The organism is Pseudoalteromonas sp. AS71 (assembly GCF_038900275.1).
In the GTDB taxonomy this organism is placed as follows: Bacteria; Pseudomonadota; Gammaproteobacteria; order Enterobacterales; family Alteromonadaceae; genus Pseudoalteromonas.
On the sequence record NZ_JBBMQZ010000020.1, the window covers coordinates 1 to 100,018 of the forward strand.

The 100,018-nt window shown below is 39.4% G+C and carries 89 protein-coding genes; 44 read left to right on the forward strand and 45 right to left on the reverse strand.

The genetic code is table 11. The features are described 5' to 3' along the window. The first annotated feature begins 562 nt into the window (after nucleotides 1-562). Nucleotides 563-2,029 (forward strand): DNA recombination protein RmuC, encoded by a 1,467-nt coding sequence (gene rmuC / locus WNY98_RS15060; RefSeq protein ID WP_024600341.1) that lies wholly within the window; start codon nucleotides 563-565, stop codon nucleotides 2,027-2,029. A gap of 61 nt (nucleotides 2,030-2,090) precedes the next feature. Beyond that, nucleotides 2,091-2,282 (forward strand): DUF3185 family protein, encoded by a 192-nt coding sequence (locus tag WNY98_RS15065; RefSeq protein WP_024600342.1) that lies wholly within the window; start codon nucleotides 2,091-2,093, stop codon nucleotides 2,280-2,282. Between the two features lie 39 nt (nucleotides 2,283-2,321). On the opposite strand, the gene WNY98_RS15070 is transcribed toward WNY98_RS15065, so the two are convergent. Continuing rightward, nucleotides 2,322-2,729, reverse strand: coding sequence for a MerR family transcriptional regulator (locus WNY98_RS15070; RefSeq protein ID WP_024600343.1), 408 nt, complete (start codon nucleotides 2,727-2,729; stop codon nucleotides 2,322-2,324). Between the two features lie 100 nt (nucleotides 2,730-2,829). On the opposite strand from WNY98_RS15070, the gene WNY98_RS15075 reads away from it, so the two are divergent. Both WNY98_RS15075 and WNY98_RS15080 read left to right on the forward strand, forming a co-directional pair. Continuing rightward, nucleotides 2,830-4,068, forward strand: coding sequence for an NADH:flavin oxidoreductase/NADH oxidase family protein (locus WNY98_RS15075; protein WP_342878288.1), 1,239 nt, complete (start codon nucleotides 2,830-2,832; stop codon nucleotides 4,066-4,068). A gap of 350 nt (nucleotides 4,069-4,418) precedes the next feature. Beyond that, entirely contained in the window at nucleotides 4,419-5,585 is a 1,167-nt protein-coding gene (locus WNY98_RS15080) for an aldo/keto reductase (RefSeq protein WP_342878289.1), read from the forward strand. A gap of 773 nt (nucleotides 5,586-6,358) precedes the next feature. Here the strand turns inward: WNY98_RS15080 and WNY98_RS15085 are convergent. Continuing rightward, on the reverse strand, nucleotides 6,359-6,787 hold the full coding sequence (locus WNY98_RS15085) for a PACE efflux transporter (RefSeq protein ID WP_024600346.1): 429 nt from the start codon (nucleotides 6,785-6,787) through the stop codon (nucleotides 6,359-6,361). A gap of 90 nt (nucleotides 6,788-6,877) precedes the next feature. Here WNY98_RS15085 and WNY98_RS15090 point away from each other — a divergent pair, with 90 nt between their 5' ends. Both WNY98_RS15090 and WNY98_RS15095 read left to right on the forward strand, forming a co-directional pair. Then, nucleotides 6,878-7,753 carry a LysR family transcriptional regulator gene (locus tag WNY98_RS15090; protein WP_342878290.1) on the forward strand — a complete coding sequence of 292 codons (876 nt, stop codon included), beginning with the start codon at nucleotides 6,878-6,880 and terminating at the stop codon, nucleotides 7,751-7,753. A 121-nt stretch (nucleotides 7,754-7,874) separates the two neighbouring features. Further along, nucleotides 7,875-8,882, forward strand: coding sequence for a zinc-binding alcohol dehydrogenase family protein (locus WNY98_RS15095; RefSeq protein ID WP_024600348.1), 1,008 nt, complete (start codon nucleotides 7,875-7,877; stop codon nucleotides 8,880-8,882). Nucleotides 8,883-8,949: 67 nt separating this feature from the next. On the opposite strand, the gene WNY98_RS15100 is transcribed toward WNY98_RS15095, so the two are convergent. Both WNY98_RS15100 and WNY98_RS15105 read right to left on the reverse strand, forming a co-directional pair. Continuing rightward, nucleotides 8,950-9,897, reverse strand: a complete 948-nt coding sequence (locus WNY98_RS15100) for a LysR family transcriptional regulator (protein WP_342878291.1) — start codon at nucleotides 9,895-9,897, stop codon at nucleotides 8,950-8,952. Nucleotide 9,898: 1 nt separating this feature from the next. After that, the gene (locus WNY98_RS15105) at nucleotides 9,899-10,804 is read right to left on the reverse strand and encodes a LysR family transcriptional regulator (RefSeq protein ID WP_170071508.1); all 906 of its coding nucleotides are present in this window, start codon (nucleotides 10,802-10,804) and stop codon (nucleotides 9,899-9,901) included. Nucleotides 10,805-11,047: 243 nt separating this feature from the next. Here WNY98_RS15105 and WNY98_RS15110 point away from each other — a divergent pair, with 243 nt between their 5' ends. After that, entirely contained in the window at nucleotides 11,048-11,683 is a 636-nt protein-coding gene (locus tag WNY98_RS15110; RefSeq protein ID WP_342878345.1) for a class III extradiol ring-cleavage dioxygenase, read from the forward strand. Between the two features lie 176 nt (nucleotides 11,684-11,859). On the opposite strand, the gene WNY98_RS15115 is transcribed toward WNY98_RS15110, so the two are convergent. Further along, complete coding sequence (locus WNY98_RS15115) at nucleotides 11,860-12,396, reverse strand: redoxin domain-containing protein (RefSeq protein WP_342878292.1); 537 nt, start codon at nucleotides 12,394-12,396, stop codon at nucleotides 11,860-11,862. A gap of 222 nt (nucleotides 12,397-12,618) precedes the next feature. Here WNY98_RS15115 and WNY98_RS15120 point away from each other — a divergent pair, with 222 nt between their 5' ends. Both WNY98_RS15120 and WNY98_RS15125 read left to right on the forward strand, forming a co-directional pair. Then, complete coding sequence (locus WNY98_RS15120; protein ID WP_342878293.1) at nucleotides 12,619-12,930, forward strand: EthD family reductase; 312 nt, start codon at nucleotides 12,619-12,621, stop codon at nucleotides 12,928-12,930. Between the two features lie 27 nt (nucleotides 12,931-12,957). Continuing rightward, entirely contained in the window at nucleotides 12,958-13,635 is a 678-nt protein-coding gene (locus tag WNY98_RS15125; protein ID WP_342878294.1) for a haloacid dehalogenase type II, read from the forward strand. Nucleotides 13,636-13,695: 60 nt separating this feature from the next. Here WNY98_RS15125 and WNY98_RS15130 read toward each other — a convergent pair whose 3' ends face one another. Then, nucleotides 13,696-14,571, reverse strand: a complete 876-nt coding sequence (locus tag WNY98_RS15130) for a LysR family transcriptional regulator (protein WP_342878295.1) — start codon at nucleotides 14,569-14,571, stop codon at nucleotides 13,696-13,698. A 114-nt stretch (nucleotides 14,572-14,685) separates the two neighbouring features. Here WNY98_RS15130 and WNY98_RS15135 point away from each other — a divergent pair, with 114 nt between their 5' ends. After that, on the forward strand, nucleotides 14,686-15,186 hold the full coding sequence (locus WNY98_RS15135) for a lactoylglutathione lyase family protein (RefSeq protein WP_007583656.1): 501 nt from the start codon (nucleotides 14,686-14,688) through the stop codon (nucleotides 15,184-15,186). Nucleotides 15,187-15,412: 226 nt separating this feature from the next. Here WNY98_RS15135 and WNY98_RS15140 read toward each other — a convergent pair whose 3' ends face one another. Together WNY98_RS15140 and WNY98_RS15145 are read right to left on the reverse strand one after the other, a co-directional pair. Further along, entirely contained in the window at nucleotides 15,413-15,793 is a 381-nt protein-coding gene (locus tag WNY98_RS15140; protein WP_182752528.1) for a hypothetical protein, read from the reverse strand. An 84-nt stretch (nucleotides 15,794-15,877) separates the two neighbouring features. Next, nucleotides 15,878-16,213 (reverse strand): hypothetical protein, encoded by a 336-nt coding sequence (locus WNY98_RS15145; RefSeq protein WP_342878296.1) that lies wholly within the window; start codon nucleotides 16,211-16,213, stop codon nucleotides 15,878-15,880. A gap of 277 nt (nucleotides 16,214-16,490) precedes the next feature. On the opposite strand from WNY98_RS15145, the gene WNY98_RS15150 reads away from it, so the two are divergent. Continuing rightward, nucleotides 16,491-17,423 (forward strand): ChaN family lipoprotein, encoded by a 933-nt coding sequence (locus WNY98_RS15150; protein WP_342878297.1) that lies wholly within the window; start codon nucleotides 16,491-16,493, stop codon nucleotides 17,421-17,423. A gap of 47 nt (nucleotides 17,424-17,470) precedes the next feature. On the opposite strand, the gene azu is transcribed toward WNY98_RS15150, so the two are convergent. From azu to WNY98_RS15180, 6 genes are all read right to left on the reverse strand, one after another. Next, nucleotides 17,471-17,815, reverse strand: a complete 345-nt coding sequence (gene azu / locus WNY98_RS15155) for an azurin (RefSeq protein ID WP_342878298.1) — start codon at nucleotides 17,813-17,815, stop codon at nucleotides 17,471-17,473. Between the two features lie 197 nt (nucleotides 17,816-18,012). Beyond that, a complete protein-coding gene (locus WNY98_RS15160; RefSeq protein WP_342878299.1) occupies nucleotides 18,013-18,186 on the reverse strand; it encodes a hypothetical protein in 174 nt (57 codons plus the stop codon). After that, nucleotides 18,183-18,923 carry a DUF2470 domain-containing protein gene (locus WNY98_RS15165; protein WP_342878300.1) on the reverse strand — a complete coding sequence of 247 codons (741 nt, stop codon included), beginning with the start codon at nucleotides 18,921-18,923 and terminating at the stop codon, nucleotides 18,183-18,185. The genes WNY98_RS15160 and WNY98_RS15165 overlap by 4 nt, the downstream gene beginning before the upstream one ends. Further along, nucleotides 18,920-19,708 (reverse strand): heme ABC transporter ATP-binding protein, encoded by a 789-nt coding sequence (locus tag WNY98_RS15170; protein ID WP_197185239.1) that lies wholly within the window; start codon nucleotides 19,706-19,708, stop codon nucleotides 18,920-18,922. Before WNY98_RS15170 ends, WNY98_RS15165 begins: the two co-directional genes overlap by 4 nt. Further along, nucleotides 19,705-20,757 (reverse strand): iron ABC transporter permease, encoded by a 1,053-nt coding sequence (locus tag WNY98_RS15175; RefSeq protein WP_342878301.1) that lies wholly within the window; start codon nucleotides 20,755-20,757, stop codon nucleotides 19,705-19,707. Before WNY98_RS15175 ends, WNY98_RS15170 begins: the two co-directional genes overlap by 4 nt. Further along, nucleotides 20,754-21,563, reverse strand: a complete 810-nt coding sequence (locus WNY98_RS15180) for an ABC transporter substrate-binding protein (RefSeq protein ID WP_342878302.1) — start codon at nucleotides 21,561-21,563, stop codon at nucleotides 20,754-20,756. Before WNY98_RS15180 ends, WNY98_RS15175 begins: the two co-directional genes overlap by 4 nt. A 139-nt stretch (nucleotides 21,564-21,702) precedes the next feature. Here WNY98_RS15180 and WNY98_RS15185 point away from each other — a divergent pair, with 139 nt between their 5' ends. Then, nucleotides 21,703-23,784 carry a TonB-dependent hemoglobin/transferrin/lactoferrin family receptor gene (locus tag WNY98_RS15185; protein ID WP_342878303.1) on the forward strand — a complete coding sequence of 694 codons (2,082 nt, stop codon included), beginning with the start codon at nucleotides 21,703-21,705 and terminating at the stop codon, nucleotides 23,782-23,784. Nucleotides 23,785-24,046: 262 nt separating this feature from the next. Here the strand turns inward: WNY98_RS15185 and WNY98_RS15190 are convergent, their stop codons facing one another. Further along, nucleotides 24,047-24,718, reverse strand: coding sequence for a hypothetical protein (locus WNY98_RS15190; RefSeq protein ID WP_342878304.1), 672 nt, complete (start codon nucleotides 24,716-24,718; stop codon nucleotides 24,047-24,049). Nucleotides 24,719-25,176: 458 nt separating this feature from the next. Between WNY98_RS15190 and WNY98_RS15195 the strand changes: the two genes are divergently transcribed. Further along, nucleotides 25,177-25,701 carry a substrate-binding domain-containing protein gene (locus WNY98_RS15195; protein ID WP_342878305.1) on the forward strand — a complete coding sequence of 175 codons (525 nt, stop codon included), beginning with the start codon at nucleotides 25,177-25,179 and terminating at the stop codon, nucleotides 25,699-25,701. A gap of 41 nt (nucleotides 25,702-25,742) precedes the next feature. On the opposite strand, the gene WNY98_RS15200 is transcribed toward WNY98_RS15195, so the two are convergent. Together WNY98_RS15200 and WNY98_RS15205 are read right to left on the reverse strand one after the other, a co-directional pair. Continuing rightward, complete coding sequence (locus tag WNY98_RS15200; RefSeq protein WP_342878346.1) at nucleotides 25,743-27,266, reverse strand: sensor domain-containing diguanylate cyclase; 1,524 nt, start codon at nucleotides 27,264-27,266, stop codon at nucleotides 25,743-25,745. 456 nt (nucleotides 27,267-27,722) lie between these two features. Continuing rightward, nucleotides 27,723-31,745 carry a rhombosortase-dependent M36 family metallopeptidase gene (locus tag WNY98_RS15205; RefSeq protein ID WP_342878306.1) on the reverse strand — a complete coding sequence of 1,341 codons (4,023 nt, stop codon included), beginning with the start codon at nucleotides 31,743-31,745 and terminating at the stop codon, nucleotides 27,723-27,725. 149 nt (nucleotides 31,746-31,894) lie between these two features. On the opposite strand from WNY98_RS15205, the gene WNY98_RS15210 reads away from it, so the two are divergent. The 4 genes from WNY98_RS15210 to WNY98_RS15225 all read left to right on the forward strand — a co-directional run bounded on the left by WNY98_RS15210 (nucleotide 31,895) and on the right by WNY98_RS15225 (nucleotide 37,921). Then, a complete protein-coding gene (locus tag WNY98_RS15210; RefSeq protein ID WP_170071517.1) occupies nucleotides 31,895-32,419 on the forward strand; it encodes a hypothetical protein in 525 nt (174 codons plus the stop codon). 783 nt (nucleotides 32,420-33,202) lie between these two features. Further along, nucleotides 33,203-35,014 (forward strand): glycoside hydrolase family 3 N-terminal domain-containing protein, encoded by a 1,812-nt coding sequence (locus WNY98_RS15215; RefSeq protein WP_342878307.1) that lies wholly within the window; start codon nucleotides 33,203-33,205, stop codon nucleotides 35,012-35,014. A 1-nt stretch (nucleotide 35,015) separates the two neighbouring features. Further along, entirely contained in the window at nucleotides 35,016-35,741 is a 726-nt protein-coding gene (locus tag WNY98_RS15220; RefSeq protein ID WP_342878308.1) for a 5-oxoprolinase subunit PxpA, read from the forward strand. A gap of 161 nt (nucleotides 35,742-35,902) precedes the next feature. Beyond that, nucleotides 35,903-37,921: a S9 family peptidase gene (locus WNY98_RS15225; protein WP_342878309.1), complete on the forward strand. Its 2,019-nt coding sequence runs from the start codon at nucleotides 35,903-35,905 to the stop codon at nucleotides 37,919-37,921. 526 nt (nucleotides 37,922-38,447) lie between these two features. On the opposite strand, the gene WNY98_RS15230 is transcribed toward WNY98_RS15225, so the two are convergent. Continuing rightward, nucleotides 38,448-40,049, reverse strand: a complete 1,602-nt coding sequence (locus WNY98_RS15230) for an isocitrate lyase (RefSeq protein WP_342878310.1) — start codon at nucleotides 40,047-40,049, stop codon at nucleotides 38,448-38,450. 239 nt (nucleotides 40,050-40,288) lie between these two features. Between WNY98_RS15230 and WNY98_RS15235 the strand changes: the two genes are divergently transcribed. Further along, entirely contained in the window at nucleotides 40,289-42,478 is a 2,190-nt protein-coding gene (locus WNY98_RS15235; RefSeq protein WP_342878311.1) for a malate synthase G, read from the forward strand. Between the two features lie 208 nt (nucleotides 42,479-42,686). Here WNY98_RS15235 and WNY98_RS15240 read toward each other — a convergent pair whose 3' ends face one another. The 4 genes from WNY98_RS15240 to WNY98_RS15255 form a co-directional block, all read right to left on the reverse strand. After that, on the reverse strand, nucleotides 42,687-43,412 hold the full coding sequence (locus tag WNY98_RS15240) for a YebC/PmpR family DNA-binding transcriptional regulator (RefSeq protein ID WP_101216042.1): 726 nt from the start codon (nucleotides 43,410-43,412) through the stop codon (nucleotides 42,687-42,689). A gap of 133 nt (nucleotides 43,413-43,545) precedes the next feature. Further along, on the reverse strand, nucleotides 43,546-44,163 hold the full coding sequence (locus WNY98_RS15245; protein WP_007583617.1) for an HAD family hydrolase: 618 nt from the start codon (nucleotides 44,161-44,163) through the stop codon (nucleotides 43,546-43,548). Between the two features lie 319 nt (nucleotides 44,164-44,482). Further along, nucleotides 44,483-44,977 carry a DUF6702 family protein gene (locus WNY98_RS15250; RefSeq protein WP_024609288.1) on the reverse strand — a complete coding sequence of 165 codons (495 nt, stop codon included), beginning with the start codon at nucleotides 44,975-44,977 and terminating at the stop codon, nucleotides 44,483-44,485. Further along, nucleotides 44,977-47,424, reverse strand: a complete 2,448-nt coding sequence (locus tag WNY98_RS15255; RefSeq protein WP_342878312.1) for a M1 family metallopeptidase — start codon at nucleotides 47,422-47,424, stop codon at nucleotides 44,977-44,979. Before WNY98_RS15255 ends, WNY98_RS15250 begins: the two co-directional genes overlap by 1 nt. Nucleotides 47,425-48,002: 578 nt before the next feature. On the opposite strand from WNY98_RS15255, the gene WNY98_RS15260 reads away from it, so the two are divergent. From WNY98_RS15260 to WNY98_RS15275, 4 genes are all read left to right on the forward strand, one after another. Further along, the gene (locus WNY98_RS15260) at nucleotides 48,003-48,239 is read left to right on the forward strand and encodes a hypothetical protein (RefSeq protein WP_024600378.1); all 237 of its coding nucleotides are present in this window, start codon (nucleotides 48,003-48,005) and stop codon (nucleotides 48,237-48,239) included. A gap of 78 nt (nucleotides 48,240-48,317) precedes the next feature. Next, complete coding sequence (locus WNY98_RS15265) at nucleotides 48,318-49,565, forward strand: exonuclease SbcCD subunit D C-terminal domain-containing protein (RefSeq protein WP_342878313.1); 1,248 nt, start codon at nucleotides 48,318-48,320, stop codon at nucleotides 49,563-49,565. After that, nucleotides 49,562-53,212 carry an AAA family ATPase gene (locus WNY98_RS15270; RefSeq protein WP_342878314.1) on the forward strand — a complete coding sequence of 1,217 codons (3,651 nt, stop codon included), beginning with the start codon at nucleotides 49,562-49,564 and terminating at the stop codon, nucleotides 53,210-53,212. The genes WNY98_RS15265 and WNY98_RS15270 overlap by 4 nt, the downstream gene beginning before the upstream one ends. A gap of 28 nt (nucleotides 53,213-53,240) precedes the next feature. Further along, nucleotides 53,241-53,897, forward strand: a complete 657-nt coding sequence (locus tag WNY98_RS15275) for a class I SAM-dependent methyltransferase (protein ID WP_197185253.1) — start codon at nucleotides 53,241-53,243, stop codon at nucleotides 53,895-53,897. A gap of 182 nt (nucleotides 53,898-54,079) precedes the next feature. Here WNY98_RS15275 and WNY98_RS15280 read toward each other — a convergent pair whose 3' ends face one another. From WNY98_RS15280 to WNY98_RS15290, 3 genes are all read right to left on the reverse strand, one after another. Beyond that, complete coding sequence (locus WNY98_RS15280; protein ID WP_342878315.1) at nucleotides 54,080-54,472, reverse strand: ACT domain-containing protein; 393 nt, start codon at nucleotides 54,470-54,472, stop codon at nucleotides 54,080-54,082. A 218-nt stretch (nucleotides 54,473-54,690) separates the two neighbouring features. Continuing rightward, a complete protein-coding gene (locus WNY98_RS15285; protein ID WP_342878316.1) occupies nucleotides 54,691-55,254 on the reverse strand; it encodes a hypothetical protein in 564 nt (187 codons plus the stop codon). 1 nt (nucleotide 55,255) lies between these two features. Continuing rightward, nucleotides 55,256-55,711 carry a YaiI/YqxD family protein gene (locus WNY98_RS15290; RefSeq protein ID WP_342878317.1) on the reverse strand — a complete coding sequence of 152 codons (456 nt, stop codon included), beginning with the start codon at nucleotides 55,709-55,711 and terminating at the stop codon, nucleotides 55,256-55,258. Between the two features lie 130 nt (nucleotides 55,712-55,841). On the opposite strand from WNY98_RS15290, the gene WNY98_RS15295 reads away from it, so the two are divergent. Beyond that, the gene (locus WNY98_RS15295) at nucleotides 55,842-56,363 is read left to right on the forward strand and encodes a lipocalin family protein (protein ID WP_342878318.1); all 522 of its coding nucleotides are present in this window, start codon (nucleotides 55,842-55,844) and stop codon (nucleotides 56,361-56,363) included. Nucleotides 56,364-56,838: 475 nt separating this feature from the next. Here WNY98_RS15295 and WNY98_RS15300 read toward each other — a convergent pair whose 3' ends face one another. The 3 genes from WNY98_RS15300 to WNY98_RS15310 are packed head-to-tail and all read right to left on the reverse strand — an operon-like array spanning nucleotide 56,839 to nucleotide 59,110. Then, entirely contained in the window at nucleotides 56,839-57,174 is a 336-nt protein-coding gene (locus WNY98_RS15300) for a DUF3325 domain-containing protein (protein WP_342878319.1), read from the reverse strand. Further along, nucleotides 57,171-58,772: a PepSY-associated TM helix domain-containing protein gene (locus WNY98_RS15305; protein ID WP_342878320.1), complete on the reverse strand. Its 1,602-nt coding sequence runs from the start codon at nucleotides 58,770-58,772 to the stop codon at nucleotides 57,171-57,173. The genes WNY98_RS15300 and WNY98_RS15305 overlap by 4 nt, the downstream gene beginning before the upstream one ends. Further along, complete coding sequence (locus WNY98_RS15310; protein ID WP_342878321.1) at nucleotides 58,769-59,110, reverse strand: hypothetical protein; 342 nt, start codon at nucleotides 59,108-59,110, stop codon at nucleotides 58,769-58,771. Before WNY98_RS15310 ends, WNY98_RS15305 begins: the two co-directional genes overlap by 4 nt. Before the next feature lie 224 nt (nucleotides 59,111-59,334). On the opposite strand from WNY98_RS15310, the gene WNY98_RS15315 reads away from it, so the two are divergent. The 3 genes from WNY98_RS15315 (at nucleotide 59,335) to WNY98_RS15325 (ending at nucleotide 61,392) form a co-directional block, all read left to right on the forward strand. Further along, the gene (locus WNY98_RS15315) at nucleotides 59,335-59,691 is read left to right on the forward strand and encodes a VOC family protein (protein ID WP_197185261.1); all 357 of its coding nucleotides are present in this window, start codon (nucleotides 59,335-59,337) and stop codon (nucleotides 59,689-59,691) included. A 150-nt stretch (nucleotides 59,692-59,841) separates the two neighbouring features. Beyond that, nucleotides 59,842-60,423, forward strand: a complete 582-nt coding sequence (locus WNY98_RS15320; RefSeq protein ID WP_342878322.1) for a uracil-DNA glycosylase family protein — start codon at nucleotides 59,842-59,844, stop codon at nucleotides 60,421-60,423. Nucleotides 60,424-60,513: 90 nt separating this feature from the next. Beyond that, a complete protein-coding gene (locus WNY98_RS15325) occupies nucleotides 60,514-61,392 on the forward strand; it encodes a bile acid:sodium symporter family protein (protein WP_342878323.1) in 879 nt (292 codons plus the stop codon). 530 nt (nucleotides 61,393-61,922) lie between these two features. On the opposite strand, the gene WNY98_RS15330 is transcribed toward WNY98_RS15325, so the two are convergent. Together WNY98_RS15330 and dgt are read right to left on the reverse strand one after the other, a co-directional pair. Beyond that, entirely contained in the window at nucleotides 61,923-63,572 is a 1,650-nt protein-coding gene (locus WNY98_RS15330) for a cell surface protein (protein ID WP_342878324.1), read from the reverse strand. Between the two features lie 72 nt (nucleotides 63,573-63,644). Then, nucleotides 63,645-65,111 (reverse strand): dGTPase, encoded by a 1,467-nt coding sequence (dgt, locus tag WNY98_RS15335; RefSeq protein WP_342878325.1) that lies wholly within the window; start codon nucleotides 65,109-65,111, stop codon nucleotides 63,645-63,647. A gap of 162 nt (nucleotides 65,112-65,273) precedes the next feature. On the opposite strand from dgt, the gene WNY98_RS15340 reads away from it, so the two are divergent. Next, nucleotides 65,274-66,494 (forward strand): ectonucleotide pyrophosphatase/phosphodiesterase, encoded by a 1,221-nt coding sequence (locus WNY98_RS15340; protein WP_024599443.1) that lies wholly within the window; start codon nucleotides 65,274-65,276, stop codon nucleotides 66,492-66,494. Between the two features lie 92 nt (nucleotides 66,495-66,586). Here WNY98_RS15340 and WNY98_RS15345 read toward each other — a convergent pair whose 3' ends face one another. Both WNY98_RS15345 and WNY98_RS15350 read right to left on the reverse strand, forming a co-directional pair. After that, nucleotides 66,587-67,330, reverse strand: coding sequence for a zinc-dependent metalloprotease family protein (locus WNY98_RS15345; protein ID WP_076924912.1), 744 nt, complete (start codon nucleotides 67,328-67,330; stop codon nucleotides 66,587-66,589). Between the two features lie 120 nt (nucleotides 67,331-67,450). Continuing rightward, the gene (locus tag WNY98_RS15350) at nucleotides 67,451-68,155 is read right to left on the reverse strand and encodes a hypothetical protein (protein ID WP_342878326.1); all 705 of its coding nucleotides are present in this window, start codon (nucleotides 68,153-68,155) and stop codon (nucleotides 67,451-67,453) included. A gap of 379 nt (nucleotides 68,156-68,534) precedes the next feature. On the opposite strand from WNY98_RS15350, the gene WNY98_RS15355 reads away from it, so the two are divergent. After that, a complete protein-coding gene (locus WNY98_RS15355; protein ID WP_342878327.1) occupies nucleotides 68,535-69,692 on the forward strand; it encodes a benzoate/H(+) symporter BenE family transporter in 1,158 nt (385 codons plus the stop codon). 137 nt (nucleotides 69,693-69,829) lie between these two features. Here the strand turns inward: WNY98_RS15355 and WNY98_RS15360 are convergent, their stop codons facing one another. The 5 genes from WNY98_RS15360 to WNY98_RS15380 all read right to left on the reverse strand — a co-directional run bounded on the left by WNY98_RS15360 (nucleotide 69,830) and on the right by WNY98_RS15380 (nucleotide 74,064). After that, entirely contained in the window at nucleotides 69,830-70,879 is a 1,050-nt protein-coding gene (locus WNY98_RS15360; protein ID WP_342878328.1) for a DUF2955 domain-containing protein, read from the reverse strand. A gap of 10 nt (nucleotides 70,880-70,889) precedes the next feature. Next, on the reverse strand, nucleotides 70,890-71,954 hold the full coding sequence (locus WNY98_RS15365) for an HlyD family secretion protein (protein WP_342878329.1): 1,065 nt from the start codon (nucleotides 71,952-71,954) through the stop codon (nucleotides 70,890-70,892). 8 nt (nucleotides 71,955-71,962) lie between these two features. After that, nucleotides 71,963-72,430 (reverse strand): MarR family transcriptional regulator, encoded by a 468-nt coding sequence (locus tag WNY98_RS15370; RefSeq protein ID WP_024599440.1) that lies wholly within the window; start codon nucleotides 72,428-72,430, stop codon nucleotides 71,963-71,965. Nucleotides 72,431-72,563: 133 nt separating this feature from the next. Further along, entirely contained in the window at nucleotides 72,564-73,448 is an 885-nt protein-coding gene (locus tag WNY98_RS15375; RefSeq protein ID WP_342878330.1) for a fused MFS/spermidine synthase, read from the reverse strand. Further along, nucleotides 73,441-74,064, reverse strand: coding sequence for a fused MFS/spermidine synthase (locus WNY98_RS15380; RefSeq protein WP_342878331.1), 624 nt, complete (start codon nucleotides 74,062-74,064; stop codon nucleotides 73,441-73,443). The genes WNY98_RS15375 and WNY98_RS15380 overlap by 8 nt, the downstream gene beginning before the upstream one ends. Before the next feature lie 265 nt (nucleotides 74,065-74,329). On the opposite strand from WNY98_RS15380, the gene WNY98_RS15385 reads away from it, so the two are divergent. The 11 genes from WNY98_RS15385 to WNY98_RS15435 all read left to right on the forward strand — a co-directional run bounded on the left by WNY98_RS15385 (nucleotide 74,330) and on the right by WNY98_RS15435 (nucleotide 82,804). Beyond that, complete coding sequence (locus tag WNY98_RS15385; RefSeq protein ID WP_182195738.1) at nucleotides 74,330-74,983, forward strand: thermostable hemolysin; 654 nt, start codon at nucleotides 74,330-74,332, stop codon at nucleotides 74,981-74,983. Then, on the forward strand, nucleotides 74,980-76,449 hold the full coding sequence (locus WNY98_RS15390) for an AMP-binding protein (RefSeq protein ID WP_342878332.1): 1,470 nt from the start codon (nucleotides 74,980-74,982) through the stop codon (nucleotides 76,447-76,449). Before WNY98_RS15385 ends, WNY98_RS15390 begins: the two co-directional genes overlap by 4 nt. Then, the gene (locus tag WNY98_RS15395; protein WP_342878333.1) at nucleotides 76,442-77,131 is read left to right on the forward strand and encodes an iron-containing redox enzyme family protein; all 690 of its coding nucleotides are present in this window, start codon (nucleotides 76,442-76,444) and stop codon (nucleotides 77,129-77,131) included. The genes WNY98_RS15390 and WNY98_RS15395 overlap by 8 nt, the downstream gene beginning before the upstream one ends. Then, nucleotides 77,128-77,898 carry an SDR family oxidoreductase gene (locus tag WNY98_RS15400; RefSeq protein WP_342878334.1) on the forward strand — a complete coding sequence of 257 codons (771 nt, stop codon included), beginning with the start codon at nucleotides 77,128-77,130 and terminating at the stop codon, nucleotides 77,896-77,898. Before WNY98_RS15395 ends, WNY98_RS15400 begins: the two co-directional genes overlap by 4 nt. A 21-nt stretch (nucleotides 77,899-77,919) precedes the next feature. After that, the gene (locus tag WNY98_RS15405; RefSeq protein WP_342878335.1) at nucleotides 77,920-78,567 is read left to right on the forward strand and encodes a hypothetical protein; all 648 of its coding nucleotides are present in this window, start codon (nucleotides 77,920-77,922) and stop codon (nucleotides 78,565-78,567) included. 7 nt (nucleotides 78,568-78,574) lie between these two features. Next, nucleotides 78,575-79,234 carry a response regulator transcription factor gene (locus tag WNY98_RS15410; protein ID WP_342878336.1) on the forward strand — a complete coding sequence of 220 codons (660 nt, stop codon included), beginning with the start codon at nucleotides 78,575-78,577 and terminating at the stop codon, nucleotides 79,232-79,234. Nucleotides 79,235-79,260: 26 nt separating this feature from the next. Continuing rightward, a complete protein-coding gene (locus WNY98_RS15415) occupies nucleotides 79,261-80,574 on the forward strand; it encodes an ATP-binding protein (RefSeq protein ID WP_342878337.1) in 1,314 nt (437 codons plus the stop codon). Continuing rightward, on the forward strand, nucleotides 80,567-80,920 hold the full coding sequence (locus WNY98_RS15420; protein ID WP_024599430.1) for a cupredoxin domain-containing protein: 354 nt from the start codon (nucleotides 80,567-80,569) through the stop codon (nucleotides 80,918-80,920). The genes WNY98_RS15415 and WNY98_RS15420 overlap by 8 nt, the downstream gene beginning before the upstream one ends. Further along, nucleotides 80,907-81,647, forward strand: coding sequence for an iron transporter (locus tag WNY98_RS15425; protein ID WP_342878338.1), 741 nt, complete (start codon nucleotides 80,907-80,909; stop codon nucleotides 81,645-81,647). Before WNY98_RS15420 ends, WNY98_RS15425 begins: the two co-directional genes overlap by 14 nt. Further along, a complete protein-coding gene (locus tag WNY98_RS15430) occupies nucleotides 81,644-82,360 on the forward strand; it encodes a hypothetical protein (protein ID WP_342878339.1) in 717 nt (238 codons plus the stop codon). The genes WNY98_RS15425 and WNY98_RS15430 overlap by 4 nt, the downstream gene beginning before the upstream one ends. 234 nt (nucleotides 82,361-82,594) lie before the next feature. Next, entirely contained in the window at nucleotides 82,595-82,804 is a 210-nt protein-coding gene (locus tag WNY98_RS15435; RefSeq protein WP_002959120.1) for a cold-shock protein, read from the forward strand. Between the two features lie 802 nt (nucleotides 82,805-83,606). Here WNY98_RS15435 and WNY98_RS15440 read toward each other — a convergent pair. The 3 genes from WNY98_RS15440 to udk form a co-directional block, all read right to left on the reverse strand. Then, entirely contained in the window at nucleotides 83,607-84,317 is a 711-nt protein-coding gene (locus WNY98_RS15440; protein ID WP_342878340.1) for a transporter substrate-binding domain-containing protein, read from the reverse strand. A gap of 306 nt (nucleotides 84,318-84,623) precedes the next feature. Then, nucleotides 84,624-85,850, reverse strand: coding sequence for a NupC/NupG family nucleoside CNT transporter (locus WNY98_RS15445; protein WP_024599426.1), 1,227 nt, complete (start codon nucleotides 85,848-85,850; stop codon nucleotides 84,624-84,626). A gap of 17 nt (nucleotides 85,851-85,867) precedes the next feature. Next, nucleotides 85,868-86,500: a uridine kinase gene (gene udk / locus WNY98_RS15450; RefSeq protein ID WP_007583533.1), complete on the reverse strand. Its 633-nt coding sequence runs from the start codon at nucleotides 86,498-86,500 to the stop codon at nucleotides 85,868-85,870. A 192-nt stretch (nucleotides 86,501-86,692) separates the two neighbouring features. Between udk and WNY98_RS15455 the strand changes: the two genes are divergently transcribed. Both WNY98_RS15455 and deoD read left to right on the forward strand, forming a co-directional pair. Continuing rightward, nucleotides 86,693-87,925, forward strand: coding sequence for a phosphopentomutase (locus WNY98_RS15455; RefSeq protein ID WP_024599425.1), 1,233 nt, complete (start codon nucleotides 86,693-86,695; stop codon nucleotides 87,923-87,925). Further along, on the forward strand, nucleotides 87,925-88,626 hold the full coding sequence (gene deoD / locus WNY98_RS15460; RefSeq protein ID WP_024599424.1) for a purine-nucleoside phosphorylase: 702 nt from the start codon (nucleotides 87,925-87,927) through the stop codon (nucleotides 88,624-88,626). Before WNY98_RS15455 ends, deoD begins: the two co-directional genes overlap by 1 nt. 235 nt (nucleotides 88,627-88,861) lie before the next feature. Here the strand turns inward: deoD and WNY98_RS15465 are convergent, their stop codons facing one another. After that, nucleotides 88,862-89,752 (reverse strand): tetratricopeptide repeat protein, encoded by an 891-nt coding sequence (locus WNY98_RS15465; RefSeq protein WP_197185278.1) that lies wholly within the window; start codon nucleotides 89,750-89,752, stop codon nucleotides 88,862-88,864. Nucleotides 89,753-90,656: 904 nt separating this feature from the next. Here WNY98_RS15465 and katG point away from each other — a divergent pair. Next, nucleotides 90,657-92,837: a catalase/peroxidase HPI gene (gene katG, locus WNY98_RS15470; protein ID WP_342878341.1), complete on the forward strand. Its 2,181-nt coding sequence runs from the start codon at nucleotides 90,657-90,659 to the stop codon at nucleotides 92,835-92,837. 277 nt (nucleotides 92,838-93,114) lie between these two features. Here the strand turns inward: katG and WNY98_RS15475 are convergent, their stop codons facing one another. Then, a complete protein-coding gene (locus WNY98_RS15475) occupies nucleotides 93,115-93,687 on the reverse strand; it encodes a hypothetical protein (protein ID WP_024599422.1) in 573 nt (190 codons plus the stop codon). 193 nt (nucleotides 93,688-93,880) lie between these two features. On the opposite strand from WNY98_RS15475, the gene arfB reads away from it, so the two are divergent. Further along, the gene (gene arfB / locus WNY98_RS15480) at nucleotides 93,881-94,294 is read left to right on the forward strand and encodes an alternative ribosome rescue aminoacyl-tRNA hydrolase ArfB (protein WP_024599421.1); all 414 of its coding nucleotides are present in this window, start codon (nucleotides 93,881-93,883) and stop codon (nucleotides 94,292-94,294) included. A 129-nt stretch (nucleotides 94,295-94,423) separates the two neighbouring features. On the opposite strand, the gene eat is transcribed toward arfB, so the two are convergent. The 3 genes from eat to WNY98_RS15495 are packed head-to-tail and all read right to left on the reverse strand — an operon-like array spanning nucleotide 94,424 to nucleotide 98,177. Then, the gene (gene eat / locus WNY98_RS15485; RefSeq protein WP_342878342.1) at nucleotides 94,424-95,827 is read right to left on the reverse strand and encodes an ethanolamine permease; all 1,404 of its coding nucleotides are present in this window, start codon (nucleotides 95,825-95,827) and stop codon (nucleotides 94,424-94,426) included. A 59-nt stretch (nucleotides 95,828-95,886) separates the two neighbouring features. Beyond that, the gene (eutC, locus tag WNY98_RS15490; RefSeq protein ID WP_342878343.1) at nucleotides 95,887-96,774 is read right to left on the reverse strand and encodes an ethanolamine ammonia-lyase subunit EutC; all 888 of its coding nucleotides are present in this window, start codon (nucleotides 96,772-96,774) and stop codon (nucleotides 95,887-95,889) included. Beyond that, nucleotides 96,771-98,177 carry an ethanolamine ammonia-lyase subunit EutB gene (locus WNY98_RS15495; protein ID WP_024599418.1) on the reverse strand — a complete coding sequence of 469 codons (1,407 nt, stop codon included), beginning with the start codon at nucleotides 98,175-98,177 and terminating at the stop codon, nucleotides 96,771-96,773. Before WNY98_RS15495 ends, eutC begins: the two co-directional genes overlap by 4 nt. Nucleotides 98,178-98,396: 219 nt before the next feature. Between WNY98_RS15495 and WNY98_RS15500 the strand changes: the two genes are divergently transcribed. Next, a complete protein-coding gene (locus WNY98_RS15500) occupies nucleotides 98,397-99,353 on the forward strand; it encodes a helix-turn-helix domain-containing protein (RefSeq protein WP_342878344.1) in 957 nt (318 codons plus the stop codon). Nucleotides 99,354-100,018: the final 665 nt, after the last annotated feature.

Below are 100,018 nucleotides of genomic sequence, written 5' to 3' on the forward strand. Positions count from 1 at the left end.
TAGTAATGATTGAGCCAGCCCATTTTGAGTTGGCTTTTTTTATGCCCAAAATTTAGCGTGCAGCACTTATTTAAAAATTTTATTTTTTTATGAACTTAATTCAAAGAGCGGCGTCTATTATAATGCTTGTTGATTAATTGCAGTTAATACAGGTTTTATGTTGATTTCCCCTTATTTGATTACTAATTTTAGTAATGATTGAGCCAGTTCATTTTGAACTGGCTTTTTTTATGCCCATAATTTGATTTGTTTAAATCAATCTGAATAAAAATAAATAATCTTTTGTAAATTATTTTGAATTAATTATTTTGTTTTCCGGTCTACTCTAATGCCTGTTGTTATATAGCCTCACCCAGTAATATTAGTTATTTTGGTGATTATGTATTTAAGTTGCAGCTTGCTCAGGCACATGTTGATTTTCCCTTTGATTACTTAATTTAGTAATATTTTTACCAGCTTATTTTGAGCTGGTTTTTTTATGTCTGTAATTTCTTTGCTCCCCTACTTCTATTGCCTGTTATTGGTTATGATGGCATGTCTCTAAATTTTATAAGTTTATTTTATGCTCACTCAAGTACTCACTAATATTGATTGGCTAAGCGCCGGTGCTGGTGTTGCGTTAGGCGCCCTATTTTACGGCGTTGTATCAACACAGCTTCGCAAAAAGTTACATCTACAAATAAGCGAACAGCAGCAACAGCTTTCCCTATTACAAAATCAATTTGATAATAAAGAGCTGCAATATAGCGCCTTGCAAGAAGATCACGAACTGCTAGAGCATACTCACCAAGAACAGCGCGACGAAGCCCAGCATTTTAAAACGCGTTTTAGCGAACAAGAAAAACAAAGCGTTCAATACAATCATTTTTGGCGTAAAGCCGAAGGCGAGCTTGCAGCGCTTCGTGAGCAATATAATCAACGCGATGTTGAATATAATAATATGCGCACCACCCTTGAGCAAAAACAACAAAACTTTACCGAGCAACTCGCGCAAATTGAGCAAAGTAAAAATATGCTCAAAAAAGAATTTGAAAACCTAGCCAATAAAATACTAGAAGAAAAATCACAAAGCTTTAAAACCTTAAATCAAGAAAGCATTGAACAATTATTAAAACCGGTTCAAGGCGAGCTAAAAGGCTTTAGAGAAAAAATGGAGTCAATACACGTTGAAGATATAAAACAACGTACTGCGCTCAAAACCGAATTACTGCATTTACAGGCTAAAAGCCAAGCTATAACAGATCAAGCCGACAAGCTCAGCAACGCGCTACAAGGGCAAAAGAAGACCCAAGGTAATTGGGGCGAACTCATGCTCGAAAACGTGTTAGATAGCGCTGGCTTACGTGCCGGTGTTGATTATAAGCGTGAAGTGTCGTTTAACACTGAAGATGGTCGTTTGCGCCCTGATGTAGTTGTTTACTTACCACAAGGTCGCCACTTAGTTATTGATGCTAAAACATCGCTAAATGCTTATACCCGTTACGTTAACGCCGAAAATGAGCTAGATGCTAATCAAGCAATTAAAGAGCATGTGAACGCTGTTACAGCGCGTATTAATGAGCTTGCGAGTAAATCGTACGACCGTTTACCAGGTATTAACTCGCCAGAAGTTGTGGTTATGTTTGTACCAATAGAATCAGCTTTTGTAGAAGCACTTAAATACCAAAGTGATATTTACCAACAAGCAATCGAAAAAAATATACTGGTAGCTACACCCACTACCCTGCTTACTAGTTTAAATATTGTGAAACAGCTTTGGCGTTTTGAAGAGCAAACCAAATATTCAAAAGAGCTTGCAAATCGGGCTGAGCGCTTTTATAACAAGCTCAATGGCTTTTTATTGAGTATGGAAGGTGTTGGTAAGCAGCTTGATAAAGCCAAAGAAAGCTACGATAAAGCATTCTCGCAGTTATACCGTGGTAAAGGTAATTTAATTAAACAAGCATCTGAATTTAAAGAGCTTGGTGTATCGGTACAAAAAGAGTTACCTAATGAAAGTGTTGAACGCGCGCAGCTAGAGCTTGATTAAATTTGTTAAGTGTTTTCATTTAAGTATGCTAAATAATGTACGTTAGAAATCAGAGGTGTTTATGAATAATAAGATTATAGGTATTGTTTTAATCGTTATAGGTATCGCTTTAATTATGTGGGGATATGACGTATATGATGCGGCAGCTTCGCAGTTAAGCCGTGCATTTAGTGGTGATACACCAATAGAAGCATGGGCGGGTTTTATTGGCGGTGCTGTTTGTGTGTTAATTGGTATTAAAAAGCTTAAGTAACATAAATAAAATACAGCTTACTAAATAAGCTGTATTAGTTTATTCGTAATCCATCATTTTTAGTAATTCATTTAATTTACTTTCTGGCAGGCATTCGCCTTTATCCCAATAAGAGTTTAGTAGCGCAGTTAAACTGCCAATACGCTGTGATTTTTTCTGCATTTGCTCAATCAAAATGTCAGCTTCTTTTTGTTTTTTTTCTAAACGTTCGATTATTACTGTGTGGTTTAGCTCGCCGTTTTCGTTACGTAATAAAGGTATTTCGTTGAGTGAAAACCCCAAGCTTTGTGAAAATTTAATTAATTGCAGTTTTTCTAAGTTTTGTTGGGTGTACAGCCTATAACCATTAGCACTGCGAGTGGTTGGTGCTAATAACCCTTTGCTTTCGTAAAAACGAATAGTGCTGGCAGGTATGTTGGTAAGTTTTGCAAGTTCGCCTATTTTCATAACTAATAATAACTCCACTTTACATAAACTTAGTAGGTTGACCTTCAAGCTAACTTTAAGGTTATAGTTGTTTTAATGTCAATTTAATTAGCCAATAATTATGCGCAACCCTGTGTTTACCTCCTTTACCTTGCCAAGTGGTTTAGTATTAAAAAATCGTATTGCCAAAGCCGCTATGGAAGAAAACCTAGCACAAGAGGACCAAACGCCCTCCCAAGCACTTAAAAACGTTTATAGCGCATGGGCTAAAGGCGGTACAGGGCTAATTATTACTGGCAATGTAATGGTTGATCATTTAGCGATGACAGGCCCTTGTGGCCTTGTGCTTGAGCAAAGCACCGATATTACAGCCTTTGCAGAGCTTGCTCGTTTATCAAAGCAAAATAATTGCAAAGTAGTGATGCAAATTAATCACCCTGGTAGGCAAGTATTTAAAAAAATGGGCGGAAAAGTTCTATCAGCGTCAAGTGTTGCACTTAATATGGGTAAACACTCGCACTTATTTGGCGTACCAAGGGCGATGACGCAAACCGACATTGACGATGTTATTACCCGCTTTACACAAACTGCACTACAAGCCGAAAAAGCCGGTTTTAATGGCGTACAAATACATGCAGCGCATGGCTATTTACTTGCTCAGTTTTTATCGCCACTTACCAATAAGCGCGACGATAAATGGGGTGGCAACCTACAAAATAGAGCCCGCTTACTTCTCGAAATAACTCGCAGTATTAAAGCAACTTGTTCCCCTACCTTTTCGGTTTCGGTAAAGTTAAACTCTGCTGATTTTCAGCGAGGTGGGTTTGAACCCAATGACGCGCAAGTTGTAGTGGATTTATTGAATGAACTCAATGTTGATTTTGTGGAGTTATCGGGTGGTAGTTACGAAGCACCTGCCATGCAAGGTAAAACAGGTGACGAACGCACACTTGCCCGCGAAGCATACTTTTTAGAGTTTGCAAAAGCGATTAGCCACCGCTCATCAATCCCAATAATGACCACTGGTGGCATTAGTCGCTTATCTATAGCCAACAACGTGATTGAAAGTGGAGTGGCCCTCGTGGGTATTGCCACTGCGCTTGCATACCAACCAAATTTAGTAAACAAATGGCAAAACGAGCCACTGCAACTAGCCGTATTACCCAGTGTTACTTGGCAAGATAAATCCCTCGCAGGGCTTGCCACTATGGCACTGGTAAAAAGGCAAATACGACGTATAGGCGAAGGTAAGCCTGTAAAAATAAATGCTTCACCAATATTTACTTTAATTAGCGACCAACTACGTTCGGTTAAATTAACTAAGCGTTACCGAAAACGCTTTGCTAGTGAGATTAACTAAGCTTTAGTATTCATATTTTTTATTTATTAGGTTTTGTTTACTAATTTGTACACATGAATAAATGTAACCATTTTTATGTTGTATAAATGAGTATTAAGGCGTGCACCAATTTGGAAGTTTGCTTTTTTATCAAGCTATTAAAGTGCACTATTTTGTGCACTTTAAAGTACTGTACGAGTAAAGAAAATAATCATTCCTAAATGTTAATTAAAGTACGTGTTCAGCGCTCGTTAATTTAACCATCTTATTGATAATGTTGATTTTTATTGCTTTTCGTTCGCTTGAATTTGGTTGGTATTTATACTAGGTTATAGCGTAGATATTTAACCTTACTCAAGGAGAATAGTTACATGGTATCTCGCAGAAATTTTATTAAAGCAGGCGCTGCTTTAAGTTTAGGCTCTATTTTTAGTGCTTCAGCTTTGGCTGAGCAATTAAAAGTAAAAATGTCTCAAGGGCAGCTAATGCCAACTAAGGGGCCAATCGATAAAAGCGCAGTCTTGCCCACCAATGATGTTACAAACGCTAAGCATTATCGCCCAGAAGCAAGAATGGGCTTAGGTGGCCTTGCCGCTGGGAATGGCTTTAACACTATATCAAGCGATACAGAAATTTTAACAATGCTAAACGCCGCATGGGATTCTGGTATTCGTCATTTTGATACATCACCTTTTTACGGCTTGAGCTTAAGCGAAAGGCGCTTCGGTGATTTACTTCGAAACAAAAAGCGTGAAGATTATGTTTTATCCTCAAAAGTAGGTCGCCTTCTTACCCCTTCAGCAGAGCCTTTAGAAAATAGCTGGCACTGGGCTGATCACTCACCTTTTCATTATAAATATGATTATTCAGCATCGGGTACACGTCGCTCTATAGAAGATACGCTACAGCGTATTGGTGTCGCCTCACTTGATATTGTTTATATTCACGATTTGTCGCCACAAAATAGTGATATGGGAGACGACTGGCTTAAGTACTTTGATCAAGCGGCTAAAGGGGCGATTCCTGAGCTGACTAAAATGCGTGACGAAGGAATAATTAAAGGCTGGGGTTTTGGGGTAAATACACCTCACGCTATTTATAAAGCGCTTGATATGTCAGACCCCGATATTTGCTTATTAGCGCTGCAGTACTCTATTTTAGATCATAAGCAAGCACTTGATAAAACCTTTCCTATGCTTGATAAACGAGGTGTTTCGGCGGTTATTGGTGCTCCGCTTAATGGTGGTTTTTTAGCTGGGCGTAATCGCTTTAATTACTCACCTAAAATTCCTGGACCTATGCAGCAAAAATTTAACGCAATCAGCGAAGTTGCATCTAAACACGGGATTGATATTAAAACAGCTGCACTGCAGTTTGCAGAGGCGCCTTCAACGGTATCCTCAATTATTCCTGGCGCACGCACGGCAGAGCAAATTAAAGCTAATGTAGCCTCAATGAAAGTTACCATACCAAGCGAATTTTGGAGTGAGTTGAAATCTAAACAGCTTATTGCAGAAAACGCGCCCATACCTGCATAAAAAATAGGTGTGCCATTTACTTGGCACACCTAGTTATAGCTAATGTATTGTTAATTTTTTAAGCAACGCTTACTAAAAGTGTATTGATTGCTGGGCATGTGCATAAGTCCAATTAACACACTCTTGCGCTAAAGCCGCGATGGTATTTACCGCCAAAACTTAACGTTGCGGTTAAAATTTACTGTAGACGCGCTGCTTGCAGGCGTTTAAAAGCAACGCTTTTACAAAAATTATTAAACCACACATTCATTAACTCCTGCATTCGAATAAATGAGAAGCTGCGCATCTAGCGTGAGCAAGCTCTATGTCTTGTATCTCCCGATAAATAGTAGACACAAGGCGCAGATCTAATAGATAGAAGAACCTACCGATTACACTACCTCAAGCGGTAAAATGTTTTATATAACAGCTCGTAACCTTATAAACAAAACGAACACCGCAGTGAATATGTTAAAAGAGGATTGTTTAATTGTGGTTGACTAAAAGCATCATTGCGTGCCTATTAGATATTATGCGGTTTGGTATTAGGCAGCGCTTTATCCTGCTGGCGAGAGCGTATGGAACTAATTAAAAGAGCTACATATATAAAGCAAAAAGTTACTGTAAACTCCCATTACAGTTAGGCTGTAAATAGTAAGTTAGCACTACTTAGTCAATTGAGCATTGCTAACTGATTTAATTAAAAAGCACATTTACCATTATTTTTATACCATTGTGCTTTTGCTAAAATGATTGCAATACTCTACAACTTTGCTTTTATAAACTTTAAAATATCAAGCACATTGCGATTTATTAACCCACTTTTTGTATGGCTGATGCTTATCGTACAGTACATTAAAGATATACGTGTAAATGAGTATAAATACTAAAAAGCCTGCTTCTAATGCTGCGGCAGCCAGCCATGTAATATTTAAATACCAAGCGAGCATTGGCAGCGTTATTACAACCATACCCAGCTCAAAGCCACATGCATGGGTAACACGGGTTAGTAAGCTGCGATCTTTTCGGTTATGCCCTGCTATTTTATCAAACACTATGTTGTAAATGTAGTTCCACAACATGGCAAAAATTGATAAACCAATGCCTACTATTGCCATTTTTCCTGTTGCAAACCCACCAAAATAAACAGATGCAGGAACAATAATAAATAATGCAATCATCTCAAATATTAGGGCCTGAAAAATACGTTCTAATGTGTTCATATATAAATAAGTTCTTTAGTGAATGACGAGACGGTTATTTTCATTCATTATTAAGATACATGTTAGTTAGCTAGTATCGGTAAAATCGATATGTTTAGTATTGAACAACTTCAGGCATTTGTAGCTACCGTTGAGGCTGGATCGTTCTCGGCCGCAGCGCGTAGTTTAAGTAAAGCGCAGTCGGTAGTAAGTCAGCATATTATTAATTTAGAAATAGACTGTAATACAACATTATTTGAGCGTACAGGGCGTTATCCACAATTAACGGATGCCGGTAAACAGTTACTACCTCAGGCTAAGGCTGTGCTTAATCAACACCAGCGATTAACAAGCTCTGCATTAGCACTAAACGAAAAAACACCAACCGAAATCACTATCGCACTTGACGAAGGGATCCCATTTAAAACTATCGCAAGTATTATTAGCAAGCTGCAAACTAAGTATCCTTATGTATCGCTTGAGTTTTTAAGTGCATCGAGCCATGACATAATTGACATGCTAAATAGCGAAAAGCCTATAATGGGTATTATTTTTAGTGAATTAAATATACCGAGTTACTTAGACTATGAATGTATTGGATCGGTAAAATTTGATTTATATGTTGCTAAATCGCACCCTTTAGCGGGGATCAGATGTGAAAATATGGATGGCCTTCGGCTACATCGACAACTTCTTCTTCGTTCGCGCAATACACAAACAAGCAGCTTTCAGCTAAAAATTAGCCCAGAGATTTGGTATGCCGATAATTACTTTGTATTACTCGAGCTAGCAATACAAGGTAACGGGTGGTGCTTATTACCAAACCATGTAGCTCTAGATGCAGTACAAAGTGGTGAGCTGGTTAAACTTCCTCTTGAGTTTGAAGAAATGGGTTGGTTGGCTAATGTTGATGTATTACAGCATCAGCGGCATAGTAATCAAAAAGTGTTTAAAGCGCTTCGAAGTGTATTACGAGGGCTGTTATAAAATTTCTATTGTGGAATATTACTTCCATAATGATTGGGTTTTTTACCTCTTTTTTAACTGCGCTGATAAAGCCAAAATAGCGTCATCAACACAGCGTATTAAACGACTAGAGGCAAAACACATGAAAGCAATTGGATATCAACAAAACTTACCTATTTCAAACGAGCTATCACTTCAAGACATCGAGCTTGAAATGCCAACAGCACACGGCCACGATATTTTAGTGGAAGTAAAAGCAGTATCTGTTAATCCGGCTGATTTTAAAATTCGTGAATCAATGCCTGCGCCAGAAGGCGAATACAAAGTACTTGGTTTTGATGCTACAGGCATTGTTAAATCTGTTGGCGAAAATGTGTCTTTATTTAAACCTGGCGACAAAGTTTGGTATGCCGGCGATGTAACGCGTTCAGGCAGTAATGCACAGTTTCAATTAGTTGATGAGCGTATTGTAGGTAAAATGCCAACGACGTTATCTAACTTTGAAGCAGCAGCGCTTCCTCTTACTAGCCTTACCGCATGGGAGTTGTTGTTTGATAGATTAAACGTAGCGGAAAAAGATGATTCTAAAAGTATTTTAGTGATCGGGGCTGCCGGCGGTGTAGGCTCAATTATGGTGCAATTGTTAAAGCAGCGCACTAAGCTTAAAATTATTGCTACAGCGTCTCGCGCCGAAACCACATCGTGGTTAGAGGATTTAGGCGCCGATACTATTATTAATCACCGTAATTTATTAAGCGAAGAGTTTGCAGCTAAAAACTTAGGTGAAGTAGATTATGTTGTTAGCTTAAATAACACTGCTCAACACTTGCCTGAAATAGTTAAAGTTATTAAGCCACAAGGTAAGTTTGCACTGATTGACGACCCTGAAACGCTTGATATTGTGCCATTCAAAACCAAATGTGTGTCGGTACATTGGGAACTTATGTTTACTCGTTCATTATTTAAAACAGACGATATGCAAGAGCAACACGTTATTTTAAATAACGTAGCGACGATGATTGACGAAGGCCTTATAAAAACAACGTTTGGTGAGCATTTAGGCACTATTAACGCTGTTAATTTACGTAAAGCGCATCAGCATCTTGAAACGCAAACGGCTAAAGGTAAGGTTGTTTTAGAGGGTTTTTAAATAACCACTCTATAAGTACATTTTGAGTACACAAAGCAAAACCCCTAACGGGGCTTTTTTATATCTGTTATTTGTATAACTCTTTGTAATTAGGCATATGTTCAACCCAAAATGGCGGTGTACCAATATACTCTTGCACGGTTTTAATAAACTCACTTACCAATGGGGTTTGTTTACGATGAGGATAAAGCGCGTAAATACCAGTGCCCATAGTTGATAGTTTATAATTAGTTAAAAGCGGCACAAGGCCCATTTTATCAATAGGTTCTTCTAAATTAAATAAATCGAGCATTACATACCCAAGCCCTGCTTTTACTGCATCGACCATAGCGCGTACGTCACTCACTTTGTAATTTCCTTTCATTTTATATATTTTTTGCTCATCACCATGAGGCTCAGTACTTATTTTTACCTGGTCGAGACTTACATCGCCATTGCCATAGATAATAGCGGGTAAAGCTAATAAATCCTCTGGTGTGGTAGGCATTCCATGTTTTTTTATAAAATCATGTGATGCAACAAGCGCAAAGTGCATATTAGCAATTTTTTTAGCCATTAAATTAGAGTCGTTTAGTTTTCCTATTCTAAAGGCTAAATCGTAATGGTCGCTAATAATATCGTTACGCTTATCGTCAAGCATCAGGGTTATTTTTACCTCAGGATACTTTTGCATAAATATATTAATAGCGGGCTGAATATACTGCTGACCAAAAAACATACCTGAGGTAATACGCAAAATCCCTTTCGGCTTTGCCTGATATGAGTCGGCTATGCTATGGATATCAGAAAGTGTATAAATAAGAATATGAGCTTGCGCTAAAATTTCCTCTCCTGCTGAGGTAAGCGAAAACGAGCGCGTTGAGCGATTCAGCAATTGCACACCTAAACTGGTTTCGAGCTTTTTAATTTGTTTAGACAGCGACGAATTATCCATATCATGCAGTGCTGCGGCTTTGGCAAATGAGCCTTGTTGCACTACATCTACAAATAACGTTAATTGATTAGTTATCGACATATCACTCTCCTAAATCCCAATAAGGAACATCGCCATAATAGCCACTGGTAAAGTCAACAAAAGCACGTACTTTACTGGGTAAAAATTGCCTGTTTGCATACACCATGTAAAGCCCCATTGGCTCGGGTTCATAGTCTTTTAAAATGCGTACTACCCTACCTTGAGCCAGTGCCTCCCCTGCTATAAACGTAGGCTGCATGGTAATACCGCCTCCTGCAATGGCTGTGTTTAGTAACAAGTCACCATTATTAGCTACTAAGTTACTTTCAAGTTTTAATTCATTTTTTAGCTCGTCATAGCCTTTGAGTCTTTTTGTGGGCTCGGCGTGTGCATAACGTAAATAGTTATGCTCTTGCAGCGCTTCTAATGTGGTTGGCGTGCCGTTTTGCTTTAAATAGGCAGGTGATGCAAATATTGCTAAGCGAATAGGTGCTACTTTCTTCGCTATTAATGTTGAGCTTTTTAACGTACCAATACGCAGTGCTATATCAATACCTTGTTCAACTATATCTACAAATTGATCGGTCAATCGTAAATCTATTTTTAAATTTGGATGCTGGTTTTGAAAATCAACTAATAAACCTGCCAAATGCTTAACCCCAAACGACATTGGCGCACTAATACTAAGCACACCCGATACATTTTCGCTTAAGTTATTGAGTGAGTTTTCCATATCTTCAATATCAATAACGACCTGTTGGCAACGCTGATAATATTGGTTTCCGGCCTCTGTAACACTTACTTTTCGCGTTGTACGGTGCAATAAACGCGTGTGTAAATTGTCTTCCAATGCAGAAATATACTTGCTGACTAACTGTGGTGAAATATCGAGTTTATCGGCAGCTTTTGAAAACGATCCTTCTTGCACAACGGCTAAAAAGGCCTTCATAGTGGTTAGCTTATCCATTTTTAACAATATCTTGTTTGTAATTTATAAATAAATAGCACATTTATCACCAAATTAAAAAGTAATAAAATTGATATATCAAAATCAACTAATTAGGTAATAGCATGACTCAGCCCGCTTTATTTATATCTCACGGCTCGCCAATGATGGCTGTACAGCAATCGGTTACCTCTGATTTAAACTCTTAAAACACCAAGCGCTATTGTTATTTTTTCGGCGCACTTTGATATTGCTAATAATGGGATAACGCACGACATAGTGATCACTGCCGGTAATGCACCGCAGACTATTCATGATTTTTATAATTTTCCTGCGTACATGTATCAAATTCAGTACCCTGCACCAGGTGAGCCCGCACTTGCCAATACCATTGCACAGCTTTTTAGCACTAAAGGTATTAAAGCTGTGCTTGATGTAAAGCAAGGGTGGGATCATGGCGTGTGGATACCACTACGGTTAATGTATCCAGCGGCTAATATACCTATTGTTCAGGTGTCTATTAATACCCGTTTAGGCGCAAAAGCCATGTATGAATACGGGCAGTTACTTGCACCGCTTCGCGATCAAAACATATTAGTTATTGGCTCAGGTGGCATTAGCCATAACCTACCCGAAATATTTAAAAAACCACCTACGCCTAATCGCGTTCAAATGGTTAGTGAGTTTACTCAATGGGTTGAACAAAAGCTTTTAGCGCACAATACATTCGCGTTGTTAGATTATTTAAACCAAGCGCCTCACGTATTATTTAATCATCCTACCCAAGAGCACTTTTTACCACTTTTTGCGGCTATGGGAGCAGGTACAAATGAAGTTGAAAAAATATTTAGTGATATCGAAATGGGTGTTTTAACGCTTGATGCTTATAAATTTACTTAAGGGTTTGTATATATGGGAGGATTGTTAGTTGTGAGGTTGGTTTTGCTCAAAGCTGAACGCGAGTTTTTTTAACTCATTATAATAGAGCCAAGCGTTGTTGTATAAACGTCCCAAGTTCAGGTGTTCTAGGCTTAAACTTAGACTTAAACTTGAACTTAGGGTGTTTAAATTAAAATTTAATAGTTTAAAGTACCGCGAATTGGGTAATCATTTTTAGGATCGCGGATCCATGTAAGTCCACCTACCAACGTTTTTAAATTTGGGCGACTAACAGGGTTATTTGCAATATCAATCACATGCAATTTACCGTGCTCGTTTACTACAAATAGGCCCGGTTCGCTAAAGTTATGATCGGTTTCTTTTGCAAAACGCGGCTTAGAAATATATAAACCAAGATCTTGCATCGACTCTTCGGTTAAGCCATATGCAGTAGGATACGAAACATTTAAGCTTGCCATGTGTTCTTCTAGTTGTGCTTTAGAGTCGCCCGATACCGCAATTACACCTATGCCTGCATCGGCCAGTGCCGACTTAACTTCTTCTAGCTCATTTAAAAAAGATGTACAAATAGGGCAGTGTTTACCACGGTAAACAAAAATAGCTTGCCACGGTAATCCATTTTCCGACTTTCCTAAATTAATTTCGCTGTCATCAATAAGCGTCACTTTTACTTGAGGAAATGTATCGCCAGGATGTAATTTTTGCGTGCTCATAAATAGCCTTAATTAATAATAGAATAAGATTTCAGCGGCAAATATAAATGAATTTGAGCGAGTGTTCAATAATTAATTGAGCAATCGTTCAGTTTTGTTTATAGTGAGTTCAGTTACACCGATTTATGATGTTTGACTAAAGCATACTTATGACTTACACCAATGCAAAAATTGGTAAATTTAAGTGTTCTGTTTGCACTCTCTAAAAGTTAGGATTTTATTATGATTAAAGTTTCAGTTCTTTATCCAAATGCAGATGATGCCCAATTTGATTTTGATTACTATTGTAATGTGCATATTCCTTTAATAGCAGAGCTATTAGGGGATGCATTAATTAGTGGCTCTGCAGATGCTGGGCTTGCTGGCGGTGCGCCAAACGAAGCGCCTGCATATATAGCAATGGGTCATCTTGTGTTTGAATCGGTAGAATCATTTCAAAATTCATTTGCACCACATACCGATAAAATTTTGGCCGACTTAGTTAACTTTACAAACACGCAGCCACAAATCCAAATTAGCAAAATTAAGCTATAAATTTATATTTAAAATTAAGAGGCAAATATGGCAACTACACTAGCATTTGACGTATACGGCACGCTAATTAACACCCATGGTGTGCTTTCACTACTCGACGACATGATTGGCGACAACGCTCAGGCATTTTCAAATACATGGCGCGAAAAGCAATTAGAGTATTCGTTTAGACGCGGCTTAATGCAAAATTATATTCCTTTTTCGCTATGTACAAAGCATGCACTTGATTACGCCTGCTTAGCGCACAAAACCGAGCTAAGTGAAGATCAAAAAGGGCAACTGCTAGAGCTTTATAAAAAACTACCAGCGTTTGACGATGTAAAAGCAGGCCTTGAGCAATTAAAAGCAAAAGACTACCGTTTGTTCGCATTTTCAAACGGCGCTGCCGACGCGGTTCATACTTTATTAGAAACCGCCGGCATTAGTGAGCTTTTTGAAGGAGTAGTAAGTGCCGATGACGTTAAAACTTTTAAACCAAACCCTGGGGTTTATAGTCACTTTTTACGCGAAACAAATTCAATGGGCGCAAACACATGGCTTGTATCAAGTAACCCGTTTGATGTAACCGGTGCCATATCGCATGGTATGCGTGCAGCGTGGATTCAACGATCTGAAGAGTCTATTTTCGATCCTTGGGAAATACAGCCAAATACTATTGCAACCGACTTACTCGATTTAAAAGCAAAATTAGAAAGCGTTAACTAATTTTCTATTCCCTCTTTTGCTCAGGTATTTAGTGCCATGAGTGTAAAGGGGGTTTACGTTTTAACTATTTACTCCCGCCTTTATTAGCTCAATCACTGTATTCATACGTTTTGCCAACGGCCTATTTCGGTGATGGCACACATAAATAGATTCACTAACCGGATATTCTAAATGATGTGTGTTTATAAGCTGTGGTTTATTGAATGCGCCAACAGCATGAGCAGGTAATACCGTAAAACCTAGCCCTAAGCTTACAGGTTCTAGTATTAAACTAATTTGGTTAGAAAATCCCGTACGTCTTATTTGGTCAATATGCTCAAACTCACTGTAGTTTTCGCTTAGTAGTAGCTGCGCATGATGGCTTGCATCGGGGTGAGCAATAAACCCTAGTTCACACAGGGTTTGCCAATTAGGCATGTTTATACCTGCAGGCGTTACAAGTAGTAGTGGTTCTTGGCTTATTTTATGGCTGGTTAGTTCGCTAAATGTTGGAGCTTGAGTTAAAAACCCGATGTCGGCACTGTGATTTGCTACAGCTTGTTCAACACTTACATTGGGCGCAAAGCGGTAATCAATAATCAGTTCTTTATGCTCAGATTGCAGTGCTAATAATTGATTATAAAACTTTAGACCACAACTGCCCGGAGATTGAATCTTTACCGCTCCGCTGTACGGCGAATCATCTTTTAATTGTTGTTCTAAAAATTGCCAATCTTTAAGAAGTAGGCTGCCCTGCTGATATAAGTTTTGGCCCTGAGGGGTGAGCGAAAACTGCTTACCATGGCGCTCAAGTAAAGCGCAGTTAACTTGTTGCTCTAGCTTTTTAATGTGCTGACTTACACCAGATTGAGTCATATAAAGGCGCTCAGCTGTTTTGGTAAAATGATTTACCTCAACCAAAGTGCAAAACGTGTTTAACCATGTAGGGTTTATCATTACAAAACGTACTCAAAATGATGATCAATGATAATTTTACTTAATATTGGTCAATTCGTAAACTAACTCCATCAACTAATCACAAGATAAGTCACACGTTAAAGAGGAAGCATTATGAGTCATACATATCCACGTAGTTTTTCGCACATTGGTATTTCGGTTCCCGACGTTGAAAAAGCAGTCGAGTTTTATACTAAGGTTATGGGTTGGTACACAATAATGGAACCCACTTTAATTACCGAAGACAAAAGCCCAATTGGCGAAATGTGCACAGAAGTATTTGGCGAAAAGTGGGAAAAATTTAAAATTGCGCATCTATCTACAGGTGATCGTATTGGTGTCGAAATTTTCGAATTTAAAAACCAAGAAAACCCAAAAGACAATTTTGAATACTGGAAAACAGGCATCTTTCATTTTTGTGTTCAAGACCCCGATGTAGAAGGCTTAGCTGAGCGTATTGTAGAAGCTGGCGGTAAAAAACGTATGCAAGCCCCTCGTTATTACTACCCAGGTGAAAAGCCGTACCGCATGATCTACATGGAAGACCCGTTTGGTAACATCCTTGAAATTTACAGCCACAGCTACGAGCTTATTTACAGCGCAGGCGCTTATTAAATAGCACTTAGCTAAAAACAAAGACCGCAGTATTTATTACTGCGGCCTTTTTGTTTCAGTTATAGAGTTTTTAAATACACTTCACCGTCTTCTTATTCTCTATAACTTGTTTTTGCTTAGCTTGTGCAGCATGTTTTTCCCTGAGTTGAAAATATTATCAACCTCCAGAAAAGCACTACCAATCGAACTGTGTCCTAGTGAATTTATGAACAACATAATGTATTTGTCAGGAACTTTTGCTCTTATCCACAAACAGGCTACATGTCAGTACCGCTGAGATTAAAAAACAAAACATTACGCTTAATGTAAATAATATAAAGTTTTCATTTTTTGATATAGCTGCTCCTTTAAGGAGTATTTCACCGCTATTAAGTGCATCTACTCCTACATAGATCATCAACGGAATTACAAAAAATGCATTGCTGAGCTTAATAAGTAAGTCCTTTGATGAAAGACTTACTAATTGAGAAGCTTCATGGTCTTCTTCGTCTCTATTTAATAGTTCGGCTTTTAATAGCTCAAAGCGTTCAGGGTACAAAGCCCTATCAATAGACGTAATAGCTTCTTGCAATTCGGTAACAGAATATTCTGAATAATTTGGTTCCATCTATTAAAGCTTCTCCAGTACCTAACGCTTACATAAGCGGAAAAATATAGTTGACCAAAATGGTTTAGGAACAAAAACAACCAGCTATAACTTTTCATTTAACTGTATATAAAACAAGTATATATAGCTAATGGGCCAAAGTAAGAATATGGAAGCTACTAGTTTAAAGTGTCCATTTTTATATGAATGTGCTTGTGCTGAAAACCAACTTAATAAAGCTCCAATTACACATAAAATCTGAAGAATGTTACCAAACCAGTGTTCATTAAGGAAACTCATAAAACTGGTGTTTTGACTTGCAAATATAAATAACAAAAGAGCTGAGGTACCAAATAAGAGATTGCTTCTTGATTCTGATAATTTTAGTAAGAATAGGCTAAAACCATCTTCCATGTTTTCACTAAAAAGTGGATGCTTCATAGAACTCCATTTAACATCTAACAATTTTATAGGCCGCGAATCGAGCATACTTCTGCCGATGTCACGCTCATGCTTCTACTTTATACAGTTTTAACAAATTACCTAAGGCATTGCTATCAAAAGCTATTTAATATTTACAAGCAAAGTTAAGGCATATAAATGCGCGTTTCGCTCATTTCCTTGATTATGTAAGTAAGCAGCAGTTTGGCTGGCTTAATAGGTATTACAATTATATGATATTGATAATTATTTGCATTAAAAGGTTTTAAAGGTGTGTATGAAAAAGTCTATGTTAACTCTGGCGTTAGTTACGGGTTTGAGTGGTTGTAGCACAACGGCCATGGTGCCTAATAAAAGCTCATCGCTTTATTACACTGCGCTTTATAATGCACAAGCAAAGCCTGTTAGCTCTGTATTATTAGAGCCCAAGTTATTAAATGCCGATGTGATTTTAGTGGGTGAAATGCATACACATCCGGGCGTGCATTTATTTCAGGCTGAGTTATTTGAGCAATTAAGCAAAAGTAATAAACGCACTGCGCTGTCGCTTGAGCAATTTAGCCGCGCCGATCAGCTTACTTTAAACCAGTACGTTAAGGGTGAAATTGGCGAGCAATACTTAATTGATAACACCCAAGCGTGGCCTAACTACAAAAGTGACTACCGTGCGCTGGTAGAGCTGGCAAAAACGAACAATAGCGATGTAGTAGCTGCAAATGCCCCTAAAAATATAGTCACCTGTATTGGCAGGCAAGGCATAAGTTACCTAGATAAACTTGATGAAACACAGCAGAGCTTCATTGCAGCCGCTATTGATACGTCCCCCAGTGATTATAAACAACGTTTTATGACCTCAATGCACCATGGCACGCCAAGTCAAAACGAAAATTATTATGCTGCGCAAGTTACCTGGGATGAAACCATGGCAGAGTCTATCGTTAACTATTTAAATAATCATAAAGATGCGCAGGTAGTGCATATAGCGGGCGATTTTCATGTGAAAAATGGCGAAGGTATAGCGCGCGTTATTAAGCGTTTAGCGCCAGAGCTAAATGTTGTGTGGATATCGCCGGTTACAAGTGTGCAAGCTAACCAAACAGGGTATCAGTTGCAAGTTAACCCTTTGCCGCCCCGTTATGTACAAAAAGAACATCAGCAAGCCGCTTTTAAAGCTTTAGCTAAACGAGGCGAGCAAACGTATTGCCAATAATAAAATTGGGTGTATTACACTGTGTTAGTGCGATACACCTTTGATATTTAGTTAAGCGTAAATGTGCCTTTCATCATGGCGTAATGCCCAGGGAAAGAGCAAAAATACGTGTAATTAGTCCCGGCGGTTAAAGTGCTTGTGTTAAAGGTAACTTGCGTTGATTTACCACCGCCAATAATGTCTGTAGCTGCAAGCACGCGAGTATCGTTAGGCTTTAAGTAGTGGTTGCTAAGCCCTGCTGCGTTGCCATCGGTTATTATAGCTTGCATGTTTTGCTCGCTAGCAAGCACCCAGTTATGGCCCATTACATTGGCGGGTAATTTACCTACGTGGATAGGGCGTGTTGTTCTTTGATGGTTGAATTTGCAGCAGTGTGTTTGGTTTTTAGGCAAGGCAGAGCCTATGAAGTGTGGTTATTCCACATAAATAGGCGATAACGCAGCATAAATGCCAAACATGCGCTGCCCTTCGGGTTCTGCCTAGGGGCGATAAACTCTTTGTTGCTCGATTTTTACTTAGCCCACTAGGTTACAAACCTCGCGCCGCGATTTAATAGCCCCTAGATTGAACAAATTTCAATCCGCAAAGCTCAACACGCCCAAAGCTTTACGGTTACTTTTTTACAGCTTTTAGGGGCGCTTAATGTTTTAGTTGAAAACTGCATCATGTCGTCTGCATCTAGGCTGAGTGTGCATTCATCTGCATATGCCGCATTGGCACTAAGTAGTAGTGCAGTGCTTAGTAAGAGTGTTAATTTTTTCATACTGTTTCCTCTGCTGTTAGGTTATTGCGTGCTTGATTGGTTAGCGCAACCAGCGCTTTACGAAACTCTAACGGGCTGTTGCACTGGGTATTAAAGTTAATAAAGTAATTACGCTTTTGGCTTTGTATATAAAAGCCAGTGGGTAATAAGCCGCTCATTATTGGGGTGTTATCAGCTACGCTGTAGTGCTGCATTAATATGAGCGACATAGCATCTTGATGGTCGTCGTTCATGTGACTTATCATGCTTTGCTGTTGGCTTTCGTCCCAGTTTTTTGCCTCGTATTGCCATTCGTTTTGCTCAAGCCAAAATATTTTGCCAAAACCGCCAATGTAGCGCACACGTACCACGTCTAATTGCCATAATTGAAAGTCGTGTGCATTGCGATAGCTAGCGGCTTCGGGGTATAGGGCAATATAGTTATCAAGTAAAGTGTGTGCTTGCTCACTTGGCACAACAGAGCCATCACCTACCAGCGTTACTCGCCCATGCTCGTTTTGATCGCCGTAGTCGGCGGCATCAAATACGGTAAGGCTCATACGTGAGTCGTGCTTTAGATTTTTAGTGTGCTGGGCTATATCGCTAATAAAAAAGTAAACACGGCCTTGTTCGTCGCACATATAGGGGGTTACTGAGCCAAACGGGTAGCCGCGTAAATTATTAGAAATAGTCGACATGACACCGGCATTGGTTTTGTAAACCAAGGTGCGTGCATCGTTTAATGCTTGCTCTCTCATAAAAACTCCTGACGTTGAGAAAAAACCATGGGTGCATCGTTATAAGGATGAGGGTTTACGTGCAGTTTCATGGCGTACATTTGTTGTAAGTTTTGTTCTGTTAATACGGTGTTTATAGGCCCACTTTGCAACACTTTTTTGTTGTGCAGTAAAATAGCGTCGGTTGCATAAAGGCTGGCTAAATTTAGATCGTGTATTGCAATAATGGCGCTGTTGCCCTGCTCTACAAAGGTTTTAACGCAGCTGAGCAAAGCATGTTGGTGGCGCATATCAAGTGCTGATGTAGGCTCGTCTAGCAGCATTAGTTTTGGCTCAGCCGATTGTGTAAAGGCATCGAGCTGCGCTAAAGTACGCGCCATATGAACACGCTGTTGCTCTCCGCCCGAAAGCGCACTTACGCGGCGAGTTAAATACTGGTTTAAATCCATAATAGCGGCGTATTTATGTACTTTTTCGCTTTGCATTTTTAATGACTCTACATACGGATAGCGACCCATTGCAATAAGCTCAGATACATTAAAATCAAACCCTACGTGGTTAGCTTGCATCATGACTGCGCGCTGTGTTGCAAGGCGTTTTTTAGCGTGAGAGGCCAGCGGCTTAGCATTAAAAAGTACACTGCCTGTAAAGGAGTGCATACCTGCTAAGGTATGCAGCAAGGTAGATTTACCTGCGCCATTTTCACCAAGTAGTGCGACAAGTTGCCCTTGTTTAGCGCTGCCATTAATAGCGTTTAAAACGCTGTGATTATCAAAGCCAACGCTTAGGTTGTTAAACGTGATCATGACCAACCTCGCTTATTTTTCACTATTAAATAAATAAACAATGGCGCACCCAATAACGCAGTAATAATGCCAATGGGTAGCTCTGATGGCATGATCACAATGCGTGCTAGCCAGTCAGAAAGTAGCAATACCACTACGCCAATTAGCATACAAAGCGGCAGCATATTACGTAAATGTGGCCCTACCATTAAGCGGGCAATATGCGGGACTACCAAGCCAACAAACCCTATTAAACCGGTAAGCGCTACAACCGCACCTACCCCTAATGCAACGAGTATAATTACATACAATTTAAGCTTATTGGTATCTACTCCTAGGTACTGAGCTTGTGACTCGCCAATAAGGAGTAAGTTCATGGGATTTTTTAACCGCCACAGGCCAATTAGGCTAATAAGCAGTAATGGCAAAGCTTGAATAATCGTGCTCCAGCTTGCTCCGCCTAGTGATCCCATGGTCCAATAATTTATTAATCGTAGCGCGCTATCGTCGGCAAAAAAACTCAGTAGCCCAATAACAGCGAATGCTAACGCGTTAATAGCAACCCCCACCAATATAAGTGTGGTGATATTAATTTGCCCCTGCTGCTTGGCAATAAAATATACCAGCGAGGTAACACCAAGCGCCCCTAAAAACGACGCATAAGGTAAATACAACTGAGCGTTAAAATTAAACTGTGCGCTAAGTGCAATAAACGCCACTGCAACCATTGCCGCACCAGCACTAATACCAATAATAGATGGATCTGCCAGCGGGTTACGGCAAAGCGCTTGGGTTGCCGCCCCTGTTTGGGCAAGTACCAACCCTACTAATACAGCAAGCACAAAACGCGGCAAACGTATTTGCATTACTACATTAATTTGCAGTGCATCAAACTGATTAAAGTACTCGGGCGCAAGCCAAGCAATGGCTAAACGCCAATCCCATCCTGCAGGGCCGTATCCTATGCTTAGTAGGGCCAAAGCAAAAATACAAACAGAGGCTAATAGCATCCATTTATGAGTTTGGCTAAGTGTTATGGGCACAAAGCGGCTCAATGTTAGGGTGTTCATAAGCGGGTTTTATACTCGTTAAGCTCATTAATTGCTGTGGCAATACGTGGCGACATACCAAGCGAAAGCAGGCTATCCATAACAAGTAAGTTACAGCTTTGCGCAGCTTTTAATAAGCGTAGGTTCGGTTGCTTACAAAAAGCCTGCTTGCCGCCAATGCTTTGTACAACATGCTTTGGCGCAATTAAAAAGTCAGGCTGATTTACAGCAAGTACTTCGGTATTGATTACTTTAAAGCCTGAATGTGTAGCGGCTATATTAGTAATGCCCGCATAGCTAAATAATAAATTAGGGACGGTTTCTTGCCCTGCGGCAACAAGCCCGCGCTCATTAGCTGAGAGTAAAAATAGCGCGCTGTGTGTCTGCGCTTTTGCTTTTTCAGGTAGTGAGTCTGTAATGTACGTAATAAGTGATTGCGCTTTTTGCTTGGCGTCTAAATCGGTACCAAGGCGTTTAATTAGCTCAAGTAGCTCATTAACTGAGGTGGGCTTTTTATAATGAATTAGTTTAACCCCTGTTGCCTCAATTTGTTTAAGTGCTTGGCTTCGCCCTGCTCCTTCAAGCGCTAACAAGGTGGTTGGGCGCATTGACAGTACGCCTTCTGCCGCTAAATCACGGTAATAACCCACTTGTGGTAATTGCGTAGCTTGCTGTGGGTACATACTAGATTGATCAACCGCTACGAGGGTACTTTGTTTGCCCAGCGCATAAATTATTTCTGTAAGGGTGCCGCCAGCACTAATAACGCGCTCCTGTGCAAGTGCAGGTTGAGCGACTAAAGCAAACAATATAAATAGGTATTTCATTACACACTCCGGTTTTATTTTTTGGCTATTATAACCACTTAAATCTAAATGAAAATGATTATCATAATTAATTGATCTTATTTTGACTTAGTTGTAACATCTCCGTCATAAATAATAACTATTATCATTTGGAGTTGAAATGAATCCCTCTGCGTTTAGATTTACTGCTTTAGCAACCTTATTACTCGGATCGGGCACTGCATTTGCCGAAAACATAATTGACGATCATATTGTTGTGAGTGGCTCGCGCTTTGAACAAAAGCTTAAAGATGTAACAGGCTCAGTAACTGTTATTACCGAGCAAGACATAGAGCGTCAGCTAGCTGTAGATTTACAAACCATGTTTAAATACGATTCAAGCATTGCAACCACAGGCAGTGGTGCAGGCGCGCAAACACTTACTGTACGTGGTGTTGGTGGTAACCGTGTTGTATTTATAAAAGATGGCCGACGCACCAACGATGGCTATGCAGGCGGAGGGGGCTATTTAGTTGGCCGCAATTACTTTGATGTAGCAGGCGTAAAACAAGTAGAAGTAGCCAAAGGTGCTGCATCGTCTTTATATGGCTCTGACGCACTCGGTGGCATTGTGGTTATAACCACTAAAGATCCAAGCGATTATTTAAAAGATAACAGCAGCTATGTAAAAATGGCACTGGGGTATCAAGGTCAAAGTAACCAAATTGCTGCTGATATTACCGGTGCAAAAGACTTAGGCGACTTTGCAGTAAGCGCCGTTTATAGCCACCGCGACAGCGAAGAAGTTCAAAATTACGACGAAAACTTACCCGGTTATGATGCAAAGTCGGACGCTTTATTAGTTAAATTTGAGCAACAGCTTGATGAAAAGCGCACACTTAAATACACCCTTGATTACTTTAATCAAACAATTGAGCAAGAAATAACTCCCGCCATTCAAGAAACCGAAGAAGACGACACGAGTTGGTCACTGGCGCTAGATTACCATTCAGAGGTAGCTACAGCTGCGTTTGATAAATGGTACGGGCAAGTGTCTTATAGTAGTTACGAGCAGCAAAGCGATCAAATTAGTGGCGCAAGCACCTACACCGATTATAACGACTATCGCTTTGAGCAAAATATTTTAGGTTTAAAAGCGATATTTAATAAAGAGCTTAAAGGAGAAACCACCGATCACGAAGTGGTATACGGAGTTGATATCGACTTATACGACACCACTCGCCCACGTTTAAAAACACGTGTTTTAGCTGATGGCACGGTTGATTTTACAGACCAAAAACAAAAAGCATTCCCGGGGGCTGACACCTCTTTAATTGGCGCTTATGTACAAGACAGTATTTCGTTTAAAAACAGTGCCTGGTCGGTTATTGCAGGCGTGCGATATGATTACTACACCCTAGAAGCTAAAAGTGATGAGCTTTACGCTGATGCGCAGCTTGATGATATTACCGAATCTGCTTTCTCGCCTAAGCTAGGTGTTATATACCAAGTGGATGATAACTTATCGTGGTACGGGCAATACGTACGAGGCTTTAAAATACCACCGCACGACCAAGCCTATCAAAGCCACGGCGTTGAGCCGTTTTATCAAATATTACCAAACGCCGATTTAGACCCAGAAAGCAGTGACTCATTTGAGCTTGGGCTTAGGTACGCCAGCAGCGATATTAGCGTAAACTTAAGTGCTTTTTATGCAGCATACGATGACTTTATAGAAACCGCCGTAGTGGGTGTTGAGCCAACGTTTATTCCTGGCGTAAACAAAACGCTGTACCAATATCAAAACATTAGCGAAACCCAAATAAGCGGTGTTGAAGCCGGAATTGCCATGTATGTCGCTGAAAATTTACTATTAGAGGCAAACGTTGCTTACGTTGATGGTGAAAACAAAGAAACCGATCAGCCTCTTACCAGCATTAGCCCTTTAAACGGCTCAATATTGTTAACCACAGAGCAGAGTAATATTAATTGGACTGCGGCTTGGCGTTTAGCTAAATCGCAATCGGATGTGGTGCTTGATGCAAACGGCGATAAAACCACACAAGGGCATGGCTACGGTATTGTTGATTTATACGCAAATTACGAGTGGCAAGCGTGGCAGCTAAATGTAGGCGTACTTAACTTGCTTGATAAAGAATATGTACCCTTTGAGCTAATTGCAGGGCAATCACAAGGCGCTGATTTTAGCCAATACAGTCAACCTGGGCGTAATTTTTCAGCCAAAATAAGCTATGAGTTTTAATTAGCTCCTAGAAAATTAAATAGCAACAAACGCTGCATGAAGCTGCAGCGTTTGTTGAGTTTATTTTTAAGATGACACCCAACCTAATTTTTTATTTATTGATTCCTAGATTCTAATTGGAAGTGCACCACCTAATTCATCATGGCTAAAGTACAAAATTAACGGTGGGTGTCATCTCAAAATTTCATCTTAAAATTTACTAAAAACAAAGCAACACTTTATAAAACCAGCGATTTAAAGCCAAAATCACTGGTTTTATAAATTAATTAACTGCAAAGTCTTTTGTTTCTAAATAGCTTGGTACGGTTTTAAAACATGCCTCTAGTTTGCTTTTAAGCGCAGTGCTTATCGAAGCATCACACTTCAATTTCCCGTTATATTTACTCATAGTAAGCGGTACTAAGCTTAACGAGTCATAGCTTGGCTTGCTTTGTATTTTATGAATTACTAAACCTTGCTGCTCTGTTAGCTTTATTAATGCAAACACTTTTTTTTGTGCTTGATTAGTCGTTATTTTTTCAACATATAGCGGGTTTCTAAAGGTTAGCTTTGTAGTAAAAAGTGCGTTGCCACCGCGTTCAAAATGGCCATTGAATATAGTTACATTTAAGGTGGGTGTCTTTTTATTTATTAATAAATTTAGGTCAAATTTGGTTGGTAAAATAGTGATCTGACGTTGCTCGTCTGCTGCTTTATTTAAAATATTTTTGATTGTTTTTAAGTGGGTGTCATCCGTAGTTACTTCATACACTATTTGGTAGTTGTGTGGAGGGGCGTATAAAGGCATGTGGCTGGCAAGTACTTTATCGCCGGCTAAAATAAGCGCCATACCATGGAAGCCATTATAGCTGTGGGTTTTGTGTGAATTGTGTTGAGGTGTATTTGCGTGCGCTGCACTCGATAATAAAATAAAAAATAGCAGTATGTGTTTCATGTTAGTGCTCAAAAAATATATATAGCGCCACTATAAGCTGATTTTTATATACAAATAATCGATAATAAGTGATTAGTTGTTTCCTTTTAGTTAATACGGTTTGGCGCTATGCATTTAGATGACATTGAAAAAGTAATTCATATGGCGGGTTCGCAAAATCTGCATACAACCGCTAAGCACTTTAATATTACCCCAGGTGCGCTGTCTAAAACGCTAAAAAGGTTGAGGCAAATTTAGCCACGGAGCTGTTTAACCGTGTAGGTAAAACCTTAGTACTCAATGATAAAGGCAAAGAGTTTGTTAAGCACAGTAGCGATTTAGTTCATAATTACCAGCAGCTTACTAGCCGTTTTAAAAGCGATAATCATAAATTTAATGCGGTTATTGCAGGCCCTGCCATTTTACTCAAAAGTGGCGTTAAAAAGCTGCTTACACCCCTTAGTAACCTGCCTTGCTCGGTGCGTATTAATAATGTATTTGAAGGTGAAGCCATAAGCCAAGTTGCATCAGGTTCGGCGCATATTGCGCTAGTTACTCGCGAGGCATTAAACAACAGCTCACATACTAATTTAGTGGCGGTTGACGTATTTAATACTGAGTTTAGTGTAGCTGCGTCTCCTTCACATCAGCTAGTACAAAAAGGCTTTTTAACACTCAATAAAAACCAATTACTACAGTTGTCTTTTGCATGCCCGTTGTTTTCACCACTGTGCGGCCTTGAACAAGGTATTGGCTCCGACGGCTGGCAAGATGAAATAGCCCCGCGCAATATTGTATTTAGATGTAGCGATTACAGTGCATTAATAGAGGTGATACAAAGTGGCTTGGCGTTGGCATATTTACCAAATTTCGTGATTGATGATTTAGCACTTACAAAAATAACTGTAAAGGGGGTTAACAGTCACTACAGCGAAGGCATAGTAGTGATTTACAAACCATCAACAGCAGATGGCTGGCTTAATAAACTGATGCACTCTCTGTAAAGTATTTATCACTTTGAGTTCAATGCAAAGTTAAGCTGCGCTTAGCTAATATCTGCCACTACACATTGGTTACGACCATGCTCTTTAGCATGGTAAAGCGCTTTATCGGCACATTTATATACTTGGGCAATATCAGTACTATGCACAGGCCAGGTCGCAATGCCTATAGAAATAGTGATGTTACCTATAGTGTCCATCTCCGTCGACTCTACTGTTTTACGTAAGCGCTCAGCAATTTTAAAGGCGCTTTGGCTATTTTCATTAGGTAGTATAAGGACAAACTCTTCACCGCCGATTCTCGATACTATATCGTCTCTTCTTGATAGTTTTTTAATTATATTTGTTAGCGAAACTAAAGTTTCGTCACCTTTGTCATGTCCAAAAGTATCGTTAACGCGTTTAAAAAAATCGATATCAATTTCTAATATAGCGAATGGGGTTTGCTTTAGTGTTAGTTGGTTAAGTAGGCCGTTTAAGCTTCTTCTGTTATGCGTATCTGTTAAAGGGTCTGTTTGTGAGTCATGGCGCAGCACACCTATTTGGGCTTGTAATAATGCAACTTCTCTTAACATAGCTAACTTCAGTTTCTGACTTTCAAAATACCACGACTTCACATTTTTAAGTTTTTCTAAGCTTGAAGGATCGTCGAGTGTATTTGCGTTATCGGCTAAGCGTTTTAGTGGCCTCGCTATAAAATGTGCAAATAAGCCAATAAAAATAAACGTGACTAATGCCATCGGTATTGTTTGCTTAACCACTTCAATGGTTAATGTATCAAGGGAGGAGAGTGTTGATTTTAAAGGTCTCTGTGCCACTATTCCCCAATTAGATAAAGTAACAGGTGCATAGCCTGCGAGCATTGGCTTGCTTAAGCTATTAATAACTGTTGAAGTGCCCATTTCGCCACTTACAACAGCGTCAATCACAGAGTTGTTAGCAATAACGTTGCCGATTCTGGCAGGTTCTGGGTGATATAAAATGCGCTTATTTGAGCTAACAACATAAAGATATGAGCCACCTTTGTAGTAATGTTGTTCTAAAAGCTCATTTAAAATGTTTTTCTCTTTTAAATAAAGAGAGCCACCAATATAACCTAAATACTTACCTTCAAAATCAAACAAAGGGTGCGATATAAAAACAATTAAATTATTAGCTGCTGATAAATAAGGCTCACTAATTAATGGACGTTTTTCTTTTAGGGCTTCTATTGCACCTGGAGACTGTATTTGTTGACCTATTATACTTTCTAAACGAGGTGATGTAGCTGCAATAACGCCGTGTACATTTATCACAACAGAGTTAAAACTATCAGTTTGCTGATTTAAGCGAATGGCTTCATCGTTTAATAATTTGGAGTTATTTGGTGATTGCTCAATAATTTTAGCCGAGTATTCAAGCTGCTGAAGCGCAGATTTTAAAAAGTTATCGGTTGTGGAGGCTAGTTTTTGAGCATAGGCTAAGTTACTTTTTAGTGTATATGATGTTAACTGCTCTTTTTGAACCTGGTAAGTAGAATAAAAACTCCCTACCAATGTGCTCAATGCTGCAGATAATGCGAGTAGCAATATAAGCAATCTTAAGTTTAAAGCGGGTAGTAATTTATATAGCAAAGCAGCATCCCAAAGCACTAAAATTCAGCGCGTATTATACGAAGTTAAGTATTATACCCGTTTAAGTGTTTTTAATTAAGTTGGTTTGTTTAATTTAGCAACTAAGCTTTAGCAGATGCGTGATAAATAATATATTTCAGCGTTGTAATTTTATCCTTTAATCAGTAAAACTTTAGTCGACTAAGTGAACGCACTGAGGTTGTTTATCAAGCTTTAAGATATAGCTTGTTGATGTCGTATAAAAAGGCAATATGACTAATAGATAAGTCAGAGTGTATGGCTATTAAAAAAGTTAATATGAGGTCAGGACTAAAAACATCACACAAGTATATAAAAAAGGCCAGAAGCAAAAGCTACTGGCCTTTCATTAAAGCCGTCATGTGTTTAGAGACGACGGGATGTTATTTAAACTTATTTACTAACGTTTTTACGACGTCTATTAAACCATACTAATGGAGTAAGTAATAAAGCTATAAAGCCAAAACTACCACCACCGCTAGATTTTGCTTCTGTTACAGGCACTGTTGCTACCGCTTCATTTTTTACCATTACAGTACTTTGTTGAGTCACAGTTGTTACACCATCGCTTACGGCAACTTCAAAAACAAGCTCTTCATCTGCAGTAATAGCTGCAGGTGTGAAGCTCAAAGTTGCTGTATCAGTACCAGTGAGCGTAGCATCACTACCGCTAACCTGGGTCCAAGCATAAGTTAGTGTTTGACCATTGCGATCTGACGCTGTTGCTGTAATTGTTCCTGTAGCAGATTCAGTAATTTCCGCTGATGCGCTTTCGACTAAAACAAGTGGAGCTGCGTTATCACATGCTAATGAATCACCCGCTACAAGTTCTGAAAATACAGGAGATAAAACGTTAGACATAGTTAGGTTATCAATCCACCAACCTAAATCATCAACTGCGCCATCTGATGAGATTCTAAAGCGCACTTTTACTAAGTTGCCGTTTAGAGCGTCACCAAAGTTGATAGTTTCATAATTACCATACGCGCCACTATCTTGTACGTTATTACCTGTGTATGTTTCACGTTCTTGAAGCTCTTGAGAATCGTTTTCGATTAGAACAGCGTCATAGCCAATATCAAATGTGCCGCCAATTTCAGTAGCATCAACCCAGTCACCACCATTAACACTAACTTCTACAACACCACCATCCCAGTTTTCCTCGATACTATAGAAATGCCAGAATGAAATTTCAAAGTCGCCAGAGTAACCGACTTCGAATGACTTGCTCTCTACTGCTACATCCGATTGGAAGCCATTATTTACAAGGCGCATTGCTTGTGTGCCTAGCCCAAAGCCACCTTGTTCAAAGAATGCAATATTACTACTATTATCCATTACTTGAGTGCCAGCAGCTAAATCACCACCAAACATTACGTTTTCTTTTAAATCTAATAGTGATGAACTTGCTACTTCCATATCATCTGAAACTACAGCTCCAACAGGCGTTTCTGATTTAAAGCCCATATTTACTTCAAACGTAAGTGTTTGATCAAGCGCTTCAACGATATCATCATCCGTTTCAATTTCAGGGAATGTGACTTCAATTTCTAGTGTTTCAGCTGTACCCGCTTCGTTCAAAGTAACTTTAATATCGTTACTTGTTATTGCTTCGTACGGTTGAACTTCACCAAAAGTAAGTAGGCCATCATTTTCAAATGTTACATCATGATCGCTTATAACTGTCAGTTGTGCTGTTGTACCACTAAGTACTTCACTACCACGGTTAGTAATTGTTACGCTAACCGTACTCGTTTCGCCTTTATCTAAAATATTGTCGTTAGTACAAAAACCAAGCTCTGTACCATTGTACATGTTGTTTAAGTCAGCACTTGCAAATGCATAGCTAGAAAGCTGTGTTTTATCTGATTCAACTACACCAGTAAGGTCTTCACTGAAACGATCTGGCGATACTGCGCCAAGACCCATACCACGTTTAGCAAATGCACCTACCATTAATTTGTAATCAGCAGGGTCTACTGCATAGGCAGCAGCTAAAATAGCATCACGTGCTTCAGTGTAGGTTGGTGCTATAGGTGTTAATTTGTAACCTGCAACTAAGTAATCTGCCATTCGAGTTTGTGCTTCATTAAAGCCATGCTCGTTAATAAGTGTTACGTAGTTTTCCCATAATACAGTTGCCCAAATTTCGCCGGCAGCATGAGGAGAAGCCACGCTTGTTGGTGAAATACCAATATCAGCACCAGCATTTTCAGTAATATGTCGGAACGACAATGCATTTACATCTGTATCAGTTGAATAAGGAAGACGACGAATACCGAAGTAGAAATCTTCTACAAATGTGCCGCTACCATATGCTTTTTGGAACTTATCGTTACCTGTAATATTTATATCGCTTTCTTTAGCGATAAACATTAATGAGTGGAAATCGCCCCAGCCTTCGCCCATTGCGCGGCCTTGGAAGTTAATAAGGCCTGATGAATTACCGACTAAGCGGTTACTAATGTAGTGACCCCATTCATGAGCAATAATACCATTATCAAACGTACCATCTTTTAATGTTGCTTTGGTAAACATGTTTACAGTAACAACTTCACGAGCATCAATTAGGTCATACATTGCATGACCATCAGCGTAATTTAAACCCATATTTGGAATAGTTACAGTATCGTCTTCACCGCCCATTGGTGCCGGTTCTGCTGTATCTGGGTCATTATTAACAACGATAGTTGCTATTGCACCTGCATCTTGTGCATTTTTTACTTTAATTGTAAATGAGCATGAGCCACGGTCTACAATTGCAATTTTACCCGCTAGTTCAGCTGCATTTATAGCAGGCTCACAACCATCATTCACGCTTGTTGAATCTACTGTATTTCCATCATCTAAACGAACAACTTCTGCAGCCACATCACTGAACTGGTATTTGCCAAAGCCAGATTCTTTTGTAGAAGCTAAAAGGCCTAAAGAGTCATGTGAAGTTACAGTAATACCAAAATCTACACCAACAACGGCATCTTTACTGTTGTACAAGTACATTTGCATACGTGGGCTAGCACCATCAGCTGGCGTAGACATATTTGCGTTATTACGACCTGAGTTATCTTGAGCCTGTGCTTCAATCGGGTCACCTTCTACGCCGCCACGACCAAAGTTAGATACTTGAGCTACATTTGACGTTTCATCAAAGCCATGATCATAGAAAAAATCATGTAAAAAGTTATTCATATAAAACAAGTTAACAATAGCCGCTTTACGATTTGCGTAGCTATTTGCAACTTCATCTACTTGATAAGGGTAGTCAAATGTGAAGTCTGCTGTTGTTTCAGCAGTAAAGTCACCTTCACTAAAGTCTTGAGGTGCAACTACATCTGCGTAAGCAAATACGTTATTACCTGATGTTGTCGTTGCATCATCAGCTAACCATGGGTCCATTGTGCTTAGTTTGCTGTAGTAAGATAGAGATACCATTGGCGCGTCTAAAATCTCAGTCTCGTCTACTTGCCCTGGGCCATCTGCAGGAATTACGTCACCGTGCGGGCTTTCCATTGGGTAGCCATCTTGGTTAGCGTAAACACGGTAATTAAAGTCAGCTGCATGAGATTTCAAATCTTTCGCAAAATATACTTTGCTGTTATTCGAATCTACTACATAACTAAAGTAGTCACTTTCTAAAGAGCCAACTTCTGCTACTTCTACTTCAATGTAGTAAGCAGATTTAAGCTCGCCTGCAACTTCAAAAAACACTTCTTTTGCACGTGGTGTACCTAAAACAATCTTAGAGTCATCTAATGATTTAGCCTCATATTTTGCATATCCACCTTCATTACCAATTTTACGAAGTGAGACATCAATATTTGCTAATTCACTAAATGCTTTTTTTATACTTTGCTCAGAGCTTACAAAACCCGTTAATGCAGCAAGTTTATTTTTAGATGACGACGTATCAGCAAAATAACCCGAGCTTGCTACTAGGTTGTACTCTTTATCCATCAACAAGTTGTATTCGCGGTTAAAAACTTCTACACCGTTTACTTGTTGTTTATATTTAGCACTAATAGAACCACGTCTTTGCTCTGATAAATCAACCATAACAGCAGAAGATGCTGTTGCTTTACGGTTACTAATACCTGTTAAAGTTTCAATATAAAAGTCAGCAGCATATTGATTACGGTTATCAGCTGCGATTAAAGCCATGTCAGGCTTACGCTGACCTATTGCTTGCCATAAAAATGTTGCTTTACCCATTTGTGCATCGTAAATAGATTTTTGACCCGATACAGTGGCGCGTTCGGCTAAGGTTCTCTGCTGAACAGCAGCTAAGGAAGCACCCTGAGTAACTGCATTTGTAGCACTTACATCATAAAATCGAGTTTGTTCAGCGGCCGTTAGCTCACCTGCTGCTAATGTTGATGCTACAACTATGGCAATAGTTGTTAATTTAAATTGAGACATGTATCCACCTGTTTGTATTTATTATATTAAAACACTTGATGTTTTTTAATTGATTATTTTATGTAAACGCATAGTTAAGTTGTTAATATACATGCTTGAATGAAGCTGAATAGCTTTAAATTTAGAGAAAAGTAAACAAAGGTAAACGAATGCAAAAAATAATTTTTACAAGCTCAGTGCCAATAATTGCAACTTTATTACTATCTGCATGTAATAACAGTGAAAAAACAGAGGTTAACAACTCTCAGGCGCTACCTAAAACAGCAGAAATCATTATAAAAGAACCATCTAAGAACCAGAAAACTGACACTATTTTTCCTAAAAAAGAAAGTAGTCAAGGTATTATGAAAAAAGCATCTAAAAGCATAAATTCATCGGGTGATAAGCTTATTTTTAACTCTGAGCAGTTATTTAAAGGCGACGTTATTTATAATCAGAACTTAAAGCAAAAAGGTGTAGTAACAGGTACTCTAACCATTACACTAAATACCGATTCTTTGCCTGATGAGTTAAAAAATAATTATGAGTTAGTTAAGTCGACAGCTCACAATTACACATTACTTGTTGAAAAGGATGTTGATATTGCAGGATTATCTAAAGCTCTAAATAATTATAGCTCAGTGATCAATGTAGAAGTTGCAATTGATTATTCACCTATCGAAACACACTTTTAATCAGCAACAATGCACTTATTACTACCACATTTGTAAACTTGGTCTATTTCTTTGCTATGTTCAGGCCAAGTTGCATTTCCAGTGTGGATGATCATAAACTCAATGGTTTATGTATCTATAGGTTCAGCGGTTTCACGTAATCGCTCTGCTATTTTGTGCGCACTTTACTGTTCTCATTAGATAAAAAAAGTATAAATTTCTCTCTACCTAAACGCGCCACAATATTGTTTTTTCAAGATGATTTTTAGCTGAATAGGCAGGTTGTTGTATTGCTGATTCTAAAGAGTATCAGTTGTTGATGCCAGTTTATTAGCGTAGGCATAGTTATTTTTTAGTGTAAGTTTTTAACTGCTCCTTCTGTGCTTGGTAGGTAGAATAAAAGCTACTTGCTAAAGTACTAATAAAGCCTGTAATCGTTAAAGGAAGAATAAGAAATCGAAGATTAAGACTATTAAGAATTTTTTCGAAAATGAATGCCATCCTAAGTATCAGGCACTCAATACTTGCATCTATAGTTGAGTATAAAGCCTGCAATTACACCCTATTAAAAATTTATTACCTAATATCAATAAAGCCAGAAAAAATATAACTTTTGACTAAGTTCAAAACTATAATTTTCTTTAATTTTTACAGTACGTTAATGGTTTTTGTAAAGAAAACCTTCTTTTGCAGTTACTTTAAAAAGTAGTTAAGCTGCGTACACTTATCTACTTTTTAGCTTTGGAGTGTGTTTTGCTAAATAAGTGTATTGTATCGTCTATTGTTTTTATATCTGGGTGCTTAATGCCATTACAATCCTCGTTTGCTAAACCCGTGCTTTCTCTTGAACAACAACTTGGCCAAAAGCTAATACTCGACTTTCGTTATTTTTGTCAGCATGGTACGAGCACTAAATGCCGAATACCAATGACCGAGTTACCTAATGAGCTTAGTACCGCTATTGCTAAATACGATATTGGTGGAGTTATTTTATTTTCTGAAAATACCCAATCGATAGAACAAACCATTACGCTTAATAGCCAATTGCAAACAGCGGCGAGTAAGTCCAGTAGTAAGCTGCCCCTATTTATATCAATAGATCAAGAAGGTGGACGTGTGGCGCGTTTACCACGCGACGTTGCTACATCATTTACCGGTAATATGTCGATTGGTGCAACGTACAAAAAACACGGTACAAGCTTTGCGAAAAAAACAGCAACAGTAATAGCTAAAGAGCTAAACTCGCTGGGTATCAATGTAAATTATGCGCCTACCGTTGATGTAAATATGAATCCCGATAACCCTGTTATTAACGTACGCTCATTTGGTGAAAACCCAGCATTAGTGAGTAAATTAGGTGCTGCACAGGTAGCAGGATTTGAGAACAACGGTGTTATTACCTCGTTAAAGCACTTCCCGGGCCACGGCGATACAAACGTAGATAGCCATACAGGTTTGCCTAAAGTAAACCATGCAAAAGAAGTTATTTACGAGCAAGACCTAGCACCGTTTAAACACATTATCGCCAAGCAAAACCCCGGCATGATAATGACGGCGCATATTCAATACCCAGCGCTCGATAGCACAACGTTTGTAAGTGTTAATGGCAAAACCATGATAAAGCCGGCCACAATGTCGCGCGCAATCATTACTGATATTTTACGTGGTGAGCTTAATTACCAAGGTGTTGTAGTAACAGATGCGCTTGATATGGCTGGCATTAGTAACTTTTTTACACCAACTCAAGCGGTAATTAATACGTTTGCGGCTGGGGCTGACATTGCCTTAATGCCCGTTGAAATTAGAACGCCCGATGACTTAAATAAGCTCGATGACCTTATTAAAGAGCTTGTTGCAGCGGTTAAATCAAAACAACTTGATGAGCAAGAAATAGCACAATCTGCGATGCGTATTACCTCTCTTAAAAATAAATTTAGATTAAGCACTAATTTTGACCCTATTACCGCGCTTACTGAAGCTAAGCAGGTTATTGGCAGTGCAGCACATCGTGAAATAGAAGCGCAGCTTGCTTTAGAGGCAATAACGCAGGTTAAAAATAATAACAGTACTTTGCCGCTTAATTTAAAAGCAGGAAGTAATGTTCATATTATTATGCCCGATACGCGTAAATGTATGGCAATACAGCAAGCGATTGAAGCTGTCAGCCAGCAAAAATTCACCTATAGCTGTAGTAGCTTACAAGGGTTCGACCCTGCACTCGCAAAAGCGCAAATACACGCTGCAGATGTTGTTATAGCCGGCAATGCAACACCTAACCAAAGTGCGGTAGAAATTGGCGGTATGGATGATTTAAAAGACGATCCTAATTTTGCACTTAATAATACCGAGCAACCAAAAGCACTTGAGTCATTATTAAATATGGCAAAAGAGAAAAACAAAAGCACTATTTTTATAAGCCTAAGAGCTCCCTACGACATTGCTAAATTTGGCAATTATGCAAATGCTGTACTTGCATCGTATGCATACAATATTGATGTTGATAAAAACGATATTGTATCAGGACCTGCTTTTAGTGCACTTGCAAAAGTGTTACTAGGAGAAGCACCGGCTAACGGCGTATTACCTGTCACAATAAAACCGCAAAAGGCGCACTAATATGAAGCTCAATTGTGATTTAGGCGAAAGCTTTGGCGCATGGAAAATGGGGCTAGACGATGACGTTATGCCACATATTGATATGGCGAATATTGCGTGTGGGTTCCATGCAGGTGATGCCGACGTAATGGCAAACACTCTTATACTTGCCAAGCAAAATAACGTACAAATTGGTGCTCACCCAAGCTACCCAGATAAGCAAGGTTTTGGTAGGCGCTCAATGGTACTTAGTGAAAAAGAGCTTACTAATTGCCTGCATTATCAAATAGCCGCTATTGAGGGCATGGCTAAAGTGCAAGGTTTAACACTTAGCTATATAAAACCGCATGGCGCACTTTATAACGACATGATGGCTGATGGTAAAATATTACAAACCGTTATAAATGCAATTGCCAGCTACCCAACAGATTTAAAACTAATGGTTTTAGCAACTAAAAATGCTAATAAGCATATTCAAATAGCTAAAAGCTCAGGAGTTGATCTAATACTCGAGGCCTTTGCAGATAGGCAATACACCGACGATGGGCATTTAGTGTCCCGAACACTTGAGGGCAGCGTTCACAACAAAGCTGCATTACTAGAGCAAGTAACTCAGCTTTTATCCGATGGCAGCGTGACAACACGAACTGGAAAAAAACTAACGCTCAACGCCCATAGCTTATGTGTACATGGCGACAACGCTGATGGCATAGCACTTATAAAAGATATAAAAGCCCTGTGTAACTAAGCTAAGTAAACTTTTACACAACCTCAAATAGAAGCTGTAAACCCCCTTTACAGCTTTAACTCATAGAGTTAAATAAGAGCTTCATCGCATCCTACTGTTAATTTAATAATCCCTAACATATAACTACTTAGAAAATTAAAAAAGTAACAACAGGGATAAAAATGAAAAAGTTTTTAACACTTAGCCTCGTTTTAGGCTGTAGCAATTTAGCCTACGCTGAAAAAAATACACTACAACTGCAAGATGTATTTAATTTAGAATATGCCAATCAAATAGATATAACCGAAGACGGTAAAACGGTTTATTTTGTGCGTAATCGCATGGATATAAAAACAGATCGTAAAGTGGGGAATATTTGGTCTGTTGATTACAAAACCAAACAAATGCAGCCATTAACCTCTGGCGTGCACATGGATTACTCGCCAGTACTCTCTCCTGATGGCCAACGCCTTGCGTTTATATCAACCCGCGATGGCAGCAGCCAAATATATATTAAATGGCTTAAAACAGGTGCTATGGCAAAAATAAGTAACTTAACAAGTAGTCCTCGTGCGATTACATGGAGCCCTGATTCCAACCAATTAATATTTAGCATGTTTGTTCCAAGCGCTAATTCAGCACCAGTGAGCTTACCAGGTAAACCAAAAGGTGCAACGTGGGCAGAGCCTGCTAAATTTATTGATGATGTTTACTACCGTTCAGATGGTGGCGGTTACATACAAAAGGGCTTTAGCCAATTATTTTCCATAGATGCCAACGGTGGTAATGCCAAACAACTCACTCATGATGAGTTTGATAACGCGGGCGATGTAAGTTTTAGCAACGATGGTAAGTCGCTTTATTTTTCTGCAAACAGGCACACAAACAACCAACTAAAACCCACAAACAGTGAAATTTATAAACTCGATTTAGCTTCGCAAAATATAACAGAAATTACCGATAGAAATGGTCCTGACGAGCAGCCTAAAATCTCTCCCGATGGTCGTTACTTAGCGTACACAGGTTACGATGATAAACGCACTAACTACGAAAACGCTCAGCTTTATATTCGTGATTTAAAATCTGGAGAGACAGTTAGCTTAACGCCGAATTTTGACCGCAGCGTAGGTCAAATAAAGTGGAGTGCAAACTCCAAAGGCATATACTTTAGCTATGCAGATAAAGGCCAAACTGCCCTTGCGTATCAACCACGCAGTGGCAAGCGTAAAATAATAACAACCCAAATTGGCAGCGTTGCATTTGGTCGCCCTTATTCTGGTGGCGACTTTGATGTAAGCGAAGATGGCGAAGTAGCCTTTACCCTTGCCGATAGTCAGCGCCCTGCTGATATAGCAACAATTAAACGCGGTAAAGCGCAGCGTTTAACTACCCTTAATGCTGATGCTCTAGGTGATAAAGCTTTGGCTAAAGTGGAAGAAGTTTGGATTAAATCAAGCTACGATGAACTCCCTGTTCAAGGATGGATTGCCTATCCGCCAGGTTTTGACAGCAGCAAAAAGTATCCGCTAATACTAGAAATACACGGCGGCCCTGTCGCTAATTATGGGCCGCATTTTAGCGCCGAAATTCAGTTGTTTGCAGCAAAGGGAAATATCGTTTTATACATGAATCCACGTGGCAGCGATTCATACGGAAAAGAATTTGCTCAAACCATTCATCATAATTACCCAAGTAACGACTTTGACGATTTAATGACAGGTGTAGATGCCCTTATTGCAAAAGGTTTTATTGACGAGTCTAAATTATTTGTAACAGGAGGCTCTGGTGGTGGTGTATTAACTGCTTGGATTGTAGGTCACACAGATCGCTTTGCCGCAGCCGTTGTTGCTAAACCCGTTATTAATTGGATCAGCTTTGTACTAACTGCCGATTTTTACCCGTTTTTTGCTGATTACTGGTTTCCGGGTAAACCGTGGGATCATATTGAACATTATATGAAACGCTCGCCTATTAGCTATGTTGGAAACGTCAAAACTCCTACTATGTTGCTCACTGGGGAATCTGACTACCGTACACCAATTTCAGAAACTGAGCAGTTTTATCAGGCATTAAAGCTACAAGGTGTTGATACCGCAATGGTGCGTATTCCTAATGCATCGCATGGTATTACAACCCGCCCATCAAACTTAATGACCAAAGTTGCCTATATTCAATGGTGGTTTGATAAACACACTAAATAAACTCTGGGTAATAAATTTATAGCTCAAATAAAAGCCACTTTAGTTAAGTGGCTTTTGTATTTACCGCCGTAGTATTCAAACTGTAAACCCCCTTTACACTTCTATGACAGTTAAATATCGGACTTAGCTAAAACTTCAGTTAGTAAAATTTCGGTTTATAGCATTTTTTGTAACTTGAGTTGGTAAAAAATCGGTTTGAGTCACTGTTTATAACCTCTCAGTTAGTAAAATTTTGTTTTATAGCAACGAGAAGTTAGTAAAAAATCGGTTTATAAATTATCTTCGTTTGCCTATTAAAGTAAAAATCAGTCACTTATCCGCTTTTTTTAGTTGCCGTAAACGCTAATTACAGCAAAATCACCTAAAAAAGGTTGTTTTATGAAAGGTTAGTTAAACTCTGATCTGTAGATTCACTAAGGTAGTTAAATAGTGATCCAATATGATTTAGTTAGTTAAAGTCTGATCTAAAAATTAAAGCAATAAAAAAGGGCCTATTGGCCCTTGAGTAACACTATCTAGTTAGGAATTAAAACTGGTTCATGGTGTTATCTTCACCACCGGCTTTTAGCGCGTTATCACCAGAGAAGTATTCTTTGTGCGTATCGCCCATGTTAGACCCTGCTAGGTCTTGATGCTTAACAGATGCTTGCTCACGACGAATTTCTTGGCGTTGTACATCACGTACATAAGCCAGCATACCCATATCGCCAAAGTAACCTTCTGATAAAATATCAGTGCTCAGCGCTGCTGTATGGTACGTAGGCAGAGTAATTAAGTGATGGAAAATACCGGCTTCACGTGCGCCATCGCGCTGGAAGTTTTGCACTAGTAAATCGGCTGCTTGTGCAAGTTCTGTTGCATCCATTTCTGGCGCCATAAGGCCTTTATTATCGCCAAGGCTTGGGTAAGCACTAAGGTCACGGCCTGCTTCTTCCCACTCTTGATACACTTGCTCACGAAACTTAAGCGTCCAGTTAAATGAAGGCGAGTTGTTGTATACCAATTTTGCATTTGGCACGTGTTCTTTCACACGATTTACCAGTTCTGCAATTTGCTTAACATGTGGTTTTTCTGTTTCAATCCACAGTAAATCTGCGCCCGACTGCAAGCTCGTAATACAATCTAGTACTACACGGTCTTTTTCAGTGCCTTCGCGGAATTGGAATAAACCGTTATCTAGGCGAGTTGGTTTACATAACTGGCCATTAATTTTCATCGCCGTGTCGCCTTCATTTAAGTCATCAACACCATTAATTGGTGTGGTTTCTAAAAATGCATTGTATTGGCTTGCTAAGTCACCTGGTTTTTGCGACACAGGTACTTTTTGAGTAAGGCTGGCACCTAATGAATCTGTACGTGCCACAATAATACCGTTATCGATACCGAGTTCTAAAAAGGCGTAACGTACAGCGTTAATTTTTGCTAAAAAGTCTTCGTGTGGAACGGTCACTTTACCCGCTTGGTGGCCACATTGTTTAGCATCAGATACTTGGTTTTCTATTTGAATGGCACACGCACCGGCTTCAATCATTTTTTTAGCTAGTAAGTAAGTTGCTTCTTCGTTACCAAAACCTGCGTCAATATCAGCAATAATTGGCACAACATGGGTTTCAAAGTTGTCTATTTTATCAATAACAGCTTGAACGTCACCGCCATTCGCTTTTGCTGCATCTAAGTCGTTAAACAAGTGGTCTAGTTCACGTGCATCAGCTTGCTTTAAAAATGTGTAAATTTCTTCAATTAGCGCAGGTACCGATGTTTTTTCGTGCATGCTTTGATCCGGTAGCGGACCAAATGCAGAGCGAAGTGCTGCAACCATCCAGCCACTTAAGTATACATAGCTGCGTTTAGTTGTTTTTTGATGGCGCTTAATAGCCATCATCATTTGTTGCGCAGTAAAACCATGCCAACACCCTAAAGATTGTGTGTACTGGCTTGTGTCGGCGTCATATGCAGCCATATCTTCACGCATTACGTCTGCTGTGTATTGCGCAATTTCAATTCCTGTACGAAAACGGTTTTGTAAACGCATACGGCTTGCGTATTCAGGGTTAATAGCACCCCACGCGCTGCCTTGTGATTGGCAAAGAGTAGAGAGTGTGTCTGTTTCGCGTTGATATGTTGTCATAATAAAATCCTTCGAACGAGTGTAAATTATTTTAATGTTGTGAGAGTGGCTAGGAGTGTGTGCTCCGTTTCGCTTGATTCAACATTAGGCTCCTTTTCTAGATTTAGTTAATTTATAGTTGTTATTGTGGCTATATATTTTGTGAATGGCTAAAAAGCACTCAACATTGCTTTTTTGAGTTATTGTTGCCTTAACGCACAAGCACACAACAACATCGCGACCGTTTAAGGAAGGCAAATATGTCCCACACTCTCACACATTCAGGACTCAGCGTAGATACACAACTCGCTGATTTTGTTAAAAATCAATTACTACCAGGCACTCACTTAAGTGAGCATCAATTTTGGCAAAGCTTTGCACATATTGTTCAAACACTTACCCCTACAAATAAGGCACTGCTTGAAAAGCGAGAATTGCTTCAACAGCAAATAGATGACTACCATCTTGCTAATAAAACGTGGGATAGCGTTAAGTACCATGCCTTTTTACAAGATATAGGGTACTTGGTTAAAGAGCCTGCCCACTTTGAAATTGAAACCCTAAATGTAGAACCCGAAGTAGCCCTTACAGCAGGCCCTCAGTTAGTTGTTCCTGTAAGTAACGCACGCTTTGCACTTAATGCCGCTAACGCGCGTTGGGGTTCGTTATACGACGCTTTATACGGTACTGATGTGTTAAGCGAAGACGATGGAGCCGAAAAAGGCAATACCTACAATCCTGTTCGTGGATTTAAGGTAATGGCCTACGCTCGTCAGTTTTTAGATAAAGCATTGCCGCTGACTAACGGCTCGCATATAGAAAGCACTAATTATTCAGTAGTAGATGGCGCACTTTTAATTACGTTGCGTGATAGCTCTCAAACCACATTAGCTAACCCATCTCAGCTTATTGGCTATCAAGGTGAAGCACAAAATCCAACTGTAGTGTTATTAAAAAACAATGATTTACACATAGAGCTACATATCGATCACCACCACATGATTGGCCAAGCTGATAAAGCTGGCTTAAAAGATGTAGTGCTTGAGGCCGCTCTTACCACTATTATGGATTGTGAAGATTCAGTGGCTGCAGTAGATGCAGAAGATAAAGTACAAGTTTATAAAAATTGGCTTGGGTTGATGCAAGGTAACTTAGTTGAATCGTTTAAAAAAGGCGATAAAACAGTAGAGCGTACTCTGCAAAGTGATAAAACATACACCGCACTTGATGGTGGCACAGTTACTTTAAAAGGCCGTAGCATGATGTTTGTTAGAAACGTTGGCCATTTAATGACGAATCCTGCTATTACCGATGTGTACAAGCAACCGGTATATGAAGGCATTATGGATGCAATGTTTACAGCCACCGCTGCCCTGCACGACCTAAACAAAAAAACAGGTATAAAAAACTCAAGCGCGCAAAGTATTAATATAGTAAAACCGAAAATGCACGGCCCTGAAGAAGTGGCGTTTACTAACACTTTATTTAGCTTAGTAGAGGAAGCGTTAAGCTTACCTAAAAACACGCTTAAAATGGGTATTATGGATGAAGAACGCCGTACTTCTGTAAACCTAAAAGCCTGTATTTATGCAGCTAAAGAGCGTGTTGTATTCATAAATACTGGATTTTTAGACAGAACAGGCGATGAAATCCATACCTCTATGCAAGCGGGTATTGTGCTTCCAAAAGCAAAAATTAAGCAGCAACCATGGATACAAGCTTATGAGGATCGCAACGTCGATATTGGCCTTGCTTGTGGCTTAAGTCATAAAGCACAAATAGGTAAAGGCATGTGGCCAATGCCAGATAAAATGGCATTAATGATGGAGCAAAAACAAGCGCATCCTAAATCAGGCGCTAATACAGCATGGGTGCCCTCCCCTACAGCCGCTACCCTACATGCAATGCATTATCACGATATAAACGTATTTACTGAGCAGCAAAATATAGCTAAACGTACTATTGCTAGCCTTAATGACTTGCTTACACCGCCGCTAATCGCAGACCCTAAAACGCTTTCAAAAGAAGATATTCAAAGCGAACTTGAAAACAACGCACAAGGTATTTTAGGTTACGTTGTACGTTGGATTGATCAAGGCGTTGGCTGTTCAAAAGTACCCGACATTAACCATATTGGGCTAATGGAAGACAGAGCCACACTCCGTATTTCAAGCCAGCATATGGCTAATTGGTTACTAAATGGCGTGTGTTCACAGGCGCAAATAAAATCAACAATGGCAAAAATGGCTAAAGTAGTTGATGGTCAAAACGAGCACGACACTGCGTATACACCCATGGCAACAAATGAAGAAACATTGGTTAACAGCATTGCCTATCAAGCTGCACTTGCATTGATTTTAGAGGGCGTAACCCAACCGAGTGGTTACACTGAACCACTATTACATAGCTACCGTATAAAATATAAAGCACAAAAAACGAATACGCTTTAACCGCTTAACTAACGTTCAAATTAAGTACTAAACCAGCTTTAAGCTGGTTTTTTATCGCCTAAAATTAGAATAACAGCACTTTTAAGGCATTTTAAAAATATATATTAAAATAAGCATAATATGCATGAATACTTAACATTTATTCAAACGTAAAAAAGCGTGTTTTGCTTATACAAAACACGCTTTTAAAGCTATTAACCGTTTTCGTTTAATTTTTTACAATGGCATTGTGATAAATATTTTGTACATCGTCACAATCTTCAAGCATATTTATAAATTTATCAAAGTTAGCAATAACTTCTTCGTCTTCAATTTCAATATTAACTTGAGGAATAAACGTAATTTCGTCTACTTCAAAGTTAATGCCTTCAAATGCGTTTTCAAGGGCTGTTTTAGCTTTAAAGTATTCTGTTGGCGGTGCAAATACCGATATTTTACCGTCCTCGGCTTCAACATCGCTAACATCAACATCAGCCATCATTAATGCTTCTAATACTATTTCGTCGTCATCACCCGCAAAGCCAAGTACCGCATAATGATCAAACATATGTGCTACGCAGCCAGGAGTACCAATTTTTGAGTCTGTTTTAGTAAACGGTAAGCGTACATCTTTAATTGTACGGTTCGGATTGTCAGTTAAACAGTCAACAATAACCATGCAATTACCAGGGCCATAGCCTTCGTAACGGGCAACTGAGTAATCTTCCCCTGCACCACCGGCTGCTTTTTCAATTGCTTTATCGATAACGTGTGCGGGTACTTGGTCTTTTTTAGCTTTTTCGATTAGACGGCGTAGTGTTTGATTTACTTCGGGATCGGGATCGCCACTTTTTGCAGCAACGTAAATCTCTTTACCATACTTTGAGTTTACTTTTGTTTTTGCATTGGCTGTTTTGATCATAGAACTTTGACGAACTACAAATGCTCTGCCCATTTTGTGCCCCTAATGAATACGTTACGTTTTGCGGTATTTTACCAATTCAAAACGTATTGGGCTAGGAACAAACGTTATTTTGTAATTTAAATAACGTAGCACTTATTCTCAAATAAATTTAATAGCACGCTATTTAACATAACTCTATTTTTTCAGAATAACTCTCAACTAATGTCACTAATTCAACAAAGTCATGTAAAACGTAATCTGCCTGATCGGCATAAGCAGGCGTTGACTCTGGAGCGTATAAACACGCGCGCATATTTGCATTGTGCGCAGCTTGAATGTCGTAAAGGTAATCGCCTACATAAAGTAAATTTCTGGCGTTAATGTTCCAAAGTGTAGCAATGGCATTTAAAGCGCTGGGATCTGGCTTTGCTGGGGCATCGCTTCGCGTTAAAACTGTGCTGATAGGAAGTGGATTATTTTGTAATTTAATTGCCGCTGCTTTATCAAAATTGCGAGTAACAATCGCCATCGGAATATTTTTAGACTTTAAAGCATGAATAGCTTCACTCACACCAGGTAATATACTGGCATGTTGTGCATCTATTAATTCGTGTTGGTGAACTATATTCATTGCCTCTTCACGCATATACGGTGAGGGCAACTGAGCAATGTAATCAAGTAAGTCTTGCTCGCAAGGGCAACCTATTTGGGCCTTTATTAATGCAAAATCTAATTCTGATGAAACCAATGTTCCATCTAAATCAAAAATCACTCCAAAAATTGCCTCAACCTGAGTAGTCATATCATTCCCTGAATTTAGTTATTACTAAATGAAATTTAAACATAAAATTCTCTACTGCTTATGCCCTAGGCCGGTAAATACAAAGGGATAAATGAAACTAACTATATTTAAATATTAATACGCACCATTATCAATCTATTGATAACAAAGTAATTTAAGTGCTTGATATATCATGCGCAAAAAAAGGTAAATATACAAATTGAACTCACAAATTTTACGTAAATTTACAAATAACAGATCAAACATGAACGCAGTTTAAACGTATGAAGAAAACGCGCACATAAACTGCTGTGCGCGTCGGTTGGGGAAGTTTTAAATATTAATTTTGCTCAAAGCGGGCTTCGAGCCAAGTATCATCTTGAGCAAAGTTTAAAGTTTTAATCTTACCTTTGCCCTCAACGTTTACCATATTTACCTGAGATGGCCATAAATCACGAAGTGCGCCATTACTCATTTTAATTCCTTCAATGTTTTCAGGAATTGGTGCTTCTTGGTAAACCCAAAAAAACTTACCATCAACTTGTGCTCCCACAAAGCTAAGTGGTAAAGGTTCACCACTTAACGTTTGTAGAGCAACATGCGATTCAACATACTTAGCAAAACGTTGTTGGTCGGCTTTATTACTAATAATATCAATTTTGCCTTTAAACAATGTTCCTACGGCGTGTTCGGTATCATGTAAATAAAAGCGATGCATTAATTCAACATTATGCGTTCGTTTATTAAAAAGCACGGTTGTAACTGACGACTTTAGTTGATGCGCCATACTTGGCGCAGCAACTAAAAGGCAAACAATAATAAGCAAAAAGCGCATTATTGCTGCTCCTCACCGTCATCCTTTTCGTCTTTTTTCTCATCAGTTTTAAGCTCAGTTTTAATATCTTGCATGATATCGCGACTTACTTTAGCTTTACTCTTTTCCTTTTTAAACACTTCAATACGTGAAGGAATAATACGACGAGGGTAGTTATTGTTTTCAACATCTACGTCAGCTGTTTCCCAGCCTGGATCGACAGTAACTGATACAAGCGGTTTGTTTTTATCGGTAACAATCAGCTTTTGTACGTTTTTATAGTTACGACGCCAAATTTCAGCAGGAATATAGCGCTCTTCTTTAGTGCCATCTTCATAAGTTAGCTCTAATAAAATAGGCATTACCAAACCACCAAGGTTTGAAAATTCCATAACGTAATAGTTTTTATCTTCTTCTAAAGCACGTTCAAGCGTTTTACGCTCCCACGGCTCTAAGCCTTTTAAAAACTTGTTGTACGAGTTACGTTCTTTATTGGTAACAGTAAAGCGGTCGTTTTCGTCATAAAAGTCGGTAACATCAGTATTTTGCTCAACCCATGTTTTTTTACCTTCAGCACGGTTACGCTCAACAAATAATGAAGTAGGTTTGTCTGCTTCAATATCACGTAAACGGCTATAATCAATATCAGGGTTTTTAGTATCTAAACGTAGTTGATATACTTTATCTACAGAGATATCTACATGATCGGTTGTGTAAAACCAGCCACGCCAAAACCAATCTAAATCAACACCAGAGGCTTCTTCCATTGTACGGAAAAAATCAGCTGGAGTAGGGCGCTTGTATTTCCAGCGCTGAGCATACTCTTTAAAAGCAAAGTCGAATAAGTCACGACCTAAAATAACTTCACGTAAAATATTAAGTGCCGCTGCAGGTTTGGTATACGCATTAGGCCCTAAACGTAATACACTGTCTGACTGAGTCATAATTGGTACTTGGATTTCAGACTTCATGTAGCTCACTATATCGCGAGGCTCAACACCCCAAGGAATAGTAGGATCCCATTCACGACCAGCAACGCCATCTAAAAAGCTGTTTAAGCCTTCATCCATCCACGTCCATTGGCGCTCATCTGAGTTAACAATCATTGGAAAGTAAATATGACCCACTTCATGAATAACTACGCCAAGTAAAAAGCGCTTTTCAGCTTGAGAATAAGTACGTGTACCATCATCTTGTAACTTAGTACGCGGGCCGTTAAAGGTAATCATTGGGTATTCCATACCGCCAACAGGGCCATTTACCGATTGCGCAGTTGGGTATGGGTAGTCAAAAGAATACTTAGAGTACACTTCCATTGTGTGTACTACAGCTTCAGTTGAGTACTTCTCCCATAAGTCGCCACCTTCTTTAGGGAAGAACGACATTGCCATAACTAAAGGCTGAACGTCACCACCTTGCTGATAACCTTTTGCATCCCACATAAACTTACGAGACGACGCCCAAGCAAAGTCACGTACGTTTTGCGCTTTAAAGTGCCACGTTTTAGTTTTGTCGGTGCCTTCTTTTTCGTTTTCGAGCGCTTCTTCTGCGTTAACAATAAACACAGGACGCTTAGATGTTTCGGCTTGCTTTAAACGTTTGCGCTGCGTACTTGTAAGTACTTTGCTCGCGTTATCAAGTTTACCTGTTGCTGATACAATGTGATCTGCCGGAACAGTAATCTCTACATCGTAATCACCAAACTCAAGCGTAAATTCACCAGAACCTAAAAATGGTTTGTTTGTCCATGCTTCATAATCAGTATAAGCCGCTAAGCGAGGAAACCACTGAGCAATTAAGAATATGTCGTTGCCGTCTTCTTCAAAGTGCTCGTAACCTGAACGTGCACCCACAGCATCTTCTTCAACAATGTTGAAGGCAAAGTTCATGCTAAATTCTACTTCTTTACCTGGTTTTAATGGCTCGTTTAAATCAATGCGCATTAAGGTATCAACTACAGTTACGCGTAGTTCTTTACCATCGTCATCTTTTACGCCACTAATTGTATAACCCAGTTCGTTGTCGCTCATAAATTGCTGGCGACGTAATTCGCCTAAACTTAATTTAGCGGGCTTTTGAGCTGGTAAGCTTTCTAAAGTGCTTTTAAACGTTTTAGTTGTTTCGGCAATAGAGTCACTTTTAAAAATATTTTGATCTAACTGTAACCATAAATATTTAAGCGTATGCGGTGAGTTATTTTTATATTCAATGCTTTGGCTACCGGTAATGCGGTGCTTTTTTTCATCTAGCTTCACATCGATATCGTAATTTACACGTTGCTGCCAGTATTTTTCACCTGGTTCGCCAGCGGCACTACGATATACATTGGGTGTAGGAAGTGCTTCGTCTAATTGACGAAACTTATCAACGTAAGAACCTTTTGTTTGCTCAACTGAAGACGCAATAGCTGCACTCGATATTGCCAACGGCAATACAAAAGCACTTAGCGTAAGACCTATTTTTTTCATTGTTAGTCCTAATATAATTTTGTGAGCGTACTTTGACAAATATACCAGCAAGCTTCAATAAATTAGCGACCAAATACCGTATTTTTAGGGTGATGTTCACTTAGTTTTTTAGATTAAAAAATATAAATATTTTGTAACAAAATCCGAATGGATAAAACTGTAAAGGGGGTTTACAAAATTGAGTTTTAATAATGGTTTTGTTCGGATAAATACAAAGTCCCAGAACTTAAAAAATATCATTCATTTTATATATATTGCTGAAAAAGTATTGCTTTGGTATTACCAGGTAAACCATTAATCTTATCTATAAGTATTACTAATTCATGACAAGTAAAATGGCCTAAAAGCCCTTTCTACTGAACAAAAACACAGTGAAAACGAGTAAATAATTGGCTCAAATATTGCCGAACTTCATTAATATTCGCTATTTGTACGATAAGTGACAAATAGTGCAATTTTAGGTTGATCTTTAGTCCTGTTTATATTTAAAATCGCCAACCTTTTTATTTGAGGCAAATAAATTCGTCACATTTATCCTCAAATTAATATCGATTACTAGCAAGAAATGCGGTGGGCTTATGGATTTTTACATCCTTAAAAAACAACAAGAACTAATTGCTGTTCCAGCAAGTGAGAATAACTGTAAACAGTATCTCGATTCGGGTTATTTTTATATCGATAAAGTAGCAGCGTGCAACGAAACTAATGCATTAAAGGCGCTACACGCAAAACAAACTAAAACGTTAAAAATTCCATTATTAATGGCACTTTTAGCATTACCGGTTGTTTTTTCAGCTTGGTACAGTTTAACCTAACGTAATGCATACCTTAGGCTTGCATCTTTAACAGCCTTGGGTATATTGGCGCTCTTACGGTTTTATTAAGAGCGCGACATGAAAGTCCTCCACACCTCAGATTGGCACCTTGGCCAACAATTTTACGAACACGATCGCCGTGTTGAACATCAAGCTTTTTTTACATGGTTATTAGCCACTCTTGTTGATCAACAAATAGACTTACTTTTAGTAGCTGGCGACATTTATCATACCGCGACTCCAAGTGCGAGCGCCGAAAACCAGCTTTATCAATTTATTAAAGACGCAAAAAAAGCATGCCCACTATTACACGTAGTGATTATTGCGGGTAACCACGACTCTGCAAATCGTATTTTGGCAGCTCAGCCATTACTTGCACAGTTTGATACTCACGTAGTAGGGCGCTTTGATGTTGCAACACCCGATGAAACTGTTATTACCGTAAATACCAATGGTAAACGCGCTGTAATCGTCGCTATGCCATTTTTGCGTGCAAGCGATGTAAGTTTGCTTAGCCAAACCGAAAACGGTCCTAGTTATGCACAAGGCGTTTCAAAAGCTTACGAGCTTGCACTAGAACACGCTACTAATATAAACGAGCAAAACTCACCATTAATAGTTATGGGGCATTTACACGCAAAAGGCGGGGACATTTCAAGTGATTCTGAGCGTAACTTAGTAATAGGGGGTGAAGAGTCTATTTCAGCTAATGTATTTGGTAAACAAGCCAACTACGTCGCCCTTGGGCACTTACATAAAGCGCAGCAGGTTGCTAAAAGTGATGTTATTCGATACAGCGGCACACCTATCCCTATGTCGTTTTCAGAGCGTAACTACACGCACCAAGTAAATATTATTGAGTTTATTACTGATGATAAACAACATATTAGTACAACTGTAAACCCCCTTTACATTCCGCGCTCTGCCGATGTAATTATTTTACCAAAAGGGGAGTGTGTACCATTAAGCGAACTATGCGAGCAAATTAAAGCGCTCGACACTGCACAAAATACAATAGCGCCTTATTTACGTGTAAAGCTTAAATCAAGTGATACCGATACCACCTTCAGAGAACAAATAGAACAAGCACTTGAAAACAAGCATATTAAATTTTGTGGTATTGAACGTGTACGTGAACAATCAGTTCAAAATGACGACAACACCGTATTTGAAGATTTAAGCGAAGTTGAAATGCTCAACCCACTAAACCTATTAGAACAAGCATTCGCAAACGATAAAGACATGGCAGGGCAAAGTGTACCCGATGAGCTAAAAGCACTTTTAAGTGACGTGATAAACGAGCTTACGGAGCAAGAACAACTATGAAAATAACCGCAGTTCGTATTCATAATTTGGCTTCAATAGTTGATGCTGAAATAGACTTTACTAAAGCCCCATTAAAAGATGCAGGATTGTTTGCCATCACAGGCGATACTGGCGCTGGTAAAAGTACCTTTTTAGATGCTATTTGTTTAGCCCTTTATACAAAAACAGCGAGGCTACGCGGCGATAAAGGTAACTTAATTGAGTTTAATGGCGACAGCATTAAGCTAAATGATGCGCGAAACTTACTACGCAGAGGTACATGGGAAGGCTACGCTGAGGTCGACTTTTTAGGGCAAGACAAACAGCTTTATCGCGCGCGCTATACAATTTCACGCACTCATAAAAAAGTAACAGGCAAACTTAAAGTAGCAGAGCACACATTAGTTACTCTGCCAGACGAAACTTTAATAGCTGACAAAAGCCACACAATAAAAGAAGTCGAGAGTAAAATAGGGCTTAACTTTGAGCAGTTCTCCCGAGCCGTACTTTTAGCGCAACATGAGTTTGCTGCATTTTTAAAAGCCACTGGCGATGAGCGAGCGCAGCTTTTAGAGTGCTTAACAGGCACCGATAAATTTAGCCGTATTGGCGTGCGTATTTTTGAGCGCCATAAAGAGCAAGTAGCAAAGCTTGAAGCGCTTAAAGCAGGCCTTGAAAGCTATACCTTGTTAACACCGGAAGAACTTGAACTACAACAAACCAAGTTAACCGATTTAAAAGCGCAAACCGAACACACTAAAAAAGAGCTAACCAAAACCGAAAAAGCACTTAACTGGTATCAGCAAGCTACAGTGCTTGAGCAAAACTTACTGCAAGCACAGCAAACCCAGCAACATGCAAGCTCAGCGCTTGAAAGTATCGTTGAGCAAAGCGAGCAGGCAAAACAAGCTAAACAAGCGCTTGAAATTAAAGATAACCGCAGCCGTTTTAATTTGTTAACCGATCAAAATACGGAGTTGGATCTTCAAATTTCATCGCTCAAAAGTGTTGATCATTTAGCGGTAATTAACGAGCGTAATACCTCGCTTACTAAGCATACCGAGCTGCTTAATAACGCCAATGAGCAAAAACAAAATGCAGCGCCCGTTATAGCTAAAGCAAGAGAGCTCGACAGTAACATTGCCTTACAAACTCAAGCTGTAAAAGGCACTGAGTCACAAATAACCAAAGATCAATCTCAGTTTGATAAGCTTGCACAGCAGCTTAAACAAAGCAATAGTGAGCTTGAATTTGCTAATACCGACTCAACTAAAAGCCAGCAATGGCTTAATGAGCATGCACAGCTGCACGTTTTAGCAAAAGACTGGAGCTACTATCAGCAAAGCTTTAATACCTACTTAAATGCACAGCAGCAATTAACTGCAAACGCTGCGCAAAGCCAAACACTTAATAGCGAGCTTGCAAATCAGAGCTATCTTTTAAATACGCAAAATAATAAAGTGCAGCAGAGCGAGGTGGCACTTAGTGGTGAGCAATCAACTTTACAGGCATTAAATACTCAGCTTAATGAATTTAATGCAGAGCACTGCGACGCGCAGTTAAAAAGTATTGATTACTTAAAAGAGCAGCGCGAGCGTTACGGGCAATTTAACGCAGAACTAAAGCAAAGCACTCAACGCCAACAAGTACTTAATCAGCAATTAAATGAAAGTCAGCAAGCCCATGCTTTACTTAATCAGCATTTAATAACCAGCGAGCAATCGCTTAAAGGTAGCGAGTACGCACTTAACCAAGCGCGCTTAAGAGCCAGCGAAAATGTAGAGCATTTACGCACTGAGCTTCGCCCTAATGAGCCTTGTTTAGTGTGCGGCTCAACTGAGCACCCGTATGCGGTAAATCAAAATCAGCAATTAAATAACTTAATTACTGATTTTGAAAATGCTTTTAATATAGCTAAAAAGCAATTTGATCATGCACAAAGCGAGCTGCATAAGCATCAAACTCAACATGCCGTATTAACTGCTGAACACGGACAACTTGAGCAAATAATACAAACGGCAAAAGCTAAACAGCTCGACATTAAAAATACTATGCAAGGTGCACGCACTGAGCTTAACGACTTAACGCCTGATCAGCTTGAAGTAACTTATAAGCAGTTAACGGGGCAAAAAGCGCAATACTTTGAGCAACAAAAACGTCAACGTACACTGCAAACTAAAGTAAATGAGCTACAAGCAGCACTTAAAGCCGAGCAGCAAGTACAGCAGCAACTTAGTAACAAACACCTTGAGCTTACACATCAGCAAAACCAGTTAACGAGTAAGCATAGCGAGCTAAGTGCGCAAATTAACGAGCTCGGTACAACGCTCAATAGCCAATTTGAAAACAGTGATTTTTGGCAGCAACTACAGGCCAATACGCTTGGACTTAGCGAGCTGCACGAGCAGGTTACGCAGTATCAGCAAACTCAAACGCAACTTGAGCAAAGCCAAAAACATCAAGACTCAGCTAATGAGCAAATAAAGCAGCTCACCCCGCTTATAAGTAACAACGAGCAATCGTTAAAAGCACTTAATGAAGAGCTTATAAAAGCTAAAGAGCTATTAAACGCTGTACAAAGTGAGCGCTTAGCTTTATTTAATAATGAGCAAATAAGTGCAGACGACTACCAAGCAAAACTCACAAGTGCACAAGAGCAAATGCAATCGCAGGTTCAAGCGAGTCAAAAAGCCTATGACAACGCGATAAAACAACGAGATGAGCACGCTATAACGCTTAAAAATGTTGAGCAACGCTTACTTGAAAACAGCCAAGAACTAGCAACGCTTGAGGAACGTTATAACCAGTGGTTTACTGACTTTAAAGCGCAATACAGTAATGCAACGCATGAACAGGTCAAAATTTTACTAACACTTAGTAGCGAGACTATTAAAGCGCATTTAAACCAGCACGAGCAGTTAACTCAAGCGCTAACCGATGCAAATGCCGCATTAAAACAGCAGCAACTTACTCTTGAAAAACACAACAGTAGCGATAAACCAACGCAAAGTGCAGAGATTTTAAGTACACAATTAAGCAGCTTAAACGAGCAACAAACGCAGCTGCAAAATTCATTACTGGCAACCAATACCGCCATTGAGCAACACAACCAAAACGCTAAAGCGCTTGAAGGCAAACAAGCTGAGTTAACTACGCTTAAAACGCAGGTTGAACAATGGCACTTGCTTAATAAAGTATTGGGTGATGCAACGGGTAAAACCATGCGTAACTTAGCGCAAACACAAACGTTAAAAATATTACTGCACTATGCCAACAGCCATTTAAAAACACTCAACAAACGCTACGAATTAACCGCCATAGCGCAAACACTCGACATTGCAATTATCGATCGTGACATGGCCGACGAGCAACGCTCTGTTAATACACTCTCGGGCGGTGAGTCATTTTTAGTATCGCTAGCGCTTGCACTTGGTTTAGCATCGCTTTCGTCAAACAAAGTACAAATCAATTCTTTGTTTATTGACGAAGGGTTTGGTACGTTAGACAGCGAAACCTTAAGCATTGCAATGGACGCTCTTGATTCATTGCAAGCACAAGGCAGAAAAGTAGGCGTTATATCGCACGTAACACAAATGAGCGAGCGTGTAGCCACTCAAGTGCATGTAGCCAAAAAGCCAGGTGGATATTCCACAGTTGAAGTTTTATAAGCAACATTACTGAAAACAAGGAGATACAATGCCAACGTTTACAGGCGAGCAAGCAACACAATACGATAGCCGTATAACCCGTTTAGTTCCTGGTTATGAATTATTACATCAGCTCACAAACGCGCAGCTACAAGCAACGCTAAGCGACAATGCGCATGTTTTAGTAGTAGGGGCAGGCACCGGCAAAGAAGTACTCGCATTAGCGGCACTAAACCCTACGTGGCAATTTACTGCGCAAGATACATCAGCCGATATGCTTGCTATCGCAAAGCAGCAATTTGACGAGCAAGGTATAACAAGTCGCGTAAATATTCATAATGGCCCAGTTGATAAGTTATCGGTTAAAGCCGATGCCGTTTTATGTTTATTAGTAATGCATTTTGTAGAAGATAACGGCGATAAAAAAGAGCTATTAAAAGCAATTAAAGGAAGCCTCAAAAAAGACGCAAACCTTTATATTGCAGATTTGATGCGCCCCGAAACTTCATTTGAGCGCGAAGCCCAGCTTACAACGTGCGCGCAATTGGGTTTAACCGAAACAGGTAAAACACAAACAGGGCACGACTTAGAAAATGAGTTTTACCCACTTGATAGAATGCGCTTTAGCGAATTGCTAAATGAGTGCAAATTTGGCATTCCGAAGCTGTATTTTAAGGCGCTTGGCTTTAGTGGGTATGTAGTTTAATTTTTACAAGCTAATCAAGCACCCGCTATTTAGTACCAATAAAAACACCGAGTGAGCAAACTCGGTGTTTTTATATAAACCTCTCTACACCACGCTTTTATTTTATGCGTAGGTCGGTTAAGCGAAGCGCCACCCGACGCTCTAATATCCACATCACTCAGATCATTGCTGTGCCAGCAAAGCTAACCAATCTCTCCAAGCGCTTTCATCGCGGCTTGTGCTTTATCTGTTTGTACAAAAATATGGTCGTGATAAAACGCAGCTACCACATTAGCGCTAATGCCATGCTCAGTCAGCTTTGCAGATACCGCAGCCGTTAATCCAACGGCCTCTAAGCTTGAATGTACGTTAAGGGTAATTAAGTTATATTTACCTTCGTAAGTAATACCTGCGTTGTCGGCGGTTTCAGCTTTTAAAATAAGGGTTAGCCCCTCTTCTTCAACATAAGTAGCAAGTGGCTCTAAATGAACATAATCGGCAAGTGAGCCTGCTAAGCAACAAAAAATATACTCGCCTTGCTTAAGCGCTGGCTGCATTGATTTTAATAATTGGTTTAACTCTAAAATTCCGGCCATGGTCGTTTCCTACAATGTGTTATTTAACCTGAACTCTGGTTAAGATATTTACTAACATATTAAATTATTTTGATATTTAAATTTATTTTCTCTAGCCAGAGATTTTCAGTGAAAGCAAGGCGAATTTACGCGTCAATAGCTGGCCTATTGCAAGTAAATTCAACGCAGTTAGCGCTGAAAATAGCTGCTTGAGATAGATTTATTATCCAGAGTTCAGGTTACTTAGTCATTTTTAGCTGCGCGACTAGTTCGCTTAATCTCGCAATTTTTATATTACTTAGTTGCCTGTAATCAAAATATGGGCACACAATAATGTTGTTGGTAGCGTCTATTGCAAACTCGTCGTCAAGCCAATCAAACTGTGCATGTAACTTACCTTGTTGTAATAAGTTTTTAGCGTGCGTACGCCCTGCAATTATGTGTAACTGGTTTTTATTGCTAGTAGCTTTATCTGCGCAAGTAATAATAGTGTTAGGTGCGCTAAATAGCAGGGCGGTTTTACTATTTTTTTGTAGTAAATACTCATCGCGATATTGTTGCCAAGTAGGGGCTTGTTTAGCAAATGAGTAATGCTCACTTGGCAGGGAAAATAGCACTTTGGCGTAAACGTTAAATACCTTACGCCAACCATTACCACAGTGCTGGTTTATAGTCTTTATTTGCTCATTTATAACAGGCTCAAGGCATTCAAGTGTTTCAAAAAAAGGCATTGGCGGCGCTTTTGCTACGTACACTGCCACGCTAAATTGCGTATCGCCTAAGCCAACTAATTGTGTGTTCAAGTTAGTTAGCCTTGTTTTGCGCTAAAATACGGTCAAGATTATTTGCAAAGTTTTGGCGATCGGTTTGACTAAGTGGAGGCGGCCCACCACTCATTTCTACGCCACTTGAGCGCATGGTATCCATAAAGTCGCGCACGTTAAGTATTGAACGGATATTCTCGGTGGTATAAAGCTCGCCACGCGGGTTGAGTGATTGCCCGCCGTTATCAATTACTTCACTTGCTAGCGGAATATCGCCCGTAATAACTAAATCGCCTTTTTCAATACGTTTTACTATTTCATCGTCGGCTACATCAAACCCTGACGATACTTGAACGCGGCTTATATATTTTGACGGCGGAATACGCATTGCGTGATTGGCCACTAAAATAGTCTCGATTTTCATGCGCTCTGCAGCTCTAAAAAGTATTTCTTTTATAACAACAGGACACGCGTCTGCATCTACCCAAATTTTCATGCTATGGTCATTTTTATTGCTTTAGAATTAATACGATCCTATAGCAAATTTTTTTAATCGGCTAGCAAACTTTATATCCATCTATATTTAGATAATACGTACGATTTATGTAATTAAAAAAGGAGCTTACATGAAGGCTATTAAATACGGTTTACTTATTACAGGGTTATTTTTTCTTAGTGCCTGCACCAGCCCTCCTGAGGGAATAACACCCGTTAAAAACTTTGATATACAAAAATATAAAGGCAAATGGTTTGAAATAGCGCGTCTTAATCACTCATTCGAAGAAGGTATGGAGCAAGTTACCGCTACATATTCAATTAACGACGATGGCACGGTAAAGGTCCTTAACAAAGGGTATTTAACGGATGATAAAAAATGGGATGACGCCGAAGGCTTGGCCAAGTTTGTTGAGGGCACCGACACAGGGCATTTTAAAGTCTCGTTTTTTGGTCCATTTTATGGTGCTTACGTGATTTTTGAACTTGACCAACCCGATTACCAATATGCATTTATAACCAGTTACAACAAAGATTACTTGTGGTTTTTGTCGCGTACACCAACGGTTAGCAAAGAGCTTAAAGATCATTTTTTAACTAAAGCTAAAGAGTTGGGCTTTGCTACCGATGAAATAATTTGGGTTGAGCAATAAACAATGTAAAGCCCCTTTACAGTAGTAATAAAAGAGTCACCTAACTGTAAAGTAACTTAAATATATTATGGTTATATTGTGTGTACTTGCCGTGAGACAGCAAGTATTGGAAACACTGAATATCCCCTATTGTTGGCAAGCTATATAGCTTGCCATTTTTTTTGCCTAGGGCGTGTTGATCTTTATGGATTGAAATCTGTTCAATCTAGGGGCGATTAAATCGCGGCGCGAGGTTTGTAACCTAGTGGGCTAAGTAAAAACCGAGCAACAAAGAGTTAATCGTCCCTAGAAAGAACCCAAAGGGCAGCGCATGTTTGGTATTTATGCTGCGTTATCGCCTATTTATGGGGAATAACCACACTACATAGGCTCTGCCTTGCCTAAATACCAAACAGTCTGCTGCAAATTCACCCACCAAAGATCAACACGCCCTAATCTATGAGAAAGTAACGGATCAGGTTTTTACTAACTAAGGCTAGTTTAACGCTAAAAACAGCCCACTTAGTACAACTAACACGCTATTTAAAACACTAAACCACTTCACGTAGCCTACTAAAAAATTATAAAAAACCATTATAATTAAGATACTTAGACTCATAAGTCCACAAAATAGTAATGCTCCATATCCACCTTGAGTAACTATACAAAGTACTAAGCTTAGTAAAATACTGATCCAAGCAGCTAGCAACAGCTTTTTACGTTGGGATTCTGTAGGACGTTTGTTAAATACGTCTTTAAAGTGATTAAACTTAGCTAGCGCAAAACAGTTAAAACTGAGCAAACATAGGCTAAAACCTAGTAAATCAATCATGATTTTTGTCTTTTAAGATTATTAGATTGGCTAGGGGTGATTATTTTTGAGTTGTTTTTAGCAGTACGTAATTTTTCGGTTTGTATAAAAAACAATATACTAAACAGTAAAAATAGTGCATCAAAAGTAAATAATGCCCACTGTTTGTGCATCAAATAGCTAACTATGTTGTCGTTAGTTGTAAGTGCATTAATAACCGGTACGCTAAAACATGCAACAGCATTTATAGCTGCCATAACTCGCCATTGCAGCCTATCTCGTTTTAAAAGGGCAATAACAGCCACGGCCAGCCATGTTAAAAAGAACGCGAGTACTTCTTTATCGGCGCGCTCTGCGACCGTTGGGCTAAGTAGTCTGTTAGCGATAAAAAATGCACACGTTGCCAGTGGAAGCCCCATAATAGTGGCTAGGTTTAACCCTTCAACTAGTTTTAAACCAAACGAAGGTTTAACGTTGTTTTTAGTTCGCTCGCGAATTCGTTTAGCCCACATAATACAGCCAGAGCCAATCATTACACAGCCTGCAATACCGCCTAATACATATAACCAGCGTAACAACCACGTAGCTAAACGCCCTGTATGCATTGAATTAAGCGATTCGTAAAGCGCTTTGCTGCTAGTTAGCTCGTCATCAGTTTGAGCGACCATTTGCCCTGTAGCACCACTAAATATTAAGCGTGGTGCTTGGTCACGTAGTGTTTTACCTGCGCTTACCAATACGGTAATTGTTGAAGCTGCCATATTTGGTTGGTTAACTTGTACTCGGGTAATATCTGCATGAGGCCACTTAGTATAAACCTGATCTAAAATACTTTGAATCGGCACTATTGGTGATTCGCCTTGGGCTTTATCGGTCATGGTGTTGCGAGGGGTTACATCGTTAAAAAAGCCACGCATGCCGTTATCGTAAGACGTTTGCGCAGGGTAGGGAAACAACATAAATATGAGTGTAATCATGCCTGTGTAAGTAATCATTAAATGAAAAGGAAGAGCAAGCACTGAGCTTAAGTTATGGGCATCTAACCATGTACGGCTACCTTTGTTACGCCTAAAGCTAAACATATCTTTAAAAATACGCTTATGAATAACCACGCCCGATATAATAGCAATCAGCATAAAAAAGCTAGCAAAGCATACAATCCAGCGTGCAGTTATTGCATCCATATAATGTAAATCATAATGCAACCGATAAAAAAAGTTACCGCCTTTAGTATCTACAAAGGGCTCAAGCTCTTGCATGGTATTAGGGTTTAGCTGTGTGTTTTCAAACCGGCTGCGGCGCTGGCCTGGCTCTTTTGGTTTTGCATAACCATAAATTAAATAAGGAATACGCGGCTCGGGTAATGTAATACGCCAGCTTGATGAGTGAGCTCCATGGCTAGCTAAGTAATCAAATCCGGTAATTATTTGTTGTTTTTGCGCTTCTATACGCTGTGTTTGGGCCTGCACATTATGAATGGCTGGTTGATTCCACAACGTTATTTCGTCTCTAAAAAAGCTAAGAGTTCCTGCAAAAAATATTAAATATAATAACCAGCAAACGAGTAACCCTACCCAAGTGTGTAACCAAGTCATCGATCTGAAAAAACTGTCTTTCATACCCAACCCTTCAGTAACCCAAGCAACGCAATGAACACACCCATACTTAGTAAAATACTGATCCACACTGTTTTTAATGATTTAACGCTAAAGGCATAAATAAATACTACGGCATAAATTAAAATGCTAATTGAAACACTAAACAATACAGCGTCTTGCTTAGCTATTGGCAATACAAAACTTAATAACGCAGTACTTGCAGAGGTAAAGGCATAGCCACCAATTATGGCAATAAAAAAACGTAAAAATACCAAAGCTCGATAACAGCTTACGCTTTTTACTATAAGCGCAATTACGTTAACCTTATAGTATGGCGCACTGTGCAAAGGTGCTTGCATAGTTAATTAATCCCTTTATTTAAAGCGGAGAATAAAACAAAGGCGCTATTATATATGTTACAAATACAAAAGATAGTTATTCTCATTTGTGATATTTAACTTTTAAGTAAGTTATGCTTACTTACTTAGTAAAATACTGATCTGTTATTGTTTAATGATATTGCACAGGCTGTATGTAAAGCTTAAGGTTAATAAACTGACTAAAAATAAAGAGTGAAATAACGATGAGCGATCACGAAAAACTAAATTACGTTGAGTTTCCTGCATGCGATTTACACGCAACTAAAGCTTTTTTTAGTTGTGTATTTAATTGGCAGTTTACTGACTACGGCCCAGAATACACGGCATTTAGTGGCCAAGGGCTTGATGGCGGTTTTTTTAATGCACCGCTTAAATCGCTTACTCAAAACGGTGCTGCGCTATTGGTTTTTTATAGTAACGACATTCACGCCACGTATAAAAAAGTACAACTCCATGGTGGCACAATATTAAAACCTATTTTTGAATTTCCGGGTGGTTGCCGGTTTCATTTTGCAGAGCCTAGCGGCAATGAATTTGCCGTATGGGCAGAAAAACAATAGGTTTTATAAGGCCTGTAGCGTGAATGAGTTTAAAGATCACGATTTTACTAACTAATCGCCGTTTCAGATAAAATAAACCGATTTTTTACCAACTCATTTACCCTAAATGGCCATTTAGGATAAATATTAAGCATTTAAGGCCAAATAAACATGAGTAATCGCCAATTAATAGACCACGTTAGTAAATGCGTGATCTGTGAACCTCATTTACCTTTAGGGGCTCGACCTGTAATACAATTTAGCCCAAATGCACGTATTTTAATTGCAGGCCAAGCACCTGGGGTAAAAGTTCATGAAACAGGCGTGCCATTTAACGATGCAAGTGGAAATCGCCTGCGAGAATGGCTTGGACTAACACGTGATGAATTTTACGACGCTAATAATATAGCCATTTTACCTATGGGCTTTTGCTATCCGGGTAGGGGTAAGTCGGGTGATTTACCACCTAGAAAAGAATGCGCCCCAGCATGGCGCGAGCGATTATTGGCTGCACTACCAAATATTGAGCTGACAATAGTATTAGGTAAATACGCGCAGGCGTATCATTTACCAGAGACTAAAAAAATGCCACTTACGGAGTTAGTAAAATCGTGGCGTGAGTATTGGCCAAACTATTTAGTGCTTCCTCACCCCAGCCCGCGCAATAATATATGGCTTAAAAAGAACCCCTGGTTTGAACAAGATGTACTTCCAGAACTGGATAAACGCATTGCTACTATTTTAAATAAGTAACGCTTCTAGTATTAGGATTTATTGTAAAGGGGCGTTACAGTTAAAAACTAACACTGCAATTAATAACAATAATAAACGAGGCTGTCTAACTTGAATGCATCTATATTAACCGAAGTAATACTTCCGCTCGCTCTTGCACTTATTATGTTTGGTATGGGTCTTGGGCTCACAACAACCGATTTTACTCGTCTATTTAAAAGCCCGCTTGCCATTGTTATGGGTTTAATGGGCCAACTTGTAGCAATGCCTTTATTAGCATTAGGGCTGTGTTATTTACTTAACCTACCAACGCCTATAGCTATTGGTTTAATGATATTAGCTGCCTGCCCAGGCGGTACTATGTCAAATGTAGTAAGCCAGCTTGCTAAAGCTAATTTAGCGCTTTCGGTAAGTTTAACTGCTGCCTCTACCGCAATTAGTATAGTGACCACACCGTTTATTATTGGCTTTGCTATGAGTCAGTTTGCCCCAGCAGACGATGCTAGCTTTTCTATTTTAACAACATCGCTTGGATTATTTTTTATTACCTTAGTGCCAGTTGCTATAGGCATTTGGTTACGTCACTTTAAAAGTGATTTTGCCATTAAGACAGAGCCATTTTTTAGACGCTTCTCGTTGTTTTTTATGCTTATGATGATTGCCGCATTAGTAATAAAAGAGCGCGATTTATTAGTTAGCTCATTTAACGATGTATTTTGGGCGTGCCTAGCGTTAAATATAGGTTCTATGGTGGTAGGGTGGTTTATCGCTAAGCTTTCTAGGTTTGATGTAACCGACTCGCTGACGCTTTCAATTGAGGTTGGAATTCAAAATGCATCGTTAGCTATTTTAATTGCTATTAGCTTTTTGAATAAACCCGAATATGCAGTTACCGGCGGCGTGTATGGCCTTGCTATGTTTATAGGGCCACTGCTATTAATTGGCGGGTTAAAGCTTAAAAATAAACGTACCGCTAGGGCTGTTAACTAGGACTTTTAATTAGGGCATGTTGACCAAGTTACTTTAATTCAAGGCTACGGATAACGTAGCCGTAAACTCCAGCCTAAAAATACCACCAGTTAAATATATGCTCTGCACCCATCGCGTCAACAAGTTGTAGGCTTACTAAAAACTCTCAAGCTGAAATTTTACGCTATGCGCTGAGCTTGCTCGCGCGAGGAGCAAAGCTTCTAATCACTAAAGCGCATTTGAGGATAGAACAAAAGTGTAAGTAATATGGGGTGAAAAAGCAGTTATACCAATCTGCTTATATATGGGGTCTATTTAACGTTAAGAAAATTACGCTAGAACTAGGCAAAAATTTTTATATCTAGTCGTTCTCGGCAATTGCTCCCTGCATTGCTCTACCTCCTGCATCCATGCAGTCGTAAATAAAAATTTTTAACGACGGTATAGTGCAATTTAATTCGTTAAATTGATCAAAGATTTATGCAGGTTGGTATTAATTATTTGGTTACTAAAACAGCGCCTCACTTTGTAAGGCGCTACTTTAAAACTTACTATTTGGTTTGCATGTTTTTAGCGCGTTCTTCTGCATCTATTAATGCTTGCGATTTAGGTGCGCGTTTTTTCTCTTCTATTTTGGGTTTTTCAGTTGAGTCAGGATCCCAGCTTGAGTCTAACGATAAGTTAGCAAATGGATTGTTACTGTCTGCTTTTTTAGGCTCACTTTGTGGCTCATCAACTGGCGGTGTTGTTTGTGCTTGCTCAGGTGTTGAGCTTTGTTTTTTAGGCATCGGCTTTTCACCAGGTAATGGTGCATCTGGGTTAAATGTACGTACCTCTGGTTCTTTAAAGTCTTGCTCTGTTGTATATGTAGTCGATTGAGCGTCAGCTATTTGCTCTGGTGCGTGTAAATCTACAACCGGCTCACTCGCTGTTACTGGCTCAGGAGTACTAATAACCGGCTCTACAGTGTTGTGTTCGGCTTCTATTGGCGCAGGCTCCGTTACTTGCGCTGTATGGTGCTTACGTTGTTTTTTTTCAGGCTTTGCATCTGGGTCAAAGTCGCGTACTTCTGGCTCATTAAAGCTGCTGGCATTTTTAATACGCTCTAAGGTTGTTTTGGCGGCGGCTTCAAACTCGGCTGTATTAGGCTCAGGTTTTTGTTTTACTTCGTTAAACGTAGCGGTACTTGTTTGCTCTAAAGTATCTGCTGGCTCTATTTGTGCAGGCTCAATTTCTCTTGTTTGCGATGATGTAACTACGTTGTTTTGCTCATCTGAAATTTGCGGTGGTGTATGTTCAATATCAGCATTTTGTGAAGTGTTCGTAGGCTCTAAAGGCTCTTCATTTGCCTCTACGCTGCTCTCAACTGGTTTATTATTTTGTGTTACTTCGTTGATGACGACAGGCTCAATCTCTGGCTCTTTTGTTGTTTTAGTTTCAGGTTTCACTGGCGTAGCAATTTTTTCTGATTTAACTTCAGGTGGAGCCGCCATAGTAGGTTCTGCCATCGCTTTACTTTGTTTTGCACGGCGCAGGCGCACGACGACCATAGCGCCAATAAGTACCACTATAACAAGTATTAAAGTGGGTAAAAGTAACGAGCTTGGGCTTTGTGCTATAGGTTGCGGCGCAATTACAGGCGCTGGTTTAGTTAACACCGGTGCTGGTTTTACAAGTACAGGATTTTCAGGCGTAGGTTGAACGTTTTGCTCTGGCGTCGCAGGTTTTACTTGCTCTATTGCGGCTTCGTTTTTTTGCTCTGTAACTACTTGCTCGGGTACTGCTTTTGTTGGCTCTGCATCAATTACTATTTCGTTACTGTTGGTATTTAGCTGATCGTTAATTTGTTGTTTTTGATCATTAGTTAAATTAAGGGTTTGCTCGTTGATGCTTTCTTTAACAGCTTCTTCAGTAGGTTTAATTACAGGGGCAGGTTCAACAGTTTTAGGTTGTGGCTGAGTAATAATAGTCGGCTCAGGCTCTATTATTTGGGGCTTAGGTTGTGCTTGAATTTCTTTTGGCTTATTACAGTTATTTTTGTAATCACGCGCAGCTTTACGGTATTTTTGACTCGCTTTATTATTACTATTTTGCTGCATTTCTTGTTTAATTAAAATGCACATAGCTTCGTTGTATGCAGCACTTTGCGCACTATAAAATAAGGCAAAGCAAAGGGTAAATCTAATTAGTTTTGATATCATGAAGTTATGCGCGCTTAAATATTAATAGTTTGATTTTAAGCGCAAAATTAAAAATTATCCAGAGTAATACGACTAATCAATAACCATAAGGCTGCGATATTCATCGTAAGCAAATTGGTCGGTCATACCGCTTATATAATCTTGAATTAATCTACAGCGATAATAAAATTCATACGCCGCAAAGTGATCGGGCTCTTCTTGCATCGCATCTATTGCGTGTTGGTAACTGTTTAAGTGCTTTTTAGAGAGCTTTTTAACAAGTCGCGACTCTATTAATAAACGTGAATCGCCATTTAGTGCACGCTTAAAGTCATCCTTGTTTAGTAGCAGTAATGGTTTATAGCAATCGAGCAAACCATTAATTATGCGATACCCTTGTAGCTCTAATTTTTCGACTTCTTTGTTTGAAAATACATGCTCAAGTGCCACTTGCTTTAGCATTTTGGTTACAGCGTGTAGATGGCTCCTATCTTCTAAAAGTGCTTGGTTAAAATCGCCATGATAAATAGGTTCTATGTTCTCAATAAAGCGTTTTGCAGCATGTCCAACTAGCGGATGTAAAAGTGCTACGCGCAGGTATATAAAAAATTCGCTGTTAAAGTTATACGGTTGTGCTTTGGCGCGCTCATGTGCGTAGTCAACTGCTTTATCTACAAAAGTTTGGTGCTCTGTATCGTCTATTGTTAGGTTTATAAGTGCTTTTTTATAATGACTTTTAAGCTGTGTACATAAGAATTCGGTGCTTATGATCCCTTTTTCAACAGCATCCTCTATATCGGCTAGGCAATACGAAATGTCGTCGGCGGCTTCCATTATGTAACTTGCTGGATGGCGGCAATATGGCTCAATAGTGAGCTCTTTTTGTAGCGCTTCAACAAAGTTTTTTTCGCTGTAGTAGTAACCCACTTTTTTCATTAAGTAGTTTTTATTTTGGGGTATGTCTTTTACATCAAGCCCAGCAGGGCGAGTGTATTTTAAAATACCAGCACTTTGGCTGTAAGTTAAATTAAGCGTTTGCAACGAATGAATTATACGTATGCCTTGAGCGTTGCCTTCAAAGTTACAAATATCAAGCGCAAGGTGTTTAAAAACAACACCTATACCGGTATTGGGCTCTTTGCAGCGCTCGGGTGTTACACTTGCTAGGTTGTTATTAAACCAGTGGTTTATTGCAGCTTCGCCAAAATGTCCAAACGGTGGGTTGCCTATATCGTGCATTAGGCAGGCCATTTCTACTAAGCTTTCCAGGGGGCGTTCTAGGTCGGTTAAGCCGTAATCTTTTTGTTGTTGGTAGCTTAAATTTGCAAAAATACGTTGCACTATAAAACGACCAACCTGTTGTACCTCAAGCGAGTGAGTTAAGCGCGAACGAACAGCTGCGTTGCGTTCAAGGGGAAACACTTGGGTTTTTTGCTGAAGCCTGCGAATAGCGGCACTGTTAATAATCCGGCCACGGTCGCTTTCTAGCGCCATTTGTAAGTTAGAGGTTGTGCGATACATTCGTGCTGGCGTTATTTTTTTACTAAAATCTATGGTCATCTTTATACTTATCCTTTTTACAATTGATGACTGGCATAGTTTTTAGCACATAGTCATTTGTCTTTAATATACAGGGTTTAATCTATCAGTTTGTATCATAAAGTAACAACTTGCTTTAAAATAATTTTTTGAGTAATTGTTGTGCATTTATAGGTGTTTATAATGAAACAGTGGATTTTAAAGGCAGTATCAATTTGCCTAATGTTAGGAATGAACAGCGCATTTGCTGCAAAAGAGCAAACTGTGGTGCTTGTATCAATCGATGGCCTGCGTTGGGATTATATTGAAAAACACGGCGCGCCAAATTTAAAAGCAATGGCCGAGCGCGGTGTTCGCGCACAAAAACTAATACCTGTTTATCCAACTAAAACGTTTCCTAACCATATTTCTATTATTACGGGCTTATTGCCGGTAAACCATGGCATTGTTGATAATAGCTTTTGTGATAAAGCGCGTAAAAACGACTGTTACAGCATGGGCAAAGCATTGGGCGATAGCACTTGGGTGAAGGGGATTCCGCTTTGGAATTTAGCAAAAATGCAGGGACTTAAATCGGCTACTTATTTTTGGCCTGAGTCAGATGCATTATTTAACGGCATGACACCAGATTACTTTTATCACTATTCTAAATACAGCGATTACCAAAGCCGTGTTGATCAAATTATTCAGTGGTTAAGTTTACCAAAAGCACAGCGCCCGCGTTTTATTGCGAGTTACTTTTCGCTAGTTGATAGCATGGGCCATGAGTTTGGACCAGACGCACCACAAACGCGTGATGCAGTTAAACAGCTTGATGAATTAATGGGGCAATTACAAACTCGCTTAAGTAAATTAGAGCAAGAGGTAAACTTAGTTATTGTCTCGGATCACGGTATGACGAGTATAGATCCAGATAAAAGCATTGATGTAACCACACTACCTAAAGATGAAAACTTTTTAGTTAAAAATACGGGCCCACGTTTACTTATATATACTCAGCCTGATGCTAAAAACGCTGATATTGAAGGTTACAAAGCACGTTTACGAGATGCGTCAAACGGTCGTTATATAGTATTAACAGACGAGCAATTAGCAGCGTACCATTATAATAAAGGCACTCGCGTCGGCGATATTGTGGTGCAAACTACAGCGCCAGCGGTATTTACCAATGGTAAAAAACCAACCTATTTAGGGACTCACGGTTATGCATATACAGAAGATATGGCAGCATCATTTATTGCTGTAGGCCCTGCATTTAAACAAGGTGTAAGCCTTAAAGAAGTAAATAACCTTGATATTTATCCAGTACTTGCAAAAGTGATGGGACTTAAATTGTTAAACAAAGTAGATGGCAATGGAAAAACGTTAATGCCAGCAATTAAGCAAAAAGTGGTTGTGCATTAGTTTAATCTAAAAGAGCGCGTAAGCGCTCTGCAGGGAAGAACATGTTAACACTTTAAAGTGGGCTACTTTAGCCCACTTTTTTATTGGGCAGCTTATTTAAAGTTAGCAATACTTGTTTTTGTAGCAGTAACCGTGCGAATTGCATGCGCTTGGTTTGTAATACCAAATGCAATACCGTTTACGCTCCAGCCAGGGTTAGAGAAGTAATCGTACTGAGTTGCGCTACCGTAAACGTGCGGGTAAGCCATAATACTTGCAAACTCATTTTGTACGCCATGACCCATGCCATCTACATATACACCGCCTGACGTGTCACCTTGTTTGCGTGAATGCGCTAAACCTTGGTTATGACCAAGTTCGTGTACGAATGTAGTTGCACCACAGTCAATTGCAGTGATTGAGTACATACGGCTGCTCATAGAGCTGTATAGGTTGCCATTAGTACCTTGACCAACCCATGCTAAACCACATGAAATAAGCCCATTGCCAGCACTTTGGCCAGTACCTAATACGGCAATCATGTCGGCTTTCCAATCGCTGCGTAAACCATCTACGTAGCTGCTATTTGTAACCGAATCTAACCAATCCTCAGACGGCGTTACTGCGTAGTCACCTAAGTTTTGTTTGCCAGCTAAGCGTAGTGTTATATCAACGCCATTTTGGCTATATACCTGATTACTAAAAGCAATTAGTTGATTTATTTTAGTGTCAATATTACTAGTTGCAGCAGCTGATTGGTCGGTATATAAAATACCGATATCGATGGTTTCTGCTTGTGCAGCACTTGCTGCACATAATGCCGCAGCCAGTGCGGTTGTTGTGATTACTTTTTTCATTATTGTATTTCCTTACTCTTGTTGTGGTTGGAACTTGTTTTTAACTTGGTTGAGCTCATAAAAAGCAGACACACTAAAGCTGCCTTAGAGTGCGGCTTTAATTGTTTTTATATTTTTTGGTTAGCCATCAATTTTTGGTGCAAATATATCGATGCTTTTATCTGATTTGGGTTTTGGTGCGGTTACTTCATGCTCTATGTGGCTTTTATATAAATCGCGTTTTGCTGCAATCCATCCGTACTTACCTTTACTTTCGAATACATAATTGCCAGAGGGCGCAGTAAATTGGCCATATACGGCATCTTTACCTACCGTTAAAACGGTATTATGCATGCGGCCATCAACACCCACTATTTTGCCAAATATGCTCTTGTCGCCATTTTCAGACTCAACCACATTAGTCACCTCTGCGGTGAATGTTTCGGCTGTTTGCGGAATAGCTAAATCAAAGTTTTCGCCAGTTTCTAACGCCTGTAAAGAATTTAAATCAAACTCAATGTAGGCTTCGTTATGCAAGTCGGTAGGTAAAACTTTTGCGTTTATGAGCACTTGCTTGGCTTTGTCGGATAGGCGGTTTACGGCATCAAATTCTTCAAACGGTAAACTGTTGTCTGGGGCAACAATGGGTTTAACGGTAATTGGATCTTTACTCATATCAATAGGTGCAGGGGGATATGTATTGCGTGTTTTTTGTAAATCAATAGGAACAAAGTCTATAGCAACGGGCGCGATAGGTTCGCCCGTTTCATCTGCATTAAAAAATAGCCCATAAACTGCAAATGCCGATAATGGTATAGCAATTAGTAAGACGACAGATCTCTTCATTTGTTTCTCTTTTAGTGTTTTTGGTTAACTATTTGTTACTTTTTATATTATTAAATGGATTAGATCAAGATAATAAATGTAACCGAAAAGAATTAATTCTGAATTCCATAATCCCTTATAAAGTATAAGGATATTTATTTTTGGTATGTTTTTCACTCTTTTTGGTATTGGTTTTTTGCAGGGTTTATGCGGGCTTTGGCGCGTTTGTGGGTACTTGTTTGTTTAGTTAAATACAATGGTTAAAAGTGGCTTTTTGACGTTAATTACAATGAAAAATAAAAAGTGAATTTTTTTCACTCTTTGTAAACTAATCGCTAATTGCAATGTAATTATCGGGCACGTATGTTGAGTGCTGCATAAATGGCATTACGAGGGATTTATGAAAGTGTCTGATCAGTTACTTAACCGAATTACAGCAGGGCTTGTGGCTGTAATTATTGGTTTTTCGAGTTCTATTGCATTGATTTATCAGGTAGTGATAACACTTGGTGGCACGCCCGATTTAGTAGCTAGTTGGATTTTAATGCTTGGCTTAGTAATGGGTATAACGTCAATTGGCTTATCGTACTATTACAAAGTACCTGTTTTAATTGCGTGGTCTACCACGGGAGCTGCATTACTTATTTCAAGTGCCCAAGGGTATAACTTAAACGAGGCTATTGGCGCGTTTATGCTCAGTGCATTGCTCGTATTTTTGTCGGGGGTTACGGGCTGGTTTGAAAAAATAATGAACCGTATTCCAAGTGAGCTTGCATGCGCCATGTTGGCCGGCGTGCTTGTTACCTTTGGTATCGACGTGTTTAATTTTATGAATGACATGCCTTTAGTAATTGGCTTAATGGTCGTTATGTACTTTATTGGTAAACGCTTTTTTGCCCGCTTTGCTATGTTAAGTGTGCTTATTATAGGCGTAGTACTTGCTTGGCAAATGGGCCATATTGATACCAGTGCACTGCACTGGCAAATGAGCGAATTTGCTTATATTGAACCCGCTTTTCACTTACAAGCATGCATTAGCATAGGTTTACCGCTTTATATAGTTACCATGACCTCGCAAAATTTACCGGGTATTGCTGTTTTAAAAGCGCACAAATATAAAGCGCCTATATCTGCATCTCTTAATGTGACTGGTTTTGTAAATATGCTTACGGCCCCATTTGGAGCCTACTCTATTAACTTAGCCGCCATTACTGCTGCTATTTGTATGAGTGATGAAGCGGATAAAAACCATGATAAACGTTATTGGGCGAGTATAGCGGCTGGCGTATTTTATATTTTAATGGCGTTGTGCGCGGCTACTCTAGTGGGGTTAGTGGCAAGTTTACCGCAGGCGCTGATTTTAGCTTTGGCGGGCATTGCGCTATTTGGCACCATTGCTAATAGTTTGCAGCAAGCCCTTAGTGGTACTGAATATACTGAGGCCGCAATTGTTACGTTTTTAGTAACAGCGTCTAACTTAACATTGCTTTCAGTGGGGTCTGCTTTTTGGGGGATTATAGCGGGTGTGTTAACGCTTATGATCACCAGGAAAGACTAAAAGCTTTATTGTGTACAAAGAGCCATTGGTGAGTATTTAAAACAAAATTATAGTTTATTTATATCATTAAAATAGTTTAACTAAGCTTATAAAAAAGGCTGCAATTGCAGCCTTTAGCTTTATAAAACAAGATTTACCTAATCAAAAGTATGATGGCGAGTTACACTAAACCGATTAAGTATATGATGCATAACATATACGGCGCACAGACTTAATATTATAGCCACCGATACTGAACTAAACCGATACAGCGCACTATAAATTAAGTCTTGTCCTGGCCCGAGTGAGTTCCCAAATAAAATACCAAATGTTGTCAGCACACCAAAACCAATACCCGGTATGCCTCCGCCTAAAATATGAAAACGCGCAAAAATAAACGAAAGTATCCATAAAATAGCTATCGGAAAAAGTAAAAAGTCAGAGTGACTATACAAAAACACCTGCGATAGTAGCGCTGCATTGCATCCTATAAGTGTTCCTATTGCTCGTTGCCAACCAGCCATACCGGCGGCTTTCCAGCACAATGAAAATAAAATGAGTACAGAAGCTGCTTGCGCAGATATTGAGTCTTGTAAATCAAGAACCTGAAAAACCACAAAAGAGAGCGTAGCCACGCTTGAGCATAACAATACCTCATGGCGAATACTCTCTTTTGCTTTAGCTGGTATTACTCGTGTGGGCCTTGCGGTTACATCAGGAAATAGGCCATGCATTAATGCAGCGATAACGACGGTTAAAAGAATAGCCAACCCATTAGTTAAAATTAGCGGGTAAATACTACTTCCCTGACCAACATAGCTGGAAAAATGTAGCTGAATAGAAAGGCTAACAACGCCTAAAGCGCCAAATAAAAAGGCACTACCGCTACTCATTTGGTGAAATAAAAAGCAGAAAACACCAAACACTAACAATGCCATAACGACTGGCAAGTGAGAAAACAATCCCTGCATTATCAGCACGATAAGCGCGCTAAATGCAGCAGATGCTATAAATTGATTTATAAGCCCACGGCTTAAAGTAGGCACCATGCCAAGTAACAACATAGGATAAACGGTAAAAAATATACCATTAGGCCAGTTCATTAATTTACTAATAGTAAATCCAAGGGTACATCCACCTGCAATGCGTAGTGCTTGGCGAAGGCCATTAGAGTCTAATTGTGGCCCTTGGCTAACAATTTGAGTCATAAAGTCTCCATTAATAGATGTAGTGTAACCAGCTAATAAATCTAATTTGTGCAGATCCAAACCATTGCCCAATTGTCGATTCGGGCAATAATTGTACTGTTGCACGTGACCCGCTTGGCATGTTTGCTATTAAGTCTTGATGATTTACGAGCTTTAAATGAATGCGTTGACGCTGTGCATCGCGTACCCAACGATTGCTGGTTTCTGTTGTACTTAGTAAACCATTTGCACTAAGTTGGCCGTTGCTAACGCCTGCTTCAAATGTTTCAAGTATTGCGTCGTAAACTTCACCTGGACGGCTATCAAATACTACGCGCGCTTGGGTGCCTTGCTTCATATTTGTGAGTGACTTTTCTCTAAAGTCGGCAACTAAATCTGCCTTTTTAGCAACAATAGCTAATAACGGGCTGCCTGCAACTGCGTATGCGCCGTTTAATAATTGTAAGTTAGCAACTACGCCGTCACTTAATGCGCGCACTTTTGTGTAGGATAAATTTAGCTCAGCTTGCGCTAACTGGTTAGCAGCGTGGCGCATGGCTAAGTTTTTGTTCCCTGAGTCACCTCTAGCTAAAACCGCTTCAGCTAACTGCGCTTCAAGGGCTGCAACATTTGCTTTACTCGCTTCAAAATTAGCACGAATGCTTTCAAGTTCTTGCTCAGATATAGATTTTTGAGTATAGAGTTTTTCGCCTCTGCTTTTTAATAGTTTTTGCTCATGCTGTTTAGCATTTGCAGCACTTATTTGTGCCTCAAGGGCTTTAACATTGGTATCAAGACGCTTGTTTTGTAATTTGGCATCATCAAGCGCGAGTTGAGCTTGCTCTTTGGCTAAATTATATGGGCCTTCATCGATACTAAATAATATATCGCCCGCTTTAACTGATTGGTTATTATTAACTTGCACACTAGTGACTCGGCCACTAATTTGCGGTGATATTTGCACAACAGGGTGGTATACACGTGCCTGTGGTGTCACAGGCAAAACCATATCGGCCACTAAATAGTAAATAAATACTAAGATAAACCCTATGAGAGAGAACCTTACATAGCGTGCAAACTTTTGATCCGGTGTCATTTTTAGCCTTACTTATTAACTTGAATACATTTAAGGGCGTTTTGCTCTATTTTGATCAAACCAAATGCAATCGCATCGAGCTGCTCAACAGATAAACCGCTGTATAACTGATTTTTTATATCGGAAATGGTCTCTTGCAATGAATGTAAAATGGCATCACTTTGCTCAGTAAAATAGAGTCTTTTACTGCGCTTATCATGTTTGTCTACACGGCGAACGATTAACGATTGCTCCTCTAATTGCTTAAGCGTACGAGTCAGTGAAGGCATTTCTATTCCTAAGCTATTAGCAAGTTCAAGTTGTGTTAATCCCTCACCACGCATATTTATATGCATTAGTGCAGTCCAGCGCGACTGAGTAAGCCCTAAAGGCTCAACAGCAATGGTTACCGCTTCGCGACATAAGCGATGAACTCGGCCCATATTACCGATAACTGTTAAATCGAGCGTTTCGTGAAAAGGTTTGTGTGTAGGCATAGCCATCCCAACATAGTTAGCAAGCTAACTATTTTATCATTACTTAGCTTGCTAAGTAAATATATGTAGGAGAGGGAAGTGGCAAAATATTTGCTAAACCTCACCTTTAAAAATGGTGAGGTTTAGGGAGGTTTTAAAAGTTAAGTAAATTAGCGGGGGAGTATTGATCGGTAAGTACTTTTGTATCGGCAGGCCAATCTTGGCCGTCTTTTGTAAAGTGCATAAATTGGCTAATCGCTTTTATGTCTATACCGTATTTGACTAATTTAGGGGCGAGAGCATTTACACGCGTGTTAATTTGCGCTTCGCTCGGTATTGATTTAAGTCCCGCTAAAATAATACGGTTACTACGATTTTCGCGGCTTACATTTATAAAGTCGCCAAATACAGCGTGGTAAGTTGCCGACTCATGCTCATAAAGTTTACTATTTGAAAACGTATTTGCGGCAATAACACCGCCATCGCCTAATACGCTTTGTACTTCTTCAAAAAACTCTTTAGTAAGTAAGTGCTCCGGAATGTAGTCGCCGTTAAATGCATCTAAAATAATCCAATCGTACTTTTGTTTTTTAATTGCGGCGCGCTTTATAAAAATGCGGCCATCTTGCACGCTTGATGTCACTAAGTCGTTTTCTATAAAGTTAAAGTAATCGCGTGCAACTTTAGTTACTGCAGGATCTATTTCAACATTATGAATTTTTGCAGTGGGGTATAGCTCATGAATAACGTTAGAAAGCGTACCGCCACCTAACCCTATAATAAGTACATTTTTAGGGTTGTCGGCTACTAATAAACTAGCAAAAGTCAATTTTGTGTAATTAAAAACAAGTTTGTCGGGATTGCTTTTATACATGCAACTTTGGCTTGTTTGGCTACTTTTAGTATTAAATTTAAGGCAACGTAAGTCGCTCGTTTCTTCAACAATAATATTGCGATAAAGCGAGCGTTCTTCATGAATAACGTTACTAAACGCAAAACCTGAAAATACAATTAACGGCAGTAGCAAATATTTAAGCATGAGCAAGCCCCTTATTGTTAGCCAAGGTATTAATAACAATCGCGACTAAACCCAGTGACCCAAGTGTTAAAGCAAAGGCGCTAATAATTGTATTTACATCAAACGCGAGCACAAAGTAAAACGAGGTAATGATAGTACCCAGAGCGCTGCCAAGCGTACTTACAAAGTATAAACGACCTGCCACTTGACCGCTTTTATCGCTATCTGTTACCAGTAAGCGCACAGAGTAGGGCGAGATCATGCCTAAAATAACGGTAGGTATAAAAAATAAAGCAGTTGACGCTAAGAGTGAGCCGTAGCGGCTATCTTCAATATGGGTAAATATAAATTCCATTATAGGCTGCGAAAATAATGTAATAGGCACAACCATAATGCTGGCAATTAAAAATATTAAACCATACTTGGTAAGAGATGCATTTTTAGTGCTGAGTTTACCGCCAAGTAAATAACCAAAAGATAAACTAAGCATAAACACAGTAATTATACTGCCCCAAATATGCACGCTACTGCCAAAAAAGGGGGCAAGAATTCTCCCACCTAAAAGCTCAATGCCCATTATGCAAAAGCCGCTGCAAAAGGCTAAAAAGTAAATTAACGCGTTTGTTTTTATGCTCATGTAATTATCATTATGTAACTTAAGTAGAACACTATACTAACGTGATGCATACAAAGCTGCTAGAGCCTGTTGACCTAAGTTTAATTAAAAAGAAGTTTTGTTATAACGATTTGTTAGTTAGGGCGTGTTGATCTATTTAACACGCCCTCGCGATTTAACACTTAAGACGCTTTTTTATTTAAATTAATTTTTTCTTAAGTTTTCTTTAAGTTTCACTCGTTAAATTTAAACCCTGAAATATAAACAGGTTTAAATGAGCGAGCTTATGCAATTAGCCCACACTTCTACATCATTAGGTTTAACACAAAATAACAGTCAGTTTATTAGTGCTCGTATTGATGATGTGCATCGAAAAAATCTCGAAAATACAGTAAAAGAAGGTTTTTTAGTTGCGTATAACGCTAAGCTTACTTCGTTTATGCCACTACTTTGCCAATACGTTACCGAGCAAGGAAAATGCACCTTAGGGCTAAGGCAAGCAACTTCGCCATTGTTTATTGAGCAATATTTAGCATCACCCGTTGAAGATTTTTTAGATGAGAGTATTTCTCGTAATAAAATTTTTGAACTTGGTAATCTTTGCTCTACAAATCGAAGAGCAACACTTGCACATTTTATTATTGTTAACGAAGCTCTGCAAAGTGTGGGCGCAAAACATTTAGTGTTTTGTGCAACCAGTAAAGTGCGTGCTTTATTGCGCTTACTTGGTGTTACGTGTACTGAAATTGCACTTGCTAGCAGTTTTGTAGTTGAGAACCCATTAAAGTGGGGCAGCTATTACGCCAACCAACCAACAGTATGCATTGTGAGCCTAGAGCAAGCTCACCAACAAGTACTAAATACCCCAATGCTTTATAGTTTGATGCAGCAAAACCACTCAAATATCAATTCTTTGGTAAATGCATTGGTGAATGTATGAATTACTATAATACACATTCAGTATCGCCATTAATTATTGCGCATAATAAAGAGCAAACACTTGAAATTAACAGTGATGAGTTTAACCAGCAAATACAAAAAGTAGTAAAAATTCTACAAAGCTTTAACGGCAAATGTGTCGCTTATAAGTTCGATAATACGCCAGCTTGGCTTGTTATTGATGCCGCTACTGCGGTTTCTAATAAAGTGGCTGTGCCAATTGCTCACTTTTTTAGTGAACAACAAACTCAATCTGTACTAGCGCAATGCGGCGCTAATTTATTTATGAGCGACACACTAAACCCTTTACTCGGGGAGCCGACGGCATCAATTACTTTATTTGAGTTTTACACATTATATATTTACGAAATCGTTGTAGCTAAACCCGTCAGTTATTTTCCAGAAACTCAAAAAGTAACGTTTACGTCTGGTTCAACTGGGCAACCTAAAGGCGTGTGTTTATCTGCAAAAAGCCAAATGCAGGTAGCTCAATCTCTGTGCGATAAAATTAATATTAAAAAGCCTGTTCATTTGTGTTTATTGCCGCTTGCTGTATTGCTTGAAAATATAGCCGGCGTGTATGCCCCTTTAAAAAGTAGCGGTACAGTGCATTTAATGCCGTTAAATGAATTAGGCTTTGTTGGCACTGCATTAAAACAGCCCGCACAGCTTATAGCTGCTATTGATAAAGTTAAGCCAAATACGCTTATTTTAGTGCCTGAACTATTAGCATGCTTAGTTGCTTTTGCTGAACAAGGGTGGCAACTGCCTAGTTCGTTACAGTTTATTGCTGTAGGTGGTGCGCGTGTCAGCGAAATGCTAATAGTTAAAGCGCGTGGCTTAAACTTACCGGTGTACCAAGGTTATGGGGTTTCTGAGGCGGCATCTGTAGTTAGTTTAAATACGCCCACAAACGATAACCTCCAAAGTGCAGGTTCTGTGTTACCTCATATTCAAACCAAAATTGAAAATGGCCAGCTTTTTATAAAAGGCGATTTGTTTTTAGGTTACTTAAACCATCAACCACACGACAAAAACCAGTGGTATGCAACCGGTGATCTGGTCGAGCAGCATCAAAATACCTTATTTATTAAAGGCCGCCTAAAAAACCTAATTATTACCAGCATGGGTCGCAACATCAGTGCCGAGTGGCCTGAATCACTATTACTCAGTCAAAGCGGTATTTTACAAGCGGTTGTGTTTGGTGAAGGTCGACCTTTTTTAACCGCCATTATTTATGCCGATTCAAAGCTAAGTAACCCAGTGTTAGCTCAATACATTAACGCAATTAATAAGCAACTACCCGACTATGCACGAATTCAAAAGTGGCATCGTTTAACTGCTCCATTAAGTGTGCAACAAGGATTATTAACTACAAATAATCGCCCAAAACGAGATGCCATAAGTAAGCAGTACCATGCTGTGTTTGAGCAATTTTACCGACTTGGAGAAGTAATTAATGAGTGATTTTTTTAACACCCTCAAAGAGCAAACTAAACAAGAGCAAAACTACCTGCTTGCAGCGCCTATTATTCAGCGTGTTTTTAAAGGTGAAGCATCACTTGAAGAATACGCTTCGTTTTTAGCGCAAGCGTATCACCATGTTAAGCACACTGTGCCATTAATGATGTCGGTTGGTGCACGATTAACCGACGAACAAGAATGGTTGCGCGAAGCCGTCGCAGAATACATTGAAGAAGAGATTGGCCATCAAGAGTGGGTACTTAATGATATTGCAGCCTGTGGTTTTGACAAAGAAACAGTAAGGTGTAGTCAGCCGCAATTTGCTACCGAAATGATGGTGTCGTATGCGTACGACTCCATTGCACGTAAAAACCCATTGATCTTTTTTGGCATGGTACATGTGCTTGAAGGCACTTCTATAGCGCTTGCTGATGGCGCGGCTTCAAACATCGCAAGTGCTGTTGGCTTATCTAAAAAAGCATTTAGTTATTTAACCTCTCATGGCGCACTTGATATAGAGCATGTAAAGTTTTTTGAAAACCTAATGAACCAAATAACAAATGAGGCGGATCAACAAGCCATACTCCATGGTGCAAAGTGCTTTTATCGTTTATACGGCGATATATTTCGTGGGCTCGATGACGAACCGTTTTTTAAAGCAAGCGCACAAGGCAAATTGTCATGAGTAGCGCTTTATGTGTGCTAACTGGCGCAACCGGCGGAATAGGGCAAGCGATTGCTAAAGCCCTATATGCAAAAGGGTGGAAGTTACTGCTTGTAGGACGTAATACGCAAGCCCTTGAAAAACTGAGCCGTGAATGCCCAGACAGTGAAATATTTACAGGCGACTTAACCGACGATACAACACGCATTAACTTAGCAATAAAAGCCAAGCAACTCGGTGGCGTTAGGTTACTTATTAACAATGCCGGTATAAATACAATGCAAAGCCTTGAGCACACAAGTAATGAACAAATAGATAATATGCTTACTACTAATTTGTCGGTGCCTATTAAATTATGCCAGCTATTTCTAGGACAGTTAGCGTATACCAAAGGCACTATTGTTAACGTGGGATCATCGTTTGGCAGTATTGGCTACCCGTTTCAAACGCTTTATTGCGCCAGTAAATTTGGTTTACGTGGTTTTACAGAAGCGCTCTCGCGTGAGCTTAACGGCTCAGGCGTTAAAGTGACCTATTTAGCACCAAGAGCGACAGATACATCTATTAATAGCAGTAAAGCGCGGGCAATGAATAAAGAACTCGGTAATAAAATGGACTCGCCAGAATTAGTTGCTCAAGAGTTATTAGCGCTTATAAATTCGAATCAAACAAGGCGTTTTATTGGTTTTCCTGAGAAATTATTTGCACGTATTAATGGCGCATTCCCAAGCGTTGTTGATAACGCTATTGCAAAACAACTTCCTAAAATTAAACGCTTTTTAAGTTAACAAACACACGAGGACAAGATTATGTATAAATTTACCCTAGCATTATCTCTAATACTAACAGCTGTATTTACAACCGCAGTACAAGCAGATGAAACACAAGACTTAACCTCTATTCAACAAAAGTGGGCAACTGCTAACTATGAACTTGAAGACGATGCGCAAATAGATGCGTTTAAGCAACTAAGTGAGCAAAGCGCGTTATTTGTTAAAAACTATCCAGGCTCGGCACAAACACACATTTGGAATGGCATTGTGTTAGCCAGCTTTGCAGGCGCAAAAGGTGGCTTGGGCGCACTTGGTTTAGCAAAAGAAGCTAAAGCGTCACTTGAAAATGCACTCTCAATTGATGGTACAGCATTAAATGGCTCAGCTTACGCAAGTCTTGCAACGCTTTATAGCAAAGTACCTGGTTGGCCAATTGGTTTTGGTGATGACGACAAAGCTGAAAAATTATTTAAACAAGCCCTCGCTTTTAATCTCGAAGGCATTGATACTAATTACTTATACGGTGAATATTTGTATGACGAAGGCGATTATAAACAAGCTAAAGCACGACTACTTGTAGCACAAGCAGCGGGCATTCGTGATACTCGTGCAAAAGCAGATGAGTATCGCCAACAAGCAATAAGTCAGCTATTGGCAAAAGTAGATAAAAAACTAAAAAGATAAACACATAATGCATTTATTACTCGTTGAGGACGATCATTTAGTGGCGCAAGGGCTTATTCGCTCTTTGCGTCAAGAGGGCTACAGCGTAGAGCATAGTGGCACAGTTAAGCACTCCTTAGAGTGCCTTTCTAGTGGTGAGATTGAGCTTGTTATTCTCGATTTAGGATTACCTGATGGCGACGGCTCGCAAGTTTTAAAGCATATTAAAGCACAAAAAAAAGTTATTCCGGTGGTTATTTTAACTGCTCGCGGCAGTATTGATGACAAAGTCCAAGGGCTAGATATGGGAGCAGACGATTACCTTGCAAAGCCGTTTGGTCCTGCTGAGTTATTTGCTCGATTACGTGTAGCAAGCCGGCGCATTAACCAAACACAATCAAGCTTATTGCGCTGTGGTGATGTAGTAATGGATACCTCTGCTCATACAGTTGCACTAAGTGGGCAATCACTTACACTACCACGAAAAGAATACATGCTTTTAAAAGCGCTGATGGAAAATCAGGGAAGGGTGCAATCAAAACAACAACTCGAAAACAAACTTTACCAATGGGGTGAAGAAGTCGGCTCTAATGCCATAGAGGTGCATATTCATCATCTTCGTAAAAAGTTCCCTAGCGATTTTATTAAAACCTTACGTGGCATTGGCTACGTGGTTGGTAAGCGTTAGGGTGTGTTTATCTTTCGAGGTTGAAAATGTCTATTCGTAAACGTCTGACCTTAATTTTACTTTCAATGATGGTGCTTACTTGTTTTTTAGCATTAGTAAAAGGCTATCAAAAAAGCATGCTCCACGGCGAAAACTTGCTTGATAATGAACTTAAAATAGTGGCTGGCGTTTTAATTGAGCAACCATTAGCACTAAGCACAAATGCAGTACAGGTAAGCAATAATAGTGCTCAGTTGTTGTATCAAATTTGGCAAAATAATAGTTTACTTAGTGGCTCATCGAGTTTAAAGAATAACCAAATTAGTTTTAGCGAGGGCTTTCAAACTGCCAATGTAGCAGGGCAGCGTATGCGAGTGTTTGTGATGAGAAAAAATACCCGTAAAGTCATCGTTGCTGAGCCTATGGCAAAGCGGTTTGAATTAGCTGAAGCCGTTATTTTATCTGCAATGTTACCTATGCTATGGGCTGTCCCTCTGCTTGCTATTTTTATAAGTTTTTTCGTTAAATACGCATTAGCCCCTCTTACTCGATTATCTAAGCAGCTGGCTACTCGCCAAGCAAACGACTTTACGCCAATTAACTGGCAGGTAACCGATGAAGAAATTAAACCTGTTATTAATCGTTTAAACGATTTATTTAAACGAGTAGAAACCGCTTACTTACGAGAGCGTTTTTTTGCCTCAGATGCAGCTCACGAATTACGTACCCCGCTCAGTAGCTTAAAAATTAATGTACATAATTTGGCTAATAAACAAAGTAACTCGCAAAACCATCAAGAATTACAAGCCATGTCACAAGGCATTAATCGCTTAAGTAATATTGTTGAACAAATGCTAATTTTAGGGCGCACTCAGCCTGAGCAATGGCAAAAGCAGTTTAGTGAACAGTCATTGCTAGCGATTACTCAGCAAGTCGTATCGGAGCAATACGAAAAAATAGATGAAAAAAACCAAACTATTAGCCTCGAAGGTGATGATTTTGTAATTAATGGTGATGAGTTTACATTAACCACACTCATCGCTAATTTACTTAGCAATGCCATAAAATACACACCCAATAATGGTCAAATAATAATTAAATTAGCATCAAATAATAACGGCTTTAGTTGGCAAATTGATGATTCTGGTTCGGGCATGACTGAAGAGCAAAAAGAGCGAATATTCAATCGCTTTTATCGCGTGGGTGGCGATCAACATCCATCAGGCGAGCAAGGTGCGGGTTTAGGTATGGCGATTGTCCAACACATAATTGCTATTTATGGCGCAAGTATTCATTTAGCGAATAGCTCTTTAGGCGGACTAACCGTTAAGGTTACTTTTACAGGAGTAAAAAGTGACTAAACGTTTATTTAATCACTGCCTTTGTTGTTTGCTATTTTTGTCGTTTAACGCGGCGAGTAAAGAGTATCTTATTATTTTAAAAGATCATTTGTTTTACCCCTCGCAAATAATTATTCCCGCAAACAAAAAAGTAAAACTATTGATAGAAAACCAAGACAGCACACCAGAAGAGTTTGATAGCTTTGATCTAAACAGAGAAAAAGTACTCTACCCAAATCGTAAAAGCATTATTTATATAGGGCCGCTAAGTAAAGGGCATTACGAGTTTTTTGGTGAGTTTTCGCCAAATACAGCAAGGGGCGTTGTTATAGTTAGCGATGAAGGGGCACAGCATGCTAATAACTAGTTTAGTCATGAGCCTTAACCAATTACTACCAGTGGCTATTTTATTAGTGCTACTACAAGTAGTTAAAAAACAAAGCTCTTTGCAAATAGGGTCTGCTTTAGTAATAGGCGCGGTAATGTCGTTTTTGTACATGCAAAGTGCGTCGTGGGTGAGCCAGTGGTTTGAACACCAAGGGTTAGAGTACTCACAAATAGGGCTATGTATCACTATATTTATTGCTGTATTGGTATTTGCACTAAAGCAAAAGTCAGCGGCATTTTATATCGCAGTTATAAGCACAATAACGCTCTATTTAAGCCATTATATTATTTACCTCACCAGTTTTTGGCAAAATAATGATGCAGGGCAAAGCTTATTTATTGGCACTTTATTAGGTGTTGGGATTTGTTTAAGTTTTAGCGTATTGCTGTACTTTTTAATGAATGCAATTAAGTACCGCTTTGGTATGTATCCGCTTTTTACTTTGCTTGCTTTTAACAGCGCGGCTAAGTTATTAGTTGCACTGGATTTGGCAAGTCAAATAGGTTTAATTACAAACACCTCAACAGTGTGGGATTTACGTAATTTGTTAAGCGAAAACTCTGAGCTAGGCCGCGTACTGCGTGCTTTGGTTGGTTACGAGGCCACTCCTGATTTAATGAGTGTACTTATATATAGTACAAGCAGCGTATTATTTTTATTACTTTGTTACGTTATTTCAGCTTCAATAACTAAGGAACGTGTATGAAAGCACTTAACCTATATTTAGCGCTTAGTTTTACCGCTCTTTGTTTGTTGGTATTCTCAATCCAAGCAAAGGCCGATGGTATTGTTGTTGATAAGGTATATCATCCCTATGTTTTGCCTTTTGAGCGTGAATTTGAGTGGCGATTAGTGTCGCACCAAACAGATAGTGGCAACATACTAGCGCAGCGTTTGGGTGGTGGTGGAGCTATTAACGATACAATGGCACTGGAAGGCTATTTAGTTGGTGAGCGAGACGATAACGGCGACTTTGGTATAGAAGCTTATGAGCTTGAGCTACGCTGGCAATTGATTGAGCAAGGTAAATTATGGGCCGATTGGGGGGCATTATTTGAGCTTGAAAAAAAACATAATGAAGATGTGTATGAAGCAACTTCGGGTTTTGTGATCGAAAAAGAATTTGGAAAAACGAGCCTTACACTAAACGCTTTTTTGGTTTATGAGTGGGGGCAATACATTAAAAATGAATGGGAAAGCGAGTTTAGAGCACAATATCGCTATCGCTATCGTTCTGCTTTTCAGCCTTCTATAGAGGTTTACGTAGGTGAAGACTTTGTTGGTATAGGGCCTGGTTTTATAGGTTTACAGCGCTTTGATGGGCAAAAGCAATTAAAGTGGGAAGCAGGTTTCATCACTGAGATAAGCCAATCAGAAAAAAACCATAGTTTTAGGCTCGCATTAGAATTTGAATTTTAATAATAAATAAAAGCTGTTTTGGTTGTTATCATTCTGATTATAGATAGGTACTTGACATATTATTTAAACTCTATATAGTGGGCCGCAGCTAGAAAGAAAGCATGTAAGCTATAAATCTCCATTTCGATATAAGTAATACTTGTAGTTCCGTCCTGAAGTTTTTAAAGTACCATCTCATTTTTTGCTACACCCGCTCTTATGAGCATATTTTTATTTTTATTTCAGGATATTACAATGTCTAACATCGTATCAGGTACAGTTAAGTGGTTTAACGAGTCTAAAGGTTTTGGTTTCATCGAGCAAGAAAATGGCCCAGACGTTTTCGCACATTTCTCAGCAATCAAAAGCGAAGGTTTCAAAACTTTAGCTGAAGGCCAACGTGTAGAGTTTACTCTTTCACAAGGTCAAAAAGGCCCACAAGCTGATAACATCACAGCTGTATAATTTTACTTTTAAGTAAAATGAAAAAAAGCGCTTAAGGCGCTTTTTTTGTGTCTGAAATTTGACTCAAACCAAACAACGCGCATTACCAATGTAAATTAGCTAAATGATATTGCTATTATTAAGCCCCACCTAATATTTGTTTTCTATTCTTCTAAGCCATTGCGCTAATGCAAGTGAGTTTAAGCTTGTAATTTATACCGAACATTTCTCCCTTATAATTTTAAAACGACAAAGATCAGCTTGTTGGTATTACTCTCGCTATTGTAAAAGATATTTGCACAGCTATTGCTATAACCAGCGAGTTTAAATTGCCTCTTTGGGAGCATGCTTATAATTTAGTTCAAAAAGACCCTCACTTAGGTCTTGTTCTAATTGCTAAAAACACCGAACGTGAACCTCTATTTATTGGTATTAGTATAAATAATCCAAAATATGCAAAGCAGTTTTTTTTAAAATTGTAAGAGGTGATACATATGAGTTATTAGTAAATAAAATTGGCTTTAAAACGGATGAAAATTTACTGATTTTTGGAGACGAAAAACAATTTATGGATTTGTTTTCAAAAAGAAAGATAGATCTAATTTCAGGTTCAAAAGTTACAATAAAGTATAGCTAGAGCTCTTTGGATATAAAGCAACTGACGTAGTGAAGTGCAAAAATCACCCCATCCTAAGTTTGCTGGTAATTACATAGCATTTATTAATCGGTACCTAGACCTATTATAAAGCGATTTAACAATGAGTATAAAAAGTTAAAAACGAAAGGTGACTTTGCTGCTTATAAATACCCCACTATTATTAATTTACCTTTCGTAAGGTAGCCCTTTATCTTTTTTTACTTTTAAAAAGGCAGCTTGTAGTGCTTCAACTAAACGCATATCTGTTTTTTTATTCGCAGCTAAATAAGCATCAATTGTTAGCTCATCTATTTTATAAATGAACCTTAAGTGTGCTGGTTTGAGCTTTAGATAGTCGCTCATCTGCTGCATATATAATGGATCGTCTACAATTAAATCTACTTTTTTAGCTAATAGTAAAGAGTATGATTTTTGAATGTCAGAGGTTAAAACAGCTTCAAAACCAAGTTTGCTGAGGGTTTGTGTTGAAAAGTCATTGCGTTGCATTGCAATTTTATACACTTTTGCTTGTTCAGTATTATTTATAATAAGATCATTTCGCTCTGATAGGCCGATAAAGCCCAGCTCAAATCGTCCAACTGGTCCAATCCAATAAAATTTATTTTCTCGCTCTACAGTGCGTGCAAGGCTGTATATAAAGGTATTTTTTAATTCATCTGCAATTTTATAAGCACGTGCCCAAGGATACATTTGAATGTTAGGTGCGAGATCTGCCTCAGCAAATATATCCCTAATAAATTGAGTACCTTCACCTGCAACTTCGCCCTTAATTAATACTTGGTTTGGTGGCGCTAACTCAGTTACAACAAGCAGAGTGTCCTTAGCTTGAATATACACGGAACAAGTAAAAAGAAGGGAATAAAGAATATATTTCACAATAGCGAATCGTCATTCGGTTAGCTTAAGTAATATAAGTGTGGCTGAAAATATGAAAAATACAAAAATTATTTATGTGAACTTGTTACTAAGATATTGGTTTATTTGAGTTATGTACAACTATAAAGGAGGCTAGATAGGTAAACGGTTTGAGGTCTGAAGTAATTGAAGCTAAAAAACTATGCTCTAAAACGATAAAAGGGCCTTGCGGCCCTTGGTGAAGTATCGTTCAAGTCAGATAGAGCTTTAACCCCTTAAAGCGCTATCCTCTTGTTTTGCAACACCGGTGTTCATCTCAATAAGTTTCTAAGCTAGCGAGAGGAAAAACCCAGCAATTGCTGCGCTCATAAGGTTAGCCATAGATCCTGCTAACACTGCTCTGAGCCCTAAGCGTGCGATATCCTTCCGCCTGCTAGGCGCCATACCGCCTAACCCACCTAGTAAAATGGCTATCGATGATAAGTTAGCAAAGCCACATAAAGCAAAAGTAACAATTGCTTGTGTGTGCGCACTTAACGTATCGCGATAATTTATAAAGTCTAAGTAAGCAACAAACTCGTTTACTACTATCTTTTGACCAATAAAGCTGCCGGCTATAATCGCTTCATCCCATGGCACACCTAGTAACCATGCGACTGGAGCAAATACATAACCTAATATTTCTTGAAGCGTTAATGTCGGGTAATCAAACCACCCGCCAATACCGCCTAATAAACCGTTTAATAGTGCAATTAGCGCTACAAAAGCAAGTAACATTGCACCTACATTAAGTGCTAAATGCATACCGTTTGCAGCACCTGATGCAGCTGCATCAATTACATTTACAGGCTTATCTTCGTCATCTAAATCTAAATCAGCTAAGTTATCTTTAGGAGTTTCAGTTTCTGGCACAATCATCTTGGCCATTAAAAACCCACCTGGTGCAGCCATAAAGCTCGCCGCAATAAGATACTTAAGATCTACGCCAATAATTACGTAACCGGCCATTACAGAGCCTGCTACAGTGGCTAAGCCACCTACCATCACTGCAAACAATTCCGACTTGGTCATTGTTGCTATAAATGGCTTAACTATTAACGGAGCTTCAGTTTGGCCTACAAAAATATTTGCCGTTGCTGAAAGCGATTCTGTGCGAGAGGTTTTCAATAATTTTTGTAAACCGCCGCCTAAAATCCTAATTATCCAATCCATAATGCCAAGGTGATATAACACAGCAACAAGTGCTGAGAAAAACACGATAACTGGCAAAACTTGAATTGCAAAAATAAAACCTAATGTGTCTTGTGAGGCGAGTGGACCAAATAAAAACCCAATACCATCATTAGCATAACCAATAACCGACGAAACGGCTGATGACATACTCGTTAACACATTTTTTCCTGCTTCGAAAAACAGAACAAAACCGCCAATAACAACTTGCATTGCAAACGCTATACCAACGGTTCTTAAATTAATTGCCTTGCGATTAGTCGACGCAGCGAAGGCAATGCTTAGTAGCACACACATGCCCACTAAGCTCATAAATGTTGTCATACAAATGTTTCCCGTTGTTATTCTTGTAGTAAATATTTAATTTTACTTTTTATTATATCAATCGCAACGCGGTTCATGCCGCCTCGAGTCACAACTAAATCAGCGTTATGCTTCGAAGGCTCAATAAATTGATAAAACATCGGTCTAACAGTTGCTTGATACTGCTCAACAACAGATTGTAATGTTCTGCCTCGTTGCTCCATATCACGTTGCATACGACGCATTAAACAAATATCTAAAGGTGTATCTATAAACACCTTAATATCAAATTCTTTATTAAGCGCTTTGTCACTCAATAGTAAAATACCTTCAACAATCAGTATTTTAGCAGCAGGCACTCGGCGTGTGGTTGCACTACGCGTATGCTGTGCATAATCATACGTTGGTACTTCTACTGAGTTACCACAACGAAGTTGTGTTAAATGCTCAAGCATCAACGCATGCTCAAATGCATCTGGATGGTCGTAATTTGTTTGCGTACGATGAGCCATAGGCAAATGCGACTGATCCTTGTAATAAGCATCTTCTTCAATAATGGCGATAGCGCCTGGTTCAAGCTCATTAACCAATTCATTGTATATAGTTTGGCTAAAAAGAGATTTGCCCGACGCAGACGCGCCTGCAATAGCTATAATAGTAGTTCGTGTCACTAAAGTTCTCATCCACACAGAAAGATATATTGTTGGTAGATCACAATAGCAAAAAAGACACGATTAATCTCTTTTGCTTCGCTCAAGAGTGCAAATTTATAATGTTTAGGTTTTATGAAACAGGACTTTTGTCCTGTACGGAAAATTCGATCAGCGGATAAAGTAACCACCTAGAATCAAAGTGAGGTCAAAATGGCAAGAGCAATTATTTTAATGGCAGATAGCCTAGGAATCGGTGCAGCACCAGATGCAGATAAATTCGGCGATCTTGGGGCTAATACATTCGCTCACTTACTAAAAGCATATTACGACGAAACAGGCAGTGCACTGTCGCTTCCTAATTTATCTAAATTAGGATTAGTAGACGCATGTGAAGCTGCCGGTGGCGAACCGTGTTTAATTTCAAACCGCCAAGCACCAGAAGGTGCATGGGGTTACGCTAAAGAAATCTCTAGCGGAAAAGACACGCCATCGGGTCATTGGGAAATGGCAGGCGTACCAGTGTTATTTGATTGGGGATATTTCCCAAAAACACAGCCAAGTTTCCCACAAGAATTTATAGACGAGTTTATAGCTCGTACGGGTATTCCTGGCATTTTAGGCAATTGCCATGCATCAGGAACTACCATTTTAGAACAGCTAGGTGAAGAGCACGTAAAAACAGGTAAACCAATCTGTTACACCTCAGCTGATAGCGTGTTTCAAATAGCCGCGCATGAAGAGTCATTCGGCCTAGAGAAGCTTTATCAAGTTTGCGAAATCGCACGGGCGCTACTTGATGAAATGAATATAGGACGAGTGATTGCGCGGCCATTTTTGGGTTCAAATAGCCAAGACTTTGCCCGAACGGGTAATCGTCGTGACTATTCAGTACTTCCGCCAGCACCAACATTGCTAGATGTACTAGCAAAAGACGGCGGCGAAGTAATTAGTATTGGTAAAATTTCAGATATTTACGCGCATCAGGGCATAACCCAAAAGCACAAAGCACCTGGGCTTATGAACTTGCTAGAAAAAACCAGCGAAGTAATGGAAAGCGCGCCAGATCGTAGCTTAATCTTTACTAACCTAGTTGATTTTGATGAAAAATTTGGTCATCGCCGTAATCCAGTAGGATACGCAAAAGCATTAAAAGAATTTGATGACTATCTACCAACTATACTAAATCAGTTAAAAGCAGATGACGTATTAATGATCACTGCAGATCATGGCTGTGACCCAACCTTTCCAGGTTCTGAGCACACTCGTGAATACGTACCTGTTATTGCATACCAAGCAGGTATGAGTAACACACCATTAGGTGAACGCAACAGCTTTGCAGATATAGGCCAAACACTGGCACAGTGGTTTAGCTTATCTGCGCTTGATTACGGCGACAGCTTTTTAAATGAGCTAAAAACGCCAAATAAAAAGGAAAACAATTAATGAGTACTCCGCATATCAGTGCAAACGTTGGTGATTTCGCCGAAACAGTATTAATGCCAGGCGATCCGCTACGTGCGCAATATATTGCTGAAAACTTTTTAGATGATGCAGTACAAGTTACCGGCGTTCGTAACATGTACGGTTTCACTGGCACTTACAAAGGTAAGCCAGTAAGTATCATGGGTTCAGGCATGGGTATTCCATCAATGTCTATTTATGCACGTGAGCTAATTGTAAGCTTTGGCGTTAAAAATATTATACGTATTGGTACGTGTGGCGGTATTGGTACAGATATCAAAATTCGTGACGTAATTTTTGCACAAGGTGCAAGCACAGATTCAAACGTAAACCGTGCACGCGTACGTGGCTACGATTTTGCTGCTATTGCTAACTTTGACCTACTTTTAAACGGCGTAAACGCTGCTAAAGAGCTAGGCATTAAAGCAAAAGTAGGTAACGTATTCACAACCGACACATTCTATCAAGCAGATGACTCGTTCTATAAAGACTTAGACAAGTTAGGCATGCTAGCAGTAGATATGGAAACAGCCGGTTTATATGGCGTTGCAGCTGAATACGGCGCAAACGCAATGGCATTATTTACAGTAAGTGACCACGTAATCACTGGTGAAGCAACACCTGCTGATGAGCGTCAAAGTACGTTTAATGAAATGGTTAAAATTGCATTAGAGTCTATCTAATCAATAAAACAGTTCCTTGGTAACGTATTCACTAAGCTTTGGAGACACGCCCAAAGTGAAGTGAGACTAAACCTCCAAAGCCGCATTTTATGCGGCTTTTTTTATGCCTGAAGAAAATGAGCAGCAGCTTCTAATTACTTAATTACACAACAAACTTAACCTTTAAAAACAAAAAAAGGGCCAAAGCCCTTTTTTATGGTGTTGTGCCTAATCATACAGGCCAAATACTGAGTGCTTAAACAATCTCACCAGCTACTATCGTATTAAAGCTGTCGTTGTCATGTAGGCTTGCAAATGCGCTCTCATGTAATAGCTCATTACGTAAGTTTGGAGAGTATTCAAGTGCCATTTTAATGTCGGCTAAGGCATCAGCATGCTTATGTGTTAGTGCATAAGCACATGCGCGTTGCCAATAGGCATAACCGTAATCACTGTCTATATCAATAGCTTGGTTACACAGCTCAATGGCTTGTGCTGTTTCATTAATTTCTAGTAATGCATCGGCTTTATAAGCAATGGCTTCAACATCTTCTGGTTTGCGATTAAGTATTTCGTCAAAAATTTCAATCTTATTAGCAAAATCACTTTCTAGGTTGGCGCGCATCCACAGCGAATGAACTTCGTTAGTCACCGATATGCGCTCTTGGTTACTGAGTATTTCCTCAGATCGTACACGTAGTTTTTCTTCAAGAATTTTTAATCGGTCTTCATACTCGTCTGTAATTACGCTCACACGTGTATTTACAATGTCTTCTACTTTGTTTTTAACATCGCGTAGTGAGTTCCAGCCCACTAAAACCAAAATAGAAGCCGTAGCGGTGATTATAAAAAATACATTATTAATAGTATCGGTAGTGTACGTTAATGCGCGGTCAGCAGTATCAAGCTGAGCATGGGTTACCTGTTTAGTTACATCTTCACGGAGTTTTTGTTGATCTTGCCTAACCGCTTTTAGCTCGTCGAGTATGTAGCGCTCCATTAGCGGTTTATACATAGGCTCTTTAAGTTGTTGAAGGGCTTGTTGCTCTTGTTGTGCTGTAGGTGAGGCAGGTTGTTTTTCAGCAGAATTTACTATGCCCGAAAAAAAAGTTAAACAAACAAAAAGTGTAGATAGGTAATAACGCATCGATACGCCTAATTAAATTAATTACTGTAATAACTTTAACATGCAGGGCTGAATGGCACTAGGGCGCGTTGACTTTTCAGGATTAAAATTAACCTAATTTAGATAGGAACAATAGCTGTAAGAATTTTTTAGCCTAGTGAGCCTAGGAATAACAGGGTAAAGCTTGAGCATTTTGCTAATACTTAGATGGTTTTAGGAAAAATAGGCAAAAAAAAGCCAGCTCAATATGAGCTGGCAAAAACTGCTTAAAACAACAATATGTCGTAGGGATTCACAGGAGAACAACTTCATACTAACTGAACCTTTCTGAACAAATACTTAATTCAATTCAATTAGTTAAAAATATAAGAATACTTCAAGTATTCGGTTTATAAAGTAAAGGTGCATTGGGCTTAAGTAATGCACCTTTATAATTATAACTATATAACTACAATTTCATGGTGAAGGGGGGTATTCCAATGTGCGCTTTAAATAAATTAAAGCCACTTTCAAACCCTTCACATACTATTACGCCGAAATTTTTCAATTCGATCACAGGTCTAGTAAAAAGATTAAGGTTAGTTTACTAATTTTGTATTTTACCCTGCAATACTTTACACGAGCGTCGTCAGATTTATTTTTACTATTATTTAAAACGTAATTACAAAGCTATTGTTAAATACATCATTAGCAAAAGACCAATCAAAAATATAAATTGGAGCAATCGTTTTAAATAGTATGTTGAGGCTGGCGTAGCATAATTTATGCGCCTATATTAAAGATATATAACTGTTTAGGCAGGCACACTAAATAATAAGTAAGCCGATTAAATAAAAATAACCGTTACTTTTTAAAAAGTTATAAATACATAAGCAACAATACTGATTGATTAAGTATTTTACTTTTCCATTATAAGGATTCCAGAATGAGCAACCCTAAAGCAGGCCAATGTCCGGTCATGCACGGCAGTAATACTAAAACGTCTAATCCCAATACTGATTGGTGGCCAAATGCCCTAAACTTAGACATTCTTCATCAGCACGACACCAAATCAAATCCATACAATAGCGACTTTAATTACGCTGAAGCATTTAAATCAATCGATCTTGACGCGCTAAAAACAGATGTAAAAAGCTTAATGACCGACAGCCAAGATTGGTGGCCAGCCGATTGGGGGCATTACGGCGGTTTAATGATTCGTCTAGCATGGCATTCAGCGGGTTCTTACCGTTTAGCCGATGGTAGAGGAGGCGGTGGCACAGGTAATCAACGTTTTGCACCACTTAACTCATGGCCAGATAACGGTAATCTTGACAAAGCGCGCCGTTTACTGTGGCCAATAAAGAAAAAATACGGTAACAAGCTTTCATGGGCCGACTTAATTATTTTAGCGGGCAACATGGCATACGAATCAATGGGTTTAAAAACCTTTGGTTTTGCAGGCGGCCGAGAAGATATTTGGCACCCTGAAAAAGACGTTTACTGGGGAGCTGAAAAAGAATGGTTAGCGCCAAGTGACGGCCGTTACGAAAGTGTAGATAAACCAGATACGATGGAAAACCCATTAGCAGCAGTACAAATGGGCTTAATTTATGTAAACCCAGAAGGTGTTAACGGTATACCCGATCCGCTTAAAACAGCGGCTCAAGTTCGCGAAACCTTTGCCCGCATGGCAATGGATGACGAAGAGACCGCTGCATTAACTGTGGGCGGCCATACTGTAGGTAAAACACATGGTAACGGTAAAGCTGAAAACCTAGGCCCAGAACCAGAAGCTGCAGACGTACACGAGCAAGGCCTTGGCTGGAATAATACAACAACACGCGGAATTGGCCGCGATACTGTTACTTCAGGCCTTGAAGGTGCGTGGACTACACACCCAACCACATGGGATAACGGTTACTGTTACTTACTTCTAAACTACGAATGGGAACTGACTAAAAGCCCAGCAGGCGCTCATCAGTGGGAGCCTATTAATATTAAAGAAGAAGACAAACCTGTTGATGTAGAAGATCCATCAATTCGCTTAAAGCCAATGATGACTGATGCTGATATGGCCATGAAAGTGGACCCTGAATATCGCAAAATCATTGAACGTTTTAATAACGACTTTGAATACTTTTCAGATGTGTTTGCGCGAGCATGGTTTAAACTGACTCACCGCGACTTAGGCCCTAAATCATGTTACTTAGGCGCCGACGTACCAAGTGAAGACTTAATTTGGCAAGATCCAATTCCAGCCGTTGATTACACATTAACAGACGACGAAATTAGCGATCTTAAAACGACATTATTAAATTGTGGTGTTAGTGCCGCTGATTTAATAAATACAGCTTGGGATAGCGCACGTACTTATCGTGGTTCTGATAAACGTGGCGGCGCAAATGGTGCACGCATTCGTTTAGCACCGCAAAAAGATTGGCAAGGTAATGAGCCAGAACGTTTAGTATCAGTACTTAGTGCGCTTGAAAAAGTGCAGGCTGGCTTGAATAAACCAGTTAGCATCGCCGACTTAATTGTTTTAGGTGGTACAGCAGCCGTAGAACAAGCTGCAAAACAAGCGGGTGTTGATGTAAACGTGCCGTTTGCACCAGGTCGAGGAGATGCAACAGACGAAATGACTGATGCAGAATCGTTTGATGTATTAGAACCAATTCATGATGGTTTTAGAAATTGGTTGAAAAAAGATTACACAGTATCAGCTGAAGAGTTATTACTAGAACGTAGCCAGTTAATGGGATTAAGTGCACCAGAAATGTCGGTACTTATTGGTGGTATGCGTGTATTGGGTACAAACTACGCAGGCAGCGAACATGGCGTATTTACAAATAACGTTGGCTCATTAACCAACGATTTCTTTGTAAACTTAACTGACATGTCAAACCGTTGGGAGCCGGTTCAAAAAGGCTTATACAATATAGTTGACCGTCAAAGTGGTACGACTAAATGGACGGCAACACGCGTTGATTTAGTATTTGGATCAAACTCTATATTGCGCGCACTTGCTGAGTTTTATGCACAAGACGACAACAAAGAGCGTTTTGTACATGACTTTGTAAATGCATGGGTAAAAGTAATGAACGCAGACAGGTTCGATCTTAAATAATCTGTACGCTAAATAAAAATGGGGGAGTAATAATTTACTCCCCCGTTTTTTAATATTTGCCATACCGTTACACAAAGCTGCCTTTTTATAAAAATTGACAACTTACGACCCATATCCCAGATTAAATAAGCGGCGATAGAAAGCTATTTTTGCATTAAATTTTGCACACAGCACCACTCAGTATTGCTCACAAAATATCGTAATCTATCTAAGTCATATAAAAGTTAGGCATTAAAAAAGGCGGCAAAAGCCACCTTTTTGTATAAAACAATAAAACTTATAGAAGTGCAAAAAGCTTTTGTAGTTGTGGCATGTATTCGCTCACAAGTTCAAGGTTGCTTTCGCTTACTAAAGAATCCGTAGACTCCGCAGCTGCGCTTGAAGATTTACCAAACGAACCCATTAACGAGCTAGCGCCACTATCTTTAGCACTTTTAAGGCTTTGCAGGCCGCCCATTACTTTAGTTGCCGTTTCTTGGTTATCAGCAGAAAGGCCCGATTTAAGATTTTCGATATAAGCCATTGATACTTCAGAACCTACCGTTACTAGCTGCTCTGGCGTAAAACCATAACGGTTTGTAACACCCGCGAAGCTTTTGTACAGGTCTTGCTCTTTAATCATGCTTAGTGCGCTATTAGCTAAAGAGCTTTGTTCGCCAACGCTTTGCTCTGCAGAACCACCTAACATACTTGCTAAATCTAAGTCTTTTAACGACTCTTGGCTGCTTGCCCAGCTAGTTACAGCAGGTAATGCTTTCATGTAGCTTTGTAATTGGCCTTCGCTAATGTCTTCTGCAAGGCTTGAAAAACTCATTGCTAATAAGCTAAGTGATAAAAGTATTTTTTTCATTGGGCATTTCCTGTTGTTTAATTAACGCTATTTAAAACTAAATGTAAGCGCTTGCCAATACAAAACTAAAGTATTAGGGGTATTTAGGCTATAAAGTAGTATAAATACTTTAAAGTCCTATAACTTAAGCTGATTCAGCACAAATATAGTTACAAATGATATAATGCATTTTTGACAAATAGAGCTGAACACAATGTTAACAATTTCAAATACTGTCACTATCGATGAATGGGAACTAGAGCTCACGGCTATTCGTTCGCAAGGTGCCGGTGGTCAAAATGTTAACAAAGTGGCAAGTGCAATTCATTTACGCTTTGATATTAACCGCTCTAAATTACCTGACTTCTACAAAGAACGCTTGCTTGCCTTAAATGATTCAAGAATCACCAAAGAGGGCGTTTTAATAATTAAAGCGCAAAGCCACCGTACACAAGAGCTAAACCGAGAAGATGCCCTTAAACGTTTAAAAGATTTAATACTCAGTGCTACCGTTGTCAATAAGGCGCGTCGTGCCACCAAGCCTAGCCGTAATTCACAGCGCAAACGTATGGATAAAAAAACTAAACATGGGCAAAACAAAGCGCTACGCGGCAACATTAAGTTTTAGTTTTAAACGGTATAAATAAAATAGAGAGGGGACTTGATGCCTAAATGTAGGCGCTATTTTTACATCCTACAGCGTGCATAAAAATATAAGTGAGGGGTCTCCTCACTTATATTTAATAGCTATTAATGTCTACTTAGCCATTTCTAAATCAGATTCTGCATCCGCCAGCATTGCAAATTCTTCGTCCGCGCTTTTAGCAACTAAGTGTTTTGAACTATAGCCAAAGTAATAAGCCGCACCCACAATAAACAGCACCATAGTGTATAAAAATGCACGAGGGTCAAATGCATACACACCCGTTAATGCTATAAGTGAAAGCACTAAAGCAATACTTGAAGTAACTACACCACCAGGAGTTTTGTACGGGCGAGGTAAATCAGGTTGTTTAACGCGTAGCAAAATATGGCTCAGCGCCATTAATGCATACGATACCGTTGCTCCCACTACTGCCATTGCGAGTATTAAGTCACCCTCGCCACTGAGTGATACTAAAAAACCAAATACTGCCGGTACAATTAACGCACGTGCTGGCACTTTGCGATTAGTAGTAATAGACAACGAACGCGGTAAATAACCAGCTCTAGATAAAGCAAACACTAAGCGACTATAACCATAAATTATAGAAAAGAATGAAGCGACTAACCCCGCAAGCCCTAATATATTTACAACGGTTGCTAAGCCCTCACTACCCGATGCGTTTAATGCATCAACTAAAGGCACTGCACTTGCGCCCATTGCAGCCGCACCGCCAGCACCTGGTACTAAAACTACCACTAAAAATGCAGTAAATAACAAAAAGATCATTGCACCAATTATGCCTTTAGGTACATCTTTAGCGGGATCTTTTGCTTCTTCTGCAGCAAGCGGTACACCTTCAACCGCTAAAAACAACCACATGGCAAACGGTAATGCAGCCCAAACTCCGTACCAACCTAAAGGTAAAAACTCACTGGCTCCCACTGCATCGGTTACGGGGACGTCAAATAAGCGTGATGCATCAAAATTTGTGATTAATACAAATGCGGTCGCAATAATAGCTAATACCGCTAAACCACTTATTACCATCATTACTTTAAGTGCTTCTCCCACGCCTGCTAAATGAATGCCCACAAATAGTAAGTAAAATAATGCATATACCCATGGGCCATTAAATCCGGTAAGGGTTTCAACTGCAGAGCCTATAAAAATAACAATAGCAGCGGGTGCTAAGGCATATTCAATTAATACGGCAAGTCCGGTTAAATAGCCTCCCGCGGGCCCGATAGCTTGACGCGCAAAACTATAACCACCGCCTGCAGCAGGTATTGCAGCTGACATTTCAGCAAGCGACAATACTAGCGCTAAATACATAACTGCCATTAATACTGCTGCAATGGCAAAGCCACCCCAACCGGCTTCAGCAATACCAAAGTTCCAACCTGCAAAGTCACCCGATATTACATACGACACACCCAAACCTGCGAGTAATAACCATCCCGCAGTACCCCGTTTTAACTGTCTTTTAGCAAGGTACTCTGTATTATTAGTAGACATAACCCTTCTCCGTTGATGTTTAGTTTTTATTGTTTTATTTCACGTGTTTTTAATTAAAATTACTCAGCAATTAAAAAGTTAGTGGTTGGAACCTGATGCTCAATGACATCGTCTTGTGTGCGGTCTTTTAAATTAACCCCAGTTAGTTTTAGTTTTTTAGCTTCACGTAATAAGTACAGTGCACGCCTAGCCGCTTCAGCATAAGGCAGGCCTGCAGGGCGAATATTCGATATGCAATTACGACATGCATCGTTAAGTCCTGTTTTGGGCTCCCACGTTAAATACAAGCCAAGGCTATCTGGCGAACTAAGTCCTGGGCGCTCTCCTATTAACACCATAACCACCTGGGCATTTAGCAGCTCACCTATATCGTCGCCAATCGCTACTCGCCCTTGCTCAACCAAAGTAATGGGAGCAATTTTAAATTGCTTGTCTGTTGTGAGGTGCGTTAATAGCTCTGTTATAAATGGGTATGCATTTTTTTGTACCGCCAACGACGAGAGTCCATCAACCACGACAATCGCTAAATCGTATTTAGCCTGCGTAGTGTGTTTTTGTTTATTCATATAGCTGAGAAGTATTTGCCTACCATTGTCATTAAGCTTGCGGCCTAAATCGGGTCGCTGAAGGTAAGTAACCCTGTCAGTAGCTTGGCTGTGTAAATGCAGGGGAGGAGCAACCTCTTTTAGAGCACTAATACTACCCAGTTGCTCAGTCATTTCGTTAATATCTAGCGGAAAGCTCACCGCATCGCGCGCTTGTGCATGAGATAGCTGAAAAGCCAGCATTTCTGAGGTTGGCAAACTTATACCGGCGCGGCCAAGGCCAATACGCGCGTCGGTAAAACGGCGTAAATCACTCCAAGGATTGTGCACTACATTACCGTTATTTTTATGCTCGTTTACTGAGTTATCTAAAGAAGTGCTCTGTTTTGAACTTGATTTCATGAGCCACCTCCAGTAATTGCACCCAGAGGTTTGGCAAAAGCGGGAGGCAAAGTATCTGAAAGTGTAATATCGGAAGTGCTTTGCATAATTTTCATTTTGCTCAGCCATGCCTCAAACTCAGGGGCGGGTCTAGAGCCAAGAACACGACGAACATATAATGCATCATGAAACGACGTAGTTTGGTAATTAAGCATAATGTCGTCAGAGCCAGGTATTCCCATTACAAACGAGCAACCTGCAACGCCTAATAGCGTTAGCAAGTTATCCATATCGTTTTGATCGGCCTCTGCATGATTGGTGTAACACACGTCGCACCCCATCGGTATACCTAGTAACTTAGCGCAAAAATGATCTTCAAGTCCTGCTCGAGTAATTTCCTTACCATCAAACAAATATTCAGGGCCAATAAACCCCACCACGGTATTTACCAGTAACGGGTTAAACTTACGAGCAACGGCATAAGCGCGAGCTTCACACGTTTGCTGATCAAGCCCATGATGCGCATTTGCTGAAAGCGAACTGCCTTGCCCGGTTTCAAAATACATCACGTTATTGCCAACAGTACCGCGCTTTAAACTCAAGGCCGCATCTTGCGCTTCGGCTAAGGTATTTAAATTAAAGCCAAAACTTGAATTAGTAGCCTCTGTGCCGCCAATCGACTGAAACACTAAATCAACCGGTGCACCTGCTTCTATGCATTCAATCGTGTTAGTAACATGGGTGAGTACACAGCTTTGGGTTGGTATTTCATATTTTTGAATAACATCATCCATTAGCGTCATTAATTTAATGGCTTGAGCAACATTATCGGTTGCAGGGTTGATACCTATTACTGCATCGCCATTACCGTATAGCAGACCATCGAGCATGCATGCAGCAATACCGTTAATATCATCAGTAGGGTGGTTTGGTTGTAAACGTGTAGATAAATGCCCAGGAAGGCCAATGGTATTTCTAAAAGCACTCGTAACATGGCACTTTTTAGCAATTAATATGAGATCTTGATTGCGCATTATCTTGCTAACAGCTGCAGCCATTTCGGGCGTAATACCCTGCCTTATACTTGCAAGCACAGCGGGTGTTGCAAAGTCGCTTAAAAGCCAATTACGAAAGTCACCTACGGTTAAATGTGCAATAGCCATAAAAGCATTCGCATCATGCTCGTCAATAATTAAACGTGTAATTTCGTCATCTTCATAGGGAATAAGTACCTCATTTAAAAATGTTTTAAGAGGTACATCGGCCAATGCCATTTGTGCTACAGCGCGCTCTTGCGCCGATTGTGCAATTACACCCGCTAAGCGATCACCCGAACGCTGCGGCGTTGCTTTAGCCATTAACTGGGCTAAGTTATCGAATTTATAAGTATGTGTACCTAAAGTGTAACTGTACGCTTGCCCCATGATTTACTCCACATAACTAACATGACAAACCTTGGTATAGGTTTTGCTATATTTTAGCTATAAATCAATTTTGAATAGTTACAAGACAGCTTATTTTGTACCAAGTAACTATCGAATTTTGGCAAAAGATTATTTATTAATCCAATTCAATTGGTTGCATACGCAAAGCGGTGTTAACTTAAGCATAATAAAAGTGTAACGAAAAAGAGCATCCCCTATATGGCGCAGCAAAATAGGTACGGCGCACCACTTAAGAGCAAGGTGCAAACACATGACATAGACGAGCAAGCGCATAGCCTTACTCAATGGCAGCAAAAATACGATCAAATGAGCGACGGCAGCTTTTATGGTTTTATTGAAGAAACGGATTACGCCAATATTCACGTGTTTAAAGAATACACCGAGCGAGCGCTTCGTCAGCAATGTAACATAGCCCCCAATTCTGTTTGGCTTGGCATCCCTTATCAGTCGCAGCAAAGTAGAATTAATGGCCTAAATGTGGCAAGTAATCAATTTATGTGCCGTACAAGTGATAATGACTTTGAACTGATAACCCCTGAGCAATTTAATATTTATGGTTTGGTAATCGATTGGAACTCAATTGAATATATGGCGCAGCTACAAGGTGTAACATTGAAAAACCTGTCATCTGCGCAATCAGCTCGCTTATCGGTGAGCAACTCATCATTGCAAACGGCAAGGCAAATAATTAATAGCATGGTTGTAGGCAAGGGCTTTGGACTTAAAACCGAATCACAACAAGATATGCTAAACATGTTGGCACTACACTTATTACAAGCGGATAATCCACAGCAAAATATTGCGCCAAGTTATACACGTCGAAAAGCCGTGGTAGATAAAGTAAAAGAGTATGTGACCACAAATCCACAAAAAACAATAACCATAACCGAGCTGTGCGAGCTTGCCTTTGTAAGTAGGCGCACACTTCAATATAGCTTTGAGAGTATTTTAGGAATTAACCCTTTGCGGTTTTTACGTTTAACACGTTTGAATAATGTAAGGCGGGAACTGAAAAAATTAAACCAAAATAAACCAATTTCAGTAATAGCAGCCAATTGGGGATTTTGGCACGCGGGACAATTTGCTAAAGATTACACGCAACTTTTTGGTGAAAACCCATCACAAACAGTTAAAAGTAATAGTTTTAAAGGTTAGAAACTACACTTCTAACGTGAGCACGTTTCTTCTACAGACCATACTCTAACTTGAGTTAAACACCTGTGGACGCGCAGCTTGCTGGCGTTTAAAATCACCGCTTTTACATTTAGTCGGGTGCAATAGTAAGCAAGTAATTAAATCACCACCGAGAAGTGAAGGAGAAAACAAGGAGCAGTGACTAACCATTACTCGTGTTTTCTCTGTGTATCGTACAGCGCCTCGTTGGTGAAATATCATATAACTTAAACAAATGGACTTTGTCTTCTCATTTACTCCTCTTTTTCTTCTCTTTGTGCATTTATATTTTTAAGGGCTGTTATTCACAAAGAGGTTTAGAGGCGCTTCGCTTTTAGAGGACAGCTTGGAGTTAAAATAATAAAGAACGAAAAGTGAAAGCGAGGTGTGAAACCTCACCTACATCGTGCAAACACCAAGCCCGTAGGCGCGAATTTATTTCGCACTTATGTAACATGGCTTAAATGCTTTAAAAGTGAAAGCGAGGTATAAAACCTCACCTACAACAACACCGAACCCGTAGGTGCTAATTTATTTCGCGCTCATGTAACGTGGCTTTAACCCCCTGTATCAGGATAGTTGTCGCCTCTAACTTTTAATAGAGGCAGATAAAATGAGACGTCGATTTACACAAGAATTTAAAGTTC

Coding starts and splice junctions, on each gene's coding strand:
- rmuC (WP_024600341.1), top strand. CDS start 563: ATGCTCACTCAAGTACTCACTAATATTGATTGGCTAAGCGCCGGTGCT.
- WNY98_RS15065 (WP_024600342.1), top strand. CDS start 2,091: ATGAATAATAAGATTATAGGTATTGTTTTAATCGTTATAGGTATCGCT.
- WNY98_RS15070 (WP_024600343.1), bottom strand. CDS start 2,729: ATGAAAATAGGCGAACTTGCAAAACTTACCAACATACCTGCCAGCACT.
- WNY98_RS15075 (WP_342878288.1), top strand. CDS start 2,830: ATGCGCAACCCTGTGTTTACCTCCTTTACCTTGCCAAGTGGTTTAGTA.
- WNY98_RS15080 (WP_342878289.1), top strand. CDS start 4,419: ATGGTATCTCGCAGAAATTTTATTAAAGCAGGCGCTGCTTTAAGTTTA.
- WNY98_RS15085 (WP_024600346.1), bottom strand. CDS start 6,787: ATGAACACATTAGAACGTATTTTTCAGGCCCTAATATTTGAGATGATT.
- WNY98_RS15090 (WP_342878290.1), top strand. CDS start 6,878: ATGTTTAGTATTGAACAACTTCAGGCATTTGTAGCTACCGTTGAGGCT.
- WNY98_RS15095 (WP_024600348.1), top strand. CDS start 7,875: ATGAAAGCAATTGGATATCAACAAAACTTACCTATTTCAAACGAGCTA.
- WNY98_RS15100 (WP_342878291.1), bottom strand. CDS start 9,897: ATGTCGATAACTAATCAATTAACGTTATTTGTAGATGTAGTGCAACAA.
- WNY98_RS15105 (WP_170071508.1), bottom strand. CDS start 10,804: ATGGATAAGCTAACCACTATGAAGGCCTTTTTAGCCGTTGTGCAAGAA.
- WNY98_RS15115 (WP_342878292.1), bottom strand. CDS start 12,396: ATGAGCACGCAAAAATTACATCCTGGCGATACATTTCCTCAAGTAAAA.
- WNY98_RS15120 (WP_342878293.1), top strand. CDS start 12,619: ATGATTAAAGTTTCAGTTCTTTATCCAAATGCAGATGATGCCCAATTT.
- WNY98_RS15125 (WP_342878294.1), top strand. CDS start 12,958: ATGGCAACTACACTAGCATTTGACGTATACGGCACGCTAATTAACACC.
- WNY98_RS15130 (WP_342878295.1), bottom strand. CDS start 14,571: ATGATAAACCCTACATGGTTAAACACGTTTTGCACTTTGGTTGAGGTA.
- WNY98_RS15135 (WP_007583656.1), top strand. CDS start 14,686: ATGAGTCATACATATCCACGTAGTTTTTCGCACATTGGTATTTCGGTT.
- WNY98_RS15140 (WP_182752528.1), bottom strand. CDS start 15,793: ATGGAACCAAATTATTCAGAATATTCTGTTACCGAATTGCAAGAAGCT.
- WNY98_RS15145 (WP_342878296.1), bottom strand. CDS start 16,213: ATGAAGCATCCACTTTTTAGTGAAAACATGGAAGATGGTTTTAGCCTA.
- WNY98_RS15150 (WP_342878297.1), top strand. CDS start 16,491: ATGAAAAAGTCTATGTTAACTCTGGCGTTAGTTACGGGTTTGAGTGGT.
- WNY98_RS15160 (WP_342878299.1), bottom strand. CDS start 18,186: ATGAAAAAATTAACACTCTTACTAAGCACTGCACTACTACTTAGTGCC.
- WNY98_RS15165 (WP_342878300.1), bottom strand. CDS start 18,923: ATGAGAGAGCAAGCATTAAACGATGCACGCACCTTGGTTTACAAAACC.
- WNY98_RS15170 (WP_197185239.1), bottom strand. CDS start 19,708: ATGATCACGTTTAACAACCTAAGCGTTGGCTTTGATAATCACAGCGTT.
- WNY98_RS15175 (WP_342878301.1), bottom strand. CDS start 20,757: ATGAACACCCTAACATTGAGCCGCTTTGTGCCCATAACACTTAGCCAA.
- WNY98_RS15180 (WP_342878302.1), bottom strand. CDS start 21,563: ATGAAATACCTATTTATATTGTTTGCTTTAGTCGCTCAACCTGCACTT.
- WNY98_RS15185 (WP_342878303.1), top strand. CDS start 21,703: ATGAATCCCTCTGCGTTTAGATTTACTGCTTTAGCAACCTTATTACTC.
- WNY98_RS15190 (WP_342878304.1), bottom strand. CDS start 24,718: ATGAAACACATACTGCTATTTTTTATTTTATTATCGAGTGCAGCGCAC.
- WNY98_RS15205 (WP_342878306.1), bottom strand. CDS start 31,745: ATGTCTCAATTTAAATTAACAACTATTGCCATAGTTGTAGCATCAACA.
- WNY98_RS15210 (WP_170071517.1), top strand. CDS start 31,895: ATGCAAAAAATAATTTTTACAAGCTCAGTGCCAATAATTGCAACTTTA.
- WNY98_RS15215 (WP_342878307.1), top strand. CDS start 33,203: ATGCCATTACAATCCTCGTTTGCTAAACCCGTGCTTTCTCTTGAACAA.
- WNY98_RS15220 (WP_342878308.1), top strand. CDS start 35,016: ATGAAGCTCAATTGTGATTTAGGCGAAAGCTTTGGCGCATGGAAAATG.
- WNY98_RS15225 (WP_342878309.1), top strand. CDS start 35,903: ATGAAAAAGTTTTTAACACTTAGCCTCGTTTTAGGCTGTAGCAATTTA.
- WNY98_RS15230 (WP_342878310.1), bottom strand. CDS start 40,049: ATGACAACATATCAACGCGAAACAGACACACTCTCTACTCTTTGCCAA.
- WNY98_RS15235 (WP_342878311.1), top strand. CDS start 40,289: ATGTCCCACACTCTCACACATTCAGGACTCAGCGTAGATACACAACTC.
- WNY98_RS15240 (WP_101216042.1), bottom strand. CDS start 43,412: ATGGGCAGAGCATTTGTAGTTCGTCAAAGTTCTATGATCAAAACAGCC.
- WNY98_RS15245 (WP_007583617.1), bottom strand. CDS start 44,163: ATGACTACTCAGGTTGAGGCAATTTTTGGAGTGATTTTTGATTTAGAT.
- WNY98_RS15250 (WP_024609288.1), bottom strand. CDS start 44,977: ATGCGCTTTTTGCTTATTATTGTTTGCCTTTTAGTTGCTGCGCCAAGT.
- WNY98_RS15255 (WP_342878312.1), bottom strand. CDS start 47,424: ATGAAAAAAATAGGTCTTACGCTAAGTGCTTTTGTATTGCCGTTGGCA.
- WNY98_RS15260 (WP_024600378.1), top strand. CDS start 48,003: ATGGATTTTTACATCCTTAAAAAACAACAAGAACTAATTGCTGTTCCA.
- WNY98_RS15265 (WP_342878313.1), top strand. CDS start 48,318: ATGAAAGTCCTCCACACCTCAGATTGGCACCTTGGCCAACAATTTTAC.
- WNY98_RS15270 (WP_342878314.1), top strand. CDS start 49,562: ATGAAAATAACCGCAGTTCGTATTCATAATTTGGCTTCAATAGTTGAT.
- WNY98_RS15275 (WP_197185253.1), top strand. CDS start 53,241: ATGCCAACGTTTACAGGCGAGCAAGCAACACAATACGATAGCCGTATA.
- WNY98_RS15280 (WP_342878315.1), bottom strand. CDS start 54,472: ATGGCCGGAATTTTAGAGTTAAACCAATTATTAAAATCAATGCAGCCA.
- WNY98_RS15290 (WP_342878317.1), bottom strand. CDS start 55,711: ATGAAAATTTGGGTAGATGCAGACGCGTGTCCTGTTGTTATAAAAGAA.
- WNY98_RS15295 (WP_342878318.1), top strand. CDS start 55,842: ATGAAGGCTATTAAATACGGTTTACTTATTACAGGGTTATTTTTTCTT.
- WNY98_RS15300 (WP_342878319.1), bottom strand. CDS start 57,174: ATGATTGATTTACTAGGTTTTAGCCTATGTTTGCTCAGTTTTAACTGT.
- WNY98_RS15305 (WP_342878320.1), bottom strand. CDS start 58,772: ATGAAAGACAGTTTTTTCAGATCGATGACTTGGTTACACACTTGGGTA.
- WNY98_RS15310 (WP_342878321.1), bottom strand. CDS start 59,110: ATGCAAGCACCTTTGCACAGTGCGCCATACTATAAGGTTAACGTAATT.
- WNY98_RS15315 (WP_197185261.1), top strand. CDS start 59,335: ATGAGCGATCACGAAAAACTAAATTACGTTGAGTTTCCTGCATGCGAT.
- WNY98_RS15320 (WP_342878322.1), top strand. CDS start 59,842: ATGAGTAATCGCCAATTAATAGACCACGTTAGTAAATGCGTGATCTGT.
- WNY98_RS15330 (WP_342878324.1), bottom strand. CDS start 63,572: ATGATATCAAAACTAATTAGATTTACCCTTTGCTTTGCCTTATTTTAT.
- dgt (WP_342878325.1), bottom strand. CDS start 65,111: ATGACCATAGATTTTAGTAAAAAAATAACGCCAGCACGAATGTATCGC.
- WNY98_RS15340 (WP_024599443.1), top strand. CDS start 65,274: ATGAAACAGTGGATTTTAAAGGCAGTATCAATTTGCCTAATGTTAGGA.
- WNY98_RS15345 (WP_076924912.1), bottom strand. CDS start 67,330: ATGAAAAAAGTAATCACAACAACCGCACTGGCTGCGGCATTATGTGCA.
- WNY98_RS15350 (WP_342878326.1), bottom strand. CDS start 68,155: ATGAAGAGATCTGTCGTCTTACTAATTGCTATACCATTATCGGCATTT.
- WNY98_RS15355 (WP_342878327.1), top strand. CDS start 68,535: ATGAAAGTGTCTGATCAGTTACTTAACCGAATTACAGCAGGGCTTGTG.
- WNY98_RS15360 (WP_342878328.1), bottom strand. CDS start 70,879: ATGACTCAAATTGTTAGCCAAGGGCCACAATTAGACTCTAATGGCCTT.
- WNY98_RS15365 (WP_342878329.1), bottom strand. CDS start 71,954: ATGACACCGGATCAAAAGTTTGCACGCTATGTAAGGTTCTCTCTCATA.
- WNY98_RS15370 (WP_024599440.1), bottom strand. CDS start 72,430: ATGCCTACACACAAACCTTTTCACGAAACGCTCGATTTAACAGTTATC.
- WNY98_RS15375 (WP_342878330.1), bottom strand. CDS start 73,448: ATGCTTAAATATTTGCTACTGCCGTTAATTGTATTTTCAGGTTTTGCG.
- WNY98_RS15380 (WP_342878331.1), bottom strand. CDS start 74,064: ATGAGCATAAAAACAAACGCGTTAATTTACTTTTTAGCCTTTTGCAGC.
- WNY98_RS15385 (WP_182195738.1), top strand. CDS start 74,330: ATGCAATTAGCCCACACTTCTACATCATTAGGTTTAACACAAAATAAC.
- WNY98_RS15390 (WP_342878332.1), top strand. CDS start 74,980: ATGAATTACTATAATACACATTCAGTATCGCCATTAATTATTGCGCAT.
- WNY98_RS15395 (WP_342878333.1), top strand. CDS start 76,442: ATGAGTGATTTTTTTAACACCCTCAAAGAGCAAACTAAACAAGAGCAA.
- WNY98_RS15400 (WP_342878334.1), top strand. CDS start 77,128: ATGAGTAGCGCTTTATGTGTGCTAACTGGCGCAACCGGCGGAATAGGG.
- WNY98_RS15405 (WP_342878335.1), top strand. CDS start 77,920: ATGTATAAATTTACCCTAGCATTATCTCTAATACTAACAGCTGTATTT.
- WNY98_RS15410 (WP_342878336.1), top strand. CDS start 78,575: ATGCATTTATTACTCGTTGAGGACGATCATTTAGTGGCGCAAGGGCTT.
- WNY98_RS15415 (WP_342878337.1), top strand. CDS start 79,261: ATGTCTATTCGTAAACGTCTGACCTTAATTTTACTTTCAATGATGGTG.
- WNY98_RS15425 (WP_342878338.1), top strand. CDS start 80,907: ATGCTAATAACTAGTTTAGTCATGAGCCTTAACCAATTACTACCAGTG.
- WNY98_RS15430 (WP_342878339.1), top strand. CDS start 81,644: ATGAAAGCACTTAACCTATATTTAGCGCTTAGTTTTACCGCTCTTTGT.
- WNY98_RS15435 (WP_002959120.1), top strand. CDS start 82,595: ATGTCTAACATCGTATCAGGTACAGTTAAGTGGTTTAACGAGTCTAAA.
- WNY98_RS15445 (WP_024599426.1), bottom strand. CDS start 85,850: ATGACAACATTTATGAGCTTAGTGGGCATGTGTGTGCTACTAAGCATT.
- WNY98_RS15455 (WP_024599425.1), top strand. CDS start 86,693: ATGGCAAGAGCAATTATTTTAATGGCAGATAGCCTAGGAATCGGTGCA.
- deoD (WP_024599424.1), top strand. CDS start 87,925: ATGAGTACTCCGCATATCAGTGCAAACGTTGGTGATTTCGCCGAAACA.
- WNY98_RS15465 (WP_197185278.1), bottom strand. CDS start 89,752: ATGCGTTATTACCTATCTACACTTTTTGTTTGTTTAACTTTTTTTTCG.
- katG (WP_342878341.1), top strand. CDS start 90,657: ATGAGCAACCCTAAAGCAGGCCAATGTCCGGTCATGCACGGCAGTAAT.
- WNY98_RS15475 (WP_024599422.1), bottom strand. CDS start 93,687: ATGAAAAAAATACTTTTATCACTTAGCTTATTAGCAATGAGTTTTTCA.
- arfB (WP_024599421.1), top strand. CDS start 93,881: ATGTTAACAATTTCAAATACTGTCACTATCGATGAATGGGAACTAGAG.
- eat (WP_342878342.1), bottom strand. CDS start 95,827: ATGTCTACTAATAATACAGAGTACCTTGCTAAAAGACAGTTAAAACGG.
- eutC (WP_342878343.1), bottom strand. CDS start 96,774: ATGAAATCAAGTTCAAAACAGAGCACTTCTTTAGATAACTCAGTAAAC.
- WNY98_RS15495 (WP_024599418.1), bottom strand. CDS start 98,177: ATGGGGCAAGCGTACAGTTACACTTTAGGTACACATACTTATAAATTC.
- WNY98_RS15500 (WP_342878344.1), top strand. CDS start 98,397: ATGGCGCAGCAAAATAGGTACGGCGCACCACTTAAGAGCAAGGTGCAA.